Annotated in this window: 83 protein-coding genes and 1 tRNA gene (1 of these 84 cut by a window edge); 44 read left to right on the plus strand and 40 right to left on the minus strand. The window is 67.1% G+C overall.

The window, feature by feature from the left end; all coding sequences use genetic code 11:
• Together B7R21_RS15860 and B7R21_RS15865 are read left to right on the plus strand one after the other, a co-directional pair.
• Positions 1 to 947: the 3' portion of a GAF domain-containing protein gene (locus B7R21_RS15860; RefSeq protein ID WP_172592215.1), read on the plus strand. It extends 544 nt beyond the left edge of the window; only the last 947 of its 1491 coding nucleotides appear in the window; its start codon lies off the left edge, out of view; the stop codon is at positions 945 to 947.
• The gene (locus tag B7R21_RS15865; protein WP_116284181.1) at positions 944 to 1600 is read left to right on the plus strand and encodes a response regulator; all 657 of its coding nucleotides are present in this window, start codon (positions 944 to 946) and stop codon (positions 1598 to 1600) included. The genes B7R21_RS15860 and B7R21_RS15865 overlap by 4 nt, the downstream gene beginning before the upstream one ends.
• On the opposite strand, the gene B7R21_RS15870 is transcribed toward B7R21_RS15865, so the two are convergent.
• Together B7R21_RS15870 and B7R21_RS15875 are read right to left on the minus strand one after the other, a co-directional pair.
• A complete protein-coding gene (locus B7R21_RS15870; protein WP_116284182.1) occupies positions 1549 to 2124 on the minus strand; it encodes a hypothetical protein in 576 nt (191 codons plus the stop codon). The genes B7R21_RS15865 and B7R21_RS15870 overlap by 52 nt on opposite strands.
• Positions 2124 to 2858: a glucose 1-dehydrogenase gene (locus B7R21_RS15875; RefSeq protein ID WP_116284183.1), complete on the minus strand. Its 735-nt coding sequence runs from the start codon at positions 2856 to 2858 to the stop codon at positions 2124 to 2126. The genes B7R21_RS15870 and B7R21_RS15875 overlap by 1 nt, the downstream gene beginning before the upstream one ends.
• A 181-nt stretch (positions 2859 to 3039) precedes the next feature.
• Here B7R21_RS15875 and B7R21_RS15880 point away from each other — a divergent pair, with 181 nt between their 5' ends.
• The 8 genes from B7R21_RS15880 to B7R21_RS15910 all read left to right on the plus strand — a co-directional run bounded on the left by B7R21_RS15880 (position 3040) and on the right by B7R21_RS15910 (position 9168).
• Positions 3040 to 3624, plus strand: a complete 585-nt coding sequence (locus B7R21_RS15880) for a universal stress protein (protein WP_116284184.1) — start codon at positions 3040 to 3042, stop codon at positions 3622 to 3624.
• A 15-nt stretch (positions 3625 to 3639) separates the two neighbouring features.
• Positions 3640 to 4044 (plus strand): VOC family protein, encoded by a 405-nt coding sequence (locus B7R21_RS15885; RefSeq protein WP_116284185.1) that lies wholly within the window; start codon positions 3640 to 3642, stop codon positions 4042 to 4044.
• 48 nt (positions 4045 to 4092) lie between these two features.
• Positions 4093 to 5523 (plus strand): glutamate decarboxylase, encoded by a 1431-nt coding sequence (locus B7R21_RS15890; RefSeq protein ID WP_116284186.1) that lies wholly within the window; start codon positions 4093 to 4095, stop codon positions 5521 to 5523.
• The gene (locus B7R21_RS15895; protein WP_216364263.1) at positions 5520 to 7109 is read left to right on the plus strand and encodes an amino acid permease; all 1590 of its coding nucleotides are present in this window, start codon (positions 5520 to 5522) and stop codon (positions 7107 to 7109) included. The genes B7R21_RS15890 and B7R21_RS15895 overlap by 4 nt, the downstream gene beginning before the upstream one ends.
• Positions 7106 to 7264 carry a hypothetical protein gene (locus B7R21_RS20230; protein WP_172592216.1) on the plus strand — a complete coding sequence of 53 codons (159 nt, stop codon included), beginning with the start codon at positions 7106 to 7108 and terminating at the stop codon, positions 7262 to 7264. Before B7R21_RS15895 ends, B7R21_RS20230 begins: the two co-directional genes overlap by 4 nt.
• A gap of 51 nt (positions 7265 to 7315) precedes the next feature.
• Positions 7316 to 7900, plus strand: a complete 585-nt coding sequence (locus B7R21_RS15900) for a DoxX family protein (protein WP_216364264.1) — start codon at positions 7316 to 7318, stop codon at positions 7898 to 7900.
• A gap of 50 nt (positions 7901 to 7950) precedes the next feature.
• Complete coding sequence (locus B7R21_RS15905) at positions 7951 to 8403, plus strand: pyridoxamine 5'-phosphate oxidase family protein (protein ID WP_253259854.1); 453 nt, start codon at positions 7951 to 7953, stop codon at positions 8401 to 8403.
• Between the two features lie 177 nt (positions 8404 to 8580).
• Entirely contained in the window at positions 8581 to 9168 is a 588-nt protein-coding gene (locus B7R21_RS15910; RefSeq protein ID WP_116284305.1) for a recombinase family protein, read from the plus strand.
• Positions 9169 to 9290: 122 nt separating this feature from the next.
• Here the strand turns inward: B7R21_RS15910 and B7R21_RS15915 are convergent, their stop codons facing one another.
• Positions 9291 to 9959 carry a recombinase family protein gene (locus B7R21_RS15915; RefSeq protein WP_116284187.1) on the minus strand — a complete coding sequence of 223 codons (669 nt, stop codon included), beginning with the start codon at positions 9957 to 9959 and terminating at the stop codon, positions 9291 to 9293.
• A 103-nt stretch (positions 9960 to 10062) separates the two neighbouring features.
• On the opposite strand from B7R21_RS15915, the gene B7R21_RS15920 reads away from it, so the two are divergent.
• The 4 genes from B7R21_RS15920 to B7R21_RS15935 all read left to right on the plus strand — a co-directional run bounded on the left by B7R21_RS15920 (position 10063) and on the right by B7R21_RS15935 (position 11462).
• On the plus strand, positions 10063 to 10314 hold the full coding sequence (locus B7R21_RS15920) for a type II toxin-antitoxin system Phd/YefM family antitoxin (protein ID WP_116284188.1): 252 nt from the start codon (positions 10063 to 10065) through the stop codon (positions 10312 to 10314).
• Positions 10311 to 10571, plus strand: coding sequence for a Txe/YoeB family addiction module toxin (locus tag B7R21_RS15925; protein WP_116284189.1), 261 nt, complete (start codon positions 10311 to 10313; stop codon positions 10569 to 10571). The genes B7R21_RS15920 and B7R21_RS15925 overlap by 4 nt, the downstream gene beginning before the upstream one ends.
• Before the next feature lie 67 nt (positions 10572 to 10638).
• Positions 10639 to 11043, plus strand: coding sequence for a RidA family protein (locus tag B7R21_RS15930; protein ID WP_116284190.1), 405 nt, complete (start codon positions 10639 to 10641; stop codon positions 11041 to 11043).
• A gap of 47 nt (positions 11044 to 11090) precedes the next feature.
• Positions 11091 to 11462, plus strand: a complete 372-nt coding sequence (locus tag B7R21_RS15935; RefSeq protein ID WP_116284191.1) for a hypothetical protein — start codon at positions 11091 to 11093, stop codon at positions 11460 to 11462.
• Between the two features lie 179 nt (positions 11463 to 11641).
• Here B7R21_RS15935 and B7R21_RS19775 read toward each other — a convergent pair whose 3' ends face one another.
• Positions 11642 to 12082, minus strand: coding sequence for a hypothetical protein (locus B7R21_RS19775; RefSeq protein WP_147305919.1), 441 nt, complete (start codon positions 12080 to 12082; stop codon positions 11642 to 11644).
• A 178-nt stretch (positions 12083 to 12260) separates the two neighbouring features.
• Between B7R21_RS19775 and B7R21_RS15940 the strand changes: the two genes are divergently transcribed.
• From B7R21_RS15940 to B7R21_RS15950, 3 genes are all read left to right on the plus strand, one after another.
• Entirely contained in the window at positions 12261 to 12872 is a 612-nt protein-coding gene (locus B7R21_RS15940; protein ID WP_116284192.1) for an RNA polymerase sigma factor, read from the plus strand.
• Positions 12869 to 13390 (plus strand): hypothetical protein, encoded by a 522-nt coding sequence (locus B7R21_RS15945; RefSeq protein WP_116284193.1) that lies wholly within the window; start codon positions 12869 to 12871, stop codon positions 13388 to 13390. The genes B7R21_RS15940 and B7R21_RS15945 overlap by 4 nt, the downstream gene beginning before the upstream one ends.
• Positions 13391 to 13483: 93 nt before the next feature.
• Entirely contained in the window at positions 13484 to 13993 is a 510-nt protein-coding gene (locus B7R21_RS15950; RefSeq protein ID WP_116284194.1) for a hypothetical protein, read from the plus strand.
• Positions 13994 to 14403: 410 nt separating this feature from the next.
• Here B7R21_RS15950 and B7R21_RS15955 read toward each other — a convergent pair whose 3' ends face one another.
• A complete protein-coding gene (locus B7R21_RS15955; RefSeq protein WP_116284195.1) occupies positions 14404 to 14916 on the minus strand; it encodes a MarR family winged helix-turn-helix transcriptional regulator in 513 nt (170 codons plus the stop codon).
• Positions 14917 to 14983: 67 nt separating this feature from the next.
• On the opposite strand from B7R21_RS15955, the gene B7R21_RS15960 reads away from it, so the two are divergent.
• The 3 genes from B7R21_RS15960 to B7R21_RS15970 all read left to right on the plus strand — a co-directional run bounded on the left by B7R21_RS15960 (position 14984) and on the right by B7R21_RS15970 (position 18589).
• Positions 14984 to 15763, plus strand: a complete 780-nt coding sequence (locus B7R21_RS15960; protein ID WP_116284196.1) for an SDR family oxidoreductase — start codon at positions 14984 to 14986, stop codon at positions 15761 to 15763.
• A 1363-nt stretch (positions 15764 to 17126) separates the two neighbouring features.
• Complete coding sequence (locus B7R21_RS15965) at positions 17127 to 17405, plus strand: hypothetical protein (RefSeq protein ID WP_147305920.1); 279 nt, start codon at positions 17127 to 17129, stop codon at positions 17403 to 17405.
• Positions 17406 to 17716: 311 nt separating this feature from the next.
• Entirely contained in the window at positions 17717 to 18589 is an 873-nt protein-coding gene (locus B7R21_RS15970; protein WP_147305921.1) for a hypothetical protein, read from the plus strand.
• A 31-nt stretch (positions 18590 to 18620) separates the two neighbouring features.
• On the opposite strand, the gene B7R21_RS15975 is transcribed toward B7R21_RS15970, so the two are convergent.
• The 3 genes from B7R21_RS15975 to B7R21_RS15985 form a co-directional block, all read right to left on the minus strand.
• On the minus strand, positions 18621 to 20318 hold the full coding sequence (locus tag B7R21_RS15975; protein WP_147305922.1) for a hypothetical protein: 1698 nt from the start codon (positions 20316 to 20318) through the stop codon (positions 18621 to 18623).
• A 53-nt stretch (positions 20319 to 20371) separates the two neighbouring features.
• Positions 20372 to 20944, minus strand: a complete 573-nt coding sequence (locus B7R21_RS15980) for a hypothetical protein (RefSeq protein WP_116284200.1) — start codon at positions 20942 to 20944, stop codon at positions 20372 to 20374.
• Between the two features lie 291 nt (positions 20945 to 21235).
• Positions 21236 to 22084 (minus strand): formate/nitrite transporter family protein, encoded by an 849-nt coding sequence (locus tag B7R21_RS15985; RefSeq protein ID WP_116284201.1) that lies wholly within the window; start codon positions 22082 to 22084, stop codon positions 21236 to 21238.
• A 173-nt stretch (positions 22085 to 22257) separates the two neighbouring features.
• Here B7R21_RS15985 and B7R21_RS15990 point away from each other — a divergent pair, with 173 nt between their 5' ends.
• Positions 22258 to 24831 carry an excinuclease ABC subunit UvrA gene (locus B7R21_RS15990; protein WP_116284202.1) on the plus strand — a complete coding sequence of 858 codons (2574 nt, stop codon included), beginning with the start codon at positions 22258 to 22260 and terminating at the stop codon, positions 24829 to 24831.
• Here the strand turns inward: B7R21_RS15990 and B7R21_RS15995 are convergent.
• From B7R21_RS15995 to B7R21_RS16005, 3 genes are all read right to left on the minus strand, one after another.
• A complete protein-coding gene (locus tag B7R21_RS15995) occupies positions 24803 to 25843 on the minus strand; it encodes a zinc-dependent alcohol dehydrogenase family protein (protein WP_116284203.1) in 1041 nt (346 codons plus the stop codon). The genes B7R21_RS15990 and B7R21_RS15995 overlap by 29 nt on opposite strands.
• Before the next feature lie 192 nt (positions 25844 to 26035).
• Positions 26036 to 26125, minus strand: a tRNA-Ser gene (locus tag B7R21_RS16000).
• Positions 26126 to 26177: 52 nt separating this feature from the next.
• A complete protein-coding gene (locus B7R21_RS16005) occupies positions 26178 to 27173 on the minus strand; it encodes an alpha/beta fold hydrolase (RefSeq protein WP_116284204.1) in 996 nt (331 codons plus the stop codon).
• Between the two features lie 328 nt (positions 27174 to 27501).
• On the opposite strand from B7R21_RS16005, the gene B7R21_RS16010 reads away from it, so the two are divergent.
• The 3 genes from B7R21_RS16010 to B7R21_RS16020 all read left to right on the plus strand — a co-directional run bounded on the left by B7R21_RS16010 (position 27502) and on the right by B7R21_RS16020 (position 30596).
• Complete coding sequence (locus tag B7R21_RS16010) at positions 27502 to 28686, plus strand: RtcB family protein (RefSeq protein ID WP_116284205.1); 1185 nt, start codon at positions 27502 to 27504, stop codon at positions 28684 to 28686.
• A gap of 192 nt (positions 28687 to 28878) precedes the next feature.
• Positions 28879 to 29724 (plus strand): PIG-L family deacetylase, encoded by an 846-nt coding sequence (locus tag B7R21_RS16015; protein ID WP_116284206.1) that lies wholly within the window; start codon positions 28879 to 28881, stop codon positions 29722 to 29724.
• A 95-nt stretch (positions 29725 to 29819) separates the two neighbouring features.
• The gene (locus B7R21_RS16020) at positions 29820 to 30596 is read left to right on the plus strand and encodes a hypothetical protein (protein WP_116284306.1); all 777 of its coding nucleotides are present in this window, start codon (positions 29820 to 29822) and stop codon (positions 30594 to 30596) included.
• On the opposite strand, the gene B7R21_RS16025 is transcribed toward B7R21_RS16020, so the two are convergent.
• Positions 30597 to 30875 (minus strand): hypothetical protein, encoded by a 279-nt coding sequence (locus B7R21_RS16025; RefSeq protein ID WP_147305923.1) that lies wholly within the window; start codon positions 30873 to 30875, stop codon positions 30597 to 30599.
• 119 nt (positions 30876 to 30994) lie between these two features.
• On the opposite strand from B7R21_RS16025, the gene radA reads away from it, so the two are divergent.
• The gene (radA, locus tag B7R21_RS16030; protein WP_116284208.1) at positions 30995 to 32323 is read left to right on the plus strand and encodes a DNA repair protein RadA; all 1329 of its coding nucleotides are present in this window, start codon (positions 30995 to 30997) and stop codon (positions 32321 to 32323) included.
• Positions 32324 to 32435: 112 nt separating this feature from the next.
• On the opposite strand, the gene B7R21_RS16035 is transcribed toward radA, so the two are convergent.
• From B7R21_RS16035 to B7R21_RS16055, 5 genes are all read right to left on the minus strand, one after another.
• Positions 32436 to 34061 (minus strand): carboxylesterase/lipase family protein, encoded by a 1626-nt coding sequence (locus B7R21_RS16035; RefSeq protein ID WP_216364265.1) that lies wholly within the window; start codon positions 34059 to 34061, stop codon positions 32436 to 32438.
• Positions 34062 to 34743: 682 nt separating this feature from the next.
• On the minus strand, positions 34744 to 35112 hold the full coding sequence (locus B7R21_RS16040) for a type II toxin-antitoxin system death-on-curing family toxin (RefSeq protein WP_116284209.1): 369 nt from the start codon (positions 35110 to 35112) through the stop codon (positions 34744 to 34746).
• A complete protein-coding gene (locus tag B7R21_RS16045) occupies positions 35109 to 35648 on the minus strand; it encodes a Panacea domain-containing protein (RefSeq protein WP_116284210.1) in 540 nt (179 codons plus the stop codon). The genes B7R21_RS16040 and B7R21_RS16045 overlap by 4 nt, the downstream gene beginning before the upstream one ends.
• A 251-nt stretch (positions 35649 to 35899) precedes the next feature.
• Positions 35900 to 36586, minus strand: a complete 687-nt coding sequence (locus tag B7R21_RS16050; RefSeq protein WP_116284211.1) for a hypothetical protein — start codon at positions 36584 to 36586, stop codon at positions 35900 to 35902.
• Positions 36587 to 36651: 65 nt separating this feature from the next.
• Positions 36652 to 38370 carry a phosphoenolpyruvate--protein phosphotransferase gene (locus B7R21_RS16055; RefSeq protein WP_116284212.1) on the minus strand — a complete coding sequence of 573 codons (1719 nt, stop codon included), beginning with the start codon at positions 38368 to 38370 and terminating at the stop codon, positions 36652 to 36654.
• A 179-nt stretch (positions 38371 to 38549) separates the two neighbouring features.
• Here B7R21_RS16055 and B7R21_RS16060 point away from each other — a divergent pair, with 179 nt between their 5' ends.
• From B7R21_RS16060 to B7R21_RS16100, 9 genes are all read left to right on the plus strand, one after another.
• A complete protein-coding gene (locus B7R21_RS16060) occupies positions 38550 to 40172 on the plus strand; it encodes a phenylacetate--CoA ligase family protein (RefSeq protein WP_253259855.1) in 1623 nt (540 codons plus the stop codon).
• Positions 40169 to 41056: a hypothetical protein gene (locus tag B7R21_RS16065; protein ID WP_116284213.1), complete on the plus strand. Its 888-nt coding sequence runs from the start codon at positions 40169 to 40171 to the stop codon at positions 41054 to 41056. The genes B7R21_RS16060 and B7R21_RS16065 overlap by 4 nt, the downstream gene beginning before the upstream one ends.
• Entirely contained in the window at positions 41053 to 42216 is a 1164-nt protein-coding gene (locus B7R21_RS16070) for a hypothetical protein (RefSeq protein ID WP_116284214.1), read from the plus strand. The genes B7R21_RS16065 and B7R21_RS16070 overlap by 4 nt, the downstream gene beginning before the upstream one ends.
• Positions 42213 to 43553 carry a hypothetical protein gene (locus B7R21_RS16075; protein ID WP_172592217.1) on the plus strand — a complete coding sequence of 447 codons (1341 nt, stop codon included), beginning with the start codon at positions 42213 to 42215 and terminating at the stop codon, positions 43551 to 43553. The genes B7R21_RS16070 and B7R21_RS16075 overlap by 4 nt, the downstream gene beginning before the upstream one ends.
• Positions 43550 to 44527 carry an alpha/beta hydrolase gene (locus B7R21_RS16080; protein ID WP_116284216.1) on the plus strand — a complete coding sequence of 326 codons (978 nt, stop codon included), beginning with the start codon at positions 43550 to 43552 and terminating at the stop codon, positions 44525 to 44527. The genes B7R21_RS16075 and B7R21_RS16080 overlap by 4 nt, the downstream gene beginning before the upstream one ends.
• Before the next feature lie 86 nt (positions 44528 to 44613).
• The gene (locus B7R21_RS16085) at positions 44614 to 45375 is read left to right on the plus strand and encodes a DeoR/GlpR family DNA-binding transcription regulator (RefSeq protein ID WP_116284217.1); all 762 of its coding nucleotides are present in this window, start codon (positions 44614 to 44616) and stop codon (positions 45373 to 45375) included.
• Entirely contained in the window at positions 45372 to 46343 is a 972-nt protein-coding gene (locus tag B7R21_RS16090) for a 1-phosphofructokinase family hexose kinase (protein WP_116284218.1), read from the plus strand. The genes B7R21_RS16085 and B7R21_RS16090 overlap by 4 nt, the downstream gene beginning before the upstream one ends.
• Positions 46322 to 46783 carry a PTS sugar transporter subunit IIA gene (locus tag B7R21_RS16095; RefSeq protein WP_116284219.1) on the plus strand — a complete coding sequence of 154 codons (462 nt, stop codon included), beginning with the start codon at positions 46322 to 46324 and terminating at the stop codon, positions 46781 to 46783. The genes B7R21_RS16090 and B7R21_RS16095 overlap by 22 nt, the downstream gene beginning before the upstream one ends.
• Complete coding sequence (locus tag B7R21_RS16100; RefSeq protein ID WP_116284220.1) at positions 46780 to 48318, plus strand: PTS fructose transporter subunit IIC; 1539 nt, start codon at positions 46780 to 46782, stop codon at positions 48316 to 48318. The genes B7R21_RS16095 and B7R21_RS16100 overlap by 4 nt, the downstream gene beginning before the upstream one ends.
• Positions 48319 to 48539: 221 nt before the next feature.
• On the opposite strand, the gene B7R21_RS16105 is transcribed toward B7R21_RS16100, so the two are convergent.
• From B7R21_RS16105 to B7R21_RS16120, 4 genes are all read right to left on the minus strand, one after another.
• Complete coding sequence (locus tag B7R21_RS16105) at positions 48540 to 49064, minus strand: 8-oxo-dGTP diphosphatase (protein ID WP_253259856.1); 525 nt, start codon at positions 49062 to 49064, stop codon at positions 48540 to 48542.
• 2 nt (positions 49065 to 49066) lie between these two features.
• Positions 49067 to 49651, minus strand: coding sequence for an amino-acid N-acetyltransferase (locus B7R21_RS16110; protein WP_116284221.1), 585 nt, complete (start codon positions 49649 to 49651; stop codon positions 49067 to 49069).
• 255 nt (positions 49652 to 49906) lie between these two features.
• A complete protein-coding gene (locus B7R21_RS16115; RefSeq protein WP_116284222.1) occupies positions 49907 to 52396 on the minus strand; it encodes an ATP-dependent Clp protease ATP-binding subunit in 2490 nt (829 codons plus the stop codon).
• Between the two features lie 110 nt (positions 52397 to 52506).
• Positions 52507 to 54576 carry a DUF4214 domain-containing protein gene (locus tag B7R21_RS16120; RefSeq protein ID WP_116284223.1) on the minus strand — a complete coding sequence of 690 codons (2070 nt, stop codon included), beginning with the start codon at positions 54574 to 54576 and terminating at the stop codon, positions 52507 to 52509.
• 116 nt (positions 54577 to 54692) lie between these two features.
• Between B7R21_RS16120 and B7R21_RS16125 the strand changes: the two genes are divergently transcribed.
• Entirely contained in the window at positions 54693 to 56504 is a 1812-nt protein-coding gene (locus B7R21_RS16125; RefSeq protein ID WP_116284224.1) for a hypothetical protein, read from the plus strand.
• 61 nt (positions 56505 to 56565) lie between these two features.
• Here the strand turns inward: B7R21_RS16125 and B7R21_RS16130 are convergent, their stop codons facing one another.
• Complete coding sequence (locus tag B7R21_RS16130) at positions 56566 to 58119, minus strand: DUF4214 domain-containing protein (protein WP_116284225.1); 1554 nt, start codon at positions 58117 to 58119, stop codon at positions 56566 to 56568.
• 161 nt (positions 58120 to 58280) lie between these two features.
• On the opposite strand from B7R21_RS16130, the gene B7R21_RS16135 reads away from it, so the two are divergent.
• The 5 genes from B7R21_RS16135 to B7R21_RS16155 all read left to right on the plus strand — a co-directional run bounded on the left by B7R21_RS16135 (position 58281) and on the right by B7R21_RS16155 (position 64405).
• Positions 58281 to 59336, plus strand: a complete 1056-nt coding sequence (locus B7R21_RS16135) for a pirin family protein (protein WP_116284226.1) — start codon at positions 58281 to 58283, stop codon at positions 59334 to 59336.
• A 506-nt stretch (positions 59337 to 59842) separates the two neighbouring features.
• Entirely contained in the window at positions 59843 to 61375 is a 1533-nt protein-coding gene (locus B7R21_RS16140) for an amidohydrolase family protein (RefSeq protein ID WP_116284227.1), read from the plus strand.
• Positions 61372 to 62061, plus strand: coding sequence for a VOC family protein (locus B7R21_RS16145; protein ID WP_116284228.1), 690 nt, complete (start codon positions 61372 to 61374; stop codon positions 62059 to 62061). Before B7R21_RS16140 ends, B7R21_RS16145 begins: the two co-directional genes overlap by 4 nt.
• 137 nt (positions 62062 to 62198) lie before the next feature.
• Complete coding sequence (locus B7R21_RS16150; RefSeq protein ID WP_116284229.1) at positions 62199 to 63296, plus strand: BMP family lipoprotein; 1098 nt, start codon at positions 62199 to 62201, stop codon at positions 63294 to 63296.
• Between the two features lie 167 nt (positions 63297 to 63463).
• Positions 63464 to 64405 (plus strand): nucleoside hydrolase, encoded by a 942-nt coding sequence (locus B7R21_RS16155; protein ID WP_116284230.1) that lies wholly within the window; start codon positions 63464 to 63466, stop codon positions 64403 to 64405.
• A 35-nt stretch (positions 64406 to 64440) separates the two neighbouring features.
• On the opposite strand, the gene B7R21_RS16160 is transcribed toward B7R21_RS16155, so the two are convergent.
• From B7R21_RS16160 to B7R21_RS16185, 7 genes are all read right to left on the minus strand, one after another.
• Positions 64441 to 65976 carry a putative Ig domain-containing protein gene (locus B7R21_RS16160; RefSeq protein ID WP_147305925.1) on the minus strand — a complete coding sequence of 512 codons (1536 nt, stop codon included), beginning with the start codon at positions 65974 to 65976 and terminating at the stop codon, positions 64441 to 64443.
• 213 nt (positions 65977 to 66189) lie between these two features.
• Positions 66190 to 67647, minus strand: coding sequence for a cardiolipin synthase (gene cls / locus B7R21_RS16165; protein ID WP_116284232.1), 1458 nt, complete (start codon positions 67645 to 67647; stop codon positions 66190 to 66192).
• A gap of 80 nt (positions 67648 to 67727) precedes the next feature.
• On the minus strand, positions 67728 to 67886 hold the full coding sequence (locus B7R21_RS20235) for a hypothetical protein (RefSeq protein ID WP_172592218.1): 159 nt from the start codon (positions 67884 to 67886) through the stop codon (positions 67728 to 67730).
• A 45-nt stretch (positions 67887 to 67931) separates the two neighbouring features.
• Entirely contained in the window at positions 67932 to 68105 is a 174-nt protein-coding gene (locus B7R21_RS20240) for a hypothetical protein (protein WP_172592219.1), read from the minus strand.
• A complete protein-coding gene (gene lysS / locus B7R21_RS16170) occupies positions 68106 to 69725 on the minus strand; it encodes a lysine--tRNA ligase (RefSeq protein WP_116284233.1) in 1620 nt (539 codons plus the stop codon). It abuts the gene before it with no gap.
• 150 nt (positions 69726 to 69875) lie between these two features.
• Positions 69876 to 70754 (minus strand): pantoate--beta-alanine ligase, encoded by an 879-nt coding sequence (gene panC / locus B7R21_RS16175; RefSeq protein WP_253259857.1) that lies wholly within the window; start codon positions 70752 to 70754, stop codon positions 69876 to 69878.
• A gap of 283 nt (positions 70755 to 71037) precedes the next feature.
• Positions 71038 to 71766, minus strand: a complete 729-nt coding sequence (locus B7R21_RS16185; RefSeq protein WP_116284235.1) for a Rossmann-like and DUF2520 domain-containing protein — start codon at positions 71764 to 71766, stop codon at positions 71038 to 71040.
• Positions 71767 to 71928: 162 nt separating this feature from the next.
• On the opposite strand from B7R21_RS16185, the gene B7R21_RS16190 reads away from it, so the two are divergent.
• Both B7R21_RS16190 and B7R21_RS16195 read left to right on the plus strand, forming a co-directional pair.
• Positions 71929 to 74892 carry an alpha-mannosidase gene (locus B7R21_RS16190; RefSeq protein ID WP_116284236.1) on the plus strand — a complete coding sequence of 988 codons (2964 nt, stop codon included), beginning with the start codon at positions 71929 to 71931 and terminating at the stop codon, positions 74890 to 74892.
• 3 nt (positions 74893 to 74895) lie between these two features.
• The gene (locus B7R21_RS16195) at positions 74896 to 76260 is read left to right on the plus strand and encodes an MFS transporter (protein ID WP_116284237.1); all 1365 of its coding nucleotides are present in this window, start codon (positions 74896 to 74898) and stop codon (positions 76258 to 76260) included.
• A gap of 32 nt (positions 76261 to 76292) precedes the next feature.
• Here B7R21_RS16195 and B7R21_RS16200 read toward each other — a convergent pair whose 3' ends face one another.
• The 9 genes from B7R21_RS16200 to B7R21_RS16240 all read right to left on the minus strand — a co-directional run bounded on the left by B7R21_RS16200 (position 76293) and on the right by B7R21_RS16240 (position 84130).
• Positions 76293 to 77936 carry a PH domain-containing protein gene (locus B7R21_RS16200; RefSeq protein WP_116284238.1) on the minus strand — a complete coding sequence of 548 codons (1644 nt, stop codon included), beginning with the start codon at positions 77934 to 77936 and terminating at the stop codon, positions 76293 to 76295.
• Positions 77933 to 78418 carry a PH domain-containing protein gene (locus tag B7R21_RS16205; RefSeq protein WP_116284239.1) on the minus strand — a complete coding sequence of 162 codons (486 nt, stop codon included), beginning with the start codon at positions 78416 to 78418 and terminating at the stop codon, positions 77933 to 77935. Before B7R21_RS16205 ends, B7R21_RS16200 begins: the two co-directional genes overlap by 4 nt.
• A gap of 4 nt (positions 78419 to 78422) precedes the next feature.
• Positions 78423 to 78908: a DUF3180 domain-containing protein gene (locus tag B7R21_RS16210; protein WP_172592220.1), complete on the minus strand. Its 486-nt coding sequence runs from the start codon at positions 78906 to 78908 to the stop codon at positions 78423 to 78425.
• Entirely contained in the window at positions 78905 to 79429 is a 525-nt protein-coding gene (gene folK, locus B7R21_RS16215) for a 2-amino-4-hydroxy-6-hydroxymethyldihydropteridine diphosphokinase (protein ID WP_116284241.1), read from the minus strand. Before folK ends, B7R21_RS16210 begins: the two co-directional genes overlap by 4 nt.
• On the minus strand, positions 79426 to 79797 hold the full coding sequence (gene folB, locus B7R21_RS16220; RefSeq protein ID WP_116284310.1) for a dihydroneopterin aldolase: 372 nt from the start codon (positions 79795 to 79797) through the stop codon (positions 79426 to 79428). Before folB ends, folK begins: the two co-directional genes overlap by 4 nt.
• A 35-nt stretch (positions 79798 to 79832) precedes the next feature.
• Positions 79833 to 80621 carry a dihydropteroate synthase gene (folP, locus tag B7R21_RS16225; protein WP_116284311.1) on the minus strand — a complete coding sequence of 263 codons (789 nt, stop codon included), beginning with the start codon at positions 80619 to 80621 and terminating at the stop codon, positions 79833 to 79835.
• Between the two features lie 101 nt (positions 80622 to 80722).
• Positions 80723 to 81349, minus strand: a complete 627-nt coding sequence (gene folE / locus B7R21_RS16230; RefSeq protein WP_116284242.1) for a GTP cyclohydrolase I — start codon at positions 81347 to 81349, stop codon at positions 80723 to 80725.
• 15 nt (positions 81350 to 81364) lie between these two features.
• Positions 81365 to 83377, minus strand: a complete 2013-nt coding sequence (ftsH, locus tag B7R21_RS16235) for an ATP-dependent zinc metalloprotease FtsH (protein WP_116284243.1) — start codon at positions 83375 to 83377, stop codon at positions 81365 to 81367.
• A gap of 105 nt (positions 83378 to 83482) precedes the next feature.
• On the minus strand, positions 83483 to 84130 hold the full coding sequence (locus B7R21_RS16240; protein WP_116284244.1) for a TetR/AcrR family transcriptional regulator: 648 nt from the start codon (positions 84128 to 84130) through the stop codon (positions 83483 to 83485).
• Between the two features lie 103 nt (positions 84131 to 84233).
• Between B7R21_RS16240 and B7R21_RS16245 the strand changes: the two genes are divergently transcribed.
• Positions 84234 to 85820 carry an MFS transporter gene (locus tag B7R21_RS16245; protein ID WP_116284245.1) on the plus strand — a complete coding sequence of 529 codons (1587 nt, stop codon included), beginning with the start codon at positions 84234 to 84236 and terminating at the stop codon, positions 85818 to 85820.
• Positions 85821 to 85926: 106 nt separating this feature from the next.
• Here the strand turns inward: B7R21_RS16245 and hpt are convergent, their stop codons facing one another.
• Both hpt and B7R21_RS16255 read right to left on the minus strand, forming a co-directional pair.
• On the minus strand, positions 85927 to 86478 hold the full coding sequence (gene hpt / locus B7R21_RS16250; protein ID WP_116284246.1) for a hypoxanthine phosphoribosyltransferase: 552 nt from the start codon (positions 86476 to 86478) through the stop codon (positions 85927 to 85929).
• 270 nt (positions 86479 to 86748) lie between these two features.
• Positions 86749 to 88032, minus strand: a complete 1284-nt coding sequence (locus tag B7R21_RS16255) for a tRNA lysidine(34) synthetase (RefSeq protein ID WP_253259858.1) — start codon at positions 88030 to 88032, stop codon at positions 86749 to 86751.
• A 121-nt stretch (positions 88033 to 88153) separates the two neighbouring features.
• On the opposite strand from B7R21_RS16255, the gene B7R21_RS16260 reads away from it, so the two are divergent.
• Positions 88154 to 88648 carry an inorganic diphosphatase gene (locus tag B7R21_RS16260; protein WP_116284247.1) on the plus strand — a complete coding sequence of 165 codons (495 nt, stop codon included), beginning with the start codon at positions 88154 to 88156 and terminating at the stop codon, positions 88646 to 88648.
• The last annotated feature ends 306 nt before the right edge of the window (positions 88649 to 88954 follow it).

The following is an 88954-nucleotide window of genomic DNA, read 5'->3' on the forward strand; positions in this document are numbered from 1 at the left end:
GTCTCAGCGAGTCTGACGTGCATGGCGCCCGGGTTTCCACCGCGCACTCTGTCTCCGGGTCAGTGCTCGAGGGCAAGCAGCCCAGACTGCTTGACGACAGCAATATCGCCCTCCCCGGCCACGTGAGGCTCGGGCCGGTGATGGCGGTACCGCTGATTTCTGCGGGAACGGCCGAGGGTGTTCTGTTCCTCGCCCGCGCGCAGGGCGCCCAACTCTTCACCATCGCAGACCTCGAGATGGCGGCCGACTTCGCCGGCCAGGCCAGTGTCGCCATGCAACTCGGCCGGGCCCGCGGCGACAGGCAAAAGCTTGCCCTCCTCGAAGACCGCGGCCGGATCGCGAGGGACCTGCACGATCACGTCATCCAAGAGATCTTCGGCACGGGCCTTGAACTGCAAAGCATCGCGGGGCGGGTGCAGAACGAGAGCCTCTCCGAGCGGATCGGTCAGACGGTTGCGAACCTGGATGCGAGCATCTCACAGATCCGGACGGTGATCTTCGCTCTCTCCGCGCCGGTCGAGAAGACCCGGAACACGATCCGGCACTCGATTATCGACATTGTGAACGAGCTCGCCCCAAGCCTCACCACAACCCCGTACGTCAGCTTCTCCGGCCCCGTAGACCTGCTCGTCACCGGTGACCTCGCGGGAGACGTTACTGCGGTTGTGCGTGAGTCGCTGACGAACACGGCCAAACACGCCTCGGCTGAGCATTCGTCTGTGGCACTCACCGCGGCGGAGGGTCACATCACGCTAGAGATCACTGATGACGGACACGGAAGCCCGGCCACCACCCGTCGGAGCGGGCTGGCAAACATAGAAAAGCGCGCGACGATCCGCGGCGGAACATCGGAGTTCCACTCCTCTAGCACGGGCACTGTTGTGCGGTGGCGAGTGCCCTACTTCCTCACACCCAGTACTCGTACGGAGAATGGTCTGAACCTGTGATCCGTGTGTTCCTGGTCGACGACCACGAGTTGGTGCGACGCGGCATCGCGGGCCTTCTGGGACTTGAGCACGACATCGAGATTGTCGGTGAAGCCGGCACCGTGCACCAGGCAGAAGTACGCATCGCCGCAACCCAACCCGACGTTGTCCTCCTCGACGTTCGGCTGCCCGACGGTAGCGGCATCGACCTGTGCCGGGAAGTCAGATCCGCCAGCCCGAACATTCGCTGCCTGATCCTTACCGCCTACGACGATGACGACGCCATCGACGCGGCAGTCCTGGCTGGGGCTGCCGGCTACGTCTTGAAGGACATCAGGGGTAGCGGATTAGTGGAGACCCTCCGAAAGGTCGCAGCAGGCAAGCAGCTACTCGACCCCCTCTTGATGCGGAAAGTCGTCGAACGGATTGTGGCCCCCACCGGTAACAGCCGACTTGATGCTCTGACAGACCGTGAGAAACAGATTCTCCCCCTCATCGCTGACGGGCTCACAAACCGAGAGATCGGAGTGCAGCTGTCGTTGGCTGAGAAGACGGTGAAGAACTACGTCTCAGGGCTACTGAGCAAACTCGGGCTGCAACGCCGCACCCAGGCCGCGATCCTTCACCTCGAGTCCCGACCGGCAGGCACACGCACGGTCGAAGATCGGGTGTAGAAGTTGACCAGCTCGTTCGTGGGCGAGCTGCTCGCAGGGTCCCGGAACCGCACACGGGGTTCGTCGTTCAGGAACGCATCCGTCTCCGTGAGCACGACGACCGTCGGGTTTGCGCTGGTGATCTGCCACCCCGTGCGCTCTGACACGACCCGGAACCGACTCTCGGGCAGCACGTCTTCCAGAATGAGGAGAAGAACCAGCAGAAGTGCGCAGGGGGGTTCGAACAGGGCCAGCTCTACAGTGTTCCCGGCTGCGAGGCACGCTGCAACGTGTTTCGCAACGGCTGCTGTGCTGCAGGTGGGAGCGCAGACGATCATCGTGCTACCCAGCGGACTCGCGCCGCTGATCGTCACCTCCCCAGCCGCCCTGGTGACGAACGCCGGCCGGGTGTTCTGCTGGCACTCCGCGGCGCGGTAGAACTGCTCCGCGATGCGCGCGCAGTCGGCGATCCGGCCCAGATCAGTGGTCGTCTGGGGGCTGACGGTCACGAGCCGGTCCCCGATGACGACGAATGAATTCCGCATCAGGCGTGCGGGATCCCGGCGGTCAGACCGCCGTCGATGACGAACTCAGACCCGGTCGAGTACCGGGATTCGTCGCTGGCCAGAAACAGCACCAGCGAGGACACCTCGGACGGGTCAGCGGCCCGGCCTATTGGGATCTGCAGTTGATCGGCCGAGATGCCGGCCGTCATGGGTGTGGTGATGAACCCGGGATGTACGGAGTTCACCCGGACCCCGGACGAACCGATTTCGACAGCGACGGATTTGGTCAGGCCGCGGAGGGCGAACTTCGTTGCGACGTAGGCGTGCAGGTTCGCGCTCCCGCGGAGCCCCTCGACGGAGGAGATGTTGATGATCGAGCCGCTGCCCTGCTCGACCATCTCCGCAACGCATGCCTGGATGCCGAGGAACGCGCCGGTCAGGTTGATATCGATCGTCTTCTGCCACAACCGAAGCTCGAACTCAGCGATCCGTGCCCCGGTAGCGATGCCGGCGTTGTTGACGAGGACGTCGATCGTGCCGAAGCGTTCCTTCGATACGATCACCGCAGCCGCAAACTCATGCTCCTGTGTCACATCGAGGTGCACGAACAGGGCTTTCTCGCCGAGCTCCGCAGCAAGCGCGATGCCCTCGGCATCAAGGACATCACCGATGATGACCGATGCGCCCTCAGCGATAAGGCGGCGGGCGTGGGAGGCACCCATGCCGCGCGCCCCTCCCGTGATCAGTGCGACTTTCCCTGCTACCCGGTTCATCAGGTACCCCTCATCCCGGCAGGGACACTCGCCCCACCGCTATGACTCTGCCCGGCACAGCCCACCCGTGAGTAGTGCCATTGGTCCCACCGCATGAACTCGCCCAGCCGACCGGTTGCGTTCTGAGGGTTGTGACCAAAGACCCTGTTTGAGGGTCTTCGACCGGTGCGAATCTGACACCATGACATTCCCCACGGCACCCGAAACGCATGACCGAACGGTTCCCCCGACCGGTGAAGAAGAACCCGACGGACGGGTATCCCGGTTCGGCGTCGACGGCACTGGCGTCACGACTGATGAATACAACACTGCCGTCGCCTTCGACAAGCAGGCCAACCTCGTCCGCACCACCCGCATCGTCGTCGGACTCGACGGCTCCCCCTCGTCCCTAGCGGCCCTCCGGAAAGCGGTGACCCTCGCAAACGGATCCCATTCGGCCGTGCAGGGAGTTGTCGCCTGGCAGATCCCCAACGGATACGGGGGCTACAACTTCACCGACTGGTCCCCCGAGACCGACGCGCTACAGATCATGACCAGAACGGTCAAAGACGTGTTCGAGGGCACCGCGCCGGAGTGGTTCACCCCCACTGTCAGGCAGGGCAACGCCGCCGCAGTGCTCATCGAGCTGAGCAAGGGCGCCGAGATGCTTGTGGTCGGTAGCCGTGGCCACGGCGGTTTCGCCGGCCTCCTCCTTGGCTCGGTCAGCACCGCGTGCGCCGGGCACGCCCACTGCCCCGTACTCGTCATGCACGACGACGGCGCCTAAACCCACCGCGTAGCTGTGAGACTCTCCTCCGCGGTCATGTTCGTGAAGAACTTCAACCGGTCCATCGACTTCTACACTCGGCTGCTGAACGCCACCGTCACCGCGCGTGACACGTCAGCTGCTCTTCTCGTCGGCCCCGGTGACTACCAGCTCTACCTGCGGGAAGTGGGGTCTCGCTCCGAACATCCGCTCGGCGCGATCGGGATCCAATATCTCATCTGGAGCGCCGACACCCTCGAAGACCTCCGTCGCTGCGAGAGCCTTCTCCGGGAACTCTCCCCCCACGTCACCGCTCAAACAGTAGACGGATTCAACATCGTCGAAGGGCCAGGCCCCGACGGTGTCCCCGTCGTCATCGTGTACCCAGGCCCCGATCAGGTCCCCCGCGACGAGATCATCCCCCGCATCTACACCTGGTGACCCAAGCCCCACTCCAGAACCGTTCACAACCAGAAAACGAGAAGGACCATGACACGCACAGACCCCGACGTTGTCGCCGACAACGAGATGGACGACATCTTCGCCTCCACCCCGATGACCACCCGAGCACCCAAGACCCGATTCCCCGAGCACGAGCAGGAACCCCGCGACGTCTATCAGCTCGTGAAAGACGAACTGATGCTCGACGGCGTCGCCCGCATGAACCTCGCCACGTTCTGCACCACCTGGGTCGAACCCGAAGTCCGGCAACTGATGGATGACTCGCTGGACAAGAACATCATCGACAAAGACGAATACCCCCAAACTGCGGAACTCGAAACCCGCTGCATCCACATGCTCGCCGACCTGTTTCACTCCCCCGACGCGGCCACCACTATCGGCACCTCCACGACCGGTTCAAGCGAAGCGGCGATGCTCGGCGGGCTCGCCGCGAAATGGCGGTGGAAGGCCCGCCGCCAAGCGGATGGCAAAGACACGTCCCGGCCGAACCTCGTCTGCGGGCCGGTGCAGGTGTGCTGGGAGAAATTCGCCCGCTACTTCGACATCGAACTCCGTCAAGCCCCCATGAACGCCGGCAACGTGATGACCGCCGCGGAAGCCCTTGCGCTCTGTGACGAAAACACCATCGCCGTCGTGGTCACGTTCGGGCAGACGTTCACCGGCAAGTTCGAAGACGTCGACGCCATCAGTGCCGCCCTTGACGACCTGCAGCTGCGCACCGGTCTGGACATCGATATCCACGTCGACGCCGCCAGCGGCGGTTTCGTCGCCCCGTTCTGCGCACCCGACATCCGGTGGGACTTCCGGCTGCCGCGCGTCAAATCCGTGAACGTCTCCGGCCACAAGACCGGTCTCGCACCCCTCGGCAGCGGTTGGGTTATCTGGCGTCAGGCCGCAGACCTGCCCGAGGAGCTGATCTTCAACGTCAACTACCTCGGCGGTTCGATGCCGACCTTCAACCTGAACTTCTCCCGCCCCGGCGGCCAAGTCGTCGCGTCGTACTACAACTTCCTCCGCCTCGGCAAAGAGGGCTACCGGAAGGTACAGTCCGCGACGTACGCCGTCGCGGAGCACCTCAGTACGGGCATCCTGAACACGGGCAGGTTCGACATCGTCTTCGACGGCAATCCGCAAGAGGGCATCCCCGCCGTCACGTGGAAACTCGCGGGCGAAAACTCACGCTTCAACCTCTTCGACCTCGCCGAGGAACTCCGCACCCGCGGCTGGCTCGTTCCCGCGTACACCCTCCCACCGAACCAGGAGGCAGTGACGGTGCAGCGCATCATCGTGCGGCACGGCCTCAGCATCGACATGGCCGACCTTCTCCTCGCGGACCTCGGCAACGCGATCACCAAACTCGACAACCGGCCGCCCTCGCGTCCCTTAACCGCGGCCGAAGCCCCGAGCTTCAGCCACACCGGAACCGCCGCGGTCCCCAGTGAGCTGGTGCACTCATGAGCAGCCCCAAGCGGACATCGTTCGAATCGAAGAAGAAAAAGAACAACCTTGCCATGACCGTGCCGACGGTCGCGTTCCTCACCGCGGCCGCCGTTGTCACGAGCCTTCGAGGGCTCCCCGTGATGGCCAAAGAAGAACTCACCATGTTCGTCTACATCGGCTTCGCCACCCTTCTGTTCCTCGTCCCTGCCGCCCTGATCTCTGCGGAGCTCGGCAGCGCGTTCTCCAACCGCAAGGGCGGCGTATACACGTGGATCGGTGAAGCGTTCGGGCAGCGTTGGGGGTTCGTCGGCATCTGGCTGCAGTGGATCCAGAACGTCGTCTGGTACCCCACGGGACTCGCGTTCGCCGCAGCAGCCGCCGCCTACGCACTGAATCAGGCAGGGCTCGCGCAGGCACACGTCTACGTCGGCGTGTTCTGCATCGTCAGCTACTGGCTCGCGACCCTCGTCGCTCTCCGCGGCAACGCACTGCTGGCAAAGATCGCGAAATACGGTTTCCTCGTCGGCACCGTCGTCCCCGGCGCCGCGCTGCTCGGCCTTTTCATCTACTGGGCCGCGACCGGGCATGCGATGGGCTGGACCACAGCTACGGATCCCGCTGTCGCGACCGTCGTGAACGGTGACAGCACCCCGCGCCTGCTACCCCTGCTCACCGGGCTCGGCTCCCTCGCATTCCTCGGCAACATCATGCTCCTCTTCGCCGGCGTCGAAGTACAAGCCGTGCACGTCGGAGAAATGAAGAACCCCAGGCGCGGCTTCCCCGCCGCAATGCTGCTCGCCTCCGGCATCTCCGTCGCCGTGTTTCTCCTCGGCTCCATCGCCGTCGCCGGCCTCGTGCCCTACAACGACATCGTCCTCCAAACAGGAGTGTTCGACGCGATGGGCACCGTGCTCGTGGGGCTGTGGAACATGAACTGGCTCGTACAGATCCTCGCCGTGCTCGTCTGCTATGGGGCACTCAGTGGCGCACTAGCGTGGATCTCCGCTCCGAGCCGCGCACTCCTGACAACAGCGCACGACGGGGTACTGCCGCCGATCCTCCAGAAAACGAACAAGGCAGGCGTGCAACGGAACATCCTCATCCTGCAGGCCATCATCGTCACCGCGGTGTCATCGATCTACCTGTTCACAGCCGATGTCAGCGGAGCGTTCTTCCTCATCTCCACCGTCACGATCAGCCTCTACATCGTGATGTACATGTTCATGTACGCCGCCGCGATCCGGCTGCGCTACACCCAACCCCACCTCCCCCGCGCCTTCAAGATCCCCGGCGGCAAAATCGGAATGTGGATCGTCGCCGGGATCGGCTTCATCGCCGTCGCGTTCGCGCTACTCGTGTCGTTCTTCCCGCCAACCCAACTCCCGATCGGGAACCCCGTCACCTACGTCGCCTTGGTCGCCGGCGGGCTCGTGGTCTTCGTCAGCGCCGCCCTGCTCATCTATCACTTCAAGAAACCGTCCTGGCGGGACGGCTCACCCGACCAGGAACCACACGAAGCAAGCTTCAACCCGGCCACACCCGCAACAGCACTACCGGACAATCCGGCGCCCCGCGAACCACAGAAGGCAGGAGCACCCTCGTGAAACATCCCACCCCGAACGATGTGTCCGAAACCGACCACATCGAGACCGCAGAAGACATCCTCGAGGAAAACATCGTCAACGCCTCCCTCGCAGAGCAGGGGCTCCTGCCCGTCCCCGACGCCGCCCCCTCTGACGGGCCCGCGCCCGCAGCCTGACCAAACCCTTCACCCGACCCGTCACTCCACCGAACAGAAAGCGAGTACGTCGTGACCGCGCAACCCCTCACACACCCCACCACCTCCGGCCAGGAACGCCCCCTCAACCGCAACTCGGCCACCCCGACCGCGTCCTCTGCCACGGCCCGCCGTATCCTCGCGGTACTCCGACTCGCGACCGGCTTCATCTTCCTCTGGGCCTTCCTCGACAAGCTCCTCGGACTCGGATACTCGACCCCAGCCGCGAAAGCATGGGTCAACGGCGGAACACCGAGCCAGGGATTCCTGAACAGCCCCTCCGTCGTCGGGCCGCTGAAGCCGTTCTATGCCGCGATCGCCAGCCCCACGACCGACGTGCTCTTCATGCTCGGGATGCTCGCCATCGGCATCGCCGTCATCCTCGGTATCGGCCTCCGCGTCAGCGCAGTGGCCGGCACCATCATCATGCTGTTCATGTACCTCGCCGAATGGTCCTTCGGCCAGAACGCCGCCTCCACCAACCCCCTCGTCGACTACCACATCATCTACGCCCTCGCCCTTATCACCGTCGCCGCGCTCTCCGCCGGTGACACCTGGGGCCTCGGTCACGCGTGGAAGAAGCTTCCCCTCGTACAGCGATACCGCTGGCTCATCTAGCATCACTCAACCCGCCGAACGAGCAGACCCATAAAGTAAGGAACTCCACCATGGTCATGACAACCCAAGATTTCGATGAATGGTCCCCGCAAGGTCCCGTCACAGAACTCTCCGTCGAGCACTGTTGGAACCTCCTCAAGGCCAACAACATCGGCCGGCTCGGCCTGAGCGTCGACAACAAACCCGAGATCTTTCCCGTCAACTACATTGCAGACGGGAAATCAGTCGTCTTCAGAACAGCCAGAGGCACCAAACTCCGCGAACTCCTCACCAACAACAGCGTCGTCTTCGAAATCGATGAGCAAATCGAAAACGGCTCCTGGAGCATCACCCTGAAAGGCACTGCCATCGTGCTGGGGCCAGAGATCCCCAACTCGCCCCACGCCGACGAACTACCCCGCTGGGTACCCACCGCCGAATATCTCTACGTACGCATCACTCCGACCGACATCCAAGGACGCCAATTCGAACGTCAACTTCGCCTCATCATTTCCGAAAGATGAGGCGAACCGATCGGTTCATTCAGAAACACGACCCGCGTCCTCCCAAGCTCTCGCCCTTCAACCGTCAACAACCAAGCACTTCGCGCGAACCAAGCTGACGGTGCCTCCAAAAAACTCATCTCGTAGCCACGTGTGTCTCGCTCCTGTTTTCAGGAGTTCCTGAGGCATGATGACGTCATGAGACTACTCGGGTACACGCGCATAAGCACCGCGGCGCAAGATGCCCAGCTGCAGGTCGACGCACTCGTGAAGATCGGCGTGCAGCAACGGGATATCTTCTCCGATGTCACATCTGGCACCAAGGTCGCTGCGAGTAGACCCGCGATGAGCCGGCTCCTTGAGCACGCCGTCGAGGGCGACACCGTCGTCGTCTGGCGAATCGACCGACTCGGCCGATCCTTGACCGATGTGCTCAACACCGTGAAGTCGCTGCAGCAAGCCGGCATCAACGTGCAGTCTGTGTCGGACGGCATCGATCCGTCGACGAAGACAGGCCGGATGATGCTCGGGATGCTCGCCACTTTGGCTGAGTACGAGCGCGAGCTCATCGTCGAACGCGTCAACGCCGGCATTGCTGTCGCCCAGGCAGCCGGCACAAGATTCGGCCGGCCACCCAGTGACCCTCAAGTAATCGCGGAAAAACTTGAGATCGTTCGAACTGCACGGAAGGCGGGCAGAACTGCGGCCGACGCAGCCCAGCTCGTCGGCTGGTCACGCGCCACGTTATATAGGCACGAACTCGCCGCAGCGGAACAACCTCGGTAGATGGTCGGTGCCGAGGGCACAGGGGTAATGCCCTGGCACACGACCTCGATTCGCTGCCTGGCGTGTTCCGTTTACCTCACCTTTGCGGAACGCGATCACCGGACGGGTCAAACGGAACGCGCCTACCAGACTCTCGCCGCCGGCGTCCGCTTCGACCTAACCGTGGCGCCTCCGCGTACGACAGGCGTAGCCGAGATAGGTGCGATCGGAGCGATGACTTCACGGTGTCTTTCGATGGTTCGGTAGACCGTTGATCTGCCCACGCTGAACAATTCGGCTAGCTCCGCGACGGAGTGCGTGCCCGCTCCGAACACCTCCATCAGATGCTTCTGCTGAGGGCCCGAGAGTTTGGGTTGCTGGCCGCGGAGCCGGCCCTTCGCCCGGGCGACCGCCATACCCTCACGCGTTCGGGCGCGGATGAGATCGGACTCGAACTCCGCGACCATCGCCAGAACATTGAACAACAGCCTCCCGACAGGATCGTTGGGGTCATGCACCGAACCTCCGATGCTGAGCTTCACACCCTTCGCGGTGAGCTCATCAATGATGTCCTTCGCATCCCGGAGCGACCGGGCCAGCCGGTCCAGCTTCGCAACGACGAGAGTGTCGCCGCTCCGGCACGCAGCGAGAGCTTCACGAAGACCGGGCCTGGCCCGGTTGGTACCCGTCAGACCATGATCGGTGTAGATCAGGTCCGGGGTGACACCCATCCGCTCCAGCGCGTTCTGCTGCGCGGTCAGGTCTTGTTCGTTCGTTGAGACTCGGGCATACCCGATCAGTAAGTTATTCATGCCGCATCCTGCGACCGGCCTGGCCCTGCCGTCAACAGTCCACCCCCACCCAACACTCAATATCGGCTGGTACGTTATCAGGTACTAGATATAGGAGGCGGCCATGTCGGCGATCACAGCAACCGAAGCGCGAAAGAGCCTGTTCGGGCTCATCCAGCAGGTCAACGACGACCACACCACCATCGAGGTCGTGTCCAAACACGGAAACGTCGTGATTTTGTCCAAACAAGACTACGACGCGATCACGGAAACCTCCTACCTGCTCCGGAACCCCGCCAACGCCGAACGGCTCCTCGACGCGGTCGAGCGGGCCCGGCGGGGCGAGTTCGAACACCACGACCTCTTGGACGCGTGACACGGTCAATCGTCTTCGACCCCAATGGGTGGGAAGACTACGTCTACTGGCAAACCCAGGACCGCAAAACTCTCAAGCGCGTCAACCAACTCATCACCGACACCCTTCGCGACCCCTTCGCCGGCATCGGGAAACCAGAACCCCTCCGACACGTCCTCACCGGGGCATGGTCACGGCGCATCGACGACAGCAACCGACTTGTCTACTACGTGATTGACGAACACATCGTCATCCTCCAGACCCGTGAACACTACTGACCGGCACTACCCGCACAACGCCCGCCTTGCGGTGGGTAGTCGACCAAAGCTCTGGTAGCGTCCGAATATGCCTCCCGTCGAGCTCATCCGACCCGAAGCGCTGACCAATTCGGCGCAGTACGCGTACGCCGCTGTCGCGCCTCCCGGAGCAAGAGTTATCGCGTTAGCCGGAGCATGTCCGCTAGATGCTGCCGGCGTCATCGTTTTAGGCTCACTCGAAACTCAGACACGGGCGGCGTTTAAGAATATGGTCACTGCCCTCGAAGGCGCAGGAGCTGACATGACAGACATTTTGAGCACCCGACTCTTGGTGGCATCAGCCAGACAAGAAGATCTGCACGCTGCCTGGTCGACGTTCCGCGCCGCGATGGGTAGCCATGATGCGCCGAGCACGCTTCTGGGCGTGACCGTTCTCGGATATCCCGGCCAGCTCGTTGAGATCGAAGCGTTAGCGGCGATACTCCCGAGTTGAACCGTTTGGGGTCCGCGAAACGATTGCCCGACGGTTAGATTTGCCCAATGGCAGATCTAAGGGTCGACGTGATCGATGGCACGCTCCGCTTCACGAGCGGCGATGATGGCCAACGCGCGCGGCAAGGGAAGCCGATCGAAGTCTCGGTCCTTCGTGCCACGCTGACGCCTGATCGCCAATCTGCGATAGTCCTGCTCGACTGGTCTGAGATGCAAGACAACCGAGCCCACAATCTGATCCGCGTCGATTGCACGGGAAGGATCCTCTGGACGGCTCCTTTGCCGTACTCATCAACAACCGACTGCTACACCGGCTTCGACCTCGATGACGCCGACCTCGCGGCAGGCACGTGGCAGGGGTACCGCGTCCACATTTCTCTCGACGACGGCAGCATTCAGGGGATCAAGTTCACAAAGTAGCAGACGCGCCTCGAACCGCGCGGGGCCGTCCCGCTGAGGGCCCGGTAAACGGTATCGGTGCCGCTGTTTCTGCATCGCCCTATTCTGCGGGCGGCTTCTTCGGTGTCCTCCTGATAGCCCAGATGAAGATCACAAAGCCTAGAAACGTAATTGCGGCAAAAATCGTTCGTCCCGGCTGACTACTGCCCCCATACGAGAGAGGGATCAATCCAGATGACCACACCCGTCAAGCCCAAAACCCAGCGCCGCCTAGAGATTCCACCCATGATCTGCACACTAGCTGGGCCATAGGGATCAAGAAAGAGGGGCACAAATGCCGCCGCCCGCACATAACTCGGCGAATGACTTGCTCGACAAACCTTCCAGGACAAGTCCCGCTCACCGTCAGTCGCTGGGGCGAACTCTCTGTTCCCCGAGCTGGAATCGCGGCCGGGAAGCGGCGCGCGGAACTGGCTTCGCGCCAGCCAGACGAAATTGATTACCGTGACGGCGGAAACAACCAAGATAAATGGGAGGGCCGTGTAGTTCCAGATTATCGAGCCAACGAAACCAAGCAGAGATAGGAAAAGAACGACCAACGCCACGTGCCTGCTGACAAAGAAATTCTTCCACAACCGCATGACCCCAGTATGGCGTGCCGAAGGTCCGCGAACCCGTCCGGTAAGGGTGCGTAATCGGGCAGCTCTGGGCTACGCCAGCCGGGTTGCTAGCGAATTAGTGAGCTCGCCGTGAGCTACCCGGTCAAAGAAACACCCGCCGATGGTGAGATGAATCGTGTTCGGCGGACACTACTGGAATATGACCACCTCTTCGGAAGCTGATCCCGGCATCGTGAATCCCCCACCCCGGGACGCGATAACTGATGACACACTTCTGGCACGATGCGCCCAAGGCGACAAGCGGTCATTCGAGAGCCTCTACGACAGGCACGTCCGCACCGTCCACGCCTACTCGCTCACCCATCTCCAGAACAGTGAAGACGCCGAAGAGATCACCCAGGACGTATTCGCGACCCTCTGGGAACGCCGCCGCACGATCACACTCGTCGGCTCCTCCGCTCTCCCGTGGCTCCTGGTCACCGGCAAGAACAAGATCATGAACCGGCTCCGCGCACGTGAGACGTACCTGCGCCGGCACAGCAGTGCGCCTGTCGATGAGACAACGCCAAGCCGTGAGCCGGGCCCTGAACCCACTGCCTTGACCGTCGAGCTCCGCGCGGCCATAGCGACCGCTATGGCCGCGCTCTCAGAGACCGACCAGACCGTGTTCCGGCTCTGCATCATCGAAGGTCGCAGCTACGCCGAGGCAGCCCGACTCAGCGCCACCAGCCAGGGCGCCATCCGTAACAGACTCTCCCGGCTCCGCACCCACCTGCGAAGCGAACTCCACACGATCAGAGGGAACCAATGACCATCCAGCACACGCCGAATTCACTTCCCAGCGACTCCGACTACGCACGGATGAAAGTCGATCTGTTTACCACCATCACTGTGCGAGAACGGGCCCGCACGAAGAAGCACCGCCTTGCCGCCCTGGGAATAGCGGGCGCTCTTGCCCTGGGCACGACCGCTGGCGCACTCGTCATCGCACAAGCTTCGCAAGGCCAGATCAACTACACCGCTGAGTGCTACGGAGCAGCAGACCTCACTTCGACACACTTCACCACCCTGTACCTTCCCGGAGATCAAACAACCGAGCAGGCGACGCCCCTCGCGGAACGCACAGCACTCGCGATCGATCAGTGCTCCGCATCCTGGGTCGTCGGCACCTTCGAACAAGACCGGGCCAACATCCCCGCCGGGAAAATGTTCCCGACTCCCCTCCTCATCGCTTGCCAACTCCCCGACCACAGACTCGGGGTCTTCCCCTCCACGGAACCAGCTCAAGTCGTCTGTGCACGACTCGGACTCTCAACACCACGCAACTAACCCTCGAGGGACAGTCCCGTTCAGGGTCCGGCTTTCGATGCCTGATCGTAGGAATTCAGGATTCAGCTTTTCACGCGGGAGTAACCTCCATTCATGACTCTACGAAAGTACCTGGTCGCTTGGGACTACGGCATCGGGGCCATCTGGCGAGCCGTTTACGCAGAGTCCGCGGAATCGATTTTGACTCTATATCCGGAACTCGACGTCATCGATGAGGAAGCCCTTCCCAGTGGGATGTCTGAGGCTCAATATCTCGAATGGCGAGACCGCAGACCAGACCTCGCGGAAACGTTAGGCGAGGAACCGAAATACCTACTCAGTAACATCCTCGAGCAGAGAGAGATCGACAGCGCAAGCGTTGGCCAAGACCGGCCAGTTTTCACGGTCGGATACGCCAAAAATTCGTCTTCGAAATGGACGTGGTTGAGGGCTAATACAGAAGTCCAAATTCGAACGCTGTTCCCTGATCTTATGATCAGGCACGGCCGGGACGATGAATGGTTCGCCGAGCAGAAAGCACTCGGCGCGTTCGATACCGGACTGCACGACATCGATGATCCGAACGATGATTTCCTCATCGAGGTCCAACGACTACGGCGATAGCCATCCAACATGCTAAGTGGGACAGGACTTCAATCACGACCCCCGTCCCATTCAAGGTCCGCCCTACGATTTCACGCTTTAGCTTTTTTAGTCCGCTTTCTCCGAATTGGATAAAGTTCTGCCTTGGGCCCTACTCCCACGCGTCCCTGGCGCGCATCCAGGCCGTCCCGCTGAGGGCCCGTTGACGGGACCAATTCGCCACGCGCCGCCTGATCCGCTCCACCGGCTCACCGTGCGCCGTTTGCGAACGCTGTCGGTGGAGTGCTCTACCGCGTGACGCGGTCTCAGGCATCACTGCAGCTCGGCTTCGCGGTCGTCGAATTCGCCGCCCCCCAGTCTGGTTCAAACGCCGGCTCATCAAGCTGAGGTTTCTGAGGCACCCCACTCCCCCGCGACGTGCCTCGTGGCGCCTACTCGACTTGTGGGCGACCGGGCTCCGCTGTGTCACGGTGAATCCGCCGCGCAAAGGTCTCCGACTCGGTCGCGAATCTGGCGAGCAGGGCACTGAACTGGCTGACGTCCTCCTCGGTCCAGTCAGCGAAGATCTCGGTGACCATGACGTCACCGACGTCGTAGATCTCCTGCGCGGCGCGGCGGCCCTCGGGAGTGAGGAGCACCGTGTGGGAACGGTGATCATCCGGGCTGGGTTCGCGAATGATGAAGCCCGCGTCATCCATCTTCGCTATGGCCTTGCTCACACTGGTAGCAGTCGCATCGAGTGCGGTCGACAGCTCGGATGGGCGTGACGCGCCCATCGAACCGAGGGTCCAGATCAGGCGCATCTCCAAAGTGCTGAGCGATCGGTTTCGCTCCGTGAGAATGTCGCGATGGAATCGCGGGGAATGCCACATCGTGAGCAGCGATGTCATGTTCTGCACCAGGTCGGAGCGGTAATGCAGCCGCGGCTCCCGTTCGTTGCTCACTGTTCAAGCGTACCGCCCAGGTATATAGTTTCCCTTGGAAAGTATTTTCTCGAACAAAGGAGTTGAGATGGTCAGAACATTCGTCATCACGGGGGCCGCGTCTGGTATCGGAAAGGCCACAGCAGAGTTGTTGCAGAGTCGCGGCGAGAGGGTCATCGGCGTCGACCTGCGCGGAACAGACGTCAACGTCGACCTGACCACAGATGAGGGCCGCGCCGCGCTTGTCGAGCAGGTGCGTGAGAAGTCGGGCGGAACGATTGACGGCATTCTCGCCATCGCGGGGCTCGCGCACCCGATTCCGGCGACTGTCGCGGTCAACTTCTTCGGCATGGTTGCGACTCTCGAAGGCCTTCGCCCGCTGCTGGCCGGGTCTAATGCTCCTCGCGCCGCCGGTGTCGCCTCGATGGCAAGCCTCCACCCGCACGACGATGAGCTGGTGGCAGCAATGACCGACGGGGACGAGGTTGCAGCCCTTGCCCGCGCTGAGGTGCTTGCGGGCGACGAATCGACGGGCTCGCTGATCTACGGCTCGACCAAGAAGGCGTTCGCCCAGTGGATCCGCCGCACGGCGCCGACCTCAGATTGGGCGGGTGCGAACATCCCCCTCAATGCGATCGCCCCGGGCGTCATCGTCACACCAATGACGGCTCCCCTCCTCGAGACCGAAGAGGGTCGGGAGCAGATGCGGGCCGGGGTTCCCATGCCGCTCAACGGCTTCGCAGAACCGATCGTGCCGGCCCGCCTCTTGGCCTGGCTCGTGAGCGAGGAGAACTCGCACCTGTGCGGCCAGGTCGTCTTCATCGATGGCGGATCGGATGCCGTGATCCGAGGCGATTCGACCTGGTGACTCTGATCGTCTGACGGGGCGCGCGGCGGAGATTGGCGGCTGCCAGCCTCAGCCCCGCGCTCGTTATCGGTGCCGTCGTCGCCGTAGTCGTAGTCGTCCAAGTCGTCACAAACCTCGTCTATCGTCCACCTAGCTCGGTCAGCCCGTCGATATCGAGCGTCGATCTATCGCTGCCGCCACGCATACTCCGCCAGGACACAGAACATCAGCGACGCAAGGCCGAGCCCCAGCGCGAAATCGCTTGGTAGTTCCCCCATGCACCGCCGCCAAGCGTGTTCCGCCACCGGCATGCATAGTCAGACAGCGGCACCTCGGGTCAGTGACGAATTCGGGGTTGGCGCAAGCACGGTCAGGCCTCTAATCGACAGAAGGCGACTGGCAAGCAGTGCGTCTATCGCCCAAACAGGTCACACTTCCGGGCTAATGCTCAGCGCAGCACTATCGGCCGCGCATGCTGTTCCGCCAGCAAGCCCCGCCGGCGGACGACACCTTTGCTCTCATCGAAGCCCTACGCTGTCCGTGGCCCAGAACGCCTCAGGGTAGACGAGGGGCGTCCGAGCGTGGAACACCGCATCGCTGCGAGTCCACGGGAAGCTCGGGTTTGTCAGCACTGGCGAGAAAGAGGACGACGACGTACACGGCGATTCGCTTCTGCTCGGAAAAGCCCTGTGACAAGGAAGTTTCCCTCTCGCCGGGTCCTCAGCGTTGGTTGTCGCGACCGTAGTCAACGTCATCGTCAATCCGGGTTGGATCGACTACCTGGGTTGCGTGATGTTTGCTCTTTTCGCAGTCCAAGCAACGGCTTCGCCGTTGTACCTTCGAACGCATCCGAAAGTCGTCGGACAGTAGCGCACGCCGCCGCCAAGTCAGCGTTTGCGCAACAGATCCGGCGGCTGCGGGCTGGCCCGGTCAAAGCCTTGCCAGAAACCCTCATTTTTAGTCGTCCCGCTTGAGGTCCGTCGAATGACGCTCCCCCCAGACCTATTTGCAGGTGCGCGGCTATCGTGCCAGATTGCGACGGGTCTTATGACCCCGCAACTCGCGTTACGTCGACGAGCAAGTTGACTACGAGCAGTACCGCCCCGACCAAACCAAGGGCCAGCATCACCTTCCTCGTCGAGCTCCAGACCTCACCCTTCCTGCGAGGATGCCGCAGCGACCAGTGCGAGCAGAAAACCTGCAGCTAACAAAACGATGTTGATTGGTTGCATGAGGCTTTCTCCGTAGGTCGGGCTGACACTCAGAATAGTGATGAAAAGCCATCCCACGTCTTGGTCGTGATGACCGGGCCTATCGTTTAGTTCCACGTCGAGCTATTGGCAGTGTCTTTGTCCTACCGCTCGCCTGATGTAGCGTCGAGCGAGTGAACGACGGTGGCAGTCCGAAGAGCCCCATCCAACGGCGGATGGCGATCGACCGCACACGGATTTTCGGTATCACTAGCATCTTGGTTGGTGTGCTTTTCATCGCTGTTGCAGTGATCGAGTTGATATTCCGTTTCGATGTGTTCCGCCTTTTCCAGCTTGGAGCGGGCGTCACGTTCATCGTCATCGGGTGGACTAATCGAACGAAATCTATCGAGCAGCTTCGAACTCTCGAGCTCGAGCACGGCGTCGGCGCCGGCATTCAAAAGCGCCGGTAGCTACCAGCGTCCCGCTCGAGGTCAGAGTTCCGGGTTTGGCCGGCCCACGGTGTCCGCACAACTGTCGACTACCAGAGCAACCGCGCATGTGGAAACATCACAACGGTGGGGACATCTTTGATCGTAAATTGGCCACGGCACGGAGATTCAGCACTCCAGGCACTCTCGCCCGTTCTGCGATCATGTCGCTGACCGACAGCCCGGCTCCTTACCCGAAAGCGCCAGTCGAACCAAGAGGGCATGTGGGTGGCGCACGGTTGTGGCAGCTCCCCCTCAGCGTCGGAGTGTTCACTATTCTGTACGTCCAGATCTTGTTCTGGGTTCTTCTCTACGCTGCCCTGACGAATATTGGCGTCGCTATCGGTGTCGTCGTGGTCTCCCCGGCCTTCTACGCCGTGACGTTGGCTCTCATCACCCGGGCTCTCACCGCTCGGTTCCACTGGTGGTGGTGTATCGCGGTCACCGCGACCGTGTTCGGTTTCGGCACCACCCTGTCGATCGCCGGCGTAGGTCTTCCTTGGTTCGGGAGTATTCCGGCTCTGCCGTTCACCGCGTTGGTCGCTCTCGGAGCAGCGACAGCGAGCCTGGTGACGCTGTCAGGTTTGGCGCGGCTGGTCGGGGTCGCGGCCCTCGCCGTGCAACTTGTGGTGATCGCAGTTCCTCTGGTCTCGCTCCAAGTTCAGCGTGGTGAGCGGGATGCTGCGGCGGACCGGGCAGAGATCGCCCGGCGTGACGAGATGAACACGCAGCCTTTCATTCTCCCCGGGTACACGATCCGGTACGTGTCTCCCAGCTCGTACGAGAGTGTCGTTTACCTTTCGGCGGATCCGGATGCGACCACCCGCGACGACTTTCACCTCGACGACAGCGACATCACCATCAGCGCAGCGCCCACTGATCCGACCCTCACCCTCCAGTCCGAGGTGTGTCGCTGGATCCTCGATCCTGACGTCGGCGGATCACCCGGCAACACCTGCGACCAGATCACCCCGGACACCTGGGCGCTCGACACGAACGGTATCGCCTCAGTCGTCCGCATCCGTGGCACGCAGCGAATCGAGATCGTCGATCCCCGGACCGACAGTGCAGGCCTCATTGCTCTGGCCGATCGGGCAACCCTGATGACCGATGCCGGTTTCACCGACTGGAACACGTGGCTGCTCGACCAGGACAAACGCGTCTGAGCGTCCCCACCGCTCGCCGCCTCCGGGATGTTCAGTAGGAGGTGGCGGTGATGGTTATTCCTGCAGGTCCACCACTGATGGCGAGAAGTTTCAGCGGCCCGCCCGTGCGGAGCTCTAGCGGGCCGGCGCGGTCTTTGCTGGTGTACCCCTGACTGTTCCAGGATGCGACGATCGTGTTGTATGCCGGGTCTGCGGTGTCGGCGATGTCGAAGATGGGGATCGTGACCCGGCCGACAACCGTGGTTCCTGTTCCTGTTGCGCAGTTGGTGGTGTCGATGGACGGTGTTCCGTGGATCCCGGCGAGGTCACCGCCGTTGTCGAGGAGCGTGCGGACGAGCTTCTCGTTCTCCGCGCACGTCGCCGCCAGCATCTCCGGATCCGGGGGCGGCTCCGGGAGGGGCGCCAGGTCGTCTGGTTCCGGGGTGCCCTCGGGCAGGCCCAGGTAGCCAGTGATTCCTGATCCGATTTCGTCGGTTTCGGCGTTCACGGTGTAGATGGCGCGTGGTGTTCCCACGGCGAGGGCGGGCTGAGTGTCGAACGCCGTGAGCTGTTGCGCGACGTCGCCCCTCGTTGCCGTCGTGGTGGTGGTGATGGTGAGCGTCGGTCGCCATCCTGCCTGCGAACCGCGGGGCCGTGCCGAGTCGTACACGAGCGACGTCACACCGGTTTGGTTGGCGATCGTAGCGAGCCCGGTGAGGGTCACTTGGTCGGGGACGGTTCGGTCGACGACAACAGAGCCGATCAGCGCATCACTACCGGCACGGCCGGGCGTGATCACAGTGACCGAGGGGAGGGCGTCTGAACCAAAACCGGGTTGGGCCCGGAGGTCCCTGACGGTGTCTGACCACCGGCTGGGTGAGGCGATTGTGATGCTCGGCAACGCACTGTCAGAAACAGCTACGGCCTGCACCCCCGGCACTGTTCGAAGAAGCAGGCCTGTGTCGACGAGCTTGCCGACCGTACGAGAATCCTGCTGGTCATCGAATTCGACGGTCGTGTCAGAGTATCCGTCACCCGTCACGGTCAGGACCCCGAAGGAACGAACCACGGATCCTGCGGTCGCGAGCCCCTGGCGGAGGATGTCAGCGGCGTTATGAGCGGCCGTTGTTCCCGGCGCGGCTGTGACGGCTGCGGTGATGAGCCAGATGCTGGGGTTGTTCGGTGACCCGTCGCCGCCGTACCCGCCGCGTTTGGCCACGACGTCCGAACTGATGATTTCGGGGGTGTTCTTCAGGGTTGCACGGAACGCGTCCACTTCGGCAGAGACGGAATCCGGTGGCACCAGATCATCACGATTGGTGTGGAAAATATGCGATGTGGGGGCGATGACCAGCAGGAACAAGGCGACGGTCCCGGCAACAGCTGAGAGGACGGGATGACGGCCCACGGTACTGCGAACGATATGTGACTCGCCACTTGTGTTGTCTCGCGGTCGTTGGTGCCGGAGCGCGAGGAGGGCGGTGAGCGCCCAGAGCACAGCAACCATCATGCAGGACAGCACGGAGCTGAACAGAAGCACCCATCCCCAGACCGGGGTGAAGTCCGCCGCGCCCGCGCCGAGATCGTCAGGCGGAGTCGTTGTGATCAACACGATCGCGACAAGGGCGCCGGCGCCGCACAGAGCTAGCTCAGCGGTGAAGAGGCGCCGCAGCCGACGGGCGTTTGTCAGCCACGCGAAGCTTGTCGTCCACAGGACCAGAAGAGTCAGGGGCAGAACGAGTAACGCCACAAAGAAGTACATCTACTCCCCCGCCCGCTCGCTGATGGGGTGAAAGTCGGGCATCATCGGTGGCAGTGAAGCGCGGAGTCAGGGCCGGTCCAGCTGGCGGGGTCGGTACCGTCGCCCTCGACGTTGAGGTTCCCGTCACGGTCACGCCAGACAAGTGAGTAGGTACCGTATGCGAAGGGGTCGTAGAAGTCATCAGCGGTCCAGTCCCCAATCCAGTGCACTGTCACCTCATCGGGTTGGACGATCCCGACGGCGCCATTGATAAAGCGGTGTTGGATCACGATTCGGCATCCGCCGGCCGATGCTTCCGGGAGTATCTGGAAGTAGTTGTTGCCGCACAGCACCGCTGCGATGAACATGGCAGGCAGACCGAGTGTGAGAACTAGCTCAATCCCGACCCGTAATACTGCCCGACGACGTTTGGTCGGCCCCGGGCCCAACGACACACCAGATACCAGGACGGCCAGGCCGCTAAGGGTCAGGATGGCCATGACCTCAAGCGGTGCCGGCACCCAGTCGCCGAGGATGAGCGTGAACCGACCGAACGAATCAGTCCGGCTCCGAAAAACGGCCGTCACGAGAACAGCGATACCGATCACCACGAAAAGCATCGCCTGGCCCGTCACCGTCAGAACTCTTCTGATAGCGATCCTCCCCATCAGATGACCGCAGACGGGTCGCCCTGGTATTGAACCGCAAGAAGCGCCCGCAACACCCCGAAATTGAACCCAGTCATGACGCGAGCATATCGAAAAGGATTGCATATGTAGCGAATATCGATATAGATCAGGTCATTTCACCCTCGATCCACGGGTACGAAACGGTCACCGATCAGAGGCCATCACCCGGCCAGACGGGGTCCGGGGCACAGTCCGGACCGGAATTGCGGCGGCTACAGGCGCCGTATTCTCCTTCGATCACAGCTCGGATGGCGCCCGGCCCGGCCCGCCCGAGCTCTCGCTGTTCGCCGTGGCCCTGGTACGAAAGAGCTCTTTCGTGCGAAGGAGCCGTAGGGCTGTGACGAGCACGAGGCCGCCCAGCATGTTGAACAACAGGGTGTAGCCGAACCACCCCAGCCATTGGGCATAGGTGACCGGAGCCCCCGACTGGATGGCGCCGAAGATGAGGAGTGAGTCCAGGATCGAGTGGAACAGCTGCAGTCCGGCGAGAAGGAACCCGCCGATCACCGTGGCGACGATCTTCGCCGGATCGGACTCGGTACCCTGCTGCATCCTGGTCATCAGCGTGATCGTGCTTCCCCCGAGAACCGCGAGCACCACGCTCTGCAGCCCGAAAGGTGCCTGCGTGAAATGGAGGGCGGCTTCGGAGAGGGTGCCCTGCCACTGGGGAAAAGCCTGCACGACGAGCCACATGAAGATCCAGCCGCCGATGAGGTTCGTGACGAGGGTTCCGCCCCAGAGCTTGGCGAGCTGGCCGATGTTCCCCTCCCGGGCGACGACCGCGGCGACAGGCATCAGGAAGTTCTCGGTGAACAGCTCACTGTGGGCCAGGAAGAGGGCGACGAGACCGGCGCTGAACGCCAGTCCGGCGAGCAGGTGATCCCCGGTCTGGTGGAGCACTGCCAGGTAGGCCATCACGCCCAACCCGACCTCGAGTCCGCCGAAGAAACCGGTGATCAGAATGGCGCGCCAGGTTCGGTGCAGTCGCTCGGCGCCTTCCTCGATCGTGTTGTCGAACGATTCAGCGAGTTCGTCCTCGACAGGCTCGTTGCGGTCCCCGATCTCCTTTCGGCGTCTCTCACTCATCGGGGCCTCCGAGGAGAGGCTCCGCCTGGCCGAACGTGCGGGTGGCTGATGTGCATGACGGTAGTCAAGCCGATCTGCCGCGCCACCATCAGGGATCGAAAAAAACGGTGGACTGTGTGAACGATTGTGATTCCCGGGCTCGCCTACGCTTGAACCAACCAGAGAGAGTCGGAATGAACCACACAGACGGCTCCCCAGCCACAACCGGATCAGGGCGCGTGCGCGTGCGTGGCGCCCGGGAGCACAACCTGCAATCCGTCGACGTCGACATCCCCCGCGACGCTCTCGTGGCCTTCACGGGGGTCTCGGGATCGGGAAAGAGTTCCCTGGCGTTCGGAACGGTCTACGCCGAAGCGCAACGCCGGTTCTTCGAGTCCGTCGCCCCCTACGCGAGGCGCCTCATCGACCAGGTCGGCGTTCCCGACGTGGATTCGATCGACGGCCTGCCGCCCGCCGTGGCACTTCCGCAACGCCGTACGAGCGGAACGGCTCGCTCGACGGTGGGGAGCGCGTCGACCGTCGCGAACGTGGTTCGCATGCTGTTCTCCCGGGTGGGAACGTACCCGGCCGGCGCCCCGATGCTGTTTGCCGAGGACTTCTCCGCGAACACGGTTCAGGGCGCCTGCCCCGAGTGCCACGGCCTCGGCCGGGTCTACGACGTGCCCGAAGACCTGATGGTTCCCGATGACTCCCTGTCGATTCGCGAGAAGGCGCTTGCAGCCTGGCCGACGGCCTGGCACGGCAAGCAGCTCCAGGACAGCCTCGTCTCCCTCGGCTACGACATCGACGTGCCGTGGCGGGACCTTCCCGCCGACCAGCGGAACTGGGCGCTGTACACCCAGGAGTCACCACAGGTGCCGATCTTCCGCGATCTCTCGCCACGCGATGTACGGAAGGCCGTGGCATCCGGGGCGGAACCGTCGTACATGAGCACGTTCCTCGGCGTGAAACGCTACGTCCTCGACACGTTCGCCTCGTCGAAGAGCGCACGGATGCGCGAGAAGGCGGCCGGCTTCCTGGTCAGCGTGCGCTGCCCCACCTGTGGCGGCAAGCGCCTCAAGCCGGACGCCCTCGCCGTGACCTTCGAAGGCAGGGACATCACCGAGGTCTCCTCGATGCCCCTGGAGGAGGTGACCCGGCTGATGGAGAGGGTGCTCCTCCCCGACTGGGGAACCTCTCGCCTGTCCTCAGAAGGAGACCTGCCTCCGGAGAAGCGCCTCGCCGCCCAGCGGCTCGTCTCCGAACTCCGGGGGCGGCTCTCGCCGCTCATCGACCTCGGGCTCGGATACCTCACGCTCGACCGCACGACCCCCACCCTGTCGTCGGGGGAACTCCAGCGCATGCGCCTGGCCACGCAGGTTCTCTCTCGCCTCTTCGGTGTCGTCTTCGTGCTCGACGAGCCGTCGGCGGGCCTGCACCCCGCAGACACCGAAGCTCTCGTGGGCATCCTGAAGAGCCTCCGCGATTCCGGCAACACGGTCTTCTACGTGGAGCACTCCCTCGACGTCATCCGGGAGGCGGACTGGATCGTCGACATCGGCCCGGGTGCCGGCATCGCCGGCGGCACCGTCGTCTACTCGGGCGAGATCGAAGGCCTCCGCAGCGCGAAGGACTCCGTCACCCGCCGCTACCTCTTCGACGACTCGGATCCGGTGGCCGCACCCCTCCGCCAGCGGCGACCCGGAGATACGCGACTCGTCCTCAGCGATGTCACGCGGAACAACCTGTCTGATGTCTCCGTGTCCTTTCCGCTGGGAGCCTTCACCGCAATCACCGGTGTCTCAGGATCGGGTAAATCGACACTCCTCAACCACGGCATCCCCGACCTCCTCGCCAGAGACCTCGCCAGCGCCACCGAGGAAGTCGAAGGCGAGGCAGAATCGGCGGCCGAGGATCCTCTCCTCTCGGGGTCACCGACGACGACCTCCGGTCGTGCATCGGGTCCGGCCGATCGCGTGCGGCGTGTCGTGCAGGTGACCCAGAAGCCGATCGGGCGGACGCCACGGTCGAACGTGGCGACCTACACCGGTGTCTTCGACCAGATCCGGCGCCGTTTCGCCGCAACGCCTGAGGCTCGGCAGCGCCACTACGGCGCGAGCCGGTTCTCGTTCAACCTGCCGAGCGGGCGGTGCCCGGTCTGCAGGGGTGAGGGCATGATCGAGGTCGAGTTGCTGTTCCTGCCCACCGTGCACGCGCCGTGCACCGCCTGCGCAGGAACGCGCTACAACGCCGAGACCCTCGAGATCCGGCTGAACGGGATGACCGTCGCCGACGTTCTCGCCCTGAGCGTCAGCCGCGCCCGCGAGTTCTTCGACGAGGACACCGACGTCGTTCCGCACCTGGATGCCCTCCTCGACGTGGGACTCGGCTACATCTCCCTCGGCCAGTCGGCCACGGAGTTGTCGGGCGGGGAGGCGCAGCGCGTCAAACTGGCGTCAGAGCTCCGGCGCGCCCAACGCGGCGACACCCTCTACCTCCTCGACGAGCCCACCTCCGGGCTCCACCCGGCCGACTCCGACCGCCTCATCGGTCACCTCCAGCGACTCGTCGACGGCGGGAACACCGTCATCGTCGTCGAGCACGACATGCGCGTCGTCGCAGAGGCCGACTGGGTGATCGACCTCGGGCCGGGAGCCGGAGACGCCGGCGGGCAGATCGTCGCCGAAGGCACGCCGGAGGCTGTCGCGGGCAGCGCCGAAAGCCGTACCGCGCCCTTCCTCAAGACCGCCCTGGAGCGACGATCGTGATGCCCGTGTGGGTCGAGTGGTTCAACGTGGGCAGGAGCACCGCGGCCTCCCGGAGTCCGACCACCCGCGAGATGAGATCCTGCGGTCGCAGAACACCCGACTCGATCAGGGCCAGCATCGGCGGATAGTCGGTCGCGGCCATCCCGTGGCTGCCGAGCAGGTCGAGTTCCCAGGCGATCACGCGCGAGAGAGGCACCCGGGGGTGGCCGTTGGTCGGCGGGATCAGGCCGACCTGCACGTGTCGCCCCCTCCGACGGAGGCTGAGGATTGCGTCAGACGATGTCTGCTCGCTTCCGACAGCGTCGACGGAGACGTGGCTGCCGCCCTCTGTCACCTCCTGCACACGCTCTGGCACGTCGGTGCCGTCGGCGAGGAGTACCCGGTCGGCGCCGAGTGAGGTGGCGACCGCCAGGGCCGCAGGGTTCCGGTCGACGGCGATCACGTTCGCGCCGAGGGCCTTCGCCACGAGGAGGGCGCTGAGACCCACGCCTCCCGCGCCGATGACGGTGACCCATTCACCGGGGCGCACAGCAGCGCGACCGACGAGGGCCCGGTATGCCGTGGCGAAGCGGCAGCCCAGACTGGCGGCCGCTTCGAAAGTCACGCCCTCCGGGATGGCGACCAGGTTGGTGTCGGCGGCATGAATCACCACGAACTCGGCGAACGAGCCCCAGTGCGTGAACCCGGGTTGCTGCTGGTGAGGGCACACCTGGGCATTGCCGCTCACGCACCAGTCACAGGCGCCGCAGCCCTCGATGAACGGCGCCGTGACCCTCTGACCGACCGACCAGCGCCCGACACCGCGACCCACAGCCGCGACGACTCCGGCGAACTCGTGCCCCGGCACGTGCGGAAGGGCGATCTCGTCGTGACCGGCCCAGGCATGCCAGTCGCTCAGGCAGAGGCCTGTTGCGAGAACCTCGATGACCACCCCGCCGTCGGGCACCTCGGGGTCGGGTACCGTCTCCACCTCGAGACTGCCGCCGATCTCCTTCAGAGTGAGCGCACGCATCCCCTCACAACCTCTCGATTCAGTGCCGCCTCCCGAGGACCGGCATCGTTATCGGCGTTCCCTCGACCTGATCGCGAACGTACCGTAGCGCGGAGAAGTCCTCGAGGGCAAACCCGGCTTGTGCCGACCTTTCAATCGCGCCAAAAACCCCCTGACTGGCCCGGTGCGAAGGGGAGGCAGGGGGTTTGACAATGGCGGTACCGGTGGGATTTGAACCCACGGTGCTCTTTCAAGCACACATGTTTTCGAGACATGTACCTTCGGCCGCTCGGACACGGTACCGGGGAATACCTTACGGCACCCCGCAGCGGGGCGCCAATCCGGGCACCATCCGCTACTCCTCGCCGGCCTTCCGGGCGTCCCCCGCCTGCTCCATCGCCTCCGCGTGCAGGGTCTTGCCCTCGGCGATCAACTCGTCGTCGCCGCGCGCGACCCCGACCGCTTCGGTCAGCCTGCCCTTGACGGCGGCGACGGCATCCGGAATCGACACCGGCGTCGGTGCATCCGGAATGTCGTCGGCCGAGGTGTCGTACACACGGATGATGTCCGAGTCCTTCAGCGGCGTGTCGCTCGTCGCCTGCTCGGCATGCTCGACGCAGAGCCGCGCGACCTCTTCGGCGTGGGCGTGCATCACAGAGTGCGCCGCGCCCGGCATCTCCCAGAGCCGGGAGTTCGGCAGCAGCCGGCCGACCTCCTCGACCCAGTCCCGCGGCGCGACGGCGTCGAATTGCCCCCTGATCACCAGCGTGTGGGCGTGGATGTTCGGCAGGGCCTTCTCGATCGGATACTGCATCATCTCCGGCAGGATGCGTGAGAACCACTTGAAGCCGCAGACCGCATAGGCGCTGATCGCCAGGAACTTCACCTTGAACGGCTCGTGCCAGGCGGCCTGCAGAAAGCGAAGGGCCGCGCGCGCGATCCACCGTTCCCGAGGGTTCACGACCGGGCCGATGAGCACCAGTGTCGAGATCTCCGGGCGTCGCGAAACGAGGTCGCTCACGATCTGCGTGCCCATCGAATGCCCCACGATGATGGGGTCTTCCAGCCCCAGGTCGTCGACGACCTTGCCCACGAGGTCGGCGTACTGGCGGATCGTCATCGCGCTGTCGGGGTGCGGAACCCCGCCGAACCCGGGCAGGTCGAGGGCGTGCACCGGGCCGAATTCGTTGAGGTTCGGAGCGAGGCGTTCGAAGTACGTCGACGAGACGCCGATGCCCGGCACGAGCACGAAGGGGCGCACGCCGGTCGTGCCGATCGTGTTGACGCGGGCGTACGTGTCGCCGTCTGGCGTGTAGACGCGACTGACCTCGACGTGGATGCGGGATGCCATGCGTCAAGGATAAACCAGGCGTTCTGTTGACACGGAGTGAGCGCCCGAGTATCGTTCCAAGGCTGTGCCGCACGGGCACACATCCCAACGAGAACCAGCGGAACGGAGCAGGCCATGCGCAGTTATCAGCAGCAGGCCATGCGCAGTTATCAGCAGCAGCCCATGCTTCGCACCGATCTGCCCGAATACGGGCATCCGCAGATCCTCGACTCACTCGTCGCTCCGTAGAGAAACTTCTCTGCACGTGGGCTCCGACCATCGAGGTCGGGGCCCTTTTCTGCGTTGCTGAATCGTCGAACACCAACACCCACAGAAAGAAAGAAAGGTCATGAAGAAGATCACCGAACGCCTGCTGTCGTGGGCGAGCATCCTCGAAGAGAACACTCTCGAGCAGGCCCGCACCTCATCGCGCATGCCGTTCATCTACCCGCACCTCGCCCTGATGCCCGACGCCCACCTCGGGCTGGGTGCCACGGTCGGTTCGGTCATCCCGACGCTGGGTGCAGTAATGCCCGCGGCGGTCGGCGTCGACATCGGTTGCGGCATGATCGCGGTGAAGACGCAGTTCACGGCTCTGGATGTCGCAGCCCGCGTCGCCCAGGGCACACCGTTGAGCGAGCTGCGCGAACAGATCGAGCGCGCCATTCCGCTTTCGGCGGGAGGGAAGAACAACAAGATCGTCGCGACCGCCGCACCGCGCGTGGCCGAGCTCGAGGCCCTCGCCGTCGAGGCCGGTTTCGACCCGGCGACGCGCGCGAAGGCGTGGGCGCTGCAGCTCGGAACGCTCGGTAGCGGCAACCACTTCATCGAAGTGTCGCTCGACGAGAACGACCAGGTCTGGCTGTTCCTGCACTCGGGCAGCCGCGGGGTCGGCAACCGCATCGCCCAGCACCACATCAGGGTCGCCCAGGCGCTCATGACGAAGTGGTGGATCCCGCTCGCCGACCGCGACCTCGCCTACCTCGTGGAGGGAACGCCGGAGTTCGATCGGTACATCGCCGAGCTCCGCTGGGCCCAGCACTTCGCTCTGCTGAACCGTGAGGAGATGATGGATCGGGTCATCCGCCAGCTCAGCGACTTCATGGGCGATGCGGTCGAAGATGTGGAACGCATCAACTGCCACCACAACTTCACCCAGAAGGAGACGCACTTCGGTAAGAGCGTGTGGCTGTCGCGAAAGGGCGCCATCTCGGCGCGAGCCGGGCAGGCGGGGCTCATCCCGGGGTCGATGGGCACGGCGTCGTACGTGGTCGCCGGGCGTGGCAACGTGCTCGCGCTCGAGTCGTCGCCGCACGGCGCGGGGCGTTCGCACTCCCGGAGTGCGGCGCGGCGCGAGTTCACGCACGAGCAGTTGCGGGAGGCGATGGTCGGGATCGAGTTCCGCGACACGGCGGCGTTCATCGATGAGATCCCGGCGGCGTACAAGCCGATCGACCAGGTGATGGCGGACGCCGCCGACCTGGTGGAGGTGCGGCACACGCTGCGGCAGATCCTCAACGTGAAGGGAGACTGAGGCGGGGCGGGGCGCGTGCGCGGCGGGTGGGGCGTCGGGCGGGGCCGGGATCCGGCCTGTTGCGGCCACGGGCTGCGGTTCGACGCGATTGGGCCGCCCGTATCCCCTTCGGGAGGAGCTCAGACGATGTGCGCCGAATAGCGCGGCACATTCGCTGAGCTCCTCCCGAACGGGGAGCAATACGCTGGGTGGATGCCGTTCACCGAACTCGAAGGGCACCCCGGGGCATCCGTGGTGCTGCTGCACGCCCATCCCGACGATGAGACTCTCGCGACCGGTGGGCTGATGGCACGCCTCGCGGCGGATGGATATCGCGTGGTGCTCATCACCGGAACCCGGGGCGAGCGGGGCGAGGTCGTGCCCGGGCCGCTCAAGGTGCTGGAGGGCACGCCGAAGCTTGCGGCGGTTCGCGTCGCGGAACTCGCCGCCGCGATGCGCGCCCTCGGAGTCGACGACCACCGTTTCCTCGGCGCCGGTGCCGGTGCCGGTGTCGGCGCCGCCGCGGGTGCCGCCGTCGCCGGAGCACGAGCAGCTGCACTTGCCCCGCGAACATATTCCGATTCGGGCATGCAGTGGGGCCCCGGCGGCCGAGCCATCGCGGCCGACGATGCCCCGGCCGACGCGCTCAGCCTCGCACCACTCGACGAGATCGTCGAAGATGTCCTTCACGTCGTGCGGGATGTCGCTCCCCGCGTTCTGGTCAGCTACGACGAGAACGGCGGGTACGGGCATCCGGATCACGTGCGGATGCACGACGCCGCCGTCGCCGTATCGAGGCTGACGGGCATCCCTCTCTATACGGTTGTGGCCGACTGGAACGGTGACGCACCCTCAGCCCCGGGCGACGTGGTCGTGCCGCTCGGCGAGCATCGCGCCGCCGTGTTCGCCGCACTGGCCGCTCACGCCACCCAGCTGACGGTCGATGGCGGCGACATCATCCTCTCCGGCGGGCAGCGTCATACCGTTGCCGATGACGAGGTGTTCAGGCGTTTCGAGGGCGCCGGCCCGGTCGGTTCCGATCGGGTCACAGCGCCGTGATTTCCCGTCGCCCCTCGGGGGCCGAGTGTTAGGCTCGCCTTACCAGGACTCGTAGAAACGTGCTCGGTCTTCAGAAGAAAGGCACATTCACCCACATGAGCTTCATCACCTCACCCGCTTTTGCGGAAAAGGGTTACGTCATCCTCGACTCCTACGACCAGGCCGGCGACCCGAAAGAGTGGCTCGACCTCGAATTCGTGGACTGGAAATCGTCGGGCGTCACCCGTTTCGCCCCCCTCGCAAGCGCGTTCGGCGAGATGGAGTGCAACGGATTCTGGAACCACACGCCGCCCCGCACCGACAAAGACGGCGTCTGGGTGCAGGCGAACGTGGATGTCGCGCCCATCCTGAAGGCCCGTGCCGAGGAGCCCGGAGCGAACATCGGCCGCTGCCGCGTCATCGAATTGCAGCCGAACGACTACACGAACGCCATCTACAACCTGCACCAGGACGACAACAACCGCCTGAACCCCGAGGGAACCGGATGGATCGTCCGTGGCTTCTTCAACCTGTCGGATGACCCGTCGTCGGTGCTGATCCTCCGCGAGGACCGCTTCGATCCCGACACCGAAGTGCGCATCCCGCTTCCCGCCGGCGCGCAGGTCATCGTCGACACCCAGCGATTCTGGCACGCCGTCTGGCAGGTCGGCCCCGAGCCGCGCTACTGCCTGATCACCTCCTGGGAGTCGGGCCCCGAGCTCGACGCCTACATCGAGAAATACCACGGTGCATCGAACAATGTGAACCCGCCGCTGGATGCGCGCGTCATCGAGGATGCCCAGGCCGAGGTGCGCCGTCGCCTCGCCGAACGCTCCGCCACCCTGGTCGCCCAGGGCAAGAAGCTCGCCGACCCGGTCGACCCCGAGGCGTAGTCAGAGCTGACCGCCGCTGCCTCTCGCAATTCGCGCGACGGCGATCTGCGCTTCGATTCGAATGGGTCCATCAGGGTCGCGCCCCGCGTGCTCAAAGGAATCCGGATTCCCGGTCGCGCGACTTCGCATAATGAGCAGCAGCGCCAGAACGGCGATGACGGCGCCGAGACAAATGAACAGACACCAGATCACGATCAGCTCCTGACTTTTCGTCACTATATCATGTGCCGCATCGGCTGGTCGAAGAGGCAACTTGCGCCGATAGGGTTCCTCAGCCATCCGGCGGCTGACTCAGCGTCTCGGATGCTCGTCTCCTCCACAGGGGCGAGCATCCGTGTTTCTCCACAGCTTTCGCCGCGGCTCCCACGGGTGTCGGTGGCCGAGCCTAGGGTGGAGGTATGCCCACCAAGCCCCTCAGCAACTTCAAGTGCACCGAGTGCGGGTGGACGACCCTGCGCTGGGCCGGCCGCTGCGGCGAGTGCCAGGCGTGGGGCACGGTCGTCTCCGCAGCAGAGTCCACCGGCCTCCAGGGCCAGGTGCGCCCCGCCAACATCGACGAGGCGTCGATCGCCCGGCCGATCACCGAGATCGAGACCGACGCTGCGATGCACTGGGCAACGGGCATCACCGAGTTCGACCGGGTGCTCGGCGGCGGCCTGGTACCGGGTGTCGCCATCCTGCTGTCGGGCGAACCGGGTGTCGGCAAGTCGACACTCCTCCTCGAGGTCGCGGCACGGGCTGCGCAGGAACACCTGCGGGTGCTCTATGTCAGCGCCGAGGAGTCGGTCGGGCAGATCAAGATGCGGGCCGAGCGAACCCGATCCCTCTCCCCCACCCTCATGCTCGCCGCCGAGACCGATCTCGCCACGATCCTCGGGCAGATCGACGCCGTGATGCCGCATCTCGTGATCGTCGACTCCGTGCAGACGGTGAGCAGCTCACAGATCGAGGGTGCGGCCGGCGGGCCGACGCAGGTGCGGGCCGTGGCGTCGGCGCTCATCCGTGTGGCGAAGGAGCGGTCGCTGCCGGTGCTGCTCGTGGGGCACGTCACGAAAGACGGCTCCATTGCCGGGCCCCGCGTGCTCGAACACCTCGTCGACGTCGTCTGCCAGTTCGAGGGAGACCGCCAGACGTCGCTGCGTTTCGTGCGCACCCTGAAGAACCGGTTCGGGCCGACCGACGAGGTCGGCTGCTTCGAGATGACCGGGGAGGGCATCCGCGAGGTTCCGGATCCGAGCGGGCTGTTCCTCAGCCGGGGCGCCGAGGCTGTGAGTGGCACCTGCGTCACCGTGGCGCTCGAGGGGCGCCGTGCCCTGCCCGTCGAGGTGCAGGCGCTCGTGGTCGCCACGACAGCGCCGAACCCGAGGCGGGTGACGAACGGGGTCGACGCCTCGCGCGTCTCGATGCTGCTCGCGGTGCTCGAGCGGCGGCTGAAGGTGAAGCTCTCCGACAAAGACGTGTACGTGTCGACCGTCGGTGGGGTGAAGCTCACCGAGCCGTCGGCCGACCTCGCGATCGCCCTCGCCATTGCGTCGGCGAACAACGACAGGGCACTCCCGCACAACTTCGTGGCCTTCGGCGAGATCAGCCTCGCCGGTGAAGTGCGCCCCGTGACATCCAGCGACCTGCGCGCCACGGAGGCGCGTCGCCTCGGTTTCACGAAGATCCTCGGCCCCGGCCAGACGGGCATCCGCCAGGCCTTCGTCTCCGCCTTCGAGACGGCGTAGGGCAGAGCGGGGGCAGCCCGAACAATCGCCGGAACGCACCTGTGATGCGCCCGCGAACCCCTCGTCTCCGCGCAGGCACGATCGAGATCACTGGCCCGCACCGCAGGGCGCGTCACACGTGCGGCACGAAGGCCTGCCACGCCACCCGCCGCGATGCGCGCGGGTCGAGTTCGACCCGATCCACGGCATCGATGACGAGAGTCCGACGCGACTCCTCGTCGTAACGTGGCCACTCGACCACGTTCGTCATCGCGCCGAACCCTGAGCCCGAAACCGATCCCGTGTATGCGAAGCGCACCCAGTACGCACGCATGCGCGCCCCCGCGGCCAGGAACGACCGACGCCCGCCGAGCAGCGTCATCGTGCGCCCGAACACCCCGCCCATCCGATCGAACAGCGCAAACAGTTCGAGCCCGTGGGTCGCATCGAATCCCGCAAGCCGCACCAGCCGAGGCGCAACGTCGAACCGGTAGAAGTACACCGGAGCGTACCTCGCGTGCCGCTCCGCCACCTTCACCGTCGGATACCAGAACGCGAAATCCCCGCCGAAGTCTGCGGCAGCCCGCCGCACCGGCAGGCCCGGATACTCCGCCTTGATCGCCTTCCGCGCCTTCTTCTTCGTGTTGGCGAAGATCGCTCGGATGCGTTTGGGCGTCGTCGCCAGAATGTCGAGCCGGCCGCTGAACAGTGATCCCTCGCGGTCGTTGGTGCCGATGATCAGCGGCACCGGATGCGCGCGCCCGGCCTTGAATGCATCGAGCGGGCGCTCGGGCAGAAAGTCGCCATCGATCACCGGGCACAGCGCGATCGTGCCCGGGTGCAGGTCGGGCGCCGTCGTCGTGAGGGCATCCGTCGCCCGAACGAGGTCCCGCCAGTCGGCCGTCACCAGCAACTCGCCGGCATCCTCTGCACTGGTGTTCTCGACACTGTCGTTCGCGACCCGCGCGCTCAGCAGCTCTACGAACTCCGAGGCCCACAGCCGTGTCTGCGACGGCGGGTACACCGCGTTCGTGGGTGAGCTCTGCGCGATGGCGCGCGCGAAGAGTCCGGATGCCCGGGGCACCGTCATCAGCGTCGTCACCGCGTTGGCGCCGGCCGACTCCCCGAACAGCGTGACTCGGTCGGGGTCGCCACCGAACGCACGGATGTTCGCCGCCACCCATTCGAGCAGAGCGACGCAGTCCTTCAACCCGAGGTTGTTCTCGATCGTGCGCTCCGGCGTGGAGTACTCCGTGAAGTCGAGGAAACCCAACGCGCCGAGACGGTAGTTGAAGCTCACGTAGACCACGTTTCCCTGCCGCACGAGAGTGTCGCCGTTGTGGGGCACCTCCGCCGACGATCCCACGCTGTACGCACCGCCGTGGATGAACACCATCACCGGCAGCAGGGGTCCCCGCCCGACCGGCCGCACGACATTAAGGGTCAGGCAGTCCTCGCCCATCGCCGCATTCTTCGCAGCACCGATGAAGTTGCCCTCGCGGGACTGCGGGGCGACCGCCCCGAAACCGCGCGCATCGCGCACCCCGAACCAGGGCTCAGGCGCGCGCGGTGCCCGGAATCTCAGCTCCCCCACCGGCGGCCGGGCATACGGCAACCCTCGCCACGTCTCGACCCCATGCTCCCGGATGCCGCGGGCGACACCCTGGGCCGTCGTGACGTCGAGCGCGCCTGGCATGCCGGCACCCGAATCCCCGCGTTCGCGGCCGGGGCGCGATCTCGGCGGGCGCAGTGTGGGCATGCTGCGATGCTAACCCGGCGAGATGAACGCCTCCTGCCGCCGTGGCAGTATTTCCTCCGAGAGATTTGTGCGAAGAACCGCTGTCAGGTGAGTAGCAGAGTGAACCGTCCGGCACCAGCTCAGAAGCTCCTGCGCAGCGCGCACAACCCACCGACCGCCCGGAGCTCTTTGCCTTTCTGGGGAAGACTTGCAATCGCGTCGGCGTCGATGCAAACTTTAGAAATTGCTCCCCACCGTCCTTGCGGATTGGTGGGGCTTTTTTCGTTCGGGAGGCCACACACAGGAATTCGGCCTTGCAGGATGTCGCGGTTTTCATCAACTATGAGAATGTGCACCGAACCGGCCACAGCAGGCGGCGGCCTGGTCTCGCGACCCTCGCGTCACTGTGGTTCGGCGCACATCGAGATCGCCTGCTGGACATTTGCAAAGCCCATCTGGTTTCCCGATCTGCTGAGACAGAGACCTTCCAAGCGCGCGCCCTTCTGCTACTTTCTCGGCGCAGAAGATTTCGAGGACTGTCGCGACTCGAGCACATCATCATCATGAGAGGACGCAGACAAAGACTGCGAAGAGTCCCGGCTGGCTAGGCTCAGTAAATGATCCGTCGTGATCCGCGATCAGGCGCTCGATCGGTCGCCCGCGCATTGGCCGACAACGCACTTGACGCCTTCCGCCATGACCATCACAGCGAAAGGGCGAACAGGACCTCGGCCGTCTCGAACTCGGTATGGATGTGTTCGGCAACTTCTTCCATGTACTGGGCCACCGATTCTGATGACAAGTCCGCGATCTCGATGCCGTTGATCGACAGGAACGTCACCATAGAGACCCAAGCTGTCCGCTTGTTGCCGTCGAGGAATTCGTGCGCCTGGCAGATGGAGTGGCAGAGAACACTGGCTTGAATGTGGATAGACGGGTGGAGGTATGCCCCCTCGTAGGTGGCTTGAGCCCGCATTACTCCACCCTCAAGCTTCGAACGATCAATCAGTGGCGCGCCGGACAGCTCGTCGTGGATGTCAATGACTTCGTCGACGGTGAGGAACTGCGTCACCGGCTAGCGAGCAGGTCGAGTGCTTCCTTCCAGCGAGCGCTGACTGTGCGCGCTGTTTCAGCGACACTTCGAGCGTCCGCAATTCGCGCCGAGCCCAACCGCTTGGGCCCTTCGCCAGCCATGGCCAAGCGTGAATAATGTTCTCTCACGAGCTTCGCGTCAACCACTGCTGATGACGGAACTTTCGGAGGGGTATCACCACGAGCGGCGAGCCAAGGAGACTCATGGGAGATTTCAACCAACTCAAGGGCGCTCATGCCCGAATATGCCGCGAGAACGGAGTCGATCAACTCCCTATCCTCTGCAGAGAGTTGACCCTCGTACTTGGGAACGAAAGAGTACCGCTGCAGCTTCCAGAGTTCGCGCTCAACGGGCCCATTGACCCAAGCCTCAAATGGGTTAGCCGTCAGTGGCTTACCGGTCCACGCTAGGCTCCAGGCGTTGGACAGGTACACAAGCTTCTGGGTCTTCGTGTTGTCGAAACCCCACTTGAATCGGGATTCGATGTAGCTCGCGATGTCGACCGCTGTCGTCATGGTGCCACCTTCCCCTTCTCGTGATGTTAGCAACGCGTTGCGAAATAGTAACCCGGGCAACTGACAGTAGCGCGCGCCCTCCGCCCTGAACACCCCGACTGGCGTAATCTCGCGCCGGGCCGTCCGGGGTGCTCAAGATGAGGAACCCGGCATGGAGTGGACGCAGGGCCAAAACCGGAACGCAGGCAGGACACCGTTCCACGAGGGCTCGGACACCCCAACAGTCAAAAGACACGCCCCAGGGGCTGTCTTCAGTAGAGGATGAACTGCGCCGTCGCCGCCGAGGCGATGCCGTCCACCGCGACGGTGAGGTGGTAAGACGCGCCGCCGGCCGGAACCGCAGCCTGGGTACCCGCGCAGGTCGACGGCGACGAGCGCACCCTGTTCCACGCGAACGGCGTGGAGGTCACGACGACGCCGGGCTCGAGCATGGCGGGGGTGTCGGAGGGGGCACTCTGGCAGTCGGTCGACACCCAGTACGTCTCGGTGCCGCTGGTGATCGTGTAGACCTGCTTCGACGTGCCGGCGTCGATGGTGCAGGCCGTGGATCCGGTGTTGACGATGCTGAACGAGAGCTGGGGCACTACGCCTGCGGCGTAGTTGCTCGCGTCGGTGATCGCGGTGACCGTGATGTTTCCGGCGGCGCAGGCGGCCGTACCGTCGGTGGCGGCGCCCGTTGCAGCGCCGGTCGATGACGGGTCGGCAGGCGACGCTGAGGACGCGACATCCGGAGCCCCCGCGGTGCCCGGTGCTGCCGCGGAACCGTTCGGAACCGCGGACTGCTGGTTGCCCACCGGCGCCGCACTCGAACCGGAACCCGGCTTCAGGATGACCAGCAGCACGACCACGACGACCACGACGAGAAGCCCCAGCAGCAGAACGGCCCGGCGCCTCCGGTACACCTTCGGCGAGTGTCGACGGGGCCGCGGGGTTGTCATGGCCTCAGGGTACCTGCCGCGTCTGACAGGCCCCGCGACATCGCTGGCGTGCCCGCGAAAGAGCCCTAGCCGACGGCGTTCGCGGCGGCGAGCCTCGTCACCGCGATGCGCGCCCGCGAAGCAGAGGTCGCCTTCAGCGCTGCGCGTGCGAGCGCCTCGGCCTCCGCCCTGGTGTGCCGGGCGAGTTCGGCCCGCACGTCGGCGATGGCTGCCGGCGTCATCGAGAGGGAGGTGACGCCGAGCCCGACGAGCACGACGGCGAGCAGGGGGTCCGCGGCGGCCTCGCCGCACACGCCGACCGGCTTTCCGGCGTCGAGGCCGGCTCGCCCGAGCATCCCGACGAGGCGGAGCACGGCTGGATGCCACGGATCCTGCAGGTTGGCAACCGAACCGAGCAGGCGGTCGGCGGCGAGGGTGTACTGGGTGAGGTCGTTCGTTCCGATGCTGACGAAGTCGGCCGTCTCGAAGATCTGGTCGGCGACGAGCGCGGACGAGGGAACCTCGGCCATCACGCCCGCAACCTGGATGCCGAGCTCCCGGGCGACGGTGGTGAAGTATTCGGAGTCGTCGGCGTCGGCGACCATCGGCGCCATCACCCAGAGGTCGACGCGTTCGCTCGCGCCACCCCCGCCGTGCCGCCCGGCACCGAGCACCCCGGCGCCGTTGACGGCCTCCTCCGCCCGCGCGAGCGCGGTGAGCTGGTCGATCAGGATCTGCTCGCTCGCCCGCAGAGCACGGATCCCCCGGAGCCCGAGCGCCGGGTTCTCCTCGGGGGCGTCGTTCAGGAAGCTGAGCGGCTTGTCGGCGCCCGCGTCGAGCACGCGGACGACGACCTTCTTGCCTGCGAAGGCGCGCAGCATCCGCTCGTACTCGACGAACTGTTCGTCGACCGTCGGCGCGACGCTCGCGTCGAGGAAGAGGAATTCCGTGCGGAACAGCCCGACGCCCTCCGCGCCGGCGGCCAGTGCTTCTGCAGCGCCGTCGGCCGAGCCGAGGTTCGCGAGCAGCGGGATGGCCGTGCCGTCGGCGAGCGCGCCGGGCGTCAGGGGAGCCGCGGCGAGGCTCGCGCGTTCGGCGATGCGCTGGCGGGCATCCTCAACATCGCTGTCAGAAGGCGATGTGTCGACGGTGCCGGCCGCGGCATCCAGCACCACAAAGGTGCCGTCGGCGATGTTCTCGGCGCCCTCGACCCCCACGATGGCGGGAATCGACTTCGACCGAGCCAGGATCGCGGTGTGCGAGGTGGGCCCACCCTCGCGCGTGATCAGCCCCATCACCTTGTCGAGGTCGAGCAGCGCCGTGTCGGCGGGGGCGAGGTCGTGGGCGACGAGGATGAACGGCGCGTCGGACTCGGGGATGCCCGGAGCCGCCACCCCGCGGAGGTTCGCGATCACGCGGCGGGAGACATCGTCGAGGTCGGTTGCGCGCTCGGCCATGTAGCCGCCCATCTGCACGAGCAGATCGCGGAATCCGGCATAGGCCTCGAACACCGCGCGCTCGGCGGTCCTTCCGTCGCCGAGGCGGGTCTCGATGTCCTCGACGATGGTCGGGTCAGCGGCCATCAGGGACTGGGCGTTCAGAACGTCCTGCGCCTGGCCACCGGCCTTCTCGCCTCGCGCTTCGAGGTCGGCCGAGACGGCAGCCAGGGCGGCCTGCACTCGCGCGAAGGCCTCAGGCTGCGGCTCGGTGGAGACCTCGTCGACCGGTTCGGCGAGAGGTTCGGGCATCCGCAGAGTCGGGCCCACAGCGACCGACCGACCGACTCCGACACCGTTCAACACCATCGTGATCTCCTTCGACCGGCAGGCAGTGCTGCGTCCGTCGTCTCCAGAGTAGTGCGGAGGATGATCGGGGCGCCGTTCCGCACTCGCGGCTTAGTCTGACGAATTCTCAGCTTGAGCTCGTCTGAGCATCTAGACTGTTCCCGGGGATGATCGTCGCGGCATTCCCGGGAGGAGATCGCTTGTCCAGGCCGAGTTCCCGGTCGCCCCACCCGCACTACTCGCGGCCGGGGCGGCTGCTTCGCCAAGCGGTGCTGCGCCTTTCGACGGCGATCGTCACAGCGTTCTACGGCGTCTACCGGCTGCACCCCGTGCTCTGGCGTTTCACCGCCCGGCACTACCACCCGTCGTTCGAGCGGTTCGCCCGCTGGAACGCCTGGGCGATCTGCCAGCAGGCCTACCTCGACGTGCCCGCCTATCGCCGGTACCTCGACGAGCACGACTTCGTCTTCGACTGGTGGAACCTGTCGTCGTACCAGCCGACGTCGAAGAAGGAGTACGTCGACCGATACTCGGAGGAGGAGCGCTGCTGGAACGGTGAGATCGTCACCGTCGGAACAGTCGTCGACGAGTCGAGCGGATCCAGCGGCAAGCCCTACAACTGGATGCGCTCCAAAGACGAACTCGACACCGTGCACAAGAACGTTGCCGGCTACATCACCCTCCTGTTCGGCAGTCGCAGGCTCTTCTGCATCAACGCGTTCTCGATGGGGGCCTGGGCGACCGGCACGAACACCGGCCAGGCGATGTCGAAGATCGCGATGGTGAAGAACACCGGGCCGGACATCGACAAGATCGTCGACACGCTGGCGCACTTCGGCCCGGGGTACACCTACCTGATCAGCGCCTATCCTCCTTTTCTGAAGCACCTGCGCGACCGGCTCGACGCCGAGGGGTTCGACTGGGACGCCTATGAGCTCAACGGTTTCGTGGGCGGCGAAGCTCTGACCGAGGGTCTCAGGGACTACATCGAGAAACGCTTCGTGCGGGTGTACTCGGGCTACGGGGCATCCGATCTGACCATCGGGATGGCCGGTGAGAGCGACCTCTCGGTCTGGCTGCGGCGGAGCCTCGTGGCCAACAGCGACCTGCGGGCGCTCGTACTCGGGCCGGATGAGGACCGCACGCCGATGGTGTTCCAGTACAACCCGCTTGAGACATACCTCGAGACGACCGCCGACGGCGAACTGCTGGTGACGCTCAACTCGACCGCGATCATGAGCCCGAAGGTGCGCTACAACATCGGCGACGAGGCGGCGATCGTGACGTTCCCCGAGATGCAGGCGTTGGTCGGGCACTTCCCACGGCTCGCGCTCGCTTTCGAGCGGGCATTCGCGTCGCAGCGCATGAAGTTGCCGTTCGTGCTGCTCTTCGGGCGAAAGGACTCCACGATCTCGTACATGGGAGCCAACATCTATCCGATCGACGTGGAGAACGGGCTGTACCTCGACAATCCGTTCGCCTCCACCATCGAGTCGTTCAAGCTCAGCCTGCTCGACATCGGGGGGCTCGAGCAGCGGCCCGTCATCCACCTGCAGCTGCGCTCCGGCGCAACGCTTGCTCCGGATGACCGGCAGAGGCTCCGCGAGGCGTCAGCGTCGGGCGTGCTGCGGCACCTCGCCAGCGTCTCGCGCGACATCGCCCAGTCGCTCGAGGAGGATCCGACCGCCGCCGACGTGCGCATCGAGGTGCACGACCACGGCACGGGCGTGTTCGAGCACGGGTCGTCGAAGATCAAGAACGTCTACCTGGTGGATGCCGCGGACCGCGGTGGGGTGGGTGCGGAGCGCACCGGACACCGATGAGGACCACCGACTTCTCGCAGACACCGAGACAGGGTCGTGCCGAGGCGATCGTGATCGGGGAGTTCGGCCTGCACGCCGCCGCCGTGTCTCGTCGGTCCCTCGGGGAACTGCGCCGGGCAGAGGGGTATGTCTGGCACCGTGGTTTTCGCCGACAGAGCATCCGGGGGGTGATTGCCCTCTTTTCGTCTCAGGAGAGCGCGGAACTCTACAGAGGCCAGCTACAACGCGCGTCTGGCCACACCCGACTGTTGGTCGCCGACCCGAACGGTTACAGCAACGGAGTGTGGCGCGCCGAAGGCAATGTGATGGCGCACATCCCGACCTTCACCCCCACCTCGGTCGAGGCCGGACACGGAACCCCGGGACCGCCCGTCGCCCACCCCACCGCAGCCGCCCCGGCCACGTCCGCGATCAATCGACACACCGAAAATGGTCGGTATCCTCGCGCCAAACAGACAGTTTTCGGTATATCGATGGGGAAGGCGCCCGCGGAGACGGCGCGCGCGGTGACGGATGCCCGTGCCATGTTCATCGGGGCGACCAAGTATCGCGGGCCGCGGGCACTCGTTCAGTTGTCCCGCACCTGGTATCCGATGGTGGCGCGGATGCAGCCGCTCCGCGGCTACATCTGGCACACCGTGTACTGGGAACCGCCCTTCACCCTCGGAACCCTCGCGTTCTTCGCCACGCGCGACGATCTGCTTTCATTCGCCAGACTTCCGGCCCATCGCACGCTCATGCAGTGGATCACCCGTGACACCAGGAACGGCACGGGTGGGTACATTCGCCTGCACCTCGCCGCCGGCGAGGCCCCCGGGGACGGAACGGCGCCCCCGCCCACCCCGCCGCCACCCGCACCCCGCGCCGACGGGGGCGCCCGATGAGCGTCACCGTCGAGCAGGTCACCACCCGCGCCGCGCTCGCCGAGTTCATCGCCCTGCCGCTCCGGCTCCAGCCGCGGAACCTGGCCGTGCCACTGCTCGAGGCGAGCATCCGATCGTGGTTCACCGGGCGGAGCCCGCATCCGGAGCCCATCGCGCTGCTGCTCGCCCGCGACAGCAGAGGAACCGCGGTCGGCCGCACGACAGCGCACACCGACCGCCGGCTCGATGCGAGACTCGGCGAGCGGTTGCAGCTGTTCGGCGCCACCGATTTTCGCGACGGCGAGGCGGCCGCAGCCCTCTTCGACGAACTCGAGCGGCGGGCCACGGATGAGGGCGCCGCCGCGCTGTTAGGCCCGGTGTCACTGCTGCCGAACCAGGCCGGTGGCGTCATCACCTCGGGATTCGAGGAGCGCGGCTTCGTCGATTCCGCCTGGAACGACGCCCTCACCCCGATCGTCTACGAGGCGGAGGGGTTCGAACGCTGGGGCGAGGCCGACACCTGGATCGTCGAGATGGGCCGGGCACCAGCGACCGCACCCGAGACCGAGGAATGGACTGCGGCGGGCCTCCGCCTCGAGCATGGATCGAAGCGGGAGATGAAACGGCTGATCCCGGAGCTGCTGACGCTCCTGAATGCCTCGTTCGCCCAGCTCCCGTACTACACCGAGATCTCCGCCGCCGAGATGGTTGCGGCAACCGACGGTCTCGCGTTCCTCCTCGACGAGAACCTGCTGCTGTTGGCCCGCGACAAGGCGTCGGGCCGGGCTGTGGCATTCGTGCTGGTCGTTCCCGACATCACCGCATTCGTGCAACGGGTGGGCGGGCGACTGACGCTCATCCGGCAGCTGCAGCTGCTCGCGACCCGGGGAGACTACCGGCGGGATGCGATCCTCGTCATCCAGGGCACGGATCCGGGCAGACAGGGGCAGGGCATCCTGAGCCTGCTGAGCCGCCAGCTGCAGGCCAACCTGGTGGCCGGCGGGTACGGCGCGCTCCGCAGCACCTATGTGGGGCGCGACAATCCCGCGTCGGCGGCACAGTTCACCCGGTTCGGCGGTCGCCCGCTGCACGGCTACACGTTCTACCGGCGCCCCGTGCTGCCGCCGGATGCCCGGGGTGCCGCAGCCCGCACGAACGACCCAGAGGGAGACCACCCGTGACCGACCCGAACTCGATTCGCCTGCTCAAGAGCCTCATCGCGCTGGCGGGGCGGGCGCCGTCGCCGCACAACACCCAGCCGTGGTCGCCGCACATCGTGGGCGGAGCGGGTGGCGGCGACCGTTGTGCCGGGGGCGACCCGGATGGCGGGGGTAGCGGCACCGGCGGCGGCTCGTCCGGCACCGGCGGCGGCTCGTCCGGCACCGGCGGCGGCGGCGCCGTCGAGGTGAGCGTGGTGCCGAGCCGCACCCTGCCGGCCGGCGATCCGAGCTTTCGTGACGTCGTCCTGTCGCTCGGGGCCTGGGTCGAGAGTTTCGCCATCGGCGCCGCCGAGGCGGGGTTCGACACGCGCGTGCAGACCCTCGCACCCCTGGAACGACTCGAGGAACTGCCGCTCTCCGGGCCCGCCGACCCCGCACGCCCGGTGCTGCGCGTCAGCCTCGAAACGGCCGCCCCGCTGAGGGTGCCCGTGCCGCTGGCGGTGCCCGAACCGGGCGCCCCACCCACCACCCAGCGCCCCTTCACCTCCGCCGAGGTTCGCGACAGAGCGGTGTTCCGCGGACGCCTGGTCGGTCATCCGGCGACCTGGGACAACCTCAGCGACGTGGACCTTCCACCGTGGCTCAGCCTCCGGAGGCTCGACGACAGGGCGATGTCGTACCTCAGCCGGCTCGGGATCGCGTTCACCGCATCGCGCCCGAGCGTGGCGAAGGAGCTGCTGCACTGGCTCCGCCTCGACCCCGCGCACCCGCGGTACACCGAAGACGGCATGACCGACGTGATGCTCGGCATCCCGAGCCCACTGGCCCGGCTCGCGACCCCGGCGACACGGTGGCGACGCATCCGGGACCCTCTTCTCGGCGCCGCTGGAATCGTGGGACGCACTGCCGAGTCGCTCGAACGGGCACGCACCCTCCGCCCGCTCTCCCTGTCGCTCGGCGAGAGCGCGTCGGAGTCCGCCACCCACCTGGTGCTCGTCGCGAACGCCCGACTGGCCGCGCTCGACGACTGTCCGCGCGTGACGGCCGCGATGGACAGCCGCATCGGCGTCTCGGAACCCGACGCCCTCGAAGCGGGACGCGTGCTCCAGCGTCTGTGGCTGCACGCGCACCGGCTCGGGCTGGTCGTCTCGCCGCACTCGGAGCTCATCGATTCCCCCCTGGCGCACGGGCTCCTCCGAAAGCGCCTGTCGCTCGGTCGGAGCGATGTGGCCCTGTCGGTCTTCAGCGCCGGAGTGGCATCGTCCGGGGTTCCGCGGTCGCCGCGGCTGACGGACGCCCGCGGACACGGTGCGGCCGGGGCCGGCAGCGGCAGCCACGCCGCCAGCGGCACCCGATGACCGCGATCCCGCGCCGCGTGCGCGCCTGGGGCTGGGTCATGGACCGCTTCCCCTCGATGCACATCGCCACCATGAGCCCGACCGACATCGCCCACAACCAGACCATGCAGCACGTGCCGGCGCTCGCCCGCCGGCTTCTGTTCGGCGCGCGGCACCGGGGGGTGCGGGTGGATGATCGTTTCCTCCCGACCCCGGCCGGAGCCCTGCCCGTGCGCATCTACCGGCCGAAGCCCGGCACTCCCCCCGGCACCGGCCCCCTCCCCGTCGCGCTCTACCTCCACGGCGGCGGCTGGACCCTGTTCGGCGCCCTCGACATGTGCGACTGGCTCCCGAGCCGGGTCGCCGCGGAGCTCGGCGCCATCGTGATCGCGGTCGACTACCGACTCGCCCCGGAGCATCCGTTCCCCGCCGCCGTCGATGACGCGTACAGCGCACTCGAGTGGGCGGCCGCGAACGCCGACGCGCTCGGCGGCGACCCGGATCGCCTTGCGGTGTTCGGCGACAGCGCGGGCGGCAACCTCGCCGCTGTGCTGACACAACTCTCCCGCGATCGCGGCGGCCCACAGATCGCCGCGCAGGGCCTCATCTACCCCGTCACCGACACCACGCTCGACGACCGATCGATGCGGCAGAACGCCGAGAAGCCCGTTCTGCACCAAACGGACATGCGACGATTCTTCGACCTCTATCTGGGCGACGAAGCGGAGGACACCGTGCGATCGGATGCCCGCGCAGCCCCTCTGCGAGCCGAAGACCTGAGCAGGCTTCCGCCTGCCCTGGTGCAGCTCGCCTCCCATGATGTGCTGCGTGATCAGGGAATTCGTTACGCCGAGCGACTGGTTGATGCGGGGGTGCTGACCGAGGTGCAGATCTATCCTGAGGCGACCCACGGCTGGGTCACCTACCCCGGAATCATGGCCGTCTCCCGACGGGCAACGAACGACCTCGTGAGGTTTCTGCGCGCACACACTTGACAACCGGACACAATCGGGGGTAAAACAAACAAAGCAAATATCTGCGATGTTTGTTTCAGATCGAACCCTCGACAACGGAGTCCACCGTGTACGCCACCGAACGCCACCAAGCCATCCTCGATGAGGCGCGTCGAGCTGGTCGCGTCGACGTTCGCGAGCTGAGCGAGAACCTCGCTGTCACACCGGAGACCATCCGCCGCGACCTGACCACGCTCGAACGCCGCGGACTCGTGCAGCGCGCCCACGGCGGAGCGATCCCCGTCGACCGCCTGGGCATCGAACCCGGCATCTCCGACAGGGAGAGCCTGCTCTCGGTCGAGAAGAGCAACATCGCCCGCGCAGCCCTCCAGGAGGTGCCCGACGGCGGATCCATCATCATCGACGCCGGCACCACCACCGTGCGCCTCGCCGAGCTGCTGCCCACCGACCGCGAGCTCACCGTCGTGACGCACTCGCTGCCCGTCGCCCTGCTGCTCTCGACCAAGCCGAACATCGACCTGCACTTTTTGGGCGGCCACATCCGCGGGCGCACGCTCGCAGCCGTCGGACCCTGGATCCAGCAGGCGATCGCCACGGTGTCGGTGGATGTCGCGTTCATCGGCATCAACGGCCTCACGGTCGAGCGCGGCCTCACCACACCCGATCTCGACGAGGCCATCGTGAAGTCCACCCTGGTCGCCGCCGCCCGTCGCGTCGTGGTGCTCGCCGACCACAGCAAGTTCGGCCGGCAGGACTTCGGACTCGTCGCCCCGCTCTCCGCTGTCGACGTCATCATCACCGACCGGGGGCTCGACGGCGAGCTGTACGACGAGATCGTCACCGCCGGCACCGATGTGGTGCGCGCATGATCCTCACCGTCACCGCCAACCCGAGCATCGACGTCACCCTGACGGTCGACACGCTGGTCGTCGGCGAAGTCAACCGGGCCACATCGGTTCGGCGGGATCCTGCGGGCAAAGGCGTGAACGTCTCCCGGGCACTCGCCCTGAACGGCGTCGCGACCACGGCCATTCTGCCCGCCGATGCGGTGAACGGCTACGAGCTCGAACGGATGCTCGCCGCCCACTCCATCACGAGCGTGTCGACGATCATCGCCCAGGCGATCCGCACCAACATCACCGTGGTCGACGGCCTCGGCACCACCAAGCTCAACGAGCCGGGACCGCAGGTGAGCGCCACCGAGCTGGCCCGCCTGACGGCCCTCATCACCGAGCAGCTGAAGCTCGGCCCCGAATGGCTCGTCGGATCGGGCAGCCTGCCCCCGGGCATCCCGAACCACTTCTACAGCGACCTCGCCGAACTCGCCGCCAGCTTCGGTGTGCCGTTTGCGGTCGACACCTCGGGCGAGGCCCTGGAAGTGACCGCGGCGAGCGGCACGGCGACTCTCATGAAGCCGAACCTGGAGGAGCTCGAAGAGCTCTCCGGCCGGGTGCTCGCGACCGTCGGCGATGTGGTCGACGCAGCGCGGCACTTCCTCACCCTGCAGGGCTCGGCGATGCTCGTGAGCCTCGACGCCGATGGCGCGCTGCTGGTGAGCGAGAACGACTTCTGGTGGGCGGGTTCCGAACCCGTCACACCAGTCAGCACGGTCGGCGCCGGTGACAGCGCTCTGGCCGGGTACCTCAGCGTGACCGACGGCACGTTTCCCGCGCGCCTCTCGGCTGCCGTGGCCTGGGGTGCTGCCGCCGTGCAGCTGCCCGGCAGCCAGGCACCCTCCCCCGCCGACATCCATCCGGAGACCGTTCGGCTCATCGAAACCCCACCCCTCACCACCCCCTTAGGAGAACTGACGCTATGGCTTCAAGCACGCCCCTGACAGAGGCAGGACTGGTCATCGTCGACCTGGCCGCCCCGACCAAAGACGAGGCGACGCGGATGCTCGCCACGAAGCTCGCGGAAGCGGGCCGCGTCACCGACCTCGACGGATTCCTTGCCGACGTTCGCGCCCGCGAGGCCCAGATGGCGACCGGGCTTCCCGGCGGCATCGGGATCCCCCACGCCCGCTCCACCCACGTGAACGTGGCGAGCGTCGCCGTGGGCGTCAGCCCCGCCGGTGTCGACTTCGGAGCCGAAGACGGACCCGCGCACCTCATCTTCCTCATCGCCGCACCGGATGGTGCCGACCAGAACCACCTGGTCATCCTCGCCCAGCTTGCCCGCAAGCTCGTGCACGAAGACTTCCGCCAGTCCCTCCGTGACGCCGGCTCCCCTGCCGCCGTCGCCGAGATCGTCACCAGAGAGGTGGTTCTCCCGTGAGAATCGTCGCCGTCACATCCTGCATCGCGGGCATCGCCCACACCTACATGGCCGCTGAGGCCCTCGAGCAGTCCGCGAAGAAGTCGGGCTACCAGATCGATGTCGAAACCCAGGGCGCAGCGGGTTCCAGCCCGCTCTCCGCCGCAACCATCGCCGCGGCCGACGTCGTGATCTTCGCCGCCGACCTCGAGGTGAAGGACAAGGCCCGGTTCGCCGGCAAGCCCACCGTCACGGTCGGGGTCAGCAAGGCACTCGCGGATGCTCCCACGGTCATCCAGCAGGCCGTCGACCTGTTCGCGGCGACGCCGGCAACGCCCGCGGGCACTGCTGCTGCCGGTGCTGCTGCCACCGGCTCCGCCTCTGCCGGCGGCCCGGAGCTCGCCACCAAGGTGCCCAAGGGCGCTGGCATCGGCACGCGCATCCGGCAGTACCTGATGACCGGTGTGTCGTACATGATCCCGTTCGTCGCGGCCGGCGGCCTGCTGATCGCGCTGAGCTTCATCATCGGCGGCTACGAGATCGTGGCGGTCAAGCCCGCCGACATCATCGGCAACTTCAACGCCTTCTCTTCGCACGACTGGGCCGGCCTGATGTTCCTCGTCGGGGCCGCGACCTTCGCCTTCCTCGTGCCGGTGCTCTCGGGCTTCATCGCCTTCGCGATCGCCGACCGACCGGGCATCGCCCCCGGAATCGTGGGCGGTGCCATCGCGCTGACCGTCGGCGCCGGCTTCCTCGGCGGGCTCGTCTCGGGCTTCGTCGCCGGCTTCATCGCCCTCGGGATCAGCCGGATCAAGCTGCCGGCCGCATTCCGTTCGCTGATGCCGGTCATCATCATCCCGCTGCTCGCCACCTTCGCGACCGGCCTGATCATGTTCGTCATCCTCGGCGCCCCGCTCAAGGCGGTCAGCACCGGCCTCAGCGACTGGCTGAACAGCCTGTCGGGCGGGAACCTGGTGCTGCTGGGCATCCTGCTCGGCCTGATGATGGCCTTCGACATGGGTGGCCCCGTCAACAAGGTCGCCTACGCCTTCGCCACCACCGGCCTCGCCTCCGTCGCTCTCGACGGCGACCCGAACTCGGTGCAGTTCAAGGTGATGGCGATCGTGATGGCTGCGGGCATGACCCCGCCGCTCGGACTCGCGCTGGCCACGGTCATCCGCAAGAAGCTGTTCACTCTCGCCGAGCGCGAGAACGGCAAGGCCGCCTGGATCCTGGGTGCGTCGTTCATCACCGAGGGCGCCATCCCGTTCGCCGCGGTCGACCCGCTGCGCGTCATCCCGTCGCTGATGATCGGATCGGGTGTCACGGGCGGACTCGTCGCCGCCTTCGGATCCACGCTCCGCGCCCCGCACGGCGGAATCTGGGTCACACCTCTCGTCGGTGAGCCGCTGCTGTACCTGTTGGCAATCCTGATCGGAACCGTCGTGACGGCGCTGCTCGTGATCGTGGCGAAGAACATCAAGCGGGCGGCGGTTCAGCCTGTCGATTCGCTCGAAGAGGACTACGCGAAGGAGACCGCGGCGGTCAACGCCTGAGTCACGCCCTCGCGCGGCGCCCTGCGGGCCCGGCACCTGCACCCTTCCTTCGGGGAGGCGCGGGTGCCGGGCCCGCTGTCGTCGGTCTGGGGCCGGCCCGGCACGGCTGTGGACGGACGGACGGGGCGATCGTGCGAGCGGGTGGAGCGGAGCGGAGCGGGAGCGGAGCGGGAGCGGGCGGGAGCGGGCGGGAGCGGGCGGGAGCGCGTGAGTGCGGGGCGTCAGGCGAGCGGCAGGTCGCTCGCGGCGACCGTTGCATTGTCGGCCGCGAACGAGAACCAGGCCCGCACCCCGCCGCCGGCGAGAACCGCGGGCAGCCAGTACTTCGCGTCGTCCCACATCAGCTCGAACGGGATCGCGTCGACGGCGAACCACTCCGGTGCAAGCTCATCCGAGGCCACCGGCTCGCCCTCCCAGCGCGTCGCCGTGAACACGGACGACTGCTGGCTCCACGAGCGCCGGTGCGGGAACTCGTAGTCGAGGAATCCGACCTCCCGCAGGTCTGCGGCGGCGACACGGATGCCCGTCTCCTCTTCGACCTCGCGAGCGATCGCCTCGATGGCACTCTCCCCCGGCTCGATCTTCCCGCCCGGCCCGACGAGTCTGCCGATGCCCAGCCCGGTGAGCTTCCGGCCGAGCAGAACCTCGGCCCGGCCATCCGGAGCCTGCCGCAGCAGGTAGCAGACGCACACCTGGTACGGATCAGGATGCCCGGGGTCGGCCGCCCGGCCAGCCACGCCGGCCACGGTCAGAGGTGCTTCAGCATGCGCGTGTTGCCGAGCGTGTTCGGCTTGACGCGGGCCAGGTCGAGGAACTCTGCGACACCCTCGTCGGGCGAGCGCACGAGCTCGGCGTAGACCTCCGGCGCGACCAGCGAGAGCGGCGAGGCGACGAAGTCGTGCCGCTCGAAGAACGAGACTTCGAACGTGAGGCAGAACAGGCGGCTGAGGCCGAGCTCACGGGCATCCGTCTCGATGCGCTCGAGCAGGGCGTGGCCGATCCCCCGGCCGAGGTGCTCGCGGTCGACGGCGAGGGTGCGTACCTCGCCGAGGTCTTCCCAGAACACGTGCAGCGCGCCGCAGCCGACGGGAGTGCCGTTCTCGTCGACGGCGATACGGAACTCCTGCACCGCCTCGTAGAGCACCACCGAATCCTTGCCGAGCAGCACGCGCTCCTGCACCAACGGCTCGGTGAGCTTCTGGATCCACGGGATGTCGCTCGTGCGCGCACGTCGCACCGTGACGCTCCCGCCGCTGCCACTGCCGCGCTCCGCGCTCGCGCCCAGACCTGCGGCGGGGGCGGTGCTGGCGGGGGCGGGCGTCGTGTCGGGCATCCTCCATCTTCCCGCACCCGCCCCCGAACCCAAAAACGCGCCCGCCCGCCGCCAGACGCTGAGTGGTTTTGCGGTGAGCGCGGGCGCGTCTGCCGAAAGCGGCCCGCAGGCCGGCCGCCCTCAGCTGATCGGCCCGCACTCACCGATACCGGCGGTGAGCGAGAGGGTCCCGCGGCGGAGGGCGAGCGTGGGGACGCAGAAGGGCCCGCCCACCGGAGGTGGACGGGCCCTGGGGCAGCCGCGAGGGCTGGAGCGCTAGACCTTGTCGATCGAGATCGCGTCGGCCGCGGTGATCTCCGCGAGCGGCTCGGGCGAGCGGGTCGCGAAGGTGAACTCACCGTCGACGAAGTCCACGGAGATGTGGTCGCCGGCGTTCAGCTCACCCTGCAGGATCCGCTCCGAGAGCCGGTCCTCGATCTCGTTCTGCATCGCACGGCGGAGCGGCCGGGCACCGAGCGACGGGTCGAACCCGACCTCGATGAGGCGCTCCTTCGCCGGCAGCGCCAGTTCGATCGTGAGGTCGCGATCGAGCAGACGGTCGCGGAGACGCCCGATGAACAGGTCGACGATCTGCAGCAGCTCGTCTTTCGACAGCTGCGGGAACACGATCGTGTCGTCGACGCGGTTCAGGAACTCGGGCTTGAAGTGCTTCTTCAGCTCCTCGTTGACCTTGCCCTTCATGCGGTCGTACGACGTCGAGACGTTCGTGGTCGATTGGAAACCGATCGGCGAACCGGTGATGTCCTTCGTGCCGAGGTTCGTGGTCATGATGATCACGGTGTTCTTGAAGTCGACCACTCGGCCCTGGCCATCGGTCAACCGGCCCTCTTCCAGGATCTGGAGGAGCGAGTTGAAGATGTCGGGGTGCGCCTTCTCGATCTCGTCGAACAGCACCACGGAGAAGGGCTTGCGGCGAACCTTCTCGGTGAGCTGGCCGCCCTCTTCGAATCCGACGAACCCGGGAGGGGCACCGAACAGGCGGGAGACGGTGTGCTTCTCGCCGTACTCACTCATGTCGAGCGAGATCAGGGCGTTCTCGTCGTCGAACAGGAACTCCGCGAGCGCCTTGGCGAGCTCCGTCTTACCGACACCCGTGGGGCCGGCGAAGATGAACGAGCCCGAGGGGCGCTTCGGGTCCTTCAGGCCCGACCGCGTGCGGCGGATCGTGCGGGAGAGAGCCGCGATGGCCTCCTCCTGCCCGATGACGCGCTCGTGCAGCGCCTTCTCCATGAACATGAGCCGGGAGGACTCCTCCTCCGTGAGCTTGAAGACCGGGATGCCCGTGGCCTGGGCCAGCACCTCGGCGATCAGCCCCTCGTCGACGATGCCCGACGCCTTGACGTCACCCGACTTCCACTTCTTCTCGAGACGCAGACGCTCGCCGAGGAGGTTCTTCTCCTCGTCGCGGAGCGACGCGGCCTTCTCGAAGTCCTGCTCCTCGATCGCAGCCTCCTTGCGACCACGGACGGTCGCGATGCGCTCGTCGAACTCACGGAGCTCCGGCGGGGCCGAGAGGATCGAGAGGCGGAGGCGCGCGCCGGCCTCGTCGATCAGGTCGATGGCCTTGTCGGGCAGGAAGCGGTCGGCGACGTAGCGGTCGGCGAGGTTCGCCGCAGCCACGATGGCGCCGTCGGTGATCGACACCTTGTGGAACGCCTCGTACTTGTCGCGGAGCCCCTTCAGGATGTTGATCGTGTGGGGCAGGTTCGGCTCCGCCACCTGGATGGGCTGGAACCGGCGCTCGAGCGCCGCATCCTTCTCGAAGTGCTTGCGGTACTCGTCGAGCGTGGTCGCACCGATCGTCTGCAGCTCACCGCGGGCGAGCAGCGGCTTCAGGATGCTCGCCGCATCGATCGCGCCTTCGGCAGCACCGGCACCGACGAGCGTGTGGATCTCGTCGATGAAGGTGATGATGTCGCCGCGGGTGCGGATCTCCTTCGTGACCTTCTTCAGGCGCTCCTCGAAGTCACCGCGGTACCGTGAACCGGCGATGAGGGATCCGAGGTCGAGCGTGTAGAGCTGCTTGTCCTTCAGGGTCTCCGGAACATCGCCGCGCACGATCGCCTGGGCGAGGCCCTCGACGACCGCGGTCTTGCCCACGCCGGGCTCACCGATGAGAACAGGGTTGTTCTTCGAGCGGCGGGACAGGATCTGCATGACCCGCTCGATCTCCTTCTCGCGCCCGATGACCGGGTCGAGCTTGTTGTCGCGCGCTGCCTGCGTGAGGTTGCGGCCGAACTGGTCGAGGATCTGAGACCCCTTGTCGGGAGCCTGGTCGTTGCCACCGACGGCGACGGCCTCCTTGCCCTGGTACCCCGAGAGCAGCTGGATGACCTGCTGGCGTACCCGGTTCAGGTCGGCGCCGAGCTTCACGAGCACCTGCGCGGCGACGCCCTCACCCTCGCGGATGAGCCCGAGCAGGATGTGCTCGGTGCCGATGTAGTTGTGGCCGAGCTGCAGGGCCTCGCGGAGCGACAGTTCGAGCACCTTCTTCGCGCGCGGCGTGAAGGGGATGTGGCCGGTGGGCTGCTGCTGGCCCTGGCCGATGATGTCCTGCACCTGCTCGCGCACAGCGTCGAGCGAGATGCCGAGCGACTCGAGCGCCTTCGCAGCGACGCCTTCACCCTCGTGGATCAGCCCGAGCAGGATGTGCTCGGTGCCGATGTAGTTGTGGTTGAGCATCTTGGCCTCTTCTTGGGCCAAAACGACGACGCGACGGGCACGGTCGGTAAATCTCTCAAACATGCTGACTCCTCAGGCACCGGGGCAGTGACGGTAACCGGTAGATAAATGCTAACGACGAGTCCCGGGCCTCGGGGCTCTGTTCGCCCTCGGCATAGCGGGAGTCGACCCTGCTACTGCTGGATGTAGCGTGCCGCAGCCCGTGCGCGATACTCGTCGCTCGACGTGAGCCCGGCCCGCAGTCCCGAATCGCCGATCGCGAGGGCGACCCCGACCCAGGTGGCCAGCCCACCGGCATCCGGAACCCGGCCGAGGTACGACGCGTACATCGCACTCACGCGGCCGGCGATCGTCTCCCGTGAGTCCCAGAACTGCGCGACGACCCAGGCGCGCCCGTGCAGCGCAACGAGACGGCTCCAGAAGGCGGTCTCGGATGCGCCCGCACTCCGGCCGAGAAGGGTCGAATAGAGCGCCCCGACGAAACCCTGGTCGGTGTTGCCGTGCGTCTGGTACCACTCGGCCGACGCGTAGAAGGAGGTCTCGATGTCGTCGGTGGTGATAGTGCCCTGCTGCATCCAGCGCAGCCAGTCGGCCCGCCCCGCGGGGTCGGCTCCCCGCCCGAGGATCGACTGGTAGGCCGCGTCGATGCGAAGCAGCCGGTATTCGTCACTCTCCACGAACGAGCGGGCGATGGTCGACGACGTGCTGAGTCCGGAATCGAGCCTGCTCACCCAGAACGAGGCTTCGGGCTGGGAGGGCCTTCTGTGCAGGTAGTCCCAGTAGAGGGCGTAGACATCCGGGACGCTCGGGCTCGAGCGCGGAAAGCCCGTGACGACCGACGGCAGAACCGCATCGGCCGTGGCGGTGCCCGACTCGGTCAGGGTGAAGATGGCCGACGTCGCCTGGTGGCCGACGGAAGCGTCCGGGCTGTGAGAGGTCACCTGCACCTCGTACTCCGCTCCCGGGAGCACCCCGTCGATGCGGAAGCTGCCGTCGGCGGCCGGCGGGGCGATCTTCCTGATGCCCCCGAACGCGTTCGCGGGCGAATTGCGAGCGAGGAGCTCCAGATCGAGGAACGCGGGATCCACAGGTGTCGCACACTGCTCGCAGGAGATGTGCCCTGTCACCGTTGCCGTGTAGACGAGGGCCTGGTTCGCGAGGAAGAACGCCCGGGCGGGAAGCGACGTGCGCACACCGTACGGGGGCGACGCCGCACTGTCGCCGAGCCAGGCCGCGGCCTTGCGGCCGGTCGGCGAGGTGTATTCGAACCTCAGCGCGTAGTCGCCGCCGACCAGCCCGTCCATCGCCCACTCGCCCCGGCTGTTCGCAGTGGCAGTCGCCACGATGCTGCTGTACTGGCTGTCGGCGTCGAGCAGGTACGCCGCCACTGTTGCTCCCGCGGCCACTGACGCAGAATGGTCGCTGGTCGCTGCCATCGAGACAACCCCTCCGAGCCGCGCCGCATCCCCCGATCCGCCATGGGCGGTGACGACGGCGGGCGCACCGACCGACAGGCTCACATCGGCGGAGAGCGTCTGGGCTGCGGCCACCGTGAAACTGCCGGAGGTGGTCAGTGGAGCGATCGCAGCGGCGCCGTCGTAGCGCACGGCGATCTGGTACCCGCCGCCGCGCTTCCACGGCAGCACATCGGGGAACGAGTACCGGCCCGTGGCATCGGGGTGCACCATCGAGACGCTGTTGGCCGCTCCGTTCGACTGGTCGGCGATGAGATGCACCTCGAGTTCCGATGCAGGAGGGAGTGTGCATCCCGCGCACCGGATGATCCCCGAAACGGCGCCGGGCACGCCGATGGTCGCGTCAGCGACGGCCTCCGCCGACGCGCTCACGTACAGGTCGGTGCCATGGGGCGTGAAGGTCGGATCGTTGTCCTCCTCGTACCACCTCGAGGTCGGATGCCCGAAGACGTCGGGCACATCGAACTTCAGATCCACCTCGTCGGGAAGCCCCTTCAGTACGTAATGGCCCTTCGCATCCGTCACCGTCGTCGTCTTCGACAGCACCGTGTCGTGGAAGCGGTCGGTGAAATCGAATTCGTACGCCGTCACGGTTGCACCGCCGATCACGTGGTTCTTCGCCCGGTCACCATCGGGTGACACCGCGGTGAGGGTGCCCTGCACCGTGCCGGTGCGTGCCGTCGCCGCGGGGGAAGCCGCCGCGGGTGTGGCCAGGCCAGCCGAAGCGAGCAGGGCGACGATGACTCCGACGGCGAAGGACCTCTTCATGGACAACCCCCGAAAGCACCCCTGTGTGCCGACGTCCCGGCCTGACAAAAGCTATCACGGCGACAGGCCTATGCTGAGGAGGTTCATTGTCGAACGCGAACCATCAGGGGGAACAAGTGACATCACGTCCGCGCTCCGTGCGCACCATCCTCGCCGCAGCGCTCGTGCTCGGCCTCGCCGCAGTCGGGCTCGGCGCCGCATCGCCCGCCTCGGCGAACACCGGTTTCCCGTCGAGCAGCCCGGTCACGCCCCTCGCCGGGCACGAGATCGACACCGGTGGGATCGTGCTCGAGTTCGACCCCGCCGAGGCGGGGCTCACCGTGGCCGTGACCACGCCGGATCCGGCCGACTCGACCGCCGTGTCGACCGTGACCGGCGAGATCGGGGCCGACGGGTCGGTCACCCTCCGCGACTTCGCCGGACCGACCGCGGTCTACCTCCGGTCGGCCGACGGGCAGGTCCACGAACGGGGCGGGGCGCCGCTGCCCGGCACATTCGCCCACCGCCAGGCAGCGAGCATCTACCGCGGGGTGACCTCGACGTACACGTACCAGTCGAGTGACGACACGTTCCAGTACCACTTCGATAGCAACGTCGCGCCGAAACCGCCGGCCACGTCTGCTGACGTACTGGCGCAGATCCCGACAACGCACTTCACCGTCTCTGCTGACCCCCAGGGCCCCGGCGACACGACCCTGCTGAGTTTCACCGATGTGAGCCCCAACGGGGTCGGTAACCCCGGCTACACCGACGACCTCAGGAGCTACGCCTACGACGCCCCCGAGGGGGCCTACTACGGCGCGCCCGAAGCTGTCGGCGGCACCCCCTTGCGGAACGGCCGGTACCTGATCCAGGTGCCGGGGAAGTTCTCCTACGGCCGGCACGTCGTCGCCTCCTTCGACAAGTACGGTCGCCTGGCGACCGTCACCTCGGTCGGGGATGCCTCGCTGCCGAAGGCTCCGGACGGCTCGAGTGCCGCCGCGCATCCGCTCGACACCGGCACACTGCTGCTGCAACTGGACGGCTACCCGTTCGGCACTCTCGTCACCTCGACCGTCGCCGATCCGACCGCGCCGGGCACCTCCAGCGTCGTGAGCGCGACCGCCACCCCCGGCGGGCTGGTCGCCCTGGTGAACTTCGCCGGCTACGTGCGCATCGACATCGGGGGCCCGAGCGGTGACGACAACCAGAACCCGGCGACCTTCCGTGCCGACGTGAACATCTACCGCGGCCAGACGGTGCTCTACGGCTACCCGAGCGTGTCGAACACGAGCTCGAACCCGTTCGGCCTTCTGGGCCCGATTCCTGCCCCGGCCATCCCGGCCACAGCCGCCGAGGCGGAGCAGTTGACGCCGATCGCCACGTCGACCGTTTCGCCGACGACGTGGGATGCCGGCGCCGACCTGCCCCTCGCCGTCACGGATGTCGCGCCGACCTCGATCATCCCGAACGACTCGTTCACCGTGGCGAACTATGTCTACGGCGCTCCCGAGTCGCTCGGCTCGTCGACGATCTACCTGATGCAGCTGGAGGGCGGGACGGGCTACTCGTACTCGTTCACGGTGCCCGGGCAGTACACCTCGGGCGGAACGGTCGCGGCCTCGTTCGACCAGTTCGGACGCCTCGTGACGCTCGACCGGCTCGACCAGTCGAGTGTGCCGCCGACGTCGACCCCGACGCCCGGTCCGACTGTTCCGTCGACCGATCCCGCCGTTCCGACGCCGGGCGCGACTCCCGGTGCGTCAGCGCTGCCCGGAACGCCGTCCGAGACTCCGGATGCCGCCGGCCAGACGGCCACGGGACTCGCGAACACGGGCCGGAGCGACCTCGCCCCCGCCGGCATCGCGGCCGGACTGCTCTTCGGCACGGGCCTCGCCGGGCTGATCGTCGCGAGTCGCCGCCGCCGGGCATCCAGAACCCGCCACTGACACGTGCACACAAAGCGGGCGGGGCCGAATCGGCACCGCCCGCTTTTTGTGCTCCCGAGGGTCAGACGCCGAAGCGGTACTGCGCCCGGTTGACGTACTCGGCGTTGCCCGAGAGACCGGAGCGGAGGCCCGAGTCGCCGAGCTGGAGCGCCGTTCCGACCCAGTTGGCGAGGCCCGCCGGGTCGGGAGTGCGTCCGAGGTAGGAGGCGTACATGAGGCTGACGCGCTCGGAGATGGTCTCGGTCGAGTCCCAGAACTGCGCGATCACCCAGGCACGACCGTTCTGCGCGATGAGCCTCGACCAGAAGGACACGTCGGCTGAGGATGCGTCGCGGTGCAGCAGGGTCGTGTAGATGGCCTGCACGAAGGAGGCGTTCGAGCCGCCCTGCTTGTCGAAGTACTCCTGTGAGGCGTAGAACGAGGTCTCGATGTCGTCGGTTGTGATGAGGCCCTGCTGCATCCAGCGCAGCCAGTCCGCTCGCCCACCCGCGTCGGGCCCGCGACCGAGGATCTTCGAGTACGCGGCATCGATCCGGATCAGACGGTATTCGTCACTGGTCACGAAGCCGGTGGAGACCGCGCCGAGTCCGGCGCCGCCCGCGAACTGGCGGTTCCAGAAGACGATGTCGGCCTGGGCGGGTGAACGCGACAGGAAGTCCCAGTAGAGCGCGTTGACGAAGGCGTTCGTGCCGTTGGAGACCCCGCCGACCGCGGCGATCAGCCTGGTCACGATGGTGTCGCGGCGGATGCTCTGGTTCGCGCCGATGCTGAAGGAATCCGAACTCGACACGGCCTCGTACGAGGGGTTCGCGTCGTTGATCGCGAAGACGGCGTAGTCCGAGTAGGGCAGCACGAATGCCGCGCTGTACTGCCCCGCGGTGTCCCAGCCGAGCTGCAGCACCGGGTGGTACTTGTTGTCGGAGTCGAGCCGCACAGCGAGGAACAGGTCGATGTCGGATGTCGCCGGCGCCGTCTGCCGGTCGCCGGTGGAGACCCGACCACCCAGCGTGCCGGTCGGCTGCAGGAGCTGCGTCACCGTGAGCGTCTGGCTGCCGGTGAGGCTGACCGCCTTGTTTCCGAACGGGTTGGTCGCCGTGGCTCCCCACCACATCGATGTGGCGCCGGCCGGGTCGCCGTCGTAGAAGAAGGAGACGTAGTAGAGGCCGTCGGGAAGACCGGTGATCGAGAACGCTCCTGTGCCGGTCGACAGCACATCGGTGTTTGCGATCGTCTTGTCGTTCGAGTCGACCTGGGTCGCTGTGACGATCACACCGGCGACGGGCTTTCCGGGTGCATTGGCACCCACCGTGACGGTGCCGGAGATGGTGACGGATCCGTTGGCGCGCGAGACCTGTGACTGGTCGGTCGACGCCTGCCGTGCGGCCGCGGGAAGGGCGGCTGTGGCCGGAGCGGGAGGTGCGGCAGGATGCGCGGGGTCGAGCGTCGGCAGAGCATCCGCTGCGAACGGCAGAGCGTCTGTCGAGACGGCCGACACGTTCGTCGCACCCGAGACGGCGGGCAGCGAACCCGACGCATTCGATGCCATCGCCGGCGTCGCCGCGAACACCGATCCGACGACGACAAGAGCGGCCACAGCCGCAGTGAAAATCTTCACGTTCCCCTACTCACAATTCTGTGTGCCGGCCCCCGGCAGTTGGCCCGAACCTATCAGACGCCGTGGGCCTTTCGGCTGTAACGCGCTACCGGTTCACACAACGCAGGTGTACCCGCGCGAGAGACATTGGCCGACACCCACCCGCCGGTTACGCTGGAGCGGTGAGCAACCTGGAACGGCACCCGAGCGAGATCCTGGAGTGTTCCGGCGGCTCCGCGGATGCGTCCCCGGTGCGGCTGCAGATCCTCACGCCCCGCGAAGTTCCGCTCGGCGGGCCGCGCGCGATGACCGTCCGGCGCACCCTGCCCAGTAGACAGCGGAGCCTGATCGGCGCGTGGTGCTTCCTCGACCACTACGGGCCGGAGCCGGTCGCCTCCTCGGGCGGGATGCGGGTGCCGCCGCATCCGCACACCGGGCTCCAGACCGTGTCCTGGTTGTTCGAAGGGGAGATCGAGCATCGCGACAGTGTGGGCAGCCACGCAATTGTGCGTCCGGGCGAACTCAACCTGATGACGGCGGGGCGTGGGATCAGCCACTCCGAGGTGTCGACACCGGCCACGAAGGTGCTGCACGGGGCGCAGCTCTGGGTCGCGCTGCCCGACGCCTCCCGGCACATGCCGCCCGCCTTCGAGAGCCAGGCCGCCCGGCGCGTGCGGGTCGGCGATGCCGAGGTTCAGGTCTTCATGGGTTCGCTCGCCGGCGTCTCGGCCGACGCCACCCTCTTCAGCCCGCTGGTGGCCGCCCAGCTCGACCTGCCCGCGGGCGGGGTGGTCGAGCTCGGCGTCGAGGCCGGTTTCGAGCACGGCATCCTGGTCGATTCGGGCGAGGTGAGCATCCGCGGGTCGCTGGCGGGCGGCGAGACGTCGGCTCCGGATGCCGGCACCTCCGTTCAGGCGCACGAACTGGCCTACCTGCCCACCGGATGCACGGGCATCCGGATCGCCGCGGGCGACACCGCCGTCCGACTGCTGCTCATCGGCGGGGAGCCGCTGGGTGAGAAGATCCTGATGTGGTGGAACTTCGTCGGACGCACCCACGACGAGGTCGTCGGCTATCGGGCGGCCTGGCAGGCCGAGGCGATCGGAGTCGGCGGGCCGCCGCCGCCCGGAACCGAGCAGCTCTTCACGGCGCGCGTCGCCGGCGCGACCCGCGACAACGAGGGCTCACCCCTGCCCGCGCCAGAGCTGCCGACCGTGCGGCTGAAGCCCCGCGACTGACCCCGCGCCCTGCAACGCACTGCCGCGCCCTGCGCCGCCCTGCGCCGCCCTGCGCCGTCTTCCGAAACAGACTTGTAGTGGCCACGAAACGTGAGCGTCACACAGGCGCGCTAGTTTTGCCGGTATGACGACCGATTCGGCAACCCGAGGCTTTCTGCCCTGGTTCTGCCTGCGCCGTCGGAGCGGAGCGCACAACGTCTCCGTCTTCTCGCTCGGCAGATAGCCGCCCCGCACCGCGGGAGAGGTCTGCCCGCTGATCGTCTGCGGCGGCCCCGCTCTGCCGGTTCTCTCTCGCCTCGGTGCTCCGGTGCTCCGGTAGCCCGCCGCGGACCGGCCCGGCAAATCATCCGGTGCACTCTGGCCGCCGGCCACTGGATGAGCGACGGCCGCTCTCTCGGGCGACCTCGCCCCGTCATCCTCTGACGCCATCACCCGGCTCCACCCCACCCGTATTCGTCGACCCCTCATCCGGGTCGCTCAACCGCGCTGGAAAGCGCAGGGAACACATGAAGACCCTCTGGCGGAATGCCCTGCTGATGACCATGGACGACGCACGCTCGAGCGCCGTCTTCCGCGGCGACCTGCTCGTCGATGGCGACACGATCGTGGCGGTCGGCCCTGCCGGGGAGGTCGACCCCTCCGACTCATCCGGAGCACCCGACTGCGTCATCGTCGACGCCACCGGCCTCCTCATCACGCCCGGCCTCATCAACGCGCACATGCACTCCTGGGAGTCGCTGCTCCGCGGAACGAGCGAGCGCCTCCCCCTCGAACTGTGGACCCTCGAGACCTACCCGATCACCGCGGCCCACCCCATGCCGCCCCGGCTCGTGTACCTGCGCACCCTGGTCGCAGCCATGGACTCCCTCCGCGGCGGAACCACCGCCGTGCTCGACGATGTCGGCGAACTGCCGTGGCAGACCGAGGAGTCCCTTGCTGCGGTCTTCGATGCCTACGACGACATCGGCATCCGGGCGACCTGCACCGGCGGCGTCGCCGATGTCGCCTACGCCGATCGGCTGCCCTTCGCGGCCGATCTCCTGCCTGCTGAGGGCATCGCCGCCTCCCGCACGGAGATGCCCCCGAGCGCCGGGATCGTCGACGCGTTCGTCGACTTCAGCGAGCGCGCCTTCGCCACCCAGCACGGCCGGTCGGGCGGCCGCCTGTCGTACGCTGTCGCCCCGAGCGCTCCGCAGCGGAGCACCGACGAACTGCTCCTCGCCGCCGACGATCTCTCCCGTCGCCACGACTCCGTACTGCACCTGCACCTGCTCGAGACACGGCTGCAGGCCGTGATGGGCCGCGAGCGCTACGGAACGACGATCGTCGAACACCTCGACACCCTCGGGCTGCTCACCGACCGCACGGCGCTCGCCCACGCGATCTGGCTGGGCGGCGAGGACATCCGGATGCTCGGAGAGTCGTCGGCCACGATCATCCACAATCCCGTCTCGAACCTGAAGCTCGGTTCCGGCGTGTTCGCCTGGCGGGCCCTCCACGATGCCGGGGCCAGCGTCGCACTCGGCACCGACGGCACTGCGAGCAACGATTCGCTCCGGATGCTCGACACCATCAAGACCGCGGCGCTGTTGCACACCGTGACGAGCCCCGACTTCACCACCTGGCCGTCGACCGACGAGGTGCTCAGGGCGGCCACCCGGGGAGGCGCCGAGGCTCTGCACCAGACGCGGCAGATCGGATCCCTCGAGCCCGGCAAGCGAGCGGACTTCGTGGTGTTCGACCTCACCCTCACGACGAACTTCACCCCACTGAACGACGCAGCCCGCCAACTGGTGTTCAGCGAGAACGGCACCTCCATCAGCGAGGTCTGGGTGAACGGCGAGCTCATCGTGAAGAACGGCCGGCTCACGCCCATCGACGAGCGCGCCGTGCTGGGCGAATTCCGCGAGCTGGCAGACGAGTACCTGGCCGGCCACCGGCAGACCGTGGCCGAGAACCGCGCCTACGCTCCGGCGATCACCCGCGTCTACGACCGCGTGCAGCAGGGCGCCTGGCCCGAAACGGAGGGACCCCGGTGAGAATCGACGACATCTGCCTGGTGGTGGCCGACATCGACCGCGCCGACGCGTTCTATTCGGGCGTGGTCGGGCTCGAGCCGCGGATGCGCAATGTGCGGTTCGCCGACTTCCGCCTCGGCGACGGGGCGCGACTGGCCCTGTGGGAGCAGTGGAGCATCGCCGAGACGGTGGGGGCTGCGTACCCTGCGGGAGCCGGGATGCCATTCACCGTCACCCTCGAGCTGCCGGCTGAGGCGGGCGAGACGTTCCGCGACCCTGACGGGTTCACGATCATCCGCAGACTCCCGACAACCGGGGAGAACCGGCTGGCGGCCGTCTCCCTGACCGTGACCGACCTGGCGCGCACGGCCGCGTTCCTCGGGGCGCTCGGATTCGGCGTGGCCGGCTCCGGGCCCGACTCGATGGTGTTCGACGCGGGTGCGCTCGAGCTCACCATCGTGCAAAGTGGTGCGCCAGCGTCGGCTGCCGCGCCCGCTCTCCGAAGCCCCGCCGGCGGCCACGTCATGCTCGCCATCGAACTCGAGACCGGACCCGAGGTGGATGCTCTCGCTGCGGAGCTCGTCGCTCTCGGGCTCGTGGCGTCCGGGCCACCGCAGGTCTTCGAGTGGGGCGCCCGCTCGACCTACTTCGTCGACCACGACGGCTACATCTGGGAGATCTACGCCTGGGTGGAGACGCCGAGATGAGGGGATCAGGGCCGCCGCCCGCACCACCACCCGTGCCCTTCTCGCCCGCAGGGTCCCGATCCGCACCACACCCACAAGCCGCACCACCCGCACCCGCACCATTCACACCCGCACCCCACCCCACCAGGAGGAACCACATGAACACCACTGCCCGCCGCCTCTCGACCGGCGCCGCCGCGCTGGCCGCTGTCTCGCTGCTGCTCGCCGGCTGCGCATCCGCACCCGCCTCGTCTGGAACCACTGCCGCCGCCGGGAGCGCGGCGCCGAGCGTCACCGCCGGATTCCTGCCCTGCATCGTCTCCGACTCGGGCGGATTCGACGACAAGTCGTTCAACGCGCTCGGTCTCCAGGGAGTCACCGACGCCGCGGCAGCGCTCGGCGTGAAGTACGTGAAGGTGCAGTCGGAGGGCGAGAGCGACTACCAGCCCAACATGGACAGCCTCGTCGCCCAGGGCTGCACGACCATCGTGGCCACCGGCTACCTTCTCGCCGACGCGACCAAAGCCACAGCCACGGCGAACCCGAACGTGAACTTCCTGATGATCGACGACACCTCGATCACCCTGCCGAACGTCAAGTCGATCGTGTTCGACACCTCGCAGTCGGGCTACCTCGTCGGCTACGCGTCGGCAAGCTACTCGAAGTCGGGCATCGTCGCGACCTACGGCGGGGCCCAGATCCCGCCCGTCACGCTCTACATGGACGGCTTCGCGCTCGGCGTGGCAAAGTACAACGCCGACAAGAGCAAGTCGGTCAAGCTTCTCGGCTGGGACTTCGCCACGCAGCAGGGCGCCTTCACCGGCAACTTCACCGACATCAACGCGGCGAAGGTGCTCAGCCAGGGCTTCATCGAGCAGGGCGCCGACTTGATCCTCCCCGTCGGCGGGCCGATCTACCAGGGCACGGTCGCCGCGATCCGAGACTCGGGCAAGGGTGAGGCGCTGCTCGGCGTCGACACCGACATGGCGGTCTCCGACCCCACCGACGCCGACCTCTTCCTCACCTCGATCGCCCGGGACATGCCGCTCTCGATCTCCTCGGTGATCGAGAAGGATGCATCCGGAACCTTCGACAACACCGCCTTCGTCGGCACCCTCGCAAACAAGGGCGTGGCGATCTCGCCGTTCCACGACTTCGAGAGCAAGGTCGACCCGGCCCTGCAGGGCGAGATCGACGCGCTCCAGGCCTCGATCATCGACGGCAGCATCACGATCGACAGCCCCTCGGCTCCGTAGCCGGCCGGGCCCGGGCCTTCGGGCTCCACCCAGACCGGGGGTGGTCGCGGCTTCGCGGCCGCCCCCGGTCTGGGCCCGCCCGATCTCCCGGAGGCGCGCACATCGAAACCTGCGCACCCCACCCCGATCCCGATCGCCACCCATCCCGATCCCGTGGAAGGACACCCATGCAGCGCCCCACGATCATCATCACCGACCCCGGCCAGGAGCAGGCGGCAGCGCTCATGGCCATCCTTGCCGCGCCCGAGGAGTTCGACGTTCTCGCCATCGTCGGCAGCGCCGGCAACACCACGCTCGACCGCACCGTGCGGAACATCCTGCAGGTGGTCGAGCTGACGGGGCGGACGGGGATCCGGGTGCACCGTGGTTGCCCGCGACCCCTCGTGCGCGAACTCGTCACGGCCGCTCATGTGCACGGCGAGACGGGGATGGACGGCTACACCCTCCCCGAGCCCCGCCAGACGGCGGACGACGAGCCGGGGGTGCAGGCGATCATCCGGCATCTCCGAGCCGCCGCGCCCCATTCTGTGAGCGTGCTCCAGCTCAGCAGCATGACCACCCTGGCCGTGGCGCTCGTCGAGGCGCCCGACATCGCGGCGAGCATCCGCGAGATCGTCATGATGGCGGGTGCGTACTTCGAGGTCGGCAACATCACGCCGACCGCCGAGTTCAACATCTACGTCGACCCGCATGCGGCCGACATCGTGCTGCGGAGCGGCATTCCGATCGTGATGCTGCCGCTCGACGTGACGCACCAGCTTCAGAACACCCGCGAGCGCCTCGACCGGTTCTCAGCGCTCGGCAACCACTGCGGACGGGTGGTGGATGCCCTCCTCACCTTCTCGGAAGAGTTCGACCTGGCGAAGTACGGCACCGACGGCGCTCCCCTGCACGGCCCCGTCGTACCGCTCTACTGCCTCTACCCGGAGCTCTTCGGCGGGCGGCAGATCAACGCCCGCGTCGAGATCTCGAGCGAGTTGACGATGGGGATGCTCGCGGCGGACTGGTGGCAGATCACCGACCTGCCCCGCAACATCTTCTACGCCCGCACCGTGGATGCCCCCGCCTTCTACACCGAGCTCCTCGCCCTCATCGCCCGCCTCCCCTGACGCACGGATCGCACCCTCGCCCGACGAACCCGGGCTCACCGCACCCTGAACCGTCGGAGAACGAGCGCACCTGCGCCGCAGAGGAACAGGGACAACCCGGCGAGGCCAACAGGGAGGAGTCCGATCGCCGGGTGGCCGGTCTCGGCGAGCGTCCCCGCGGAGGGGCGAGTGAGGGTCGAGACCAGCGAGGGCGCTTGCGCGAACCGGGCCGACGCCCCGGGGACAGCTGTGACGCCGCGGCTCACGAGTGCAGCTGCGACGGGCGTGGAATAGTCGGCTGCAGCAGACGCCGACACTGCGGCACCTCCCGGGGAAGCGAGAGCGCCCGTGGCGTCACCACCGTCGGCGGACTCTCCCGGCACGGGCACCGGGACGGGCACCGGCACCGGCGTTTCACCCCTGTCGATCACCTGGCCGATCACGAGCGGAACGTAGACCGTGAAACGTGAATCGGGCGATTTCGTCGAGAGAGCGGTCAGGCTGAGGGTGAAGGTGCCCGCCGAGAGGGGTGTTCCCCGGATAAGGCCGGTCGCGGCATCCACGACCAGCCCCTTCGGCAGGCCCGTCACGACGAAGCTCGCCTTCGGCACATTCGACGTGAGCTGGAAGACGTACGGTGTGCCCACGACACCCGCCGTCGGCGCCGGTGAGGTGATGACGGGCACGACGACGGGAACGGCGTTCACCACGAGCGTCTGGTAGACGACGAAGGAGGTGTCGCCGGCGTGCTCCCCTACTGCCTCGAGTCGGACGATGAACGAGCCCGCAGCGGTCGGGGTTCCCGAGATGAGACCGCTCCGTGGGTCGGCCCGGAGCCCCGCCGGCAGTCCCGTGACGGAATAGGTGACAGGAGACACGTTCGACGTGAGCTGGAAGGAGTAGGGCGAACCGACTGTGGCGGGGCCGAACGGAGGGGAGGTGATGGCCGCGGGAGTGACCGTCGGCTCATCGATCACGAGGGCGTCGTAGCGGACGAGGCTGGAGTCGGCGCCCGCGGATCCGAATGCTTCCAGCCTCACCGAGAAGGTACCCGCCACGGTGGGCCTGCCGGTGATCCGTGCGGTCGACGACTCGTAACGGAGACCGGCGGGCAGGCCGGTCACCGAGAACGTGGCCGGCGTCACGTTCGCGGTGAGCTGGTAGGCGTAGTCGACTCCCACCGTGCCCGCCGGGAGGGCCGGAGACGTCACGACGGGAACGGGCACGAGCTCGGCCTCCGGCGCCTCCGCCACGGCCTCCGGGACCTCTGCCACTCTCGGGGCCTCTGCAGCTTCCGGGACACCCGCCGCGGCAGGCAGCGGCGCTGAGACATCCGCCGCGGCAGGCAGCGACACCGGGACATCCACCACCGCGGCGGACAGCGGGTCCGGCACAGCCACGACGACCTCGGGAGCATCCGCCACCACCGGCACCTCCTGCGGCGCCACAGCGACGTCGGGAAGAGGCGACGGCGCAGACTCGACACCTTCATCAGCCGTGGCGGCGAGCCCGCCGGCACCCAAGAGCAGCACGAGCATTCCTCCACCGACCACCGCGCGAAGACCTGGTCGGGTTTTCGAGAGAACGGGCATGGATGCTCCTGACCTGAGTGATTAAACCTCACTTTAGCCTGAAGCACTCCAGCGCTCAAGCCCGAAAGCCACTTCCCCGCCCTTTCCCCGCCGGCCGATCGACTGGGGAGTTCCGGTCGGTGTGCGCGCCGCGAACCGACTGAAACTCCCCAGTCGATGCGGGGCGAGCCGCGCTGAAGCGGAGCGGCCGTTCAGGCCGCACCGAGCGCTCACCTATTGAAGCCCGGAGGTGAGGCGCGCGAGGTTGTCGAGCACGGTGGAGCGAAGCGGCTGACGCTCCCACTCGGCGAGGGTGAGTTCGCGACTGGATGCCCGGTAACCGTCTTCGATCGCTCTCATCTGCTGCACGAATGCCGTGCCGCGCACCATCATCGACACCTCCATGTTCAGCTGGAACGAACGGATGTCCATGTTGCTCGATCCCATCACCGCCACGTCGTCGTCGATGGTGAAGTGCTTGGCGTGCAGGATGTACGGGGCCTTGTACATCCAGATCTGCACCCCCGCGCGGAGCAGCGCCTCATAGTACGAGCGCTGCGCGTGGTAGACGAGGGCCTGGTCGCCGATCTCCGAGACGAACAGCTGCACTTCGACCCCGCGCTGCGACGCGGTCGTGATCGCGTAGAGCATCGAGTCGTCGGGCACGAAGTAGGGCGACGTGATGATGATCTTCTTCTGCGCATAGTAGAGCAGGGCGAGGAAGAGGCGCAGGTTGTTCTCGCCGTCGAACCCGGGGCCGCTCGGCACGATCTGGCAGTCGAGAGCATCATCGGATTCGAAGACGACGCCCGGCGTGATGGCCTCGGTCTCCCGCACGAGCAGTTCGTTCGTCTCGCTGTACCAGTCCGTGATGAAGATCGCGTTGATTCCGTTCACCACAGGACCCTGCACGCGAGTCATCAGGTCCTGCCACTGCAGGCCGCGGCGGCGGTTGACGCGCTTGTTGTAGCTCCGGTCGATGAGGTTCTGCGAGCCCATGTAGCCCACCCGGCCATCCACAACCAGCACCTTGCGATGGTTTCGGAGGTCGGGGCGCTGCCATTTGCCACGAAGCGGCTGCACGGGGAGCATGAAATGCCAGGTCACGCCGATCTGCCGGAGCTTGCGGAACGTCTTGCGGTGCCCGGGCGAGCGGAAGGACGCCACGTGGTCGAGCAGCACCCGCACGATCACACCGCGCTTCACCGCGTTCTCGAGGGCGAGGAAGAAATCCGCCGTCACCGAGTCGTACGACATGATGTAGAACTCGCAGTGCACGAACTTCTTGGCCTGGTTGATGTCGGCGGTCATTTCGGCGATCGACTGGGAGTAGTCCCCGATCAGACGGGCTTTGTTGCCGCCCACGAGCGGCATGGCGCCGAGGTTGCGGTTGAGCTCGACCACCGACCGGAGCCACGCGGGCCACGGATGATCGTTCGAGACCTGCTCGATGCCCTCCGTCGTCTCGATGATGAAGTCGTTGATGGCCTGCTGCTTCTCCCGCCGCTTCTTCGGCAGCTTATAGCTTCCGATCAGAAGGAAGACGACCAGTCCGAGGTAGGGGATCAGGAAGATCGCGAGCAGCCACGCCATCGCGGAACTCGGGCGCCGATTGCGGGGCACCACGATGATGGCTGTGACTCGAACCCCGAAATCGAAGAGGAAGAGAACGACGATGACGATCTCCGTCATCTGGACTCCACTGATGGGGGGCTCCCTTCGCCTGCCGAACTGCCAGCTCTTACCGTATCGGTTCGAGGATGGTGGACAGGCTACAGGCCGCGCTTCGCCCGCTCTTCGGCCTCGATGCGGGCGAGCACCTTCCGTTCGCTCTTGTCGGAGCGGATGATCGCACGCATCACGAACCAGAACAGCAGGCCGATGGCCAAGGTCGGCAGGAGGGCGCCGAGGGCCGCGATCACATCATTCATTGTGCTCCAAGGATACGCGGCGAACCTGTCAGCTGCCCCGGGCGCCTATTTGGTGACGAACTGCACGAATCCGACGATGAGGAAGGTGAGTCCGACGCCCGCGACGACAACGCGCGACGCGATCAGGCGCTTGCGCTTCTGGGCCTCGGTGGGGCCGTCGTCGTGTTCGGGGTCGGGCTGCCCCGCGACATCCGGAGCCTTCTCGCCGAAGTCGGCCATCTACTTCACCAGCGGGAACAGGATCGTCTCGCGGATACCGAGCCCGGTCAGCGCCATCAGCAGGCGGTCGACGCCCATTCCGAGGCCTCCGGAGGGGGGCATCCCGAATTCGAGCGCGCGGAGGAAGTCCTCATCCAACCGCATCGCTTCGTCGTCGCCGGCCGCGCCGAGACGGGCCTGCTCGATGAAACGTTCGCGCTGGATGACAGGGTCGACCAGCTCGGAATACGCCGTGGCGAGCTCGAAGCCGCGGATGTAGAGGTCCCACTTCTCGACGACGCCCGGGATGCTGCGGTGCGCGCGGGTGAGCGGGCTGGTCTCGAGCGGGAAGTCCATGACGAAGGTGGGGCGCACGAGCGATCCCTTCACGAAGTGCTCCCACAGCTCCTCGACGTACTTGCCGTGGTTCGGCAGGTGGATCTCGATGCCCTCGCGGTCGGCGAGCGCCTTCAGGTCGTCGGTGGTGGTGACAGGGGTGATCCGGATCGGGTTTGCCCCGCCATCCGCTGCCGTCAGGGCCTCGCTCAGCGACTCGTACATGCTGATGCGGTCCCAGTCGCCGCCGAGGTCGTACTCGGTGCCGTCGGCCCAGGTCACGGTCGTGCTGCCGGCGACCGCGATCGCGGCGTTCTGGATGAGCGTCTGCGTCAGCTCGGCCATGGTGTGGTAGTCGCCGTAGGCCTCATAGGCCTCCAGCATCGCGAACTCGGGGCTGTGCGTGGAGTCGGCGCCTTCGTTCCGGAAGTTGCGGTTGATCTCGAAGACCCTGTCGATGCCGCCGACGACGGCGCGCTTCAGGAACAGTTCCGGCGCGATGCGGAGGAACAGCTCGGTGTCGAACGCGTTGCTGTGCGTGGAGAAGGGGCGGGCGGCGGCCCCCCCGTGCATCGTCTGGAGCATCGGGGTCTCGACCTCGATGAAGGCGCGATCGGCGAAGGTCTTGCGCATGCTGGCGACAGCCGCGGCGCGGGTGCGCACCATCTTGCGTGCGTCGTCGCGCACGATGAGGTCGAGGTATCGGCTGCGCATCCGCGTCTCCTCGTTCAGCTCGCTGTGCAGGTTCGGCAGCGGCAGCAGCGACTTCGACGCGATCGCCCACTCGGAGACCATGATGCTCAGCTCGCCGCGGCGGCTGGAGATGACCTCGCCGCTCACGAAGAGGTGGTCGCCGAGGTCGACGAACTCCTTGAACGAGGCCAGCGACTCATCGCCGACGGCCCCGAGCGACACCATGGCCTGGATGCGCGTGCCGTCGCCGGACTGCAGGCTCACGAAGCACAGCTTGCCGGTGTTGCGGAGGTGCACGATACGGCCGGCGAGGCCGACGGTGACGCCCGTGGTCTCGTCGGCGGCCAGCTCGCCGTACTCGGCGCGCACGGCGGGGATCGTCGTGGTGACCGCGACGCCGACGGGGTACGGGTCGAGGCCGGTTTCGAGCATCCGCTCACGCTTCGCCATCCGGATGACCTGCTGCTCGTTCGCGGCGGCGTCCGCTGCGGCGGCCTCGGCGTCCTGTTCCTCGGCGGCCTTCAGCGCGGCGAGGTCGATGGCGTCGGCGCCGCTGTCGGTCCCGCTGTCGGCGGCGGGCTCGGGCTGGGCGTGCTTGGGGTGTTCAGTCATGACGGCGCGTGCTCCTCGAAAGTCGCCCCCAGTTTACGCGCCCGCCCGGAACTCGGTTCCGCGCCGTTTGTCGCTTCGGCGCCTGCGCGCGCACTCGCGGAAGCGACATTCTGCGGCAGAACCGCCGGCGACGGGGGGGCGGGGGGGCGGTCAGCCGAGGTAGACGGTCTCGTTGTCGATGAGGCGGGTGGCGCCGACGCGGGCCGCGACCAGCACGATGGCCTTGCCGTGGTAGCCGTCGTCGACGGGCAGGAACGTCGTCGGGTTCACCACGCTGAGGTACTCGAGGTCGACGAGAGGTTCGCCCATGCCCGCCGCCTGCGCCGCCGCGATCACGGAGTCGATGCCGCCGTCGGCCGCGGAGTCGGCAGCCTCGAGCGTGCGGGACAGCACCCGCGCCGCGAGACGCTCACGCTCGTCGAGAAAACGGTTGCGGCTGGAGAGGGCCAGTCCGTCATCCTCCCGCACGGTCTCGACGACCTCGACCTTCACCGGGATGTTCAGATCATGCACCATGCGGCTTACGACGAACACCTGCTGGGCATCCTTCTGCCCGAACAGCACGACGTCGGGCTGCACGATGTTCAGCAGCTTCGACACCACGACGAGCACGCCGTCGAAGTGCCCGGCGCGGCTGCGGCCCTCGAGCAGGTTGCCGACGTTGCCCGCCGTCACCTTGGTCTGTGTCCGTCCGTCGGGGTACATCTCGCCGGGGGTCGGCGCGAACACGATCGCCTCTGCACCGGCAGCGTCGCCGTCGAGGGTGCGGATGTCGGAGTCGAGGTCACGCGGATACCGGTCGAGATCCTCCGCCTCGCTGAACTGCAGGGGGTTCACGAAGACCGAGACGACGACAACGTCGGCGATCTCCCGGGCGCGACGGACGAGCGCGAGATGCCCGTTGTGCAGAGCGCCCATCGTGGGCACGAGGGCGACGGTCGGTTCGGCGACGCCGCGGCCCCGGGCATCCGTCTTGCGGGCGGCGACCTGGACGCGCACCTCAGCGATCGTGACAGCGAGTGTCGGCACTGGGTCTCCTTTGCTGCGCGGACGTGGTTCTCCGCGTGGCCAGCCGGACTCCGGATGCTCGTGCATCCGCCGCGCCGGGGCAGTCGTTCGACCGCCGGCCGTGAAGCGGTGCCGGGTGACCGCGTTCCCACGCTGCCCGGCTGCCGCCCCCAGAATGTTACTCGCGTTCCGGGTCACGCTGCGCCCCGCGGGGGGGGGGGGGGGGGGGGGGGGGGGGGGGGCGGGGGGGGGCATCGGCGAGGCGGAGCCGTCGGCGGCTGCGTCGGCAGCAGGCGCGGCTACGTCAGGAGCCGAGCGGCAGGCCGAGCGAGTCCTCGGGACCGACGGCACGCTCCAGGGCGTTCTCGACGCTCGAACGCACCAGCGGAGCGAGGAAGCGGCCGGGCGAGCCGAAACCGATTCCGCCGAGGATGCCCGTGGCCTGGTCGACGATGGAGCTCGAGAACGTGGTGGCCGTCTCGATCGCGTCGGCATAGGCCGCCCTGTCGCGCTCCGCGACGATGACCGGCTCGCCGCCCATCTCCACCACGAGCGCCTGGCCGATCGGCAACACGGGGGCCGGCCCGGTGACGGCGAAGTACGCTCCGGCAAGGCGGGCGATGTCGATGCTCGATCCGGTGAAACTCATCGCGGGATGGATCGCGAGCGGGATCGCCCCTGCGGCGATCGCCGGCGCGAGAACACCGATCCCGAACGGCGCCGCGGTATGGATGACCAGCTGCCCCGCCTGCCATGCACCGGCGGTCGCGAGCCCCTCCACGAGCGCGCCCAGCTCGGCGGAGGGCACGGCCAGCATCACCAGTTCGCTCCGCTCGATCAGCTGCGGGATCTCGAGGATCGGCGCCCCGGGCAACATGGCCTCCGCCCGGTCGCGACTCGCGTCGGAGACCGCAGACACGCCCACGATCGCATGCCCGGCACCCGCGAGCGCGGCCCCGAGCACCGGCCCCACCCGGCCTGCGCCGATGATGCCGATGCCGAGTCGTCCGGAACGTTGTTGCGGTGAGGCCATGCGCTCCAGTGTCGCACCAACCGCACCCCGCATCCCGCACGCCGCATCCCTCACCCCGTGCGATCCGCGAGACCCGCAGGCACCCACCCGCGCTAAACTGGCACCCCGCGAACCGCACCGCAGCGACCGCCCGCGGCCACCTGTGAGGGAGAGCGACCGCGCATGGCGAACCTCGTGACCTGGCTCTTCGGAATCGCCGCCACAGAACCCGGCGACTACCTCAAGCTGCGACGGATCCGGCGCCGCATCTACACCGTCGTCGCGCCGCTCGAGGCGGAGATCATCCGCTCGCCCGAACCGATCCCGTTCGGCGACCTCGACCCGGACGCCTTCACCGCAGCCCGCCCGGGAACGTCGTGGGGCCAGACCCACGACTGTGCCTGGATCCGCCTCACGGGAACCATTCCCGAGAAGCTGCGAGGCGATCCGCGAACCGTCGTGATGCTCGGCATCCGCGGCGAGGCCCTCGTGCACGACGCGGGTGGGCAGGTGATCGATTCGGTGAGCACCGTGTTCCTGCAGGGCGACCTGCCGCACGCGGGCGCCCAGTACCGGCCGCTGCACCACGTCGAGCCCGGCGCGAACGGGGCCGTCGAACTGTTCGCCGACGTGAGTTACAACGGCCTGCTGCTCTACGCGGTGGGCAGGGGTGTCTATCACGGCGCCCATGTCGCGACCCGGAGCGACGAAGCCTTCGACCTCTACTACGACTACCTGACCCTGCTGGTTCTGGCCCACGCCACCGAAGACGAGGCGCTCGAAGCGGGCATCCGGGAAGCCCTCCACACCTCGTACGACCGGTTCGCCGCCGGCGACCTGCGCGGCGCCCGGATCGCCCTCGCCCCCTCCCTCGACGCGCGCTCCGAGAGCGACTTCGTCTACAGCGCGATCGGCCACGGCCACCTCGACATGGCGTGGCTCTGGCCGCTCCGGGAGACGCACCGGAAGGCCGCACGCACCTATATCCGTGCCCTCAACACCATCGAGGAGCACGACGGCTACCTCTACGGCACCAGCCAACCGCAGCAGTTGCTCTGGATAAAGGAGGAACAGCCCGCGCTCTACGACCGGGTGAAGCAGGCCGTCGAAGCCAGGCGGATCGAGCTCCAGGGCTCGTTCTGGGTCGAGACCGACACGAACCTCGCGGGCGGCGAGGCGCTCATCCGCCAGTCCCTCGTCGGTCGCCGGTTCCTGAAGACGGAGTTCGGCCTCGGCGACGACGACCTGCGACTCTGCTGGCTGCCCGACACGTTCGGCTACAGCGGCAACCTGCCTCAGATCATCTCGAAGAGCGGGATGGACTGGTTCCAGACCATCAAACTCGCCTGGAACAAGGTGACCGTCTTCCCCCATCGCAGTTTCGTCTGGAAGGGCATCGACGGGTCGAGCGTGCTCGTGCACATGCCCCCGGAGGGCGACTACAACAGCCGGGGCGCCGCCGACGGCCTCCTCACCGGGCTGAAGCAGTACCCCGAGCGCGCCATCAACACCGCCCTGCTCGTGTTCGGCTCGGGCGACGGCGGCGGCGGACCCAACGAGGTGCACCTCGAAGTCACCGGGCGGGAGCACGACCTCCGCGGGCTGCCGCGGGTCGAGTACCGTTCGGCGGGTGACTTCTTCCGGGGGCTCGAACAGAAGGTGGATGACCTCCCGCACACCCACACCGGCGAGCTCTACCTCGAGACCCACCAGGGCACGTACACGACCCAGGCCCTCATCAAGAAGCACGACCGCCTCGCCGGGCGCAAGCTCCACGAGGCTGAGGCGCTGGCCGCGATGGTGGGCGACGACAGCACCGTCGTGCTCGAGCCGCACTGGCGCGCGCTGCTGCTGAACAACTTCCACGACATCCTGCCCGGCTCGTCGATCGAGCGCGTCAATCGTGAGGCCGTGGAGGCCTACGAGCGCATCGAGGCGGCCGCCGACGCATACAGCGCCGAGCTGATCGCGCGCCTGCCGGGTGCTCAGGATGTCGCGACCCCCGACTCCGCGATCAACCTCACCTCGTTTCCGCGCCGTGAGTTCGTCAAGGTCGACAGGCTCTGGTACCAGGCCGACACTGCACCCTACGCGGCTGCGCCTCTCGTGCCTCTCGACGCGAGCGCGTCACCCTTCCCCGAGCTCCACCACACCGCCGACTCGATGGCCAACGGCATCCTCACCCTGCGCTTCGCCGCCGACGGCTCGATCGACTCCTGCCTCGACGCCCACGGCAGAGAGCACTCCGCCGGCGGTCTCAACCGCCTGACACTTCACCGCGACCCCTACCAATGGCCGTTCGACGCCTGGGACATCGGCCAGAAGTACACCGAGCGAACGCCCCGGACGCTCCGCCCGTCGAGCGTCGACACCACGATCGACGGCCCCCGGATCATCCGGAGCCAGACCTACACCTTCAAGCGCGGCAGCATCGAGCAGCGCATCGTGCTCGAGTCCGGCAGCGAACTGGTGCGCTTCGAGACCCGGGTCGACTGGCACGAGACGCACCGGATGCTCCGCGCCGACTTCTGGCCGGCGCACTACGGCGACGTGGCGAAGTGCGAGATCCAGTTCGGGCACATCGAACGCGCGACCACCGAGCTCGACGCCCCGTCGACGGCCCAGTTCGAGGTGTGCGCTCACAAGTGGCTGGCGACATCCGATGCCGACGGCGGCTTCGCGCTGCTGAACGACGGCAAATACGGGCACCGGGCCAAAGCCGGGCTGATCAGCCTGAACCTGCTGCGCTCGCCCACGTTCCCCGACAAGACGGCCGACCGCGGGTTGCACACCTTCACGTATGCGTTCCGCCCGTTCGCTCCGGATGCGCTCACCGAGGTGATCCGCGACGGATACCGGCTCAACAACCCGCTGCTGATCGCCCCGGGCGCCGCGTTCGACAGCGTGGCATCGGTCGATCATCCGGGAATCGTCATCGAGACGATCAAGCCGGCGGAGGAGGGCCGCGGCGTGATCGTGCGCCTCTACGAGAGCCTGGGCGAACCGACGACGGCTGCGCTCCGAACAACACTCGAGCATTCGCGAGCGAGCGAGACCGATCTGATCGAGCGCACCACCGGCGATGCCGATCTCGACAGGCTCGAGTTCACACCGTTCGAGATCAAGACGATCCTCCTGGAGGGCTGAGACATGACCACGCAGACAGTGCCGTCTGCTGCTCGAACACCGTCCATCCGAACGCAGGGCATCGCGATCGTTGTGGCCGGGTTCGGGCAGAACGCCATCCTCACGACGGTCACGACGTTCCTGCTGGTGTACCTGCTGCAGTACGCGCACATCACGACGGCGGGCATCGCCGTGGTCACGACGGTCATCGCGGTGGCGAAGATCCTCGACGCGGTCAGCGATCCGGTGATGGGCAGCATCATCGACATGACCCGCACCCGCTGGGGCAAGATGCGCCCGTTCATCCTGTTCTCGGCGGCGCCCGTCGCTGTGCTGACCGGACTGCTCTTCAGCGTTCCCACCATCGACGAGCCCGCCCAACTCGTCTACTTCGGCATCGTCTACGTGCTCTGGGGTTTTGCGTACACGGTGTGCGATGTTCCGCTGTGGGGGCTCATCGGCTCGGCCTTCGCAGATCCCGTCTCCCGCAACCGGGTGATCTCCCGGGTGCGGGCCTTCGGGGCGATCTCGCTCGGACTCGCGACCCTCGGCATGCCGTGGCTGGCCCAGCTGCTGAGCTTCGCGCCCGCGTCGGCGTCGGCCGCCGACCAGACGACGGGTGCCGGATGGTCGCGGGCGGTGTTCCTCGTCGCGATCATCGGTATGGGGCTGTACCTGTCCGCGTTCGTGTTCGGTCGGGAGCGGCCTGCGGCGGTCGGTGCGCCGCGCCTGAGATTCCGGCAGCTGTTCGGCGAGCTCTTCCACAACACCCCGCTGCTGATGGTGCTGGTCGGATCCGTTCTCGGCTTCGGACGCTTCGTCGTGCAGGCCGGCGGCGCGGTCTTCGTCGTGATCGCCTACGGCAACGCGGGGCTCTTCACGTTCATCGGGGCGGCGATCATCCTGGGACTCGTTCTGGCCTCATTCTTCACGCCGATGCTGCTGCGCCGGATGTCGGCCCGGCGCCTCATGGTGGCCAGCTCGGTCGCCGGGGCGGTGTTCTATCTCGCCATGTACCTCGTGGGGTTCCAGAGCATCGTCGCGCTGGCCGTCTTCATCTTCCTCACCGGGCTCACCCTCGGAGTCTTCGGGGTGGTGCAGGCGACCATGATCGCCGATGCGGTCGATGACGCCGAGGCGCGCACGGGTGTGCGGAACGACGGGATCTCGTTCGCGTCCCTGACATTCGTGTCGAAAATCATGAACGCGCTGGCCGTGCTGGTGTTCGGCCTGTTCGTCGTGATCGCCGGCTACGAATCCGGGGTGACCGTGACACCCGGCATGCAGAACACGATCTTCCTGTCGATCACGGTCGTGCCGGCGGTCAGCTGCCTGCTCTCGGCGGTGCCGTTCCTGTTCTACCGGCTGCGCGGGGCACCCGCAGCCTGAACGGGCGGGCGGGGAGGCTGCGGGGGCGGGGGTCAGGACGCCCAGCGGTGGGAGCCGTCGGCGCCGAGCGCCTCGACCACCGCCGCCGACACCTCGGTGAAAACCGCCACGGCCGCGCGGCGGTCGATCACCCCGAGTTCGGCCCGCACCGGCCCCGCGATCGTGTTGAAGTGGAGTTCGGCGAGGTCGAGCATCCGCCGCACCGGCCCCTGCGACACGCGCACACTCTGCAGGCGCGCGAGCGGCAGCACGGTGAGTCGCCGCCAGAAGAATCCCGTGCGCAGCAGAACAGCGTCGTCGGTGCGGGCGAGACCCGTGCGACCCCACGAGAACGGACGGAGCCACTGTGCTCGCCGCGGAGCACGCGAGAATCCGGAAGCCGCACGCCCCCTCGCGACCAGGCCCTCCATCACGAGACCCTGGGTGTCGGCGCCCGCCAGCCCGGGCAGCAGCAGGGCGAGAACCTTCTCGACGTCGGCGAGGCGCCCGACGGGCAGCAGAAGTGTGTGCGGCGCCGACGATCCCGCGCGACCGGACGCATGCCCGGCACGGTTGATCCGGATCATCCACCAGCCCATCGGCCGCCACAGGATCGGCTGGGTGACCTCGATCGCGTGGATCCGCCCCGGTGGCAGTGTGTCGTTGCTCGTGCTCAGCAGGCCGAAACCCACCCGCACGCCGTCGGATGTCGCGGCGATCGAATACCGGGCCGCCTTCGAGAAGCGCCGCACGTAGTAGCCGAGCGAGCCGAGGACGCTCGGCAGCAGCAGGAACAGGATGAAGTAGCGGTGCAGCACAAGGGTCGAGAAGAAGAGTGCAGCGACGACGAGCAGCAGCACGAGGGTGAACTCGCTGACCACCAGGGAACCGAGGATGCGGAGCGGGCCGATCTTCACGACCGACTCGGGCGGGGCGGCGTCGAGATCGCGCTCCGGGCCGAGGAGTTCGTGCACGCGCCGGTTCAGGATGCCGGCTTCGCGGTCCTGTTCTGCGGGTGGCAGCGTGGCGGCAGCCGCGACCGCCGCAGCCACCTCGGCGCGCTGCACGCCAGACGCCCGGCGCAGCAGCTCGCGGCGGAGTTCGTCGACCTGCCGGGAGCCGAGGTACGAGAGCTCCACCTTCGCGTCCTGCCCCGCCACGTTGAGCTCGATGCGGGCCGCCCCGAACAGCCGCGCGAAGAGGGGACGGGTGATGTGGATGCCCTGGATGCGGTCGAGCCGCGCCTGGCGGTTGTGGCGGAAGACCACTCCGCTCCGCACCTCCACGGCATCCACGCCGATCCGGAAGGTGTGCATCCGCCACGCCACAGCGAACAGCGCCACCGCAAGCAGCAGCACCCCGATCACGATGAGGATCGCCACACCCGTGAAGCCGGTCTCGTAGATCGCGCTGATCGGGTCGCCGTTGAAGGTGCGGCCAGCGTCCCCGCCGCCGCCCTGGCCTCCCCCGCCGGGGCCGGTCGGCCCACCGCTCCGGCCGATCACGAGCTCGACGAGGCGTTCCCGCAGGTTCGCGAGCACGAAGGCGAGGATCGCGATGAACGCGATGCCGCCCTTCAGCAGCGGCGAGGCCCAGTGCAGGCGATGCCACTCCCCGTCGGTGAGCTGCTCGACGGCCCGGCGCACGCTCAGAGGCGCCGCGGGATGGTGCGGGCCGTCGCCCACAGCCTCGCTCACAACCCCGACCGGCGTGACTCGGCGAGGGCCACCAGGCGGTCCCTCAGCTCGTCGGCCTCGGCCTCCGGAAGGCCCGGGATCGACACCCCGGTCGACGCAGCGGCGGTCACGAACTTCAGGTCGCTGAGGCCGAGCACACGTGCGAGCGGTCCTCGGTTGACGTCGATGAGCTGCATCCGGCCGTATGGAACCGCGACGATGCGGAAGAACATGATCCCCTGCCGGAACAGCAGGTCGTCATCCCGCAGCTGGAACCCGATCGCCCGGGCCCGCCGGGGGGCCACCACGAGCAGCACGGCGGTGACGAGAAGAGCGGCTCCGAGCATCCACCAGCCGAACCAGGCGCCGATGACGAGCACGAAGAAGAGGCTGATGCCCGCCAGAACCACGCCCGTGACGATCGATTCCGCCACCACGACGCCCACGTACTTGCGGCTGACCCGGCGCCACGAGCCGCCGTAGTCGAGCCGGTGGTCGGTCATCCGCTCAGCTCCGCCTGCGGTCGGCGACGGCTTCCGGATGGTCGGGGTCGCGGTCGTCGGGGGGCAGTGTGCAGAGCTTCTCGGCGACGAGCCCGCAGGCCAGGAAGACCACTCCGGCGACAGCGGCCAGGATGCTCAGCCAGAGCGTCGAGACGGTCGGGATCACGGCTCGCGACAGCAGGTACACGACGACACCGACCCCGACGCCGGCGATGAGCGAGCCGACCATGCTCGACGCCTTCGCAAGCACGGCGACCCGCATCGCCCGGAACGGGTTGATCGGGTTCTGGTTGGTCCCCCGGATCGCCCGGGCGATGGGCACGGCCAGCGAGACGACGATGGCGCCCGCAGCGATGAGCGTGATCGACAGCGACAGGGGAAGCGCGATGATGGGCCGACCCGAGGAGGCGAGCCCGAGTTCGACGATGAACCCCGCGAACCCGCCGACCACAGCCAGCAGCACCAAAGTGACCGGGCGGGTGCGTCTCACGATGACCACCGGGCGTGCAGTCGCGGGCTCTCGTAGGTCGCCTTGAGGAGGGCGGCGATGGGTCCGCGGCCCGGGATCTCGGCGCGTGGCTCGATCTCGTACCACGGAGCGAGCACGAACGCCCGCTCGAACGCACGCGGGTGCGGCAGTGTCAGGATGTCGTCGTGCTGCACCAGGCTCCCGAAAGTGACGATGTCGAGGTCGAGGGTGCGATCCCCCCAGCGCTCGAGACGCACGCGGTCGTGAGCCTTCTCGATGCTCTGCAGGGCGCTGAGGAGATCGTGCGGCGTCAGGGCCGACCGCACCAGGATGACGGCGTTGATGTAGGCGGGCGCATCCAGGTCGACACCTTCGGGCTTCAGCGCGTCGGTCTCGTAGAAACTCGACACCTCGTCGACCCACACGCCGTCGAGCCGCCCGATCTCGGCGATCGCCTCACGGAGGGTCGTGTCGCGGTCGCCGAGATTGCTGCCCAGCGCGATGACGACCGGCAGTGTCACGCGCAGCTTCTCACGCCTCACGCGCGACTCCTCGTGATCGTGATCGAGACATCGGTGAACGGAACGGCGATGGGGGCCTCGGGCTTGTGCACGGTCACCCGCACCCGGTTGGCCAGAGGCGAGGCGAGGGCGACACCGGCCACCCGCTCGGCAAGGGTCTCGATCAGATCAACGGGGTCTGCCGCCACGGCATCGTGCACCTGCTGCGCGAGCACCCCGTAGTTGAGCGTCTGGTCGAGGTCGTCGGATGCCGCGGCCGAGGCGATGTCGAGCCACACCGTCAGGTCGATCACGAACGACTGGCCGTCACGGCGCTCATGCTCGTACACACCGTGGTTCGCCTGCACCGTGAGGCCGGTCAGGGTGAGGGAGTCGAGTTCGTCTGGCACTCTGGCGAGGTTACTGGATGCCCCGGGCTCTGCCGTCACTCGGCACCGCGTTTCCACGCTTCCGCCACGGCGAGAGCGGACTTCGTGAGGGCGACATCGTGCACCCGCACGGCCCAGGCACCGTGTTGGGCCGCGAGAGCAGCGATCACCGCGGAGGGGAAGTCGCGGGCATCCATCGACGCGAGCTCGTCGACGAGCTCACCGACGAAACGCTTTCGTGACGCACCCACGACGACCGGCAGCCCGAAGGCGACCAGACGGTCGAGGTGCCCCAGTACCTGCCAGTTGTGTTCGGAGTTCTTCGCGAAACCGAGGCCCGGGTCGACGAGGATCTTCGAGGGGGCCACTCCGCGAACGATCAGCTCGGCGACCCGGTACTCGAGTTCGTGGGCCACCTCCGACACCACGTTGTCGTAGGTCGCGCGGGAGTTCATGACGTCACTGTGCCCGCGCCAGTGCGAGACGACGAGCGGCACATCGAGCGCAATCATCGTCGAGGTCATGTCGGGGTCGGCCAGGGCACCCGACACATCGTTGACGATGATGGCGCCCGCCTCGACCGAGAGCCGGGCGGTCGAGGCGTTCATCGTGTCGACGCTCACCGCCACGCCCTGTTCGCTGAGGCTCCGGATTACCGGCAGCACCCGCGACTGCTCCTCCGCCGGGGCGACGCGGTGCGCTCCGGGCCTGGTCGACTCTCCCCCGACGTCGACGATGTCGGCGCCGGCCGCGGCCAGCTCGAGCCCGTGGGCTGTGGCGGCCTCCGTGCGGAGCCACCGGCCGCCGTCGCTGAACGAGTCGCTTGTGACGTTGAGCACGCCCATGACCAGGGTGCGGCCAGTCGGCAGCCCGGCGAAGGTCGCGGGCACGACGGGTTCGCTCCGCTCGGAACGGCGCCGCCGGGAGAACGCTGCGCCGACCTCGCTCACGAGGACACCTCCGCGCCGATCAGCCCCATCAGCTCCGCGCGGGCAGCGGGCTCCGACAGCGAGCCCCGCGAAGCCACCGTGACTGTCGTGCTGGCGACCTGCTGCGGGCCGCGCAGGGTGACGCAGCCGTGGGCGGCCTCGAGCACAACGAGCACCCCCCGGGCATCCAGACCCTCGGAGAGCGTGCTGGCGATCTGCTCGCCGAGCCTCTCCTGCAGTTGCGGCCGGTTCGCGAGAACCTCGATGACCGCAGGGATCCGGCCGAGGCCCACCAGCCGGTCCCGCGGAACGTAGGCGACGTGAGCCGTGCCGCGAAACGGCAGCAGGTGGTGCTCACACACCGAGCGGAACGACAGGCCCTTCACCAGCACGGGCTCGGGCGAGGCGCCGGAGGCGGCGCCCGGTCCAACGGATCCGCCGAAGCCACCGTCGATGTCGCCACCGAACGGGTACGTCTCACCGAGCTGGTCGCGGGCATCCACACCCACACCGGAGAAGAACTCGGAGTACGCCTCGGCGACCCGCCGGGGCGTACTCTCGAGTTCTGCCCGCGACGGGTCCTCGCCGAGGGCTGCGATCAGTTCATAAACCGCAGCCTCGACGCGTCCCCTGTCAACCGCCACCGGGCCCTGGCCGGACTAGGCGGTCGCCGGACGGGGCGGAGCCTGCGGAGCGCGCTTCGGCTTCAGCTCGGGCTCCGGCTCACTCGTGATCGCGCCGTCGGTCTTGCCGAGGTCGATCGGGGCCTTCGCCGCCCTGAAGTCGATCGGGGGGATCGTCGACACGGGACGCTTCTGGCTGGAGAGCCACTGCGGGCGGGGCGGGAGGTGCCGTACGTCCTTGAAGATCTCGGCGAGCTGGTGCTGGTCGAGAGTCTCGTGCTCGAGGAGCTCGGTCGCCAGGCGGTCGAGGATGTCGCGGTTGTCGTTCAGAACGCTCCACGCCTCGTCGTGCGCGGCCTCGATGAGCTGCCGCACCTCCGCGTCGACCTGCTGGGCGAGCTGGTCGGAGTAGTCGCGCTCGTGCCCCATGTTGCGGCCGAGGAACATCTCACCCGATGCACTGCCGAGCTTGACCGCACCGACGTTGGCAGACATACCGTAGTCGGTCACCATCTTGCGAGCGGTGTCGGTCGCCTTCTCGATGTCGTTCGAGGCGCCCGTGGTGGGGTCGTGGAACACGACCTCCTCAGCGACGCGACCGCCCATGGCATAGGCCAGCTGGTCGAGGAGCTCGTTGCGGGAGACCGAGTAGCGGTCTTCGAGCGGGAGCACCATCGTGTATCCGAGCGCACGGCCCCGGGGCAGGATCGTGATCTTCGTCACCGGGTCGGTGTTGTTCATCGCCGTCGCCACCAGGGCGTGACCGCCCTCGTGATAGGCCGTGATCAGCTTCTCCTTGTCGCGCATGATGCGCGTGCGGCGCTGCGGGCCGGCCATCACGCGGTCGACGGCCTCGTCGAGCGCACGGTTGTCGATCAGCTGTGCATTGGAACGCGCAGTCAACAGCGCCGCCTCGTTGAGCACATTCGCCAGGTCGGCACCCGTGAAACCGGGCGTCTTGCGGGCGAGCACCTCGAGGTCGACACCGGCAGCCAGGGGCTTGCCGCGGCCGTGCACCTCGAGGATCTGCTTCCGACCGTTCAGGTCGGGCGCATCGACGCCGATCTGGCGGTCGAAGCGGCCCGGGCGAAGAAGCGCGGGGTCGAGGATGTCGGGGCGGTTCGTCGCCGCGATGAGGATGACGTTCGTCTTGACGTCGAAGCCGTCCATCTCGACCAGGAGCTGGTTGAGGGTCTGCTCGCGTTCGTCGTGCCCGCCGCCCATTCCGGCGCCGCGGTGGCGGCCCACCGCATCGATCTCGTCGATGAAGATGATGGCCGGGGAGTTCTGCTTGGCCTGCTCGAAGAGATCTCGCACGCGGCTGGCGCCGACGCCCACGAACATCTCCACGAAGTCAGATCCGGAGATCGAGTAGAACGGAACGCCCGCCTCACCTGCGACAGCGCGGGCCAGCAGCGTCTTGCCGGTGCCGGGGGCGCCGTAGAGCAGCACACCCTTGGGGATGCGCGCACCGACCGCGAGGAACTTCGACGGGTCCTTCAGGAAGTCCTTGATCTCCTCGAGCTCCTCGATGGCCTCGTCGTTGCCCGCGACATCCGCGAAGGTGACCTTCGGGGTGTCCTTCGACACGAGCTTCGCCTTCGACTTGCCGAACTGCATGACCTTGTTGCCGCCGCCCTGCATGCCCGAGAGCATGAGCCAGAAGAAGGCACCGATGAGCAGTACGGGCAGCAGGATGCCGAGGAGCGACAGGAACCAGTTCGTCTGTGGCACCTGGTCGTTGAAGCCGTCGGCCGGGGCCGCAGCGGTCACCGCGTCGATCACTTCGGAGCCGCGCGGGGCCACGTAGTAGAACTGCACCTTGCTGCCGTACTTCGAGTCGGCGGTCGCGAGCGTCAGGTCGACGCGCTGCTCGCCATCGATGATCAGCGCCTCGGAGACCTTGCCGTCTTTCAGGAACTGCAGGCCCTGCTGGGTGCTGACCTGCTGGAAACCCGACCCGGTGATCAGACCGAAGCCGATCCACAGGGCGATGGCTCCGAGAATGATGTAAGGAATCGGAGACCGGAAAATGCGTCTGACGCTCATGTCTTTTTTAGGTTCTTGCGGCAAAGCCGGCACCTTTCTGGTCACCAAGTACTCGGCAAGGCTACCTGTGCCGGGCTGGACGGCGCCTGCGTGTTCCCCGTGGGCTTAACTGGAGAGAGCTTCGGACCAGGTCTCGTGCCCGAGCCCGAGGGCGGGCAGCACGACCCCGTCGATGAGCGAAAGCAGGAACTCCCGGTCGACGGGCTTCTTCAGCATGAGGGTGCGGTAGGCCACCATCGACGGGGTGATCATCGAGATCGTGTCGATGTCGCAGTCGGGCGAGATCTCCCCGCGTTCGACAGCCCGCCGCATCAGCACCCTGTTCAGCTCGGTACGCGGCTTCATGATCGCCTCGTTGGCGGCATCGGCGAGCTCCGGCGCCTGGGAGATCATCGACATCAGCCCCGCCATGATCTGCAGCTTCGTATCGCTCTCCTGCAGGGAGTGCGGCTTGATCATCGCCACCAGGTCTCCGCGCAGAGTGCCCGTGTCGGGCAGAGGCTCGTTGCCGTGCATGTTCTTCTTCATGCAGGCGACGGCATCGATCACGAGTTCGGCCTTCGAAGGCCAGCGACGGTAGAGCGTCGCCTTGCCGGCCTTCGCCCGGGCCGCGACCATGTCGATGGTCATCCCGTCGTAGCCGGTCTCGGCGAGCACGGCGAGTGCGGCATCCAGAATCTCGGGGTCGCGAGTGTGGTCGCGCTTTCGACCGAGCTTCGGTGCCGACGCGATCGTGGGGTCGGGTTGCGTCATTGCAACACCCACCTTTCTCTTCTGCGAACCTCAAGGTTACGTCAGTGTTAATTCCAGAACTGAATGGTTCCGATACTTGACAGTACCGTATATAGTTCAGAACATGTCCCAGACTTCTCCCGCCGCGCCGGTCGCGGTCAACTCCCGCCGCTGGTGGACGCTGACTGTCGTCGCGCTCGCCCAGCTCATGGTGGTGCTCGACTCGACCGTCGTCAACATCGCCCTTCCGGCCGCCCAGGCCGACCTGCAGTTCTCCAACGGCGACCGCCAGTGGATCGTCACCGCCTACTCCCTCGCCTTCGGCAGCCTCCTTCTGCTCGGCGGCCGCGTGTCCGACCTGATCGGCCGGAAGCGCACCTTCATCATCGGCCTGATCGGCTTCGCGGCAGCCTCCGCGCTCGGCGGTGCGGCTGACAGCTTCGGGATGCTCGTCTTCGCCCGCGCGCTGCAGGGTGCTTTCGGGGCCCTCCTGGCTCCCACGGCTCTCGCCGTGCTCACCACGACCTTCACCATCCCCAAGGAGCGTTCACGCGCGTTCGGTATCTTCGGTGCGATCGCGGGCGCCGGTGGGGCCATCGGCCTCCTGCTCGGCGGGTTCCTCACCGAACGGTTCGACTGGCGCTGGAACCTCTACATCAACGTCTTCATCGCCGTCATCGCAGTGATCGGCGCCGTCATCTTCGTGGTGAACGCCAAGCGCGAGGGCCCGCGCCCGAAGCTCGACGTACCCGGCACCATCCTCGTCTCCGGTGCGCTGTTCAGCCTCGTCTACGGTTTCTCGAACGCGGAGACGGATGGCTGGGACTCCCCGCTCACGTGGGGCTTCCTCGCCGCGGCCGTCGTTCTGCTGGTCGCGTTCGTGCTCTGGCAGCGTCGGGCCGCGCACCCGCTGCTGCCTCTCGCGATCATCCTGGACCGCAACCGCGGTGCCGCCTACTCGTCTGTGCTGATCGCGGGTGCCGGCATGTTCGGCATCTTCCTGTTCGTGACCTACTACCTGCAGGCGTCGCTCGGCTACTCCCCCATCCAGACCGGGCTGTCGTTCCTGCCGATGATCCTGATGCTCGTGCTCGCCGCGCAGCTGGGCAACAACATCTTCCTGCCGCGGTTCGGCCCGAAGGTCCTCGTCCCCATCGGCATGCTCCTCGGGGCGACCGGCATGGTCTACCTCACGCATCTCAACCTGACGAGCATCTATGCGGCCGACATCCTGCCGCCGCTGATGATCCTCGGGTTCGGTATGGGCACGATCATGCCCGCGTCGATCCAGACGGCAACGCTCGGCGTCGACCGCCGGTTCGCCGGAGTCGCCTCAGCGATGGTGAACACGAGCCAGCAGGTGGGTGGCTCGATCGGCACGGCGCTGCTGAACACGCTCGCGGCGTCTGCTGCGACCGGGTACGTGGCGTCGCACCTGCCGGCGTCGGCTGCGGTGGCCGCGGATGCCGCGGTGGCGAGTTACGCGACGGCGTACTGGTGGGGTGCCGGGTTCTTCGTGTTCGGCGGCATCCTCGCGGTGCTGCTGTTCCGCCGGAAGCCGGTTGCTGCCGCCGGCCCCGGCGCCCCCGAGGCCGCCGCCAAGGCGGCATCCGGAGCGTCCGACGCCCCCGGAGCCCCGGCCTCCCCGGCCTCCCCCGCCTCCCCCGCCTCGGCGACGGACGACCTCCCGGAGCCCGTCTCGGCGCACTGACCGCCCGGCCGCCCCGCGTTCGCGCTCCGGCCCCGCACCTCAATCGAGTGGGCAGTTCGGGCCCTCCAAACCACGGTTTGGGGGCCCGAACTGCCCACTCGTTCGTTCAGCTGTAGACGTGGGGGGCGAGTACGGCGATGTCCTTCAGGTTGCGGTACTTCTCGGCGTAGTCGAGGCCGTAGCCGATGACGAAATCGTTCGGGATGTCGAACCCCACGTACTTCACGTCGAGCTCGATGCGCACGGCATCGGGCTTCCGGAGCAGCGCGCACACCTCGACGGATGCCGGCCCGCGGGAGCGCAGGTTGCCGAGCAGCCAGGAGAGGGTGAGGCCCGAGTCGATGATGTCCTCGACGATCAGCACGGTGCGGCCCTCGAGTTCGCTGTCGAGATCCTTCAGGATGCGCACCACCCCGCTCGACTGCGTGCTGGTGCCGTAGGAGCTGACGGCCATCCAGTCCATCGTGACCGGCAGGCGGAGTTCGCGGGCGAGATCGGCCATCACCATGACCGCGCCCTTCAGCACGCCGACGAGAAGAACATCCTGCCCGGCGTAGTCGGCCTCGATGCGGCGCGCGAGCTCGGCGATCTTCGCGTGGATCTCGGCTTCGGTGATGAGAACGGAGGTGAGGTCGCCTGAGACGTCGCTGGAATCCATGCGATGAGCCTACCGAAGGTGGCGGGCCGGGCGCTGGGCCGGGCGCTGCCGCAGCGAGCCTCCCGACCCCGCCCGGGAGGAGCTGTGCCGATCCGAGCCGTATAACGCGTCGGTTGGGCTGAGCTCCTCCCGGGCGGGCGGTGGCAGGTCAGCGTGCGGCGGCTCGGCGCTCGGGCGGGTCAGCGGGCGGGCGGGTCAGCGGGCAGGCGGCGAATTGGGCCGCGGCGGCGGCTCAGCGGGCGGGCGGGTCAGCGGGCGGGCGGCGGCGGGTCAGCGGCGGGCGAAGACCAGCTGCGCGCCGGTGCGGGCGACGTGGATGCCCGGCAGGTCGACCCCGTTCTGCCCGTGCCACTCGGTGACGAGCCGGAGAGCCGCGAGGGTCTGGGTGCGGCTGAGGCTCACCCCGAACTCCGACGCGACGACGAAACGCACGATGCGCTGCGCCAGCGCGGGCGGATTCGACGCGAGCCCGTGCACATCCACCGCGATACCGGCCTCTGCATGCTCGACGATCTCGGCGGCCCATTCGGCGGCCAGGGCATCCAGAGCCTCGTCGTCTTCGCGCAACTGGTCGGCGGTGCGGGCCAGCGCCTCCGCTATGCCAGGTCCGAGCTCGCTTTCGAGCATCGGAAGCACGGTCTCCCGCACCCGCACCCGCTTGTAGGCAGGGTCGAGGTTCTGCGGATCGTTCCACGCGACAAGGCCAGCATCGGTGACCGACCGGTGCACGATCTGGCGCCGGATGCCCAGCAGGGGCCGCACGAAGACCCCGTTCACGGCATCCATGCCCGACAGGCTCGACGGGCCGGAGCCGCGCGCGAGCCCGAGCAGCACCGTCTCGGCCTGGTCGTCCAGGGTGTGGCCGAGCAGGATGCGGCTCGCGCCGGGCGCGGCCAGGGCCGCCGCGGCGGGCGCGGTCGGCGCGGTCGCGGTCTCGGCCGGCACGGTCTCAGCCGGCGCGGTCTCAGCCGGCACGGTCTCAGCCGGCACGGTCTCAGCCGGCGCGGTCTCAGCCGGCGTGGTCTCAGCCGGCGTGGCGGCGGCGGGCGTGGCGGCGGCAGCAGACGCGCGGAGGGCATCGTCGAACGCTGCGTAGCGGGCGGCGCGGGCAGCCGCTTCGGGGCCGTCGGGGCTCGACGGGTCGACTCGCACCCGGATGACGACCACCGGGTCGAGGCCGAGATCGCGCGCCTGGCCGGCGGCATGCTCGGCGACCGCCGCCGATTCCGCCTGCAGGTCGTGGTCGACCACCACCGCGCCGGCCCGGAACCCTGCACGGGGCGCCTCGAAGGCCGTGGCGATGGCGAGTGCGAGGGAGTCCGGGCCGCCACTGAGCGCCACGAGCACGAGCGGTGCGGTGGCGGGGATGGGGGCGAGCGGGGTGGGCGAGGTGCCTTGGGCAGCGGGGGCGGGCGGGGCGGGCGGGGAGCCCTGGGCAGGCCGGGCGGGCGGGGTACTTCGCGCGGGCACCGACGCGACATCCGGAACCGGCCCCTGCGGACGCTCCGGCAACGACGCGAGGGCCTCACGCACCGCCCGGCGAACGTCAGCCATGGCCGGAGTCAGGCGTGGGCGGCGGGCGGCGGGGTGCATCCAGTAACGTTATTGCAGTTTCGCCGACCGGCATGCGCGGCGGTCGAGGCTACGCAGACACCCCACAGAAGGAGCACCGCCCATGGCCAGCTACGACGCCGTCATCGAGATCCCCAAGGGGAGCCGCAACAAGTACGAGGTCGACCACGAGACCGGCCGCGTCTACCTCGACCGCGTGCTCTTCACCAGCTTCGTCTACCCCACCGACTACGGGTTCTTCGAGAACACCCTGGGCCTCGATGGCGACCCGGTCGACGTGCTCGTGCTGCTCGAGTACCCGGTCTACCCGGGCGTGGGCGTCAAGGTGCGCCCCGTCGGCGTGTTCAACATGTCGGATGAGGCCGGCATCGACTCGAAGGTCATCGCCGTGCCGGCGAAGGATCCGCGCTGGGCGCACATCACCGACGTCGACTCGATCCCGGCGCAGCTCCGCAGCGAGATCGAGCACTTCTTCGAGCACTACAAAGACCTCGAGCCCGGCAAGTGGGTCAAGACCGAGGGCTGGGGTTCGGCCGAAGACGCTGAACAGATCATCCAGAATGGCATCACGAAGCTCGCCGAAGAGGGCACGCACTAGGTTCTGTGCAGAGCGGGCGCTACAGGCGCCCTGTGGAGGAGGGGACGGGCACCGGATGCTCGTCCCCTCCTCTGCGTGCGGGCGCTGTGGCGCCGCTGCCCGTGGGACCCAGAGTGACGCCCGTGGGCCCCGTCCGCGAGACTCCCTAACCGACGTAGAAGAGGATCACCGCCCCGCTGCGTCGGTGGAGGACGCAACGTGCCTGGGGTCCTCTTTTAGAAATGGGGGCGGGCTGGCGGGCCGGGAGCGGGCCGGCCGGGCGGGGCGGGCCGGCCGGGCGGGGCGGGCCGGCCGGGCGGGGCAGAA

It is taken from the genome of Subtercola boreus (assembly GCF_003399625.1).
GTDB classification, from domain to species: Bacteria; Actinomycetota; Actinomycetes; order Actinomycetales; family Microbacteriaceae; genus Subtercola; species Subtercola boreus_C.

Coding starts and splice junctions, on each gene's coding strand:
- B7R21_RS15870 (WP_116284182.1), bottom strand. CDS start 2,124: ATGCGGAATTCATTCGTCGTCATCGGGGACCGGCTCGTGACCGTCAGC.
- B7R21_RS15875 (WP_116284183.1), bottom strand. CDS start 2,858: ATGAACCGGGTAGCAGGGAAAGTCGCACTGATCACGGGAGGGGCGCGC.
- B7R21_RS15880 (WP_116284184.1), top strand. CDS start 3,040: ATGACATTCCCCACGGCACCCGAAACGCATGACCGAACGGTTCCCCCG.
- B7R21_RS15890 (WP_116284186.1), top strand. CDS start 4,093: ATGACACGCACAGACCCCGACGTTGTCGCCGACAACGAGATGGACGAC.
- B7R21_RS15895 (WP_216364263.1), top strand. CDS start 5,520: ATGAGCAGCCCCAAGCGGACATCGTTCGAATCGAAGAAGAAAAAGAAC.
- B7R21_RS15905 (WP_253259854.1), top strand. CDS start 7,951: ATGGTCATGACAACCCAAGATTTCGATGAATGGTCCCCGCAAGGTCCC.
- B7R21_RS15910 (WP_116284305.1), top strand. CDS start 8,581: ATGAGACTACTCGGGTACACGCGCATAAGCACCGCGGCGCAAGATGCC.
- B7R21_RS15915 (WP_116284187.1), bottom strand. CDS start 9,959: ATGAATAACTTACTGATCGGGTATGCCCGAGTCTCAACGAACGAACAA.
- B7R21_RS15920 (WP_116284188.1), top strand. CDS start 10,063: ATGTCGGCGATCACAGCAACCGAAGCGCGAAAGAGCCTGTTCGGGCTC.
- B7R21_RS15930 (WP_116284190.1), top strand. CDS start 10,639: ATGCCTCCCGTCGAGCTCATCCGACCCGAAGCGCTGACCAATTCGGCG.
- B7R21_RS15935 (WP_116284191.1), top strand. CDS start 11,091: ATGGCAGATCTAAGGGTCGACGTGATCGATGGCACGCTCCGCTTCACG.
- B7R21_RS19775 (WP_147305919.1), bottom strand. CDS start 12,082: ATGCGGTTGTGGAAGAATTTCTTTGTCAGCAGGCACGTGGCGTTGGTC.
- B7R21_RS15940 (WP_116284192.1), top strand. CDS start 12,261: ATGACCACCTCTTCGGAAGCTGATCCCGGCATCGTGAATCCCCCACCC.
- B7R21_RS15945 (WP_116284193.1), top strand. CDS start 12,869: ATGACCATCCAGCACACGCCGAATTCACTTCCCAGCGACTCCGACTAC.
- B7R21_RS15950 (WP_116284194.1), top strand. CDS start 13,484: ATGACTCTACGAAAGTACCTGGTCGCTTGGGACTACGGCATCGGGGCC.
- B7R21_RS15960 (WP_116284196.1), top strand. CDS start 14,984: ATGGTCAGAACATTCGTCATCACGGGGGCCGCGTCTGGTATCGGAAAG.
- B7R21_RS15985 (WP_116284201.1), bottom strand. CDS start 22,084: ATGAGTGAGAGACGCCGAAAGGAGATCGGGGACCGCAACGAGCCTGTC.
- B7R21_RS15990 (WP_116284202.1), top strand. CDS start 22,258: ATGAACCACACAGACGGCTCCCCAGCCACAACCGGATCAGGGCGCGTG.
- B7R21_RS15995 (WP_116284203.1), bottom strand. CDS start 25,843: ATGCGTGCGCTCACTCTGAAGGAGATCGGCGGCAGTCTCGAGGTGGAG.
- B7R21_RS16005 (WP_116284204.1), bottom strand. CDS start 27,173: ATGGCATCCCGCATCCACGTCGAGGTCAGTCGCGTCTACACGCCAGAC.
- B7R21_RS16010 (WP_116284205.1), top strand. CDS start 27,502: ATGAAGAAGATCACCGAACGCCTGCTGTCGTGGGCGAGCATCCTCGAA.
- B7R21_RS16015 (WP_116284206.1), top strand. CDS start 28,879: ATGCCGTTCACCGAACTCGAAGGGCACCCCGGGGCATCCGTGGTGCTG.
- B7R21_RS16020 (WP_116284306.1), top strand. CDS start 29,820: ATGAGCTTCATCACCTCACCCGCTTTTGCGGAAAAGGGTTACGTCATC.
- B7R21_RS16025 (WP_147305923.1), bottom strand. CDS start 30,875: ATGGCTGAGGAACCCTATCGGCGCAAGTTGCCTCTTCGACCAGCCGAT.
- radA (WP_116284208.1), top strand. CDS start 30,995: ATGCCCACCAAGCCCCTCAGCAACTTCAAGTGCACCGAGTGCGGGTGG.
- B7R21_RS16035 (WP_216364265.1), bottom strand. CDS start 34,061: ATGCCCACACTGCGCCCGCCGAGATCGCGCCCCGGCCGCGAACGCGGG.
- B7R21_RS16045 (WP_116284210.1), bottom strand. CDS start 35,648: ATGACGACAGCGGTCGACATCGCGAGCTACATCGAATCCCGATTCAAG.
- B7R21_RS16050 (WP_116284211.1), bottom strand. CDS start 36,586: ATGACAACCCCGCGGCCCCGTCGACACTCGCCGAAGGTGTACCGGAGG.
- B7R21_RS16055 (WP_116284212.1), bottom strand. CDS start 38,370: ATGGTGTTGAACGGTGTCGGAGTCGGTCGGTCGGTCGCTGTGGGCCCG.
- B7R21_RS16065 (WP_116284213.1), top strand. CDS start 40,169: ATGAGGACCACCGACTTCTCGCAGACACCGAGACAGGGTCGTGCCGAG.
- B7R21_RS16070 (WP_116284214.1), top strand. CDS start 41,053: ATGAGCGTCACCGTCGAGCAGGTCACCACCCGCGCCGCGCTCGCCGAG.
- B7R21_RS16080 (WP_116284216.1), top strand. CDS start 43,550: ATGACCGCGATCCCGCGCCGCGTGCGCGCCTGGGGCTGGGTCATGGAC.
- B7R21_RS16090 (WP_116284218.1), top strand. CDS start 45,372: ATGATCCTCACCGTCACCGCCAACCCGAGCATCGACGTCACCCTGACG.
- B7R21_RS16095 (WP_116284219.1), top strand. CDS start 46,322: ATGGCTTCAAGCACGCCCCTGACAGAGGCAGGACTGGTCATCGTCGAC.
- B7R21_RS16110 (WP_116284221.1), bottom strand. CDS start 49,651: ATGCCCGACACGACGCCCGCCCCCGCCAGCACCGCCCCCGCCGCAGGT.
- B7R21_RS16115 (WP_116284222.1), bottom strand. CDS start 52,396: ATGTTTGAGAGATTTACCGACCGTGCCCGTCGCGTCGTCGTTTTGGCC.
- B7R21_RS16120 (WP_116284223.1), bottom strand. CDS start 54,576: ATGAAGAGGTCCTTCGCCGTCGGAGTCATCGTCGCCCTGCTCGCTTCG.
- B7R21_RS16140 (WP_116284227.1), top strand. CDS start 59,843: ATGAAGACCCTCTGGCGGAATGCCCTGCTGATGACCATGGACGACGCA.
- B7R21_RS16150 (WP_116284229.1), top strand. CDS start 62,199: ATGAACACCACTGCCCGCCGCCTCTCGACCGGCGCCGCCGCGCTGGCC.
- B7R21_RS16155 (WP_116284230.1), top strand. CDS start 63,464: ATGCAGCGCCCCACGATCATCATCACCGACCCCGGCCAGGAGCAGGCG.
- B7R21_RS16160 (WP_147305925.1), bottom strand. CDS start 65,976: ATGCCCGTTCTCTCGAAAACCCGACCAGGTCTTCGCGCGGTGGTCGGT.
- cls (WP_116284232.1), bottom strand. CDS start 67,647: ATGACGGAGATCGTCATCGTCGTTCTCTTCCTCTTCGATTTCGGGGTT.
- B7R21_RS20235 (WP_172592218.1), bottom strand. CDS start 67,886: ATGAATGATGTGATCGCGGCCCTCGGCGCCCTCCTGCCGACCTTGGCC.
- B7R21_RS20240 (WP_172592219.1), bottom strand. CDS start 68,105: ATGGCCGACTTCGGCGAGAAGGCTCCGGATGTCGCGGGGCAGCCCGAC.
- lysS (WP_116284233.1), bottom strand. CDS start 69,725: ATGACTGAACACCCCAAGCACGCCCAGCCCGAGCCCGCCGCCGACAGC.
- B7R21_RS16185 (WP_116284235.1), bottom strand. CDS start 71,766: ATGGCCTCACCGCAACAACGTTCCGGACGACTCGGCATCGGCATCATC.
- B7R21_RS16190 (WP_116284236.1), top strand. CDS start 71,929: ATGGCGAACCTCGTGACCTGGCTCTTCGGAATCGCCGCCACAGAACCC.
- B7R21_RS16195 (WP_116284237.1), top strand. CDS start 74,896: ATGACCACGCAGACAGTGCCGTCTGCTGCTCGAACACCGTCCATCCGA.
- B7R21_RS16205 (WP_116284239.1), bottom strand. CDS start 78,418: ATGACCGACCACCGGCTCGACTACGGCGGCTCGTGGCGCCGGGTCAGC.
- folP (WP_116284311.1), bottom strand. CDS start 80,621: ATGGGCGTGCTCAACGTCACAAGCGACTCGTTCAGCGACGGCGGCCGG.
- ftsH (WP_116284243.1), bottom strand. CDS start 83,377: ATGAGCGTCAGACGCATTTTCCGGTCTCCGATTCCTTACATCATTCTC.
- B7R21_RS16240 (WP_116284244.1), bottom strand. CDS start 84,130: ATGACGCAACCCGACCCCACGATCGCGTCGGCACCGAAGCTCGGTCGA.
- B7R21_RS16245 (WP_116284245.1), top strand. CDS start 84,234: ATGTCCCAGACTTCTCCCGCCGCGCCGGTCGCGGTCAACTCCCGCCGC.
- hpt (WP_116284246.1), bottom strand. CDS start 86,478: ATGGATTCCAGCGACGTCTCAGGCGACCTCACCTCCGTTCTCATCACC.
- B7R21_RS16255 (WP_253259858.1), bottom strand. CDS start 88,032: ATGGCTGACGTTCGCCGGGCGGTGCGTGAGGCCCTCGCGTCGTTGCCG.
- B7R21_RS16260 (WP_116284247.1), top strand. CDS start 88,154: ATGGCCAGCTACGACGCCGTCATCGAGATCCCCAAGGGGAGCCGCAAC.